Raw genomic sequence first — 109172 nt, forward strand, 5'->3', positions numbered from 1 at the left:
AGCCGCTGGCGCTCGGAATTGAGCATGGTCAGCAACTGGCGCCTGCGCGTGACCAGGGCGGCGAGCCACTGCTGGCGCTCATCGGCTACAGGGCGAAGAAAGCGTGCCAGGTCATCGCGGCGCATCAGCACCGCAGCCAACTCGGCCAGCATGCGGGCATCCACCGCATCGGTCTTGGCCAGACGGCCCATGCTCCTGGCAAAGTCGCGTGCATGGCGCGGATTGACCACCGCCACGTGCAAGCCCACGGCCTGCAGTGCGCACGCCAGAGCCGCCTCGTAACCTCCGGTGGCCTCCATCACCACCAGGCCAACATCCATGGACTGCAAGGCAGCAGCCAGCGCACAGTGGCCATCAACATCGTTGGCAAACCGCTGGACATCGCTGTGGGTGCCCAGTACACAGACATCGACGTGTGCCTTGGCCACGTCAATACCTACCGTCACTGATAAAGCAGACATGATCTTCAACTCCCATGCTTGTACATGCGCGCTCAACGGTGGCGCGCGTAACCGTTCGGGCTCAATGAAGACCTGCGCGGTGGCCGTGCGTTCTGTACTCAGGGACGGGCTCGAACACCCCAGCGGCTACCAAACTGCACGGGCCGGTCTGGCTACCTTTACGGCAGTCAAACTCTACCGCGACGGTCTGGATGGAAGATACAAGCGGCTGCGCCGCTTTCCCGCGATCTCGCGCTTCGCGCGGGCAGGGGGACTCATGCTCCGCGCGGCGGGGCGGCTCTTGCGCGGCGTCCGCTGGCTTGGGCCGGGGCAGTGTCAGATGTCATGTTTTTTGCTCCTTTTTTAGGAGCTTCTTGCGCTTTTCTGGCGGGCGTTAGATGCCGATTTGGCTCTTAATCCGGTGCCGCACTGGGCAGGCGCACGTGGAATACGGTGCCGCCCTCGGCATCCACGGTGGCATCGATGCCGCCGCCCTGCGCCTGCAGCACCTGGTAGGCCTCGCGCAGGGCCTGGGCGTGCGCCGTGGGCCCGGTGGCCGGGCCGTGGGTGTGGATGGCGATGTGCAGGGCCTGCGGCGCATCGGCGTCGGCGGCGATGCGCAGGGTCTGCCCTTCGGGAGCGCTGGCGATGGCATGGGCCAGTACCTGGCGCAGCGCCTGGGCCAGCGGTTCGGCGGGTGCGGCCAGGGGCAGCGGGGCGGTGCCCAGTTGCAGCTTGAGCGGCAGGCGCTTGCGTTCGAGCTGGGGGCTGAGTTCGGTCGCCAGGTCTTCCAACAGGTCGCGCACGTCCACGGTGGCTGGTGGCGCGGGGGCGGCGGGCGCGGGCAGGGCCGGGGCGGGAGGCTCCGGCGCAGCGGCCGGTGGTGGCGCGGGCGGCGGTGGTTCCGGGGTGCCGGGGGCCGGCTGCGCCCAAGGGCGCTGCCGCGCACCGCGCCAGGCGATGGCAGTGGCCAGGGCCAGCAGCGCCAGCCCTGCGCCGAGACTGGCCAGCGGCTGGCGCTGGGCGGTGAGCCAGCGTTGCAGGCGCGGCGCGCCGGGCTGTACCGCCAGGGCCACCACGGGGTGGGCCGCAGCGCTCTGCCAGGCGACCCATTCGACGGAAGTGGGGCCGGGGATCTCCGCCACGCCGTGGGCCGACGCCGGTTGTGCCGCCAGGTAGGGGGCGAACAGCGCGTGGCCGTGCAGGCTGCCGCCCGGGGGCAGGGTGGCGGCGCCCGCCTGCGCCAGCAGGCTGCCGTCCGGGCGCGCCAGCAGCACCTGGGTGCCGGGCGGGCTGGCGTGCAGCAGCGCGGGCGGCGGGGCAAGTGCCCCGGGATCGAGCTGGGCGATGAGCAGGGCGTAGGCCTGGGGGGCCAGCCGCACACGCCGCACCAGGGTCAGGCGGTCCGCACCGCTGGCGCTCAGGGTGGTGCGCCCGTCCTGCAAGGGCTGCGCCAGCAGCGGACGCAGATCAACACGTTGGCCCAGGTCGGCCGGGGTGGTCGTGGCCAGCACCAGGCCCTGCATGTCCACCAGGGCCAGGCCGCGCAGGGCAGGCTGGCTGCGCAGCGCCTGGTATTGCATGGCCTGGAGGCTGCTCCAGGCGTCGGGGGCCTGTACCAGGTCGCTGGCCAATTGGTCGAGCGTGCGCTCGCTGGCGTCCAGCACGGCCGCGGCATGGGCCTGGGCCAGGTGCGCCAGCATGGCCAGCTGTTGGCGCTCACGCTGCTCCAGCTGGGCCTGGGCATGCCACAGCAGCGCCAGGCCCCCCGCGCCGACGGCCAGAAGCAGTGCCAGGCCGCAAGCCAGGATGCGGGCGCTGGTGGCGTGGATGGCGCGGGGCCGGGCGGGGGCGTGCGAGGGGGCGTTCACGTCGGCGGGCCGTCGAAGAGGGTTGGTGCAGTGTAGGGCTTGAGAACGTGTTGACGATCTTTTCATGGCGCCCGCAAGGCAGCAAAAGGCCACGATCTAGGCGCACGCCGCGGCCCATGCTGGTGGCCTGGGCAAGGCGGGCAACAACGAGCGTGGCCTTTTGCTGGCTTGCCCGAAGGGTTGCCCCGCAAAGGCAGCGTCTGCGGCGTTGCAAATCCTCGCCGGGCCACCAGCCCGGCTGCGGTTTGCGCCTTGCAGCCACTGCCTTTGCGGGGCAACGGGCACCATGAAAAGATCGTCAACACGTTCTGCTCCGCTACAGTTATTCCATTACTGATCCATTGATTGACAAGGCATTCCATGTCCCTGATTCCTACCACTATCCTGACCGGCTTCCTGGGCTCGGGCAAGACGACGTTGCTCAAGCGCGTGCTCTCTGAGGCCCATGGCCAGAAGATTGCCGTGATCGAGAACGAGTTCGGCGAAGAGAACATCGACAACGACATCCTCGTGACGGAGTCGAAAGAGCAGATCGTGCAGATGAGCAACGGCTGCATTTGCTGCACCATCCGTGAAGACCTGCGCGAGACGCTGCAACTGCTGGCGGCCAAGCGGCGCAAGGGCCTGCTGGATTTTGAGCGCGTGGTGATCGAGACCACCGGCCTGGCCGACCCGGGGCCGGTGGTGCAGACTTTCTTCATGGATGACGAGATTGCCGAGTGCTATCTCGTGGATTCCATCATCACGCTGGTGGATGCCAAGCACGCCAACCAGCAGCTCGACGACCGCCAGGAGGCGCGCCGCCAGGTGGGCTTTGCCGACCAGATCTTCCTTTCCAAGACCGATCTGGTCAGTGCCGAGGAGGTGCAGGCGCTGACCCACCGCCTCAAGCACATGAACCCGCGCGCGCCCATCGAGGCCGTGCATTTCGGCGAGGTACCGCTCGCCAAGGTGCTCGACCTGCGCGGTTTCAACCTCAATGCCAAGCTCGACATCGATCCCGGCTTTCTGCAGGAAGGCGAGCACGATCACGACCATTGCGACCATGACCACGGGCATTGCACCCATGGGCACCACGACCATGCACATGGCGCGCATTGCGACCATCCCGCGCACCAGCATGGCCATCACCACCACCATGACGATGATGTGAAGAGCTTCGTCTACCGTGCCGAGCGGCCGTTCGATCCGGCCAAGCTGGAGGATTTCCTCGGTGCGATTGTTAACGTTTATGGCCCGCGCATGCTGCGCTACAAGGGCGTGCTGCACATGCAGGGCACCGAGCGCAAGGTGATTTTCCAGGGCGTACACCAGCTCATGGGCAGCGACCTGGGACCGCAGTGGGCTGAGGGCGAGGCGCGGCAAAGCCGCATGGTGTTTATTGGTATCGACCTGCCGCAGGACATCCTGCGCCAGGGCCTGGCGCAATGCCTGGTGTGAGGACGCAGCGCACCGGGCCAGGGTGTGTCGCATATCCGACAGCCTGGCCGGGGCCGCGCGGTGGTGTGGCTACAATCGCGCCGCCGCGCACTTACCCGGCGCTCCAGACAGACTGGCCCGGGTACCTGTGCGCAACGCCCGGGCTTCTTCACGTTTGGCCCGATTAAACGTACCATGCTTGGCCCAGGCGGCACCCTACGCCTCCCGCCAACGTCAGTGATCCCGAAGACCATGCCTACGACCCTGCAAGCGAAGCCCTCCCCCGCCAAGCGCGACCCCAAGCTGGCGAACAACTGGAAGACCAAGCCCGCCGAGGAGCTGACGGACGAAGAAGTGCTCGCCATGCCCGATAGCGAGTACATGAACGAAAAGCAGATGGCTTTCTTCCGCCACAAATTGGCGATGCTCAAGCAGGACATGCACCACAACGCCGGTGAGACCACCGAGCACCTGCGTGAAGACACCGTGGTCGTCCCCGACCCGGCCGACCGCGCCACCATCGAGGAAGAGCACGCCCTGGAGCTGCGCACCCGCGACCGTGAGCGCAAGCTGCTGAAGAAGATCGAGCAATCCATCGCGCGCATCGACGCGGGCGACTACGGCTACTGCGACGAGACCGGCGAGCCCATTGGCGTCGGCCGTCTGCTGGCGCGCCCCACGGCCACGCTGTCGCTGGAAGCGCAGCAGCGCCGCGAGCTCAAGCAGAAGATGTTCGGGGATTGAGCCCCTCGCCGGACCACGCAAGGGCCGCAGCACGGAGCGCCATCGCGTCATGAGCAAGGAAGAAACCTCCCCTGGCGGCTTGCTGTCGAAGATGGTGCGCTTCGTGCGCAATCCCACCGTCAACTGGACCGACCTCGATAACCTTGAGGCCGAGCGCGAGAGCCAGTACAGCAAGCAGATGCTCAAGGAAATGATCGAGCGCAAGCGGCGCAACGACTTTGTGCGCCGCCGCGAGTTCGATCAGCTGCGCAAACTGCGCCAGCGTGATGCCCTCACCGGCCAGCGCACCGAGGACCCCATGGCGCGCCCCTCGTTCTTCCACAGCAGCATGACTTCGCCCGATGACCGGGCCGTGACGCTGAAGAAGATCGACGAGATCGAGGCGCAGATGTCCCAGCAATGGTGGAAGAACAAGCCCGCTCATGGTGCGCCTGCGGCGCCCGCTGCGGGCGAGGGGGAGGCCCCCGCGTTCGCCCCCACGGCACCGTTGTCGTTGCCCGGGGCCTTGCCGGTCACCGTGGCGCCGGCCTCGGTCGAGCCGTTGTTCTCGGAGGATGGCGCCCTGTCGGGCGGACTGTCCGACAGCCTGCCGGCCGCACCGCCGCCGGTGGAAGACATGCTGGCCAATCCGGCGCCAGCGCCCCAGGCACACCAAGAACCGGAGGTATTCGTGCACGAACCCGATCTGGAAGAAGCCGCCATCCGCTTCGCCAGCGGCGACAGCGCTGGAGCCGAGGCCGGGCTGCGTGACGTGCTGGCCCAGCACGCGCAGGACGATCCGCAGCAGCAGTTCGAAATCTGGATGACCCTGTTCGATCTGTACCGAGCAACGGGCCAGCGTGAAAGCTTCGAAGCGCTGTCGCTCGATTTTGCCGCCCGTTTCAGCCGCTCCGCGCCGCTGTGGTTCGCCATCCGTGAGCCGTTGGACGGGGGGGGCGAGAGCGTTGCCGCCGGCGCGGCGGCGCCCGCGCCGCGCGCCTTCGCCTGGACCGCCCCGGGCACGCTCACGGCGCAATCCGTGGCCGCGCTGCAGGCCGCACTCGGCCGTGCCACGCCGCCGTGGAACCTGGCCTGGGCACGGCTCATGACCATTGAGGAGGCGGCGCTGCCCGCCCTCGCCAAGCTGTTCGACCAGTGGGCCGACCAGAAAGTGCAAATCCATTTCGCTGGCGTCGAGGCGTTGCACAGCCTGCTGCAGGCCAAGACGCCGTCGGGCGAGCGTGCCATCAGCCCGGAATGGTGGCGCCTGCGCATGGCTGCGTTGCGGCTCATGGGGCGCCTGGATGAATTCGAGCTGGTGGCGCTGGACTACTGCGTGACCTACGAGGTGTCGCCGCCGTCATGGGTCGTGCCGCGCTGCAGCTACACCGCGGACGATGGCTCGGTGTCGGGCGAGGCTGCCAAGGAGACGCCCGAGAGCGATTTCCTGGCCTCCAACTTCGGACTGCCCTCGCAGATCATGGAGACCGAGGTGCCGCGGCCACGCTTGTCCGGCACCATTGATGGTGATGCCGGGCCGCTGCTGGAGCCGCTGGCCGAGATGGCGCAGCCTGGCCAGCCCCTGGTGATTGGCTGCGAGAACCTGGTGCGTGTGGACTTCCCCGCCGCCGGGTCGGTGCTCAACTGGGCTGCCATGCAGCAGGCCGAGGGGCGGGTGGTGCAGTTTGTGAACCTGCATCGCCTCGTGGCAGTGCTGTTCAACGTGATCGGCATCAACGAGCACGCCTGGGTCGTTCCGCGGAAAAACTAGGGCCGCCCCTGGGCGGCTTGGGCCGCTTCCTTCGTCTCTCTGCATGCTGCGCGCCCCGGAAGGGGGTTGCGCTTGCGCGGCCGCGGTGTCTGCCGGGTGGGTACGTGCCAGTTCATGTGCCGTGCCCTGTCTTGCAATAGAGCGCAGCGCCCCTATCTAGAGTGGTTATGGAACAGTTTCACGGTACTACCATCCTCAGCGTGCGCCGCCAGCGGGCGGACGGCAGCATCGATGTCGCCATTGGTGGCGACGGCCAGGTGACCCTGGGCAACATCGTCGTCAAGGGCACCGCGCGCAAGGTGCGCAAGCTCTACCACGGCAAGGTGCTTGCGGGCTTTGCGGGGGCCACGGCCGATGCGTTCACGCTGTTCGAGCGCTTCGAGGCCAAGCTGGAAAAGCACCAGGGCCACCTGACGCGCGCGGCCATCGAGCTGACCAAGGATTGGCGCACTGACCGCGTGCTGCGCCGCCTTGAAGCCATGCTGGCCGTGGCCGACCACAGTGCCTCGCTCATCATCACCGGCAACGGCGATGTGCTGGAGCCCGAGCAGGGCATCGTCGCCATCGGCTCGGGTGGCGCCTATGCGCACTCGGCTGCCAAGGCGCTGCTGGCCAACACCGAACTGGGCGCCGAGGACATCGTGCGCAAGTCGCTGGCCATCGCGGGGGAGCTGTGCATTTACACCAACATGCACCACACCGTCGAGATACTTTGAATTTGATAGCTGCTGGCGCTTGATGGATAAGGGCTAGAGGCTGATTTGACCCATTTTTTACCATGTCCTCCATGACCCCCCAGGAGATCGTCTCCGAACTCGACCGCCATATCGTTGGTCAGGCCGGTGCCAAGCGCGCCGTGGCGATCGCGCTGCGCAACCGCTGGCGCCGCCAGCAGGTTGATGCCAGCCTGCGCACCGAGATCACGCCGAAGAACATCCTGATGATTGGCCCCACCGGCGTGGGCAAGACCGAGATTGCGCGCCGTCTGGCGCGTCTGGCCGATGCGCCGTTCATCAAGGTCGAGGCGACCAAGTTCACCGAGGTCGGCTATGTCGGCAAGGACGTGGACGCGATCATTCGCGACCTGATCGAGGTCGCCGTCAAGCAGACGCGCGAGGCCGACATGAAGAAGGTGCGCGCGCGTGCCGAGGACGCCGCCGAGGAGCGCATCCTCGACGTGCTGATTCCCCCGGCGCGCACGGGCGAGCCCGCGGCCGACAGCACGGCGCGCCAGGTGTTCCGCAAAAAGCTGCGCGAGGGCCAGCTTGGCGACAAGGAGATCGAGATCGACCTCGCCGAGGCGCGCCCGCAGCTCGAAATCATGGGCCCGGCGGGCATGGAGGAAATGGCCGAGCAGCTGCGCGGCATGTTCAGCCAGATGGGGCAGGAGCGGCGCAAGGCGCGCAAGCTCAAGATCGCCGAGGCGCTCAAGCTGTTGACCGATGAAGAAGCCGCGAAGCTGGTCAACGAGGACGAGATCAAGACGCGCGCGCTGCACAACGCCGAGCAGAACGGTATCGTCTTCATCGACGAAATCGACAAGGTGGCCGCGCGCCAGGAGGCCAGTGGCGCCGACATCTCGCGCCAGGGCGTGCAGCGTGATTTGCTGCCGCTGGTCGAGGGCACCACGGTGTCCACCAAGTACGGCATGGTCAAGACCGACCACATCCTGTTCATCGCCTCGGGCGCGTTCCACCTGGCCAAGCCCAGCGACCTGATCCCCGAGCTGCAAGGGCGCTTTCCGATCCGCGTGGAATTGGAGTCGCTTTCGGTGCAGGATTTCGAGGCCATCCTTACGCAGACGCACGCCTCGCTGGTCAAGCAGTACCAGGCGCTGCTGGCGACCGAGGGTGTGGCGTTGGAATTCACGCCCGAGGGCATCACACGACTGGCGCACATCGCTTATGACGTGAACGAGCGCACCGAGAACATCGGTGCGCGCCGCCTCTCCACGGTGATGGAGCGCTTGCTCGACGAAGTCAGCTTCGATGCCGTCAACCGTGCCGGGCAGACGGTGGTCATCGACGCCGCCTACGTCAACGAGCGGCTGCAGTCGCTGAGCCAGGACGAAGACCTGTCACGCTTCATCCTCTAGGCGCCTCCAACCCCTGGGGCCGCCCATCCGACGTGCCGACTCGTTGTGCACTGGGGTTGGCATGCGCCTGTTGGCCCGCGCCCTGCGGGTCGCCGCCGTGGCCTGCGCGGCCCTGCGCTTTCGGGGAAGGTGAAAACCTTGAGGAATCACTTGCATTGCTTTCCCTAAGTCCCTATTGGGTAAGGATTTTTGCTGCCTCCGTGCGTTCAATTTCAAGGCTAAGTCCTTGATTTCATTGCAAAACTTTGTAGCGCCACGCGGTGCTGGCGAGGCTTTTCCTGCTACAGTGCAAAAAAGTGCAATGAAGTGGTGAAAAGTGCCATTGCCGCCCAAAAAATGCGGCGCGCAAGGCATCCAGTGGCGGGGGTCAAATCAGTGTTTCAAGGGGCGTCATCGCTAAGTCTCGATGCGAAGGGTAGGCTATCCGTGCCTACCCGGCACCGTGACGCCCTCACGCAGCAGGCTGGCGGTCAGCTCACCATCACCAAACACCCCGACGGCTGCCTCATGGTGTTTCCGCGTCCTGCGTGGGAGGAGTTCCGCGAGCGCATCGCCAAACTGCCTATGTCAGCCCAGTGGTGGAAGCGCATCTTCCTGGGCAACGCCATGGACGTCGAGATGGACGGCACCGGCCGCGTCTTGGTGTCGCCCGAGCTGCGCGAGGCAGCGGGGCTGGCCAAAGATGCCGTGCTACTTGGCATGGGCAACCATTTCGAGCTGTGGGACAAAGCCACTTACGACGCCAAGGAGGCGGCTGCCATGCAGGCCGAAATGCCCGACGTCTTCAAGGACTTCTCTTTCTGAGGGCTGCGCATGAACCAGCCCTTGTTGCACACCACAGTCTTGCTTGATGAGGCGGTCGACGCCTTGCTGGGCCGTGACCCCGCGCGCGCGGACGGCGCCTGGATTGATGCCACTTTTGGGCGCGGCGGGCATTCGCGCCTGATCCTGCAGCGCATGGGGGCGCAGGCACGCCTGCTGGCCTTCGACAAAGACCCCGAGGCCATTGCCGAGGCGGCACGCATCGCGGACGCGCGCTTTGCCATCCGCCATGAGGGCTTTCGCCACCTGGCGGATCTGCCTGCGGGCAGCGCCGATGGCATCCTGATGGATCTGGGCGTGAGCTCGCCGCAGATTGATGCACCGGAGCGCGGTTTCAGTTTCCGGTTCGATGGCCCGCTGGACATGCGCATGGACACCACGCGCGGCGAAAGCGTGGCGCAGTGGCTGGCCACGGCCGAGCTTGGGCAGATTGCGGAGGTGATACGTGACTACGGCGAAGAACGGTTTGCTGGCCCCATTGCAAAGGCGATTGTTGCGCGACGCCAGGAGCGTGGCCCCCTCACAGGCACTGCCGAGCTGGCCGACCTCGTGGCTGGCGCGGTCAAGACCCGCGAGGCAGGCCAGAACCCTGCCACGCGCACGTTCCAGGCTTTTCGGATTTTCATTAACGCCGAGCTGGAGGAGCTGCGGCAGGCGCTAGAGGCCAGTCTGTCGGTGCTGCGCCCGGGCGGGCGCTTGGTGGTCATCAGCTTCCATTCGCTAGAGGATCGCATCGTCAAGCAGTTCATCGCGCAGCATTCCAAGGAGGTCTATGACCGCCGTGCGCCCTTCGCGCCGCCGCAGCCCATGCGGCTCAAGGCGCTGGAGCGTGTCAAGCCAGGAGATGCCGAGGTGGCGGCGAACCCGCGTGCGCGCAGCGCCGTCATGCGCGTCGCTGAGCGCACGGAGGTGCCGGCGTGATCCGCTTGAACCTGGTGCTGCTGCTGGCGGTGGTACTGAGTGCGCTGTATCTGGTGCGCATGCAGTACGACTCGCGCCTGCTCTACACCCAGCTTGACCGTGCCAAGGCGGAGGCACGCCAGCTCGAAACCGAGCACCAGCGCCTGCAGGTGGAAAAGCGCGCCCAGGCCACGCCGCTGCGTGTGGAGCGCATCGCGCGCGACACCCTGCACATGCGCACCGCCACGCCGGCCATCACGCTGTACGTGAACGACAGTGCCCCGGCCGCCGGTGCGGGAGGCGCGCCGTGAGCCGCAGCGTGCGCTACACCTCCAGCCCCCTGCTGGCGAGCAAGACGCCCGTGGGGCGCAGCCGCTTCATCGTCGCGGCGATCGCTTTGGGTTTCATCGCCCTGGGGGTGCGCGCGGCCTATGTGCAGGTGTACGCCAACGATTTCTTCCAGCGCCAAGGCACGGTGCGCTTTGCGCGCACGCTGGAGCTGCCAGCGAACCGTGGGCGCATCCTTGATCGCAATGGGCTGATCCTGGCCTCTAGCGTGCCTGCGGCGAGCATCTGGGCCATTCCCGAGGACGTGGACGAAAGTGATCCGTCGGTACGTGCCCAGCTCAAGGAGCTGGCGCAGCTGCTGGACATGCCGCTGTCCACGCTGGTCACCAAGATGGCCGAGGACGACAAGACCTTCATGTGGCTCAAGCGCCAGCTGGACTGGGATCTGGGCCAGCGCATCGTGGGCCTGGGCATCAAGGGCATCTACCTGCGCAAGGAATACAAGCGCCAGTACCCCGAGGGCGAGTCGGCTGCGCACGTGGTGGGCTTCACCAACGTTGAAGACCATGGCCAAGAAGGCATGGAGCTGGCGTTCGACAAGCAGCTCGCCGGCAAGCCGGGCTCGCGCCGCGTCATCAAGGACCGCATGGGACGCGTGGTCGAGGGCGTGGGCGACGAGGTGCCACCTGTCGATGGCCAGGATTTGCAGCTGTCCATCGACTCCAAGGTGCAGTTCTTCGCCTACCAGAAGCTGCGCGACACCGTGGCCCTGCACAAAGCCAAGGCGGGCAGCGTCGTGGTGCTCGACGCGCGCACGGGCGAACTGCTGGCGCTGGCCAATTACCCGAGCTACGACCCCGGCAAGCGCCAGCACCTCACGGGTGAGCAACTGCGCAACCGTGCCATCACGGACACCTTCGAGCCGGGCTCGACCATGAAGCCCATCACCATTGGCCTCGCGCTGGAGAGTGGCCGCGTGCGCCCCGAGACCATCGTGGACACCACGCCGGGGCGACTGACCATCACGGGCTCGACCATCTCCGACACGCACAACTACGGTGTGCTCACGGTGGAGGGCGTGATTCAGAAGTCGAGCAACGTCGGCACCACCAAGATCGCCATGCAGTTGCCCGCGCGCGAGATGTGGGAAACCTTCTCGGCCGTGGGTTTCGGCCAGAAGCCGCAAATCGGCTTCCCTGGCGCCGTGGGCGGGCGCCTGCGCCCGTACAAGGGCTGGCGCCCCATCGAGCAGGCCACCATGTCCTACGGCTATGGCCTGTCGGCCAGCCTGTTTCAGATGGCGCGCTCGTACACCGTGTTTGCCAACGGCGGACGCGTCATTCCCGCCACCATGCTCAAGACCGGGCAGGAGGCCGTGGGCGTGCCGGTGTTCTCCGAGCGCACGGCCAACCAGGTGCGCAAGATGCTGCAGATGGCGGCAGGCCCGGGCGGTACCGGCCAGAAGGCACAGACCGTGGGCTACTCGGTGGGCGGCAAATCGGGCACGGCGCGCAAGCAGCAGGGCAAAGGCTACGCGGCGGGCAAGTACCGCGCCTGGTTTACCGGCATGGCGCCCATTGACAACCCGCGCATCATCGTCGCCGTGATGGTCGACGAGCCGAGCAACGGCGTGATCTACGGCGGCGCCGTGGCCGCGCCGGTGTTCAGCGAGGTGGTGCAGCAGACGCTGCGCATGATGGGCGTGGCGCCCGACATGGCCGTCAAGCCGCAGATCGTGGCCAATGCCGTCGAGGAACCGTTGTGAGCCTGCAGACCCTCACCACCCCCGAGCAGGCCGTTGCCTTCCTGCGCGCGCGCGTCACCGGTACGCTGCAGACCGATAGCCGGCTGGTGGCCCCCGGCGACGCGCTTATTGCCTGGCCAGGCGCCGCTACCGACGGCCGCGCCCACGTGGCCGGAGCCCTGGCGCGCGGCGCGGTGGCCTGCCTGGTGGAACAGGAAGGCGTGGAGCCCTACGCTTTCGCGGGGCCGCACATCGCCGCGCTGCGTGGCCTGAAGGCGGCCACCGGGTTGATCGCCGCAGAATGGTTCGGTCACCCCACCCAGTCGCTCCAGGTGCTGGCCGTGACGGGCACCAATGGCAAGACCAGCAGCGCCTGCTGGCTCGCAGATGCCGTTCAATTGCTATCGAAAAATGAGCTTCCAGCGCTTGCTGGGTGTGCCCTGGTTGGCACTTTGGGCATTGGCGTGCCGCCGCGCCTGGAATCGACCGGCATGACCACCCCCGACCCGGTGCGTCTGCAGCGCGCGTTCCGTGCCTTTGCCGACCAGGGGTTGGGCTACTGCGCTATTGAAGCCTCGTCCATCGGTGTGGCCGAGCAGCGCCTGGCGGGCACGCGCATCCGCGTGGCGGTGTTTACCAACTTCACGCAGGACCACCTGGACTACCACGGCAGCATGGAGGCCTACTGGCAGGCCAAGGCCGCGTTGTTCGACACGCCCGGCCTGCAGGCCGCCGTGGTCAACATCGATGACGCGCAGGGCGCGCGCCTGCACGCACAGCTCGCCGCGCGCGCGCTCGACCTGTGGAGCTACGCGCTGCACGGCCCCGCGCGGCTGCAGGCCCAGGACATTGGTTTCGGCGAGGGTGGCCTGCGCTTTGCCGTGGCCGAGGGCGCGCAGCGCGAATGGCTGCAGACGCGGCTCATCGGGCACTACAACGTGTCCAACCTCCTCGGCGTGATTGCTACGCTGCGGGCGCTGGGCGTGCCGCTGGCGCAGGCCGTGCGGGCCTGTGCCGCGCTGTCCCCGGTGCCCGGCCGCATGGAGCAGATTGCCCAGCCCGGCCAGCCCCTGGTGGCGGTGGACTATGCCCACACGCCCGACGCGCTGGCCCAGGCCCTGGCGGCGCTGCGCCCCGTGGCGCAGGCGCGTGGCGGGCGCCTGTGGTGCGTGTTCGGCTGTGGCGGCAACCGCGATGCCAGCAAGCGCCCCTTGATGGGCGCGGCCGCACAGCAGGGGGCCGACGCCGTGCTGGTGACCAGCGACAACCCGCGCGGTGAAGTGCCGCAGGCCATCATTGACCAGATTCTGCAAGGCATGGCGCCCGGTGCGCAGGCCGAGCCAGACCGTGCCGCCGCCATCGCCCAGGCCGTGGCGCGAGCCGATGCTACCGACGTGGTCTTGATTGCGGGCAAGGGCCACGAGGACTACCAAGAGGTACAGGGCGTGCGCCACCCGTTCTCCGACATGGCGCAGGCGCGCCAGGCGCTGACAGTGCGCCAGGGAGGTGCCGCATGACGATGACGCTGCAGCAGGCCTGGGCCTGGATCGCCGCGCTGGTGCCGCAGGCGCGCCTGGTAGGCGATGGCGCACTGCCCATCGCGCGCGTGCACACCGACACGCGCACGCTCCAGCCCGGCGACCTGTTTGTCGCCCTCAAGGGCGAGCGCTTTGACGCCCATGATTTCCTGCCCCAGGCGCGTGCCGCCGGGGCGGTGGCTGCCGTGGCCCATGGCGGCTTGGCGGCTGCGGGCTTGCCGGGCATCGAGGTGCCCGACACGCTCGCCGCCCTGGGGGCGCTGGCTGCCGGTTGGCGCAGCCAGTTCCGCCTGCCGCTGATTGCCGTGACCGGCAGCAACGGCAAGACCACCGTAACGCAGATGGTCGCCAGCATTCTCGCCGCGCACGCGGGCGAGGCTGCTTTTGCCACGCGCGGCAACCTGAACAACGCCATTGGCGTGCCGCAAACCCTGCTGCGCCTGCAGGCCGCACACCGCATCGGCGTGGTGGAACTGGGCATGAACCACCCGGGTGAAATCGCCTACCTGGCCCACCTGGCCCGCCCCACCGTCGCGCTGGTGAACAACGCTCAGCGCGAGCATCTGGAGTTCATGCACACCGTGCAGGCCGTGGCCGAGGAGAACGGTGCCGTGCTGCCCGCGCTGCCGCCCGAGGGCGTGGCTGTGTTCCCGCATGGCGATGTCTACACCGCGCTGTGGCGTGGTCTCGCGGCGGGCCGCCGTTGTATCACCTTCGGTGGCGAGGGCGCCGACGTGCGCTGTCTGGACGCGCAATGGCAGGGCGATGCCTGGCAGGCCACGCTGCACACGCCCAAGGGCACCATTCGCACGGCGCTGCACATCGCAGGCCGTCATAACGTTACCAATGCCCTGGCCGCCACAGCCTGCGCACTGGCCGCAGGTGTGGCGCCCGATGCGGTGGCCCAGGGCCTGCGGGCGTTCGCGCCCGTGGCCGGGCGCTCGCGTGCGCTCGCGCTGACGTGCCAGGGGCGCAGCGTCACGGTGGTGGACGACTGCTACAACGCCAACCCCGACTCCATGCATGCCGCCATCGAGGTACTGGCCGAACTGCCCGCGCCGCGCTGGCTGGTGCTGGGCGACATGGGCGAGGTGGGGAGCCAGGGGCCGCAGTTCCATGCCGAGGCGGGCGCACATGCGCGTTCGCGCGGGATTGAGCAGCTGCTGGCGCTGGGCCCGCTCAGCGCGCACGCGGCACAGGCTTTTGGCCCGGGCGCGCAGCATTTCGACGACAAGGACGCACTGCTGGCCGCGGTGCGTGCAGCCCTGCCCGAAGCGGGCAGCGTGCTGGTGAAGGGATCACGATTCATGAAGATGGAACAGGCCGTGCAGGCCTTGCAGGAGGCCGCATGCTCTTGATGCTGGCGCAATGGCTGCAGGGCCTGTCGCCCGAATTCGGATTCCTGCGGGTGTTCCAGTACATCACCTTCCGCGCGGTGATGGCGGCGCTCACGGCGCTGCTGATCGGCCTGCTCGCGGGGCCCAAGGTGATCCGCATGCTGCGCGCGCTGAAGATCGGCCAGCCGATCCGCGGCTACGCCATGCAGACGCACCTGAGCAAGAGTGGCACGCCGACCATGGGCGGCGTGCTGATCCTGGCCTCGCTGGCGATTTCCACGCTGCTGTGGTTCGACCTGTCGAACCGCTTCGTCTGGATCGTGCTGATCGTCACGCTGGGCTTCGGCGCCATCGGCTGGGTGGACGATTGGCGCAAGGTGGTCAACAAGGACCCCGAGGGCATGCGCTCGCGCGAGAAGTATTTTTGGCAGTCGGTGATTGGCCTCGTGGCCGCGCTGTACCTGGTGTTCAGCATCTCGGAGAGCTCGAACGCACGCGTGTTCGAGCTGTTTCTGGCCTGGGTGCAGTCGGGCTTCTCGCTCGACCTGCCCCCCAAGGCCGGGCTGCTGCTGCCGTTTTTCAAAGAAGTCAGCTACCCGCTGGGCGTGCTGGGCTTCGTCATCCTCACCTACCTTGTGATCGTCGGCGCCAGCAATGCCGTTAACCTGACCGACGGGCTGGACGGCCTGGCGATCATGCCGGTGATCCTGGTGGGCGCCTGTCTGGGCGTGTTCGCCTACGTCACCGGCAATGCCGTGCATGCCAAGTACCTGCTGTTCCCGCACATCCCGGGTTCGGGCGAGTTGATGATTTTCTGCGCCGCCATGGCTGGCGCGGGCCTGGCCTTCCTGTGGTTCAACGCACACCCGGCGCAGGTTTTCATGGGCGACGTGGGCGCGCTGGCGCTTGGCGGGGCGTTGGGCACCATCGCCGTGATCGTGCGCCAGGAGATCGTGCTGGCCATCATGGGCGGCATCTTCGTCGTCGAGGCGCTGTCGGTGATGCTGCAGGTGGCCTGGTTCAAATACACCAAGCGCAAGTACGGTGAAGGTCGGCGCCTGCTGAAGATGGCGCCGCTGCACCACCATTTCGAGAAAAGTGGCTGGAAGGAAACGCAGGTGGTCGTGCGTTTCTGGATCATCACCATGCTGCTGTGCCTGATCGGCCTGACTACCTTGAAGCTGCGATGACAAACCCCGACGACGCACTTCACCCCCTTCCGCCCGCCGCAGCCCCTGCGGCGTCGGCGTCTCCTGCCGAGCCCGCGGCGGCGCCGCTCTCGGCCGCCAAGGAAGCGGCTGCGTTCGTGGCGAAGATTTTTGCCGAGCCGGTCGCCGAGGCGCCCGCGCAGGAAGCGCAGCCCCTGGCAGAGACGCAGGCGCTGGCGCCCGCCTTCGCCCCCGTGCCCCAGGACTGGCCGGCGCAGGCCGAACAGCCGCTGCGCGGCCAGCGCGTGCTGGTGCTGGGCCTGGGCGCCTCGGGGCTGGCGATGGCGCGCTGGTGTGCACGCTGCGGTGCACAGGTCACCGTGGCCGATACGCGCGCCGCGCCGCCGCAGCTCGCCACACTGCGCGCAGAGCTGCCGCAGGTGCGCTTCATCGGCGGCGCCTTCGACGCCGCGCTGGTGCACGACCAGGCGCTTGACGCCATCTACCGCTCACCCGGCCTCGCACCGGCTGCGCTTGCTCCTGTTTTGGAAGCTGCTCGCGCTTGCCAGGTAAGCCTTGGCGGCGAATTGGACCTGTATTCACAAGCGCTGCGCACCTTGCGTGCGCAGCACGGCTACGCGCCTGCCGTGCTGGCCGTGACCGGCACCAATGGCAAAACCACCGTCACCTCGCTCACGGGCCAGCTGGTGCAGCACGCGGGCCGCAGCGTGGCCGTGGCCGGCAACATCGGCCCGACGCTGCTCGACACACTGGCCGCGCGCATCGCTGCGCAAGATCTGCCCGAGGTGTGGGTGCTGGAGCTGTCGAGCTTCCAGCTCGACGGTGTGCAGGACTTCGAGCCGACTGCGGCCGTGGTGCTCAACCTCACGCAAGACCACCTGGACTGGCACGGAGGCATGGCTGCCTATGGCGCAGCCAAGGCACGCATTTTTGGCCAGACGGGGCTGATGGTGCTGAACCGTGAGGACCCGGCGGTCATGCAAATGCTGCCGGAGCCAGTGCGCGTGAAGCTGCAAAAGCCGCAGCTGCGCGCCCATGTCACCTTCGGCGCCGACTTGCCGCAGCGCCCGGGCGACTTCGGCATGGAAACGGTTAATGGCATGGTTTGGCTGGTGCGCGCGCACCAGGCCGACGAAACGGCCAAGCGCTCCAGGCTGCATGAGGAGCCACTGCACCTGCAGCGCCTGATGCCGGCCGACGCCCTGCGTATCCGTGGCCGCCACAACGCCTGCAACGCGCTGGCCGCGCTGGCCCTGACGCAGGCTGCGGGCTGCGCGCTCGGTGCCATGCTCTACGGCTTGCGTGAGTACCGGGGTGAGCCGCACCGCGTCGAATCCATCGGCATGGTCGGCGGTGTGGAGTACTTTGACGACAGCAAGGGCACCAACGTTGGCGCTACCGTGGCCGCGCTGGCGGGCCTGGGGCCAGAGCGGCGCTTGGTGGTGATTCTTGGCGGCGACGGCAAGGGCCAGGACTTCACGCCGCTGGCTTCGCCGATGGCGCGCTACGCCCGCGCGGCCGTGCTGATTGGCCGCGACGCGCCGCACATTGCTGCCGCGCTGGCGGATGTTGGCGTGCCGCTGCTGCATGCCGCCAGCATGGAGGATGCCGTGCAGCAGGCCGCTGGGCAGGCCCAGCCGGGCGACGCCGTGCTGATGTCGCCCGCCTGCGCCAGCCTGGATATGTTCAGAGACTACGCGCACCGTGCCCAGGTGTTCGTCGAAGCCGTGCGCGCGCTCGCGCAGGCCCAGGGGCAAGAGCTGGAGGGGGGCCTGTGACCAACGCCGCTGCCCCCAGCCTGCTGCAGCGCATCGGCGCCTGGTTCGGTGCGCTGCCCGCCAAGGCCGCCGACCGCCTGCCGGTGCGCGTGGGCGGCATGGAGTACCGCCAGACCACGGCCACGCCTGCGCATGTCCTGGGTTTCGACCAGGCGCTGGTGTGGGTGGTGGTGGCGTTGCTGGCCTGGGGGCTGGTGATGGTGTATTCGGCCTCCATTGCCATGCCGGACAACCCGCGCTTTGGCAAGATCGCGCCGTTGCACTTCCTGGTGCGCCACGTGATGGCGCTGGTGATGGGCTTCGTCGCCGCGTTGCTGGCGTTTCAGGTGTCGATGAAAACCTGGGAGCGCGTCGCGCCCTGGCTGTTCGTGGCCTCCATCATGCTGCTCATCATGGTGCTGATTCCGCACGTTGGCACGGCGGTGAACGGCGCGCGGCGCTGGCTGTCGCTCGGGGTGATGAACTTCCAGCCCTCGGAGCTGGCCAAGTTCGCCGTGCTCATCTACGCCGCCGACTACATGGTGCGCAAGATGGACGTGAAAGAAAACTTCTTCCGCGCCGTGCTGCCCATGGGCGCGGCGGTGGCCATCGTCGGCGCGCTGCTGCTGGCCGAGCCGGACATGGGGGCGTTCATGGTGATCGCCGTCATCGCCATGGGCATCCTGTTCCTGGGCGGGGTGAACATGCGCATGTTCATCCTCATCGGCACGGTGCTGGTGAGCGCCTTCGCGCTCATCGTCATGACCAGCCCGTGGCGCCGCGAGCGCATCTTCGCCTACCTCGACCCGTTCAGTGAGGCGCACGCGCTGGGCAAGGGCTACCAGCTCTCGCACTCGCTCATCGCCATCGGGCGCGGCGAGGTCTTCGGCGTCGGCCTGGGCGGCAGCGTGGAAAAGCTGCACTGGCTGCCCGAGGCGCATACCGACTTCCTGCTCGCCGTTATCGGCGAGGAGTTCGGCCTGGTGGGCGTGCTCACGCTCATCGTGCTGTTCCTGTGGCTCACGCGGCGCATCATGCAGATTGGCCGCCAGGCCATCGCGCTGGACCGCGTGTTCTCCGGCCTCGTGGCGCAGGGCGTGGCGGTGTGGCTGGGCTTTCAGGCGTTCATCAACATGGGCGTGAACCTGGGCGCCTTGCCCACCAAGGGCCTGACGCTGCCGCTCATGAGCTTCGGCGGCTCGGCCATTCTGATGAACCTCATTGCGCTCGCGGTCGTCCTGCGCGTGGATTACGAAAACAAGCTGCTCATGCGTGGAGGCCACGTATGAGCCGCGTGTTTCGTCAAAACAAGCTGCTGCAGCGCGTCAGCGCTGCCAGGCGCGCAGCGCCGATGCGTGGAGGCCACGTATGAGCCAGAAAACGGCGCTCATCATGGCCGGCGGCACCGGCGGCCATATCTTCCCCGGCCTGGCCGTGGCGCAGGCGCTGCGTGCACGCGGCTGGCGCGTGCACTGGCTGGGCACGCCCGGCAGCATGGAGTCGCGCATCGTGCCGCCGCAGGGCTTTGCGTTCGAGGCCATCGATTTCTCCGGCGTGCGCGGCAAGGGGCTGACCACGCTGGCGCTGCTGCCGCTGCGGCTGCTGCGCGCCTTCTGGCAGGCGCTGGCCGTGGTGCGCCGCGTGCGTCCCGACGTGGTGCTGGGCATGGGCGGCTACGTCACCTTCCCCGGCGGCATGATGGCGGTGCTGGCGGGTAAGCCCCTGGTGCTGCACGAGCAGAACTCCGTCGCCGGTCTGGCCAACAAGGTGCTGGCAGGCGTGGCCGACCGCATCTTCACGGCCTTCCCGAGTGTGCTGAAAAAAGGCCAGTGGGTCGGCAACCCGCTGCGCGAGGGGTTCCTGGCGCAGCCAGAGCCGGCCGTGCGCTTCGCCGGGCGCAGCGGGCCGCTGCGCCTGCTGGTGGTGGGCGGCAGCCTGGGCGCCAAGGCGCTGAACGAGATCGTGCCGCAAGCGCTGGCATTGATCCCCGAGGCCGAGCGCCCGCAGGTCACGCACCAGAGCGGCGCGGCGCAGATCGACGCCTTGCGCGCCCATTACGCCGCTGCCGGTGTGCAGGCCACGCTGACGCCGTTCATTGACGACACGGCCAGTGCGTTTGCGCAGGCCGACGTGGTGGTTTGCCGCGCTGGCGCCAGTACCGTGACCGAATTGGCCGCCGTGGGTGCCGCAGCGGTGTTCGTGCCCTTCCCAGCGGCGGTGGACGACCACCAGACCACCAACGCCCAGTTCCTGGTGCAGGCAGGCGGCGGCTGGCTGGTGCAGCAGCGCGACCTGACGCCTGGCGGACTGGCTCAAATGCTACAAAATATGGAGCGTTCCGCGCTTGTTCAGCGCGCGCAAAACGCCAAAAAGATGCAAAAAACCGAAGCCACCGCAGTGGTGGTCGCGGCCTGCGAGGAGCTGGCCCCATGAAACACGCTATCCGTCACATTCACTTCGTCGGCGTGGGCGGCGCCGGCATGAGCGGCATCGCCGAGGTGCTGCACAACCTGGGCTACCAGGTGTCGGGCTCGGACCTGTCGGACAGCGCCACGCTGCGCCGCTTGCAAGGCCTGGGCATCGCCACCCATGTGGGCCACGACGCCGCCCACGTTCAGGGGGCCGATGCCGTGGTGACCTCCACGGCCGTGCAGGGCAACAACCCCGAGGTACAGGCTGCGCGCGCGCGCAAGATTCCCGTGGTGCCGCGCGCGCTCATGCTGGCCGAGCTGATGCGCCTGCGCCAGGGCGTGGCCATCGCTGGCACGCACGGCAAGACGACGACCACCAGCCTGGTCACCAGCGTGCTGGCCGAGGCGGGGCTGGACCCGACCTTCGTCATCGGCGGGCGCCTGAACAGCGCCGGTGCCAACGCGCGGCTGGGCCAGGGCGAGTACATCGTGGTCGAGGCCGACGAGTCCGACGCTTCGTTCCTCAACCTGCTGCCCGTGATGGCCGTGGTCACCAACATTGACGCCGACCACATGGAAACCTACGGCCACGACTTCGGCCGGCTCAAGCAGGCGTTCGTGGACTTCCTGCACCGCATGCCGTTCTACGGCGCGGCCATCCTGTGCGTGGACAACCCCGGCGTGCGCGAGATCCTGGCTGACGTGGCGCGCCCGGTAACCAGCTACGGCTTCGGCGAGGATGCGCAGGTGCGTGCCGTCAACGTGCGCGCCGACGCCGGACGCATGCGCTTCACCGTGCAGCGGCGCAATGGCGTGACCCTGCCCGACCTGGAGGTGGTGCTGAACCTGGCGGGTGAGCACAACGTGCTCAACGCGCTCGCGGCCATCGCCGTGGCGGTGGAGCTGGGTATTTCCGATGAGGCCGTGCTGCGCGCGCTGGCGGGCTTCACCGGCGTGGGCCGGCGTTTTCAGCGCTACGGCGACCAGCCTGCCGTGGGCGGCGGCCACTACCAGCTCATTGAGGACTATGGCCACCATCCGGTGGAGATGGCCGCCACCCTGGCGGCGGCACGCGGTGCCTTCCCCGGGCGGCGCCTGGTGTTGGCGTTCCAGCCGCACCGCTACAGCCGCACGCGCGACTGCTTCGAGGATTTCGTCAAGGTGCTGGGCCAGGCCGACGTGGTGCTGCTGACCGAGGTGTACGCGGCAGGCGAGGCCCCTATCGTCGCCGCCGACGGGCGTTCGCTGGCGCGCGCGCTGCGTGTGGCAGGCCGGGTGGAGCCCGTTTTCATCGACGATGTGGCCGAGATGCCGCGTGCCATCGTGCAAAGCGCACGGGCAGGCGACGTGGTGCTGTGCATGGGCGCGGGCTCCATCGGCGCAGTGCCCGGAAAGGTGGCCGAATTGCTACAAAATAGTGAGCTTTTAGCGCAGGGTGGGGGTGCGTTGTGAGTCAATTCGATCCTAAGTCTGACCAGGAATTCAACGCTGCGGCCCTGGGCAAGGTGGCCGTGCTCATGGGCGGCGATTCGTCCGAGCGCGAGGTGTCGCTGATGTCCGGGGGCGGTGTGCTGCAGGCGCTGCGTGCGCGCGGCGTCGATGCGCATGCCTTCGACCCGGCGCACGCCAGCCTGTCCGATCTCAAGACCCACGGCTACACGCGCTGCTTCATTGCGCTGCACGGCCGCCATGGCGAGGACGGCACGGTGCAGGGCGCGCTGGAGCTGCTCGGCATTCCTTACACAGGCTCGGGTGTGATGGCGTCGAGCATCGCCATGGACAAGATCATGACCAAGCGCATCTGGCGCTTCGAGGGCCTGCCCACGCCGGACTGGCGCCTGGTGGCCAGCAGCGCCGAGACCGCGCAGGCCTTCCAGGAACTGGGTGCGCCCATGATCGTCAAGCCTTCGCGCGAGGGCTCCACCATCGGCCTGACCAAGGTCACTTCGCTGGGGCAGTGCGAGCAGGCGTACCGCCTGGCCGCGCAGCACGACCCCGAGGTGCTGTGCGAGCAGTTCATCGATGGTGACGAAACCACCTGCCCGGTGCTCGGCCAGGGCGCGGACGCCACGGCGCTGCCGGTGATCCGCATCGTCGCGCCCGAGGGCAACTACGACTACCAGAACAAGTACTTCACCGACGTGACGCAGTACCACTGCCCGAGCGGCCTGCCCGAGGCCGAGGAGCGTGCCATCCAGCGCCTGGTGGAGCGCGCCTACCGCACGCTGGGCTGCCGTGGCTGGGCACGCGCCGACATCATGGTGCGCGCCAGCGACCGCCAGCCCTTCCTGCTGGAGATCAACACCTCGCCCGGCATGACCGGGCATTCGCTCGTGCCCATGTCGGCGCGCGCAGCGGGCACCAGCTACGAAGAGCTGTGCCTGCGCATCCTGGCCAGCGCTTCGCTCGACGCGCTGCAAAACACCGCCGACACGGCCCTGGGAGGCGCATGAACGCACCGCTGCCCGCACCGCTGGACGTCAAGCTCATGAACTGGACCGCCTCGGCCCTGTTCGTGTGCTGCGCCGCGCTCGTGCTGGCAGCGGGTGCGCGCTGGCTGCTGGGGCGGCCGGCGTTCGCCATCCACCGCATCGTGGTGCAGGGCGACCTGGTGCACAACAACGCGGTCAGTCTGCGTCCCATGGTCATGCCCAGCCTGGCGGGCAACTTTTTCACCGTGGACCTGGAGGCGGTGCGCGCGGCTTTTGCGCAGGCTCCCTGGGTGCGCAGCGTCCAGGTGCGGCGTGAGTTTCCCAGCGGCCTGCGCGTGGTGCTGCGCGAGCACGATGCCGTGGCCCTGTGGGGCGCGGAGTCGGAGTCCAAGCTGCTCAACAGCGACGGCGAGGTTTTCGAGGCGGAGGCTGACGACGAAGAGCAGGACAGTCTGCCGCGTCTGCAGGGTCCGCAGGGGCAGGCGGGCGAGGTTCTGGCCATGTACCACCGGCTGGCGCCGGTGTTCGAGCCGCTCGGGCTGGAGTTGGATGAGCTGCAGCTTTCAGGGCGCGGTGGCTGGCGCGCGCAGCTTGACAGCGGAGCTGCGGTGGAATTGGGCGGCGGCACGCCCGAGGCCGTGGTCGCGCGCACGCAGCGCTTCGCACGCACATTGGCGCAGGTGGCGCAGCAGTACCGGCGCAGCCCCGAGGCGCTGGAGTCGGCCGACCTGCGCCATGACGGCGGCTATGCCGTACGCCTGCGCGGCGTGACGACGGTGAGTGACGACAAGGCAGCGAAAAAGGTGCGCTGAGGCGCCACGGGACAACGAAACAGAGGGCAGACAGGCATATGGCAAGAGAATACAAAGACGTGGTCGTAGGGCTGGACATCGGCACTGCCAAGGTCATGGCCGTGGTCGCCGAGGTGCTGCCCGGTGGCGAGCTCAAGCTCGCCGGCCTGGGCGTGGCGCCGAGCAACGGCCTCAAGCGCGGCGTGGTCGTGAACATCGACGCCACGGTGCAGAGCATCCAGCAGGCGCTGAAAGAGGCCGAGCTGATGGCCGACTGCAAGATCCAGCGCGTGTACACCGGCATCACCGGCAGCCACATCCGTGGCCAGAACTCGCGCGGCATGGTGGCCATCAAGGACAAGGAAGTCACCGCCACCGACGTGGCGCGCGTGGTGGAGACGGCCAAGGCCATCAACATCAGCAGCGACCAGCGCCTGTTGCTGGTGGAGCCGCAGGAATTCGTGATCGACGGGCAGGACGTGAAGGAGCCCATCGGCATGAGCGGCATCCGCCTGGAGGCCAACATCCACATCGTCACGGGTGCGCAAAGCGCGGCCGAGAACATCATCAAGTGCGTGCGCCGCTGCGGCCTGGAGGTCGAGCAGCTCATGCTCAACCCGCTGGCCAGCAGCCAGGCCGTGCTGACCGACGACGAGCGCGAGTTGGGTGTGGCCGTGGTGGACATCGGCGCCGGCACGACCGACGTGGCCATCTTCACCGGCGGCGCGATCCGCCACACGGCAGTGATTCCCGCGGCGGGCGACCTGATCACCAGCGACATTGCCATGGCGCTGCGCACCCCGACCAAGGACGCTGAGGACATCAAGGTGGAAAGCGGCTACGCCAAGCAACTGCTGGCCGACCCCGAGGCGCAGGTGGAGGTGCCCGGCCTGGGCGACCGTGGTCCGCGCCTGCTCAGCCGCCAGGTGCTGGCGGGCGTGATCGAGCCGCGCGTGGAGGAAATCTTCTCGCTCGTGCACCAGGCCATTCGCGACTCGGGCTACGAAGAGGTGCTGTCCTCGGGCATCGTGCTCACGGGCGGCAGCTCGGTCATGCCGGGCATGGTGGAGCTGGGCGAGGACATCTTTCTCAAGCCGGTGCGCCGTGGCATCCCGAAGTATTCCAGCGCGTTGGCCGACATGGTGGCGCAGCCGCGTGCGGCCACCGTCATGGGGCAGCTTGAGGAAGCACGCCAGGCGCGCCTGCGCGGCTTCAAGGTGGCGGCCAAGAGCGGGTCGATGAAGACCGCCTTTGGCCGCTTCAAGGACTTCATCGTGGGGAACTTCTGACCATGCCCCTCGACTGGAACTGGTTTGTGCGCGCCGGGCCCGCACGCCGCACGCGGCGTCGCGGCACCGGGCCACCGCCCATGGGGCGCCCGCCGCCCGCTACCTCTCTTACCCCAGATGCATTGTTTTTCAGAGTAATTTCAGGAGCACCCTCATGACCATCGAAATGATCGAGTCCGAAGAATTCAACCAGGGCACACAGATCAAGGTGATCGGTGTCGGCGGCGGCGGCGGCAACGCCGTCGAGCACATGATCGCGCGCGCCGTGCAGGGCGTGGAATTTGTCTGCGCCAACACCGACGCGCAGGCGCTCACGCGCAGCACGGCGCACCGCCACATCCAGCTCGGCAGCAGCGGCCTGGGTGCGGGCAGCAAGCCCGAGAAGGCGCGCGAGGCCGCCGAAAGCGCCGAGGCAGAGATCCGCCAGGCCATCCAGGGTGCGCACATGCTCTTCATCACCGCCGGCATGGGCGGCGGCACGGGCACAGGCGCCGCGCCGGTGATCGCACGCATCGCCAAGGACATGGGCATCCTCACCGTGGGCGTGGTCACCAAGCCCTTCGAGTGGGAAGGCAGCCGCCGCATGAAGAATGCGGACGACGGCCTGTCCGAGCTGGAAAGCAACGTCGATTCGCTGATCGTGGTGCTCAACGAGAAGCTCATCGAGGTGCTGGGCAACGACATCACGCAGGAAGAAGCCTTCGCCCATGCCAACGACGTGCTGAAGAACGCCGTCGGCGGTATTGCCGAAATCATCAACGACTACGGCCTGGTGAACGTCGACTTCGAAGACGTGCGCACCGTGATGGGCGAGCCCGGCCGCGCCATGATGGGCACGGCCACGGCCAGCGGCCCGGACCGCGCGCGCATCGCTGCAGAGCAGGCCATTGCCTGCCCGCTGCTTGAGGGGATCGACCTCTCGGGTGCCAAGGGTGTGCTGGTGCTGGTGACTGCCGCCAAGGGCAGCCTGAAGATGGCCGAGTCGGGCCAGGCCATGAGCACCATCAACGCCTATGCCGCGCCGGACGCGCACGTCATCTACGGCGCTGCCTACGACGACTCCCTGGGCGATGAAATCCGCGTCACCGTGGTGGCCACGGGCCTGTCGCGTCCCAACGTGCGCCGCCAGCCCATGCAGGTGGTGCAGGGTGCGCTGCGCACCGGTACCGACAATATCCCGTACGCCATGCCCATGGCCGGCGGCACGGGCACGACGCTGGGCAGCGCAGGCGGCGTGGCCGGTGGCGCCGATTACGGCACCATGGCCGTACCCAGCGTGTGGCGTAACAACCGCACGCAGGCCGCGGCGCGCGTGGACGCGCTGTCCTCCGGCGGCATGGACGACCTGGAGATCCCGGCGTTCCTGCGCAAGCAGGCCGATTGAGTGCCGGGCGTGCCCGCGAGCGCGGGCCGCCATCGCGCCCTCCAACCCGCTGGCATGCCAGCGGGTTTTCTTTTTTGATAGCTGCTCGCGCTTGCTGCACAAGGGCTAGGGGCGAATTTGGTGCCTATTTGGTGCCCTGTCTTGGTGCCAGGAAGCCACGAGGGCGTGTCATCACTCAAATCCCCCATTGCGCAGCCAGCCCGCATGCCCCTCGCGTGGGGGATTTGAGTGATGACACGCCCTAGAATCCACGGAATATGCTCCAGCAACGCACCATCAAGACCCTGACCCGCGCCGTGGGCGTGGGCCTGCATAGCGGCCAGCGGGTCGAGCTGACCCTGCGGCCGGCCCAGCCCGACACGGGCATCGTCTTTCGCCGCGTGGACCTGCCGGAGCCGGTGGACATTCCGATCAGCGCCACGGCGGTGGTCGATACGCGCATGGCCTCCACCATCGGCGCGGGCAGCGCCAAGGTGCACACGGTGGAGCACCTGATGTCGGCCTGCGCGGGCCTGGGGCTGGACAACCTGTATATCGACATCACCGCCGAGGAGGTGCCGATCCTCGACGGCTCGTCGGCCTCGTTCGTGTTCCTGCTGCAAAGTGCGGGCGTGGAGCTGCAGAAGGCGCCCAAGCGTTTCATCCGCGTGACCCGGCCGGTCGAGGTGCGCGAGGGCGAAGGTGCGCAGCTGAAGTGGGCGCGGCTGGAGCCGTACCATGGCTACAAGCTGCGCTTTGAGATCGATTTCGCCCACCCGGCGGTCGATTCCACCGGCCAGTGCGTGGAGTTCGACCTGGGCCAGGGCAACTATGCGCGCGACATTGCGCGCGCACGCACCTTCGGCTTCACGCGCGACGTGGAGATGCTGCGTGCCAACGGTTTGGCGCTGGGCGGGGGGCTGGACAACGCCATCGTCATGGACGACTACAAGGTGCTCAACAGCGACGGCCTGCGCTATGACGCCGAGTTTGCGCGCCACAAGATTCTCGACGCCATGGGGGATCTTTACCTGGTGGGTAAACCGCTGCTGGCCGCGTACAGTGCCTTTCGCTCGGGCCACGCCATGAACAACCATTTGCTGCGCGCGCTGCTGGCACAGCCCGATGCGTGGGAGATCGCCAGCTTCGACAACGAGCGCCTAGCCCCCGCGGGGTTCGCCCAGCCTGTCGGCGCCTGGTAGCGGGGCATGCTGCTTTTTCGCTGGATCGTCACCCTGCTGCTGCTTATGGCGGGGGTGTCTTTCGCGTTCTATGTCGGCACCGGCCAGGTGCGCTACCGGCGTTTCGGCCTCATGGTGCTGAAGTGGACGGTGATCGCTGCCTGCGCTTTCTTCTCCGTGCTGCTGGTTGGGCGCATCGCCTGAATTGTCCCTATACTCGCGCCTGCTCCGGGGTGCACGTAGGAGCCTGTTCAAGGTTTTTTAGAGTCGCGCAAGTACTTTTTCGGGATGGGATGCAAGGCGCGGTGCGCAGTCGATAGCTGCGCTATCGACAAGCGCCGCAACGCTGTAGACGGCCCGAAGAGGTACTTGCCCGAAGGGTTGGAGTGAAATCGGGCGATTGAGCGCCCCGGTTGCTTGCATGGGCATGAGCCCATGCGGCGGCAACCGGGCCACTCACTCATCCCGATTGCGCTCCAACGCGATCTCTAAAAAACCTTGAACAGGCTCCTGGGCGTGCTGAGATGGCGGACCTGACCGCCGGAACCGCGAACTTGATCTGGTTAGTACCAGCGTAAGAAGAGCTGCAATGGAAGAAGTGCGTGCGCGTGTATGTCCGCGCGCGTCGTCCATCGATTGCGGAGCATTCCATCCCCATCCGTTGAAGGAATGCCCGCAATGAACGCTCCTGACTCGTTTTCCCACCTCCTGGCTCGCACGCGCGAGCCTTTCCCGGCTTCGGCCAAAAGCTACCTGACCGGTTCGCGCAGTGACCTGCGCGTGCCGGTGCGCGACATCCGCCTGACCAATGGCGAGGTGGTCAGCGTCTATGACACCTCCGGACCGTACACCGACCCGGCCGCTGCCATCGACGTACGCCAGGGCCTGGCCAGCGTGCGTGGTGCGTGGATTGCTGAGCGTGGCGACACCGAAAGCTACGAGGGCCGCGTGCGCAAGGCCCTCGACGACGGCCAGAAGGCCGAGGATGGCGACCGCCTGGCCCAGCTGCGTGCCGAGGCTGCCGCGCTGCAGCGCCAGCCCCTGCGCGCCAAGAGCGGTGCCAACGTCACGCAGATGCACTACGCCAAGAAGGGCATCATCACCCCCGAGATGGAATACGTGGCCCTGCGCGAAAACGGCCGCCGCGAGTGGATGGCGCAGTACCAGCAAGACCAGGCCCGCGAGCAGCGCCTGATGGGCAACCCCATGGGCGCGATGATTCCGAAGATCATCACCCCCGAATTCGTGCGCGACGAAGTGGCGCGCGGCCGCGCCATCATCCCCGCCAACATCAACCACCCCGAAGTCGAGCCCATGGCGATTGGGCGCAACTTCCTGGTGAAGATCAACGCCAACATCGGCAACTCCGCCGTCACGTCCAGCATTGAAGAAGAAGTGGAAAAGCTCGTCTGGGCCATCCGCTGGGGCGCGGACAACGTGATGGATTTGTCCACCGGCAAGAACATCCACACCACGCGCGACTGGATCATCCGCAACAGCCCCGTGCCGATTGGCACGGTACCGATCTACCAGGCGCTGGAAAAGGTGGGCGGCGTGGCCGAAGACCTGACCTGGGAAATATTCCGCGACACGCTCATTGAGCAAGCCGAGCAGGGCGTGGACTACTTCACCATCCACGCCGGTATCCGTCTGGCCTACATCCACCTCACGGCCAACCGCCGCACCGGCATCGTCTCGCGCGGCGGCTCCATCATGGCCAAGTGGTGCATGGCGCACCACCGCGAGAGCTTCCTGTACGAGCACTTCGAAGACATCTGCGACATCATGAAGCAGTACGACGTGTCCTTCAGCCTGGGTGACGGCCTGCGCCCCGGCTGCGCGTCGGATGCCAACGACGAAGCCCAGTTTGCCGAGCTGCACACCCTGGGCGAACTCACGCAAATTGCCTGGAAACACGACGTGCAGACCATGATTGAAGGCCCCGGCCATGTGCCCATGCACATGATCCAGGCCAACATGACCGAGCAGCTCAAAACCTGCCACGAAGCGCCGTTCTACACCCTGGGCCCGCTGACCATCGACATCGCGCCCGGCTACGACCACATTGCCTCGGCCATCGGCGCCGCCATGATCGGCTGGATGGGCACGGCCATGCTGTGTTACGTCACGCCCAAGGAACACCTGGGCCTGCCCGACCGCGACGACGTGAAGCAAGGCATCATCGCCTACAAGATCGCCGCACACGCCGCCGACGTGGCCAAGGGCCACCCCGGTGCCCGTGCACGCGACGATGCGCTGAGCCAGGCGCGTTTCGACTTCCGCTGGCAGGACCAGTTCAACCTGGGCCTGGACCCCGAGACGGCCAAGGAATACCACGACGAAACCCTGCCCAAGGACTCGGCCAAGGTGGCGCATTTCTGCTCCATGTGCGGGCCCAAGTTCTGCTCCATGAAGATCACGCAGGAAGTGCGCGAATTCGCCCAGCAGGGCTTGCAGCACAAAGCCGAGGAGTTCCGCGGCGCGGGCGGCGAGCTGTACGTGCCCATCAAGCCGGTCGCCTGAGGTCTGCCGCATTGGTGAATTCCCTCTGAGCTCCCCGGCGGTTGGTAGCATAAAGTTACACCCTCGCCGGGGCTCACAAGGCCCAGGCACACCCTGGCATGCAGATTGCATATGGCAGGGCTGTTCAGTCAAGGGGAATTCATGAGAGTCCTGGGCCGCTTGTCCATCCGTACGCGTCTGTATTTCGGCACAGCGTTTTCATTGGTCTTGCTGGTGCTGGTGGGGGGGATGGGCTATGTGTCCCTGGACCGCACGCGCACCACGCTGCAGGTGCTGTTCGCCGAGCGCGTGCAGACGTTGACCGACATGTCCGATTTGCGCACCACGCTGGGCGACCTGCGCCGCGCGGAGAAGGACATCATCATCAACTACAACAACGCCGTTGAGGTAGGCCAGTTGCGCGAGCGCTGGGGCAAGTCCCTCGCGGCGCTGCGCAAGAGCCTGGGCGAGGTGCGTGGTGCGCAGGCGGCAGATGCCGCCTTTGCCAAGGCGGTGGACCAGGCGCTGACCGAGATCCAGCAATACGCCGAAGGCATCGGCCCCATCTTCGACCGGCTGGAAAATGCCCAGCTCGATGGTGCTGGCGCCGGGGCGTATGCGGACCAGCTCAAGCAGCACATGGAGGCCACCGACCAGTTGCTCTCCACCCTGGCCCAAAGCGCGCGCCAGCAGATGGACGAGGCGCGCCAGGCGGTGGATGCGCGCACCTCTGCCATGACCGGGCTCATCGGCGTGACCCTGCTGGTGGCGCTGGCCGTGCTGGTGCCGCTGACACTGGCCAGCGTGCGCTCCATCACACGCTCGCTGGCGCAGGCGCGGGATTTGGCCGAGCACATCGCAGCCGGTGACCTGACGCACGAAATCCGTGCACAGCAGCAGGACGAAGTGGGCCAGCTGGTGCAGGCCATGGGGCGCATGCAGGAGGCGCTGCGCGCCCTGGTGCACCAGGTGCAGGACGCGGCCGGCAATATCGCCACCGCCAGCGGCGAAATCGCCACGGGCAACCAAGACCTGAGCCTGCGCACGGAGCAGACGGCTGCCAGCCTGCAGGAAACGGCCTCGTCCATGGAGCTGCTGGCCGGCACCGTGCAAAGCGGCGCCGAGTCCTCGCGCCATGCTAGCGACTATGCGGTGTCGGCCGCGCAGGTGGCGCAGCGCGGCGGTAGCGTGGTGGAGCAGGTGGTGCAGACCATGGACCAGATATCGGCCAGTTCGCGCAAGATCGCCGACATCACCGGGGTGATCGACTCCATTGCCTTCCAGACCAACATCCTGGCGCTTAACGCTGCCGTCGAGGCGGCGCGAGCGGGCGAGCAGGGGCGCGGCTTTGCCGTGGTTGCCGGCGAGGTGCGCACCCTGGCCCAGCGCAGTGCGGCGGCGGCCAGGGAGATCAAGGACCTCATCGGCAACTCCAGCCAGCGCGTGGAAGATGGGTCGCGCCAGGTGGCGCAGGCGGGCCAGACCATGACCGAGATCGTCGGCAGCGTGCGCCGGGTGTCGGACATCATTGGCGAAGTCACGGCGGCGGCGGCGGACCAGCGCGACAACCTCGGCCAGATTCACCAGTCGGTGCGCCAGCTCGACCAAATGACGCAGCAGAACGCGGCGCTGGTGGAGCAGTCGGCGGCGGCCTCCGAGTCGTTGCGCGAGCAGGCCCGCCTGCTGGCGCAGGCCGTGCGCCAGTTCAAGGTGCGTGCGGGGGGGGGCGCTGCGGACCAGGCCGGGGTGCACATAGAAGCGCTCGCGGCACCGTCCCTGCGTTCCCTGCCTTCAGCCAGTGCATGAGGCAGGGGTATCGACGCATGGAATATGAGCAAAACGAGCCTCTAGCCCTTGTGGGGTAAGCGCTAGAAGCTCCTGAAAATATAGCAAAATCGGTGCCTCAGGGTGCCTCAGGGTGCTGCAAGGCGCATGCTGGGCGGCACGATCGCCTGGGGCGGCTGTCCCGGTAGCAGAAACTGGCTCACCAGGCCCGCCAGGTCGTCGGCCTGGACCCGCAGGCTTTCGGTGGCGGCGGAGGATTGCTCCACCAGGGCCGCATTCTGCTGGGTCATCAGATCCAGGCGCGACAGCGCCGAGTGGATCGACGTGATGTCGTCGTTCTGCGCCTGGCTGCCGGTCTTGATGTCGGCCATCGTGCGGGCGGCGTCCTGGATCGACGTGACTACCTGCTCCATCGCGCGGCCCGCGTCCGCCGCCAGGCGCGAGCCCGCTTCGACCTGCGCCACCGAGGTGGCGATCAGTGCCTTGATCTCGCGCGCAGCCTGCGCCGAGCGGTTGGCCAGGCTGCGTACCTCCGTGGCCACCACGGCAAAACCGCGCCCCTGCTCGCCCGCGCGCGCCGCCTCGACGGCGGCGTTAAGCGCCAGGATGTTGGTCTGGAAGGCAATCGCGTCGATCATTCCCGTGATGTCGGCGATCTTGTGCGAACTGTCCGATATCTGGTCCATGGTCTGCACCACGTGCGCCACCACGTCCTGGCCCTGGCGGGCCTGGGCCGCGGCCTGGGCCGCGCGTGCCTCGGTGTGGTGCGCGGTTTCCGCCGAGGCCTGCAGGGCCCGCTTGACATGCTCCAGCGCTGCGGCCGTCTCCTGCAGGCTTGCGGCTGCTTGCTCGGTGCGCTCCGACAGGTTGGCGTTGCCACTGGCCATGTCGGTGGACGCCGTGTGCAGGCTGTACACCGAGGCGCGCACCTGCTGCGCCAGGTGCCGCAGCGCCGTCTGCATGACCGCCAGCGACGACAGCATGTGGCCGGTTTCGTCGCGGTCGTGCCCGGTGATGTCGTGGCGCAGGTCGAGCCCGGCCACGCGGTTGGCCGTGTCGCTGGCCAGTGCGATGGGGCGCGTGATGCTGCGCACCAGCCACAGCGCCAGCAGCGTGCCCAGCACCAACGAGAGGGCGCCGAACGCCACCAGCGCCAGCCGTGCCTGCCAGCTCCAGCGGGCTACCCGCAGCGCTGCGGCATCGATGGACTGGCGCTGGGATTGCGTGAGCGCGTCCAGCGCTTTCAGCAAGCCCTGCGACGCGGGCAGGAACTGCGTTTCATAGACCTCGCGGATGCGCTGCGTGAGCCCGAAATCGCGCGCCTGCACCAGGGCCGCGCGGGCTTGGTGGAACGCCTGCGCCTGCGTGTTCACCTGTGCCAGGCGTTCCTCGTCGGCGGTGCCGGCCAGGCGCCGCGCCAGGGTGTCGATCAGCGCGTCGTATTGCCGCTGTGTCTCGGCGATGTCGGCGCCCAAGGTCTCTCCGACTTCAGGCTCGGAACTCAGCGCCACGGCCTTGTAGCGCTCGGCGTTGATGGCCTGCAGGCGGTAGGCATCGGCCACCAACCGTTCATTCGTTACGCTGCGCTGGACCATGTCGTCGGTCGATTGTCCGATGCGGAGCAAGGACCACAGCCCGATCGCGGAGCCCACCAGGCTCAGGGCCAGTACAGCAATGAACAGAACCAGCAGGCGCCGGCCCAGGGGGCCGATGGTGGCGCGGACGGGGAGGGGGAGTGTGTGTGGCATGTGCATGCGCCGACCGCCAAGACGGTCAAGTGGATCCGCCACATACTGTGCCGCCCAATTGTGACAATGTGTTTTCGCGCGAACGATCCCTGAGGACGTTCCGCACGCATCGTCGCGCCGCGTGCCTCTGCGGCTTCGGGCGGTCTGCCGCGGTGCAAATGCTCGCAGAAGCGACGGCTATGGCGGCGCTTTACGCCTTGCCGCCCCTGCCGACCCGCAGCGCCCTCGCTAGATGGTCGGGTGGCTGCCGCTGCGGACTGCGGGCACGGCTTGCGCCAGCAGCCAGCCCTGGTCGTGGATGGCGTCGCACAGGTGGTGCCCATCGGCGTGGTAATGGATCTCGGTGCCTGGGGGCGCCTCCAGCGCCGGCAGCAATGCATGCAGCAACGCCAGTGCGCGTGGCAGGTCGGACACTGAGATGTCCACCCGCATGAAGGTGGCGGCGCGTTTGCCGTTGGCATGCCGCTCGCCCAGGGAATCGCCCCAGCCCACGACCGTGCCCAGCCCTTCGGCCTGCAGCGCCTGGTCGATGCGTTCTTCGCGCAGGTGCAGCGGGTCGGCGGCATGGCGCGCCACGGGGATGCGCACGTAGACGAAGAATTGCGGCACCTCGCGGTGGGCGTAGCGGTCATCGGGCGGGAGTTGCATGCGGTTCTTTCTACACCAAGCGCTGCTTTTGCGCTGGCAAAGGACTTTGCCGCCCTCGCGCACGCGTTTCTGTGGGCGCCAGCACTGGCGCATGGCCTGCCTGCGTGCCCTGCGCGGCACGGCTTGGCAGGTGCCAATGCCGGCGAGGGCGGGCCCCGCCATGCCGTGGCTCAGTAGCTGCGGCCGCCTTTGTACATGGCGTGCTGGCGGCGTTGCAGTGGCGCCACGGCGGCGAGGCGCCCCATGGCGGCGCCCGCGTGGGCGTGGGTGATGGCCAACCCCAGCGCGTCGGCCGCGTCGGTGCCTGGCAGGCCGGGCAATTCGAGCAGACGGCGCACCATCTCCTGGACCTGGGTCTTGGCAGCGCGGCCGTGGCCGACCACCGCCTTTTTCATCTGCAGCGCCGTGTATTCGGCCACGGGCAGGTTGGCGTTGACCAGCGCGGTCAGCGCCGCGCCACGTGCCTGGCCCAGCAGCAGGGTGGATTGGGGGTTGACGTTGACGAACACGATCTCAACCGCGGCCGTGTCGGGCTGGTAGCGCGCCGCCACTTCGGTGATGCCGTCGAACAGCAGCTTAAGCCGCCCGGGCAGGTCGCCCAGTGCAGGCGCAGCGCGGGTGCCTGTGGTGCGGATGGTGCCGCTGGCCACGTAGCGCAGGTGGTGGCCCTCCAAGTCCACCACGCCGAAGCCGGTGGTCTGCAAGCCGGGGTCGATGCCGAGGATGCGCATGGGGTTTCTCAGGGCAGCTGCGCCGAGGGCATGCGCGCCAGGATGGTGCGGGCGCGCTGCGCCAGATAGGGCGAGCCGGGCTGCTTCTCGTAGTGCTTGGGCGCGGGCAACATCACCGCCAGGCGGGCGGCTTCGGCCGGCGCCAGTTGCGCGGCGCTCTTGCGGTAGTAGTGCTGCGCGGCGGCCTCGGCGCCGAACACGCCGGCGCCCCATTCCACGCTGTTGAGGTAGATCTCCAGGATGCGCTGTTTGGACAGCAGGTGCTCCAGCGCAAAGGCCAGCACCAGCTCCTGCCCCTTGCGCAGCAGGGTGCGCTCGCCTGACAGCAGCAGGTTCTTGGCCAACTGCTGGGTGATGGTGGAGCCGCCGCGAATCTTGGGTGGGCGCTGGGCCGTGGCGCGTGCTTCGGCCTTGGCATTGCGTGCGCGTGCCTTTTCGATGGCGCTCCACTCCACGCCGTCGTGGTGGACGAAGCCGTCGTCCTCCGAAGCCAGCACGGCGCGCTTGAGGTGGTCGGAAATCTGCGTGTAAGGCACCCACTGCTGGCGCCAGCGCAGGCCGCCGGGGCTGCGCCACAGCGCCCAGGCCTCGGAGCGTTGGAAGGTGGTGGACTGCGGTGCGACCCACGCCATGGCCGCGATGCGCCCGATAAAAAACAGCTGCAGGCCCAGGGCTGCCAGCAGCAGCAGCGCCACCCAGCGTGCCAGCGCCTTCATGCCATGGCGCTGCGCAGTTCGGCCAGCACCTGGGCCGAGGGCGGGCGCACGCCGCGCCAGAGCGCAAAGGCTTCGGCGGCTTGCTCTACCAGCATGCCCAGGCCGTCGCGCGGCTGGGCGCCGTGGCGCGCGGCCCAGTCGAGGAAGGGCTGTGCAGCAGCGCCATACATCATGTCGTAGGCCAGGCTGCCGGGGCGCAGCACACGCGCTGGCACCGGCACCTCGGCACCGGCGAGGCTGCTCGCAGTGGCGTTGATGATGATATCGAAATCGCGCTCCAGGGCTTGCATATCAAGCGCTAGTAGCTCTGTTTTTTGTAGCGTTGCGAGGGGCGCGTGGGCCTGCACCAGCGCCTGGGCGCGGGCGGCCGTGCGGTTCACCACGGCCACGCTGCGGGGGCCTTCATGCAGCAGTGGGCCCAGCACCCCAGCGGCGGCGCCGCCCGCCCCCACGAGCAGCACGTCGCACCCGGCCAGCGGCACGCCAGCGTTGCGCTGGATGTCGGCCACGAGGCCCAGGCCGTCGGTGTTGTCGGCGTGGATGGCGCCGTCCTGGAAGACCAGCGTGTTGGCGGCTGCGGCAAGCTGCACGCGCTCGCTGCGCGTGGTAGCGCACTGCGCGGCTTCGAGTTTGAACGGCACGGTGACGTTGCAGCCGCGCCCGCCCGCTTGGGCGAACGTGCGCACGGCCTGAGCGAAGCCGTCCAGCGGCACAAGCTGGCGGGTGTACTGGAGGTTCTGCCCGGTCAGGGCGGCGAAGCGGCTGTGGATCCAGGGAGAGCGGCTGTGCTCTACCGGGTTGCCCATCACGCAGTAGGTATCGAGGCTCATGGCTTGGCGGAGGCGGTGCCCGCACTGGCTTCCAGCGTCTGCTCGCGCGTGAACTTGAAGCGCGAGACCACGGCGATCTGGTCGGCCTTGCGGCGCATTTCAGGGTTGAAGGTGCCGAAGGGGCCTGCCGCGCGGGCGATGGCCTCGGCACGGCGGTCCAGCAGGGCGTTGCCCGAGCCCTGCACGATCTCGGTGGCGAGCACGCGGCCGTCGTGGTTGACGGTGATGATCATCACCAGCTCGCCATAAAGCTTCTTGCCTGCCTTCTCGGGAAAGTTGGCCGTGCCCTTGTCCTCGACCTTGCGGCGCAGCGCGTCGTAGTAGACAGCGTAGGCTTCCTCGCGCACGGCGGGGCTGATGTAGCGCTTCTTGGGGCGGGCGTTTTCCTCGTTGATGCGCTTTTCAATCTCGGCCAACAGTTTCACGAGCTGGCGCCGCTTGAGCTCCTGCGCCGCCTGCTCGCTGCTGCGGCTGGGGGTCTGCGCCTCGGTCTTGGGCATCTGCGCCACCTGCTGGCGCAGCTGGGCCAGCAGCAGGGTTTGCTGCTCGTGCATGGCGTCAAGCTGGCGCTGCGCTTCTTCGAAGTCGTCGCCCACGGTGGTCAGCGCGGCGTAGGGCAGGGGGCTGGTGGCGCGCCCCTGGGCAGCGTCGCCGCCGCCCGCCAGCGAAGCTTGCGCGATGGCCTGGGCCTTGTCCGGTGCTTCGGTGGACTTGGCGTTCACCAGGATGACTTCCAGCGGCGTGTCCTGAAACACCCGGTTGAAGCCTTCCGGATCGACGAAGCGCACCGTGAGCAGTGCCGCGTGCACGGCGAATGACACGCCCAGCGCCAGCTGCAGCGTGCTCAGACGAAGGAGGAAGGAGGGGGCTTTCATCTCATGGGGCGGGGCTGGCGTTGTCGTTGGCCTCGTTCACGTCCACGGCGATGGCGATGGGGCCGGCCACGGCGCTGTCGTCGTCGTCCTCGTCCACGGGGCCATCGTCGCTGGGGTCGGTGGGGTCGTCCAGGCGCTCGGTCACCGTACCGTTCACAGACAGCGTGATCTCATCGATCTCGCCGAGCTGCACGCGCACGCGCGCGCCGCGCTCCAGGTTCTGCGCGCCCAGCACGGGCAGCACCAGCGGCAGGTTGTCAGCACGCACCAGGAAGTCGCCGCCGCCGCGCCCGTCCTTGATGACGGTGGCGTCCAGCGCAGCGATCTGGTTTTGCTGCAGGTACTTGAGTGTCCAGAAACGCTCCATGCCGGCCTGGTAGCCGTTGTAGGCGCTGTAGGCGGTGTCGAAGCTGCTGATGATGCCAAACAGCTCTGCGTCCTTGGGCTTGAACGGCGCGGCCAGCGCAGCGGTTTTGCCATGGCGCGCGCAGGCAATGATCTGCCACTGGTTCACCAGGTCCACGTAGCGGCGCAGCGGCGAGGTGGCCCAGGCGTAGCTCTTCACCCCAATGCCGGCGTGCGGCAGCGCCTTGGTGGACATGCGCACCTTCATGCCCGGTGCCAGGCTGGCCTGGCTGCGGTAGATGCCCGGCACGCCGTGCTCGGCCAGCATCTGGCCCCAGGTGCTGTTGGCGACGATGGCGGCTTCGGCCACGATCAGGTCGAGCGGCGCGCCGCGCTTGCGTGTGCCGATGGTGACGGTTTCGCTGCCATCGGGTTCGGCGCCGTCGTTGCCCGCCAGGCGGAAGGTGTAGTCGGGCCGGTTGAAGGTCTCGGGCTTGCCACGCACCAGCTCGCGCCCCGCCTTGAGTTTTTGCGCCAGCTTGTACAAAAATGAGAGCTGCTCGCGCAGGTCCAGTAAGGCTTGGGGCGTGTTTTCGACCTGAATCGAAGGATCTTGCAGCCAGGCCTCGGTGACGATGTGGTCCAACTGGTCGTGGCGCAGGTTTACGGCCACGGGTACGCGCTCCAGGCGCGTTTCGGTGGCCGTGATCTCCAGTGTCGCCTCGTCAATGGTGGCGTACAGCGACACGGCCGGATTGGCGCGGCCCTCGTCCAGGGTATAGATCTGCACCACCGCGTCGGGCAGCATGGTGATCTTGTAGCCCGGCATGTAGACGGTGGACAGGCGCGTGCGGCCCACCTTGTCCAGTTCGCCGCCGGGCTGGATGGCCAGGCCGGGCGCGGCAATGTGGATGCCCAGGGTGACGGTGCCTGTGCCCAGACCCTGCACGGAGAGCGCATCGTCGATCTCGGTGGTGGCAGAGTCGTCGATCGAGTAGGCCTGCACCGGCGCCAGCGGCAGGTCGTCCGGGGGCTGCGGTGCGTTCAGCGGCGGGAAGCCTGTGCCCTTGGGGAAGTTTTCAAACAGGAAACGCTTCCAGTGGAACTGGTAGCTCGAATCAATCGCGCCGGCAGCCTGCAGCAGATCCAGCGGTGCCTTGTGCGTGTTGCGGCTGGCTTCGACCACCGCTTTGTACTCGGGCGCGTTCTTGTCCGGGCGGAACAGAATTTTGTAAAGCTGCTCGCGGATGGGCTGGGGGCAGGTGCCTGCGGCCAATTCGGCGGCCCAGGCGTCGATTTGTGCCTGGATCTGTTTTTTCTTCTCGATGGCGGCCAGCGCCTGCTGCACGATCTCGGCGGGCGCCTTCTTGAAGCGGCCCTTGCCAGCGCGGCGGAAGTAGTGCGGCGCCTCGAACAACGCCAGCAGCATGCCGGCCTGCTCCGTCACCGGGGCGCTGGCGGAGAAGTAGTCGCGCGCCAGATCGGCGAAGCCAAACTCCTCATCGGGGGCGAATTCCCAGGCCAGTTGCAGCTCCACGCTGGCGGCGATGGTGCGCGCCTGCTCGAGCAGCTCCGCAGGTGCGGGCTTGTCGAATTTCAGCAGGATATTGGCGGCCTTGGCCTTGACCCGTTTGCCCGAGTCGAGCTCGATTTGGGCCGAGCTTTCGGCTTCGGAGAGGATGCGGCCAGCGAGAAATTTGCCGGCTTCGTCGAACAGTGCATGCATGGGCGCCGATTCTCCCATGTTGTTTCATGGCGCCGGCTGCATGCTCTATATGATCCGCTGCTTTCCTCTTCTCTCCTGACCCATGCAGCCACGCGCGGCGGTGGCGCCGCTGGCTGTGCTGGCCCTGGCGCTGCCCTTTCTCTTCGCCTACACCAGCCCGCCCAGCGCCAACTTCTGGCCCTGGCTGGCGTCGTGGGCCTGCGCCGGCGTGCTGGCGGCGCTGCTGCTGGCCGGGCTGGATTGGCCACGGCGCACCTGGGCGCGCTACTGGAGTGTGGCACTGGTGCTGGCGGCGCTGGTCGCGGCGGGCATTGGGCTGGCGCAGTATTTTCTGGGCGATCCGGGCGCGGCGCCGTGGGTGCAGCCTTCCACGCCGGGCCAGGCCATCGGCAACCTGCGCCAGCGCAACCAGCAGGCCACGCTGTTGAGTCTGGGCCTGTGGGCCTTGCTGTGGGCGGTGGCGCAGTGGCAGGCAGTGGGGCAAGCGGGCCGGCAAGCGCGCTGGGTGGGCGTCGCGGTGGGGTTGCTGCTGTCCTGGGGGCTGGTGCTGCTGGCGGCGGCTAGTGCCGCCACGGCCTCGCGCACCGGCGCGCTGCAGTGGCTGCTGGTGCTTGGGCTGGTGCTGTGCTGGCGGCGCATGCTCGGGCCTTTGCCGCTGGCGCTGGCGGTTGTCGGTTTGCTCGCCTATGGCGCTGCCTCATGGGCGCTGCCGCACCTGCTGGAGCAGTGGACGGGGATTCCGGCCGACCGGCTGTTCGCGCGCTTCGCCGACGATGGACAGGGCTGCGGCGGGCGCAAGGTGCTGTGGACGAACGTGCTCTACCTGATTGCCCAGCGCCCCTGGACGGGCTGGGGCTGGGGCGAGCTGGACTACGCGCACTACGTGACGGAGTTTCCTGGCACGCGCTTTTGCGTGCTGCTGGACAACGCGCACAACCTGCCGTTGCACCTGGCCGTGGAGCTGGGCGTGCCCGTTGCGGCGCTGGCGGTGCTGGCCTTGCTGGCGTGGGTGCTGCGTGCCCAACCCTGGCGCGAGCCAGATCCTGCGCGCCAGCTGGCCTGGGGCGTGCTGGCGCTGATTGGCCTGCACAGCCTGCTCGAGTACCCCCTGTGGTACGGGCCGTTTCAGGTGTCTGCGCTGGCGGCGGTGCTGCTGCTATGGCGGCAGGCACCGCACCTGCGCCCCGCAGCACGTGGCGCTGGGGCGCTGGTGCTGTGTGCCTTGCTTGCCGCTGGCGCGTACGCCGGGTGGGACTATTGGCGCGTTGGCCAGATCTACCGGCCCGTCGCGCAGCGTGCACCGGCCTACCGCGAGATCACGCTGGACAAGGTGGCCGATACGCGCCTGTTCGCGCGCCAGGTGGAGTTCGCCAGCCTGACCACCACGCCGGTGACCCGGGACAACGCCCCGGCGCAGTACGCCATGGCGCTGCGCCTGCTGCACTTTTCCCCCGAGCCGCGCGTGATTGCACCGCTGATCGACAGCGCCCGGCTGCTGGGGCTGGACGCGCAGGCGGCATTCCATGAAGAGCGCTTTCGCCAGGCCTACCCGGACGACTACGCGCGCTGGGCGCGCCGCCGCGGTATCAAGCCAGATTGAGGAAATCCACTACCTGCGGCAGTAGCGCGGGGAACTCGCTCAGCGCGTGGTCGCCGCCTGCGCGCACGATCTGGCGCGCCTGGGCATAGCGCGCGGCCATCTCGCGCCAGTCCAGCAGCTCGTCGCCCTGGGCAATCAGCGCCAGTTCAGGGCCGGCGGGCGGGCAGCCGCGCACGTCAAGCGCGTGCAGCTCGTCGATGTATTCGGCGCGGAAGAACAGGCGCTGCGCAGGGTCGTGCCACGCCGTCTGCTCGCCGATATAGCGCGCCAGGTCGCGTGCCGGATCGACGGCAGGGTTCAGCACCACGCTGGGGCAGCCGGTCTGCTGGGCGACCCAACTGGCGTAGTAGCCCCCCAGCGACGAACCGACCACGGCCATATTCGCCTGTGGCCAGCCGCAGATGCCTTGCTCCACCAGTTCCATGGCGGCGCGCGGCGATGGCGGCAGTTGTGGACACCAGAAATGCACCCGGGGATGCTGCTGGGCCACATGCCGGGCCATGTGCTGCGCCTTGGCGGACTGGGGGGAGGAGCGGAAGCCGTGCAGGTAGAGCAGGTGGGTGGTGACCATAGGGGCGGGTTCTACCATGGCGCGCCACCGATAATGCAAGGTTATGTCCGCCGTTTTCGACAAGCCCTCGCTCGTGCAACGCATCCTGCCGCTGTTTCGCGGGTTCGATGGGATTTTGGTGCTTCTGTGCCTGCTGTTGGCCGGGGCGGGGCTGCTGGCCATGTATTCCTCAGGCTATGACCACGGCACGCGCTTCGTGGACCATGGCCGCAACATGCTCATCGCCCTGGCGATCCTTTTCGTCGTGGCCCAGGTGCCGCCGCAGAAGATCATGGTCTTCGCCGTGCCTTTGTACACGCTGGGCGTGGCGCTGCTGGTGGCCGTGGCGCTGTTTGGCATCACCAAGAAGGGGGCGCAGCGCTGGATCAACCTGGGTGTGGTGATCCAGCCGAGCGAAATCCTCAAGATCGCCATGCCGCTGATGCTGGCCTGGTGGTTTCAAAAGCGCGAGGGCCAGTTGCGTCCGCTTGATTTTGTCGTGGCCGGTGCGCTGCTGGCCGTGCCGGTGGGCCTCATCATGAAGCAGCCGGACCTGGGGACCTCGCTGCTGGTGATGGCGGCCGGCCTGTCGGTGATCTTCTTTGCCGGCCTGTCGTGGCGCCTGGTGCTGCCGCCAGTGATTCTGGGTGCGGTCGGTATTGCGCTCATCGTGGCCTATGAGCCGCAGCTGTGCGCGGACGGTGTGCGCTGGCCGGTACTGCACGACTACCAGCAGCAGCGCATCTGCACCTTGCTGGATCCGACGCGCGACCCGCTGGGCAAGGGCTTTCACATCATTCAGGGCATGATCGCCATCGGCTCGGGCGGGGTGTGGGGCAAGGGCTTCATGGCCGGCACGCAAACGCACCTGGAGTTCATTCCCGAGCGCACCACCGATTTCATCTTCGCCGCCTATTCGGAGGAGTTCGGTCTGGCTGGCAACCTGTTCATCATCGTCTGCTTCCTGTTGCTGGTGTGGCGCGGCTTGGCGATTGCCATGGGGGCGGGCACGCTGTTCGGTCGCCTCATGGCGGGGGCAGTGTCCACCATCTTTTTCACCTATGCCTTCGTCAACATGGGCATGGTCAGCGGCATCCTGCCCGTGGTGGGCGTGCCGTTGCCGTTCATCAGTTATGGCGGCACGGCCATGGTGACGCTGGGGCTGGCCTTGGGGGTGCTGATGTCGGTGGCTCGGGCGCAGCGCTTGCCTGTGGCACCGCCGCTGCCCTTCTGAGCCACCTGCATGGGCATGGCGGCGTGCCTACAATTCCGCCATGATTTCCCGCGAACCCACCATCGAGCGCCTGGCTACGGCGCGGCAACTGCTGCTGCAGCCTTTCGGCCTGGACGAATCCCACCTGGCGCAGGCTCTGGCCGAGATCCGGGCGCACCGCGTCGATGACGCCGACCTGTATTTCCAGTACACGCGCAGCGAGGGCTGGAGCCTGGAGGAGGGCATCGTCAAGACGGGCTCGTTCTCCATCGACCAGGGCGTGGGGGTGCGCGCTGTCAGTGGCGAGAAGACAGCGTTCGCCTATTCCGACGACATTTCCCTGGCCTCGCTTCTCGATGCGGCCCACACTGTGCGGGCAATTTCGGCTGCAGGCAAGTCTGGAAGAGCGCGAGCAGCTACACAAAAAATAGCAAAAAGCCGTTCCCTCTACCCGGAGATTGATCCCATCGCCACGCTCGACAGCACGGCCAAGGTGCAGTTGCTGGAAAAGGTGGAGCAGCGCGCCCGGGCGCAGGATCCGCGGGTTGTTCAGGTCATGGCGGGCCTGGCCAGCGAGTACGACGTGGTGCTGGTGGCGCGCGCGGACGGCACCCTGGCGGCGGATGTGCGCCCGCTGGTGCGCCTGTCGGTCACGGTGATTGCCCAGCAGGGGCAGCGGCGCGAGATCGGGTCGGCGGGCGGTGGCGGGCGCTTCGGTCTGGCCTATTTCGACGATGCGCAGATCGCCCAGTACGTGCGCGAGGCGGTGAACGCGGCGCTGGTCAACCTGGAAGCGCGCCCCGCGCCCGCGGGCGAGATGACGGTGGTGCTCGGCCCGGGCTGGCCGGGCGTGCTGTTTCACGAAGCCGTGGGCCATGGTCTGGAGGGCGATTTCAATCGCAAGGGCTCCAGCGCCTTCAGTGGCCGTATCGGCCAGCGCGTGGCGGCCAAGGGCGTGACGGTGCTGGATGACGGCACCATCGCCGACCGGCGTGGCTCACTCAACGTCGATGACGAAGGCCAGGCCAGCCAGCGCAACGTGTTGATCGAGGACGGCATTCTCAAGGGCTACATCCAGGATGCGCTGAATGCGCGTCTGATGGGCGTGGCGCCCACGGGCAACGGCCGCCGCGAGAGCTACGCGCACATTCCCATGCCGCGCATGACCAACACCTACATGCTGGGCGGCGACAAGGACCCGAAGGAAATCGTCGCCAGCATCAAGAAGGGCCTGTACGCCACCAACTTCGGTGGCGGGCAGGTGGACATCACCAGCGGCAAGTTCGTCTTCAGTGCCAGCGAAGCCTATTGGGTGGAAAACGGCAAGATCCTCTATCCGGTCAAGGGCGCCACCATCATCGGCAGTGGCCCTGAGTCGCTGAAGAAGATCAGCATGATCGGCAACGACATGCGCCTGGACAGTGGCGTGGGCACCTGCGGGAAGGAAGGCCAGAGCGTGCCCGTCGGCGTGGGGCAGCCGACGCTGCGCATCGACGGCCTTACGGTGGGCGGCACCGCCTGAGCGGCGGGCGGCGCAGGCGTCTTCTATGCCTTCGCTGCGTACATCCCGGCTGTTGCAGGCGCAGTCCTTCGACGCCATCAGCCAGTTCTTGCGCGAGGGCATGGCCGACGAGGCTACGCGCGAAATGCGCGACAGCCTGAGCGCCCTGTCGCAACAGATCGAGGCGCTGGTTCAGGCCCGGCGCAAGCGTGTTGACGTGGCCGCGCTCATCCCATTGGGAAGGGCCCTGGCCGACAGTGCCAGGGCCCACCAGCGCCTCATGAATGGGCTGGGCACGCCGTGGCAGTCGCTGTACGAGTTTGCTGCGTACCAGCGCGACCTGCGCCGCCTGCGCGATGCACTCGACGCCTGGCTGCTCGTGTTGGAGCAACACAGCAGGCGCGAGCGGCGCGTGTTCCAACAGTTCGAGCAACGCGCTTGGCGCACCCTGGGGGGTGCCCTGCTGCTGATCGATATGTACGAGCAGAGCAGCACGTGGCCCCAGCAGGCGCAGCCCGTGCGTGCGCCCTCCTGGTGGCAGCGGCTGCGCGCCTGGCTGGGCTGAGCGCGTTGCCGTCAAGCAACGCCAGTTTGTTGCACTGCCGCAGGACGTGCTACATTGAAACGATGCAAATGCGTAGCGCTTTCTATTTTTACTTTTGGTTCTCTGTCCTAGGCGGATGAGAGGAACGCGCGCAAGCACCCAAGACACCTCACACGACAACCGCCGCAGCTGAAGAGCCCGGCGGTTTTTTGTTTTTCGCCCCTTGTTTTCACCCTTCGAGAAAAAACCCCATGACCGTGCAAGCTTCCCCCGCCAGTGATGCCTGGTATCGCAGCGTCGAGAAAACCAGCCAGACCGACGACGAACGTATCCAGGACATCACCGTGCTTCCCCCTCCCGAACATTTGATCCGCTTCTTCCCCATCCGGGGCACCCAGGTGGAAGCGCTGATCACGCAAACCCGCCGCAGCATCCACAACATCATGGCGGGCCAGGATGACCGGCTGCTGGTCATCATCGGCCCCTGCTCGATCCACAGCCCCGAGGCAGCACTGGACTACGCACGCCGCTTGCAGCCGCTGCGCGAGCAGTTCAAAGACAGCCTGGAAGTCGTGATGCGCGTGTACTTCGAGAAGCCGCGCACCACCGTTGGCTGGAAGGGGCTGATTAACGACCCGTACCTCGACGAGAGCTACCGCATCGACGAGGGCCTGCGCATTGCGCGCCAGCTGCTCATCGAGATCAACCGCCTGGGCATGCCTGCCGCGAGCGAGTTCCTCGACGTTATCTCGCCGCAGTACATCGGCGACCTGATCAGCTGGGGTGCCATCGGAGCGCGTACCACCGAGAGCCAGGTACACCGCGAACTGGCCTCCGGCCTGTCGGCGCCGATTGGCTTCAAGAATGGCACGGACGGCAATATCCGCATCGCCACCGACGCGATCCAGTCGGCCAGCCGGGGGCACCATTTCCTTTCGGTGCACAAGAACGGCCAGGTGGCCATCGTGCGTACCAACGGCAACCAGGATTGCCACGTCATCCTGCGCGGCGGCAAAGCGCCCAACTACGACGCTGCCAGTGTGGCGGCTGCCTGCAAAGACCTGGAGGCCGCCGGTTTGCCTCCCACCCTCATGGTGGATTGCAGCCACGCCAACAGCTCCAAGAAGCATGAAAAGCAACTGGACGTGGCACGTGACATCGGCGCGCAGATCGCTGGAGGCTCACGCAGCGTCTTCGGCGTGATGGTGGAGAGCCACATCCACGCGGGGGCGCAGAAGTTCTCGCCGGGTAAGGACGATCCGCGCGCGCTGGAGTACGGCAAAAGCATCACCGATGCCTGCTTGGGGTGGGATGACTCGGTGGCCTTGCTGCAGGCACTGTCCGAAGCGGTGCTGGCACGGCGCAAGCAACAAAGCGTGTAAGCTTGTTGTCCTTATCAACCATTCTTCAAAGAGGGTTTCCGCATGCACAGCGAAGTCTCGGTGGCTTTGTCGCCCCAGCAGGAGTTCCGTTTCGACCTGGAGGGGCAAGAGCCTTTGTCCAACGAGGCTGCGCGCCGTTGGCTGGACGAACAGTTCACGCAACTCGAATGCGAGCCGCTGCGCGCCAGTGGCAAGGTGCTGCTGGCCGACAAGGTGCTGGTGGTAGCACAGGCGGCCGGGCTGGCCCGCTTGTCCGACCCGCAGTGGGGTCAGGCCTTTGCCAAAGCCGCCAGCGCCGCGCTGTCCAAGCCCGTGGTGCGGGTGGACGTTCAGGCCATGGCGGTAACGTTCTGACGCACTGAACAGGCTCTAAGTTAGGTGGTGCCGGATCCGGCACCTGCGGCGAGTGCGGTCAGCAGCAGGCCGTGCACGCCGCCAAAGCCGCCGTTGCTCATGCACACGATGTGGTCGCCCGGCCGTGCAGTGGCGGCCAGTTGCGCCACCAGGCTTTGAATGTCTGCCGCCATATGCGCGCGCTCCCCCAGCGGGGCAAGCGCAGCGGCTGCGTCCCAATCCAGCCCAGCGGTGTGGCAGAACGCCTGGTCGGCACTTTCCAGCGCCCAGGGCAACTGGGCTTTCATGGCGCCGAGCTTCATCGTGTTGCTGCGTGGCTCGAAGGCCGCCAGGATGCGCTGGCCTGGTGGCAGGCAGCGGCGCAGCCCTTCCAGGGTGGTGCGTATCGCGGTGGGGTGGTGCGCGAAGTCGTCATACACCGCGACGCCGCCCACGGTGCCGCGCAATTCCATGCGGCGCTTGACGTTCTGAAAGCGTGCCAAGGCCTCGGCTGCCACGTGAGGCGGCACTCCGGCATGCTCGGCGGCAGCAATGGCTGCCAGCGCGTTGAGCTGGTTATGCGTACCCGAGAGCTGCCACACGACACGTGCCACGCAGGTGCCGCCGCGCAGCACGTCGAACGCCTCGGGTGGGCCTTCGGCGCGGTAGTCGCTGTTGGTGGCGCCGAACGTGCGTTGTTCGCTCCAGCAGCCCTGGTGCAGTACGCGCGCCAGGCTTTCCTCGAGACCGTTGGCAATGATGCGGCCCGAGGCAGGTACGGTGCGCACCAAATGGTGGAATTGGCGTTCGATAGCGGCCAGATCGTCGAAGATGTCGGCGTGGTCGAATTCCAGATTGTTCAAGATGGCGGTGCGAGGCCGGTAGTGCACGAACTTGCTGCGCTTGTCGAAGAAGGCGGTGTCGTATTCATCGGCCTCGATCACGAACCAGGGGCGTTCGGCGCTGGCAGAGACGGCAGGGCCCAGGCGGGCTGACACACCGAAGTCCAGCGGCACGCCGCCCACGAGAAAACCCGGTGCCTTGCCCGCGCATTCCAGGATCCAGGCCAGCATCGACGTGGTGGTGGTCTTGCCGTGAGTGCCGGCCACCGCCAGCACGTGGCGGCCCTGCAGCACATGCTCGGCCAGCCATTGCGGGCCGCTGGTATAGGGGGCACCCGCGTCGAGAATGGCCTCCATCAGCGGAAACTTCGGGCGACCGTCGGCCAGTCGCGCACGGCTAACCACGTTGCCGACCACGAAAACGTCAGGCCGCAGTGCCATCTGCGCGGCGTCGTAACCTTCGATCAACTCGATGCCCAGGGCGCGCAGCTGGTCACTCATCGGGGGGTAGACGCCCGTGTCGCAGCCCGTGACCTTGTGGCCTGCCTCGCGCGCCAGCGCGGCCAGACCGCCCATGAAAGTGCCGCAGATGCCCAGGATATGTATATGCATAGGGGCAATTCTACGTTGGCGATAAAAATCGGCTGTAGCGCACGCTGATACTGCGCTGGCAGCTATCATTTTCAGAGTCTCGGGGTCTTTGTGCGCCATGGCGGCGGCTTGGCGCGACAATCCTCGCGGTTGCCGCTGAACAGGGGACGCGCATGCACAACACCACCACCGCCGAGATCGCCAACGCCGCCGCCCGCCTGGTGGTGGAGGAGGGGCTTGATTGGGGCTCGGCCAAGCGCCGTGCCGTGCGCGATCTGGGACTGCCCGGCCGCACGGCGCTACCGGACAATGACCAGGTCGAGGATGCGGTGCGCGAGTACATCGCACTGTTTTGCGCCGACACCCAGCCGGGTGAGCTGCTGGCGCTGAGACGCCTGGCGCTGGAGTGGATGGAGCGGCTGTCGGCCTTTCGCCCACATCTCACAGGTGCTGTCTGGCATGGCACAGCCACGCGGCTCTCTGATATTTACCTGCAGTTGTTCTGTGATGACTGCAAATCCGCCGAAATTGCCCTGATAGACCACCATGTGGACTACGAGCCGCGCACGGTCACGGGCTTTCATGGCGAGAGCGTGGAGGCGCTGACGCTGGGCGCCAAGTGTCCCGCGTTGCAGACCATGGTGGGCGTGCATCTGCTGGTCTACGACCTGGACGACCTGCGGGGCGCATTGCGCCCTGATTCTCGGGGGCGGCTGCCGCGCGGTGACATCGAAGCCGTGCGTCGGTTGGTGCAGGAGGTTGCAGCATGAAGGATGCCGCGCACATTGCCACCGTTGTCAGCCCCGCGCGCAGGCGCTGGCTGTATGCCGGCGTGGCCCTGGCTGCCGCTGGTGGCGGGGCGGTGATGGCGTGGCGGCACCTGCAGCCGCATGCGCAGGAGCCAGGGCCGGAGGCGAACCTGTGGGGGCAGTCCTTTGCTTCGCTCGAAGGTGCGCCTTTGGCGATGGCTGCTTTCCGGGGACGCCCGCTGCTGCTTAATTTCTGGGCGACATGGTGCCCGCCCTGCATCGAGGAGCTGCCGTTGCTCAATCGCTTTTACGGTGAACGCAGGGCGCAGGGGTGGCAGGTGCTGGGGGTGGCGGTGGACCAACCGCCTGCCGTGCGTAAATTCCTGGAAAAACTGCCCCTGGCGTACCCTGTGGCGATTGCCACTTCTGGTGGGATGCAACTGGGCCGTGCACTCGGGAACCTGCAGGGCGGGTTGCCCTTCACGGTGGTGTTTGGTGCCGAGGGGCGCATTCGGCACCGTAAAATCGGGCAAGTTCAGGCAGAAGATCTGTCCCGTTGGGCGGATACGGTTTGATCCAGATGCCCGGGTGGTGCAAATTTCCACTCCGGCGTTGATGAAAAATGGGCTCCGATGGGCGAAATAGGATGGAATTGGAGTACATTCGCGCCCTATTCCGTTTTTAGCCGTTGGAGATCCCATGGATTTGCGAAAACTCAAGACCCTGATTGACCTGGTGTCCGAATCGAATGTGTCGGAGCTGGAAATCACCGAGGCAGAGGGCAAGGTGCGCATCGTCAAGGGCGGCGGCGCGGTCGTGCAGCAGTTCGTCGCGGCGCCCATGCAGGCACCGGTGGCACAGGCACCTGCCGCGGCTGCGGGCGCAGCCGTCCCCGAGCTGCCCGCGCCGGCTGCTGCCGCGCCGGCCGGCCATGTCGTCAAGTCGCCCATGGTTGGCACGTTCTACCGGGCAGCGAGCCCTGGCGCCAAGCCCTTCGTGGACGTAGGCAGCCAAGTTAAAGAGGGTGATACTGTCTGCATCATTGAGGCCATGAAGATCCTCAACGAGATCGAGGCCGACAAGTCGGGCACGGTCACCCGCATCCTGGGCGAGAACGGCCAGGCGGTTGAATACGGTCAGCCGCTGTTCGTCATCGAGTGAGGATGGGGCGCCGCCGCGGGCGGCCTGGCGGCATCTTTCTTCTTTCGCGGAAGGTGCTGCGCCTGTTTCATGCATCGTTCTTGAGGCGATGCGACATGGAAAACGGATATGTTTAAAAAAATCCTCGTTGCCAATCGCGGCGAAATTGCCTTGCGCATCCAGCGCGCATGCCGCGAGCTGGGCGTGAAGGCCGTGATGGTCTATTCCGAGGCCGACCGCGATGCCAAGTACGTCAAGCTGGCCGAAGAGGCGGTGTGTATTGGCCCGGCGCCCTCGCCGCTGTCATACCTGAACATGCCCGCCATCATCTCGGCGGCCGAAGTGACCGATGCCGAGGCGATCCACCCCGGCTACGGCTTCCTGGCGGAAAACGCCGACTTCGCTGAGCGCGTGGAAAAGAGCGGCTTCCAATTCATTGGCCCTTCGCCCGAGTCGATCCGCATCATGGGCGACAAGGTGTCGGCCAAGCAGGCCATGATCCGTGCCGGCGTGCCTTGCGTGCCTGGCTCCGAGGGCGAGTTGCCCGATGATCCTGTGCAAATCCGCCGCATTGCCAAGGCGATCGGCTATCCCGTCATCATCAAGGCGGCGGGCGGTGGCGGTGGGCGCGGCATGCGCGTGGTGCATACCGAGGCGGCGCTGGTCAATGCGGTACAGATGACCAAGGCCGAGGCAGGCGTGGCGTTCGGCAACCCGGCCGTTTACATGGAGAAGTACCTCCAGAACCCGCGCCATATTGAAATCCAGGTGATGGCGGACAAGTTCAAGAACGCCGTGTACCTGGGCGAGCGCGACTGCTCCATGCAGCGCCGCCACCAGAAGGTGATCGAGGAAGCGCCGGCACCGGGAATTCCGCGCAAGCTGATTGAGCGCATTGGCGAGCGCTGCGTAGCCGCGTGCAAGAAGATCGGCTATCGGGGTGCGGGCACGTTTGAGTTCCTGTACGAAAACGGCGAGTTCTACTTCATCGAGATGAACACGCGCGTGCAGGTGGAGCATCCGGTGACCGAGATGATCACGGGCGTGGACATTGTGAAGACGCAGATCATGGTGGCTGCCGGGGAGAAGCTGCCCTTCACCCAGCGTCAGATCGAGATCCGCGGCCATGCCATCGAGTGCCGCGTGAACGCCGAGGACCCGTACAAGTTCACCCCGTCGCCGGGGCGCATCACCATGTGGCATGTGCCGGGTGGTCCGGGCGTGCGTGTGGACTCGCATGTCTACAACAACTACTTCGTGCCACCCAACTATGACTCGATGATTGGCAAGATCATCGTGCATGGCGATACGCGCGACCAGGCGCTGGCCCGCATGCGCACGGCGTTGTCCGAGACCGTGGTCGAGGGCATCAGCACCAACGTGCCGCTGCACCAGGAACTGATGGTGGATGCGAATTTCATCACGGGTGGCACCAACATCCATTACCTGGAAGAGTGGCTGTCCCAGCACAAGCGCTGATAGTCTCGCCTCCATGGCCCCGCTGGCCTGCGCGTTTGCGCACAGGCCAGCTTTTCGTTTTTTCCGGAGCTGCCGATGTTTGAATTGAGCCTGCTGTGTCCAGAAGACAGGGTGGAAGACCTGAGCGACGCCCTGGACGCTCTGGATGCCCTGAGCGTGTCGGTGGAAGACGCCGACGCGCAGACCGAGGCGGAACAGGCCCTGTTCGGCGAGCCCGGCATGCCGCCGCCGCGCGAAGGCTGGCAGCGCAGCCGCATCGTCGCCCTGTTTGTCGCCCGCGAGGGGGCCGAGGAAGCGCAGCGGCTCCTGCAAGCCCAGGAATTCTTCGCTGGCTGCGAGGTGCTGGGTATCGCCCCGGTGGCGGACCAGGACTGGGTGCGCCTGACGCAGTCACAGTTCGCCCCGGTGGAGATCACGCCAGACTTCTGGATCGTGCCGACCTGGCACGACCTGCCACCCCAGGCGCGCACCAGTATCCGTCTCGACCCGGGCCTGGCCTTTGGCACGGGCACGCACCCCACCACGCGCATGTGCCTGCGCTGGATCGCACGTCAGAGTGGCACCCAGGGGCTGGGGCGCGTGCTGGACTATGGCTGCGGCTCGGGCATCCTGGCCATTGGCGCCGCCAAGCACGGTGCCGTGGACATCGACGCGGTTGATATCGACCCTGCTGCTGTGGAGTCCACCCGGCTCAATGCGCAAGCCAATGGCGTGCAGCTGCACGCCGGACTGCCCGAGCAGGCCCAGGGGCTGTACCAGACCGTACTGGCCAATATCCTGGCCACGCCCCTCAAGGTGCTGGCGCCGCTGCTGTGCGCCCACGTGGCGCAGGGCGGTCACCTGGTGCTGGCCGGGATTCTGGAGCGGCAGGCTGAGGAACTGCAGCAGGCCTACGCGCCCTGGCTACGGCTTGAGGTGGCTGACCGTGAGGATGGCTGGATCCTGATGACGGCGGTGCGCTAGCCGCGCTCGGGGTGGTTCTTAGATCGTGACCACGTTCTTACAATGCCGAGCCGATGAGCCAGATCACCTGCTGCCCCTCCTGCGGAACCAAGTTCAAGGTTGTTGCTGACCAGCTGCGCATTTCCGAAGGCTGGGTGCGCTGCGGCCAGTGCAAGGAAATCTTTGACGCCTCGGCCCATATGCAGGCCATCGTCGTGCCGCCGCTGCTGCCGGATTTACCGCTCGAAGGCCCCCCCGCGCATGACGCTCCCCCGGCTCCCACACACGAGCCCATCGCCCCCGTGCTGGAGGTTCCCGATCCGGTAGTCCCTGCTTTTCTTGCGGCGCCCGCACCGTCTCCCGTGGCTGTCGCCGTGGCCGAGGCCGAGCCTGCTGAGCCTCCGCAGGCCGAGGCCGATGTGCTTCCCGCGGAGGTCGTTGCGCTGGCACCCGAAGTGCCGGACGCAGCCGAGGGCAGTGATGGGACACAGGCGTCTACCAAGGAGGCGCAGGCATTCTCTGCACCTCTGCCCGTGGAGCCCTCGGCGCAGGAGATACCGCAAGAAGCCTGCGCCGCCGTTCCCAGCGAGCTGACCAGCGAACCGGCCAGCGATGCCGCACCTGCCACCGAGCCCCCAGCCGCGTCTGAGGCTGCTTCAGCACCTGCTGAGGCACCGCCCCAGTCCGAGAGCGATGGGCAAGATGTGGGCGGGGAGCTTCCCCCTGAGCCCGGTTTCGTGCGCGCGGCGCGGCGGCGGGCGTTCTGGCACAGCACGGGCGTGCGTCTCTTCCTGCTGTTGCTGGGCCTGGTGGCGGTGGCCGGGCTGGCGCTGCAAATGGCGGTGCACCAGCGCAATGCGCTGGCTGCTGCCCAGCCGCAACTGCGGCCCTGGCTGGAGCAGGCCTGTGCATGGCTTGGCTGCACGATCGGCCCGGACCAGCGCATTGCTGCCGTGGCGATCGACAGCTCTGGCTTCGTCAAGGCCGGGCGCGGCGACTCCTACCAATTGACGCTGGCCCTGAAAAACCTCTCTGGCGCTGCCGTGGCGATGCCCGCTGTCGAACTGACCCTGACCGATGCGCAGGATCAGCCCGTGCTACGCCGCGTGTTGTTCCCTGCCGAGCTGGGTGCGCCGGTGGAGCTGGCGGCGCATGGCGAGTGGAGCGGCCAGACCATGGTGGTGCTGGCCGGGCCTGCGCTGCGCCTGTCGGGCTACCGCGTGCTGGCGTTCTATCCCTGATTTTTCATTCACTGGACACACAAAAAATGGCAGCGTTGATTTGCGGATCCCTGGCGTTCGACACCATCATGACCTTCGAGGGGCGCTTTGCCGAGCAGATCCTGCCCGACCAGCTGCACATCCTGAACGTCTCGTTCCTGGTGCCGCAGCTGCGCCGCGATTTCGGTGGATGCGCGGGCAACATCGCCTACAGCCTCAAGCTGCTGGGCGGTGAGCCCCTGCCCATGGCCATGCTGGGCAACGATGGCGGCGACTACCTGAAGCGCCTGCAAAACCTGGGCATCAGCACCCGCCACGTCGGGCTGGCGCAGGACACCTATACCGCCCAGGCGATGATCATGACCGACCGTGACAACAACCAGATCACGGCTTTCCACCCCGGCGCCATGATGCAGGCGCACAGCCAGCGCATCGATGCTGGCATGGGCGCGCGCCTGGCCATCATCGCCCCCGATGGGCGTGACGCGATGCTGGAGCACGCTGCGCAGTGCCATGCCGCCGGCATCCCCTTCGTTTTCGACCCGGGGCAGGGGCTGCCCATGTTCAACGGTGACGAGCTGGCGGCTTTCGTTGCCCAGGCCAGCTGGATCACCGTCAACGACTACGAAGGCAAGATGCTGTGCGAACGCACCGGCTGGAGCCTGGAAACCCTGTCGCGCAAGGTGCGTGGCCTGGTCGTGACGCTGGGCGGTGAGGGCTGCGAGGTCTGGACGGACGGAGCCAAGACGCTGGTACCTCCTGTGGCGCCAGCGGCCGTGGTCGATCCCACGGGGTGTGGCGACGCATGGCGCGGCGCGTTGCTCTATGGCCTGGAGCAGGGCTGGCCGCTGGAGCAGTGCGCGCAGTTGGGCAACCGTGTGGGGGCGCTGAAGATTGCGCAGCGCGGACCACAGAACTACCAGCTGGACTTCGATCCCCAGTGAGTTCGCGCTTTCCGGGAGGCGGCTGCAACGCGGCGTGACCGTGGACAGGGTCTGCGCGGGCCTGCTCTGCGGTGCGGTGCCACCCGTATCGGGTATATGGTGAAATTGGCCGCTAGCGCTTATCCAGCAAGCGCGAGTAGCTATAAAAATAGAAGCTTTTTGCTGCTGGCGGGCGCGCTCATTCCGAGCCAGCAGCGCAGGGACGGCGCTGGCCAGTCAACGGGTTGGCCATGGCCTTTGGCCTGTGCCAGAAACAGGTTGCGCCCATCGATGCTTCGGTCTACCGAAGGGATGGGGGCTCACCAGGGGCGGCATGTCAAACCGCCAGGTCGATCTGCTGCATCGTGCCTGCGCCGCCGTCTTCGCGCAGGTAGGCGCTGGTGCTGCGCACCATGCCCAGCGGGTCGTTGCCGCGGGTGCGTAGCGCGAACGGCGTTTGCGTGGCAGCCAGCGAGAGTGCGCCCACACCCGCTTCCTTGAGCGACATCAGCCGTCCCGCGCCTTCGGCCTCGGGCACCCACACCTTGAGCTGGGAGAATACGGCGTCGTTTTCGTCGATCCAGCCGTTGCCGTCGTCGTCGTGGCGCGCCAGTTCGGTGTAGCCGTTGCCGGTCGCCGGGCCGAACAGTTCGAGGCCGCTGTCGATGCGCTGGTTGCTGTTGCGATCCAGTGCCAGGTAGCCCCGGTTGCCCGACAGCAGTGGCACTTGCTCGGTCTGGCCGTCGCCGTTCAGGTCGAAGGCGAAGCGCACGCTCTGCAGCTCGGCGGCCGTGCCGTCGAAGTTGATGACCAGCGGGTCGATGGCCTGTGCGTCGCTGCCCATGCGCAGCAGCAGGTGCGATTCCTCACGGTAGCTGCGCTGCATGCTGAGCTGCAGGTTGAAGCGGATTTCCTGCCCGTCGGCCGTGCGCACCACGCCCTCGGTGGCGTACTGGGTGGACTCGGTTTCCTCCAGCACCTCATGCTGTTCGTAGCGCAGCGCCAAGCGGGTGTTCGCATCCGTACTGGCTGCCATGTTGACGGCGGTGGACTCCTGGGACACCGACAGCCGCACGCTTTGGGCCTGCACGCCGGTCATGCGCGCGATGAGGTCGCGCACCATGCTCAGGTGCGGGGTGAGATTCTCGAAGTCGTCGGCCCCCGCGGAGCGCTCGGTGGCCGAGGCGGGTGCCTGCTGTGCCCCGCGCTGTGCCGCCGCGCGCAGGCTCGGGGCCACGGTCACACCCGCTGGCGGGGTGTCTTGGGCCCGCATCTGCACCAGGCTTGCGGCGCCCAGGCTGGCTTGCGTGCTGCTGCGGCTGCTGGTGCTGCTGAGGGTGGTGTTGCCCACCCGCAGTTCAAGCCGCTCGCTTTGTGTGTGGGTGCGTGTGGCGCTGTGCTGGGCTTGCGCCTGCAGCGTGGATGCGGCGATTTTCATGGCAGGGCTCCATTGACCGATTTCTTCTTTATCGGCCGCCCGTGCGAAAAGTTGAATCAGGCCGTTGCCTTCGCCCGCTGCTCGAAGTCAGCCAGTGGTTCGGGGCGCCCGAATAAATAGCCCTGGAAGTCCCGGCATCCCTGTGCCAGCAGGAAGCGATGGTGCGCCTCGGTCTCCACGCCCTCGGCCACCACGCCCAGGCCGAGGCGGTGCGCCAGCGCGATGATGCTGTGGGCGATGGCGGCGTCCTTCTCGTCCTGCAGCATGCCGCGCACAAAGCCTTGGTCGATCTTCACCTGGTCCAGCGGCAGCCGCTTGAGGTAGCCCAGACTGGAGTAGCCGGTGCCGAAGTCGTCCAGCGACAACCCCAGCCCCAGGCTGCGCAGCGCCTGCATGATGGCGATCACCTGTTCCACGTCCTGTAGCAGCAGGCTTTCGGTCAGCTCCAGCTTGATGCGCCGCGGATCGGCACCGCTGGCCAGCAGCAGCTCGCGCAGCTCGGCCACGAACTCGGCCTGGCGGAACTGGCGCGCGCTGACGTTGATCGACAGGTTCAGCGCTGCCAGCACCGGGTCCTGGCGCCACTGTCCTTGTTGGCGCAGCGCCGTCTCCAGTACCCAGCGGCCCAGCGCCAGGATCTGCCCGGTTTCTTCCGCCAACGGGATGAACAGGCCTGGTGCCACCAGGCCCTTCTCAGGGTGGTGCCAGCGCAGCAGCGCCTCGGCCCCGACGATGCGACCCTGCGCATCGACCTGTGGCTGGTAGAACAGGGCCAGCTCGCCCTGGCGCAGCGCCTTGTGCAGTTCGGCCTGCAGCTGCAGGCGCTGGTTCACGGCGGCTTGCATCACGGGGTCGAAGAAGCGCAGCGTATTGCGGCCTTCCTCCTTGGCACGGTACAGGGCCAGGTCGGCCTGCTTGAGCAGCTCCTCGGCCGAGCAGGGTGCGGCATGGACCATGGTGGCGCCCATGCTGGCGGTGGAGTGGTGCTCCTGCGCGCCGAGCTGGCAGGGCTGGCGCAGCCGCTGCAGGATTTTGTCGCCCAGCGCGCGCACCTGGGCCGCGGCCTGGAAAGGGTCGGTGCCGAGGTTGTGCAGCAGCACCACGAATTCGTCACCGCCCAGCCGGGCCACGGTGTCGTCCGCCTGCACGCTGGCCTGCAGGCGCCGCGCCACTTCGACCAGCAGTTGGTCGCCCGCCACGTGGCCCTGGCTGTCGTTGAGCGTTTTGAAGTGGTCCAGGTCGAGCTGGAGCACGGCGGCACACTGGTTGGTGCGGAGGTTGCCCGACAGCACTTGCTCCAGCCGGTCGCGCAGCAGGCGGCGGTTGGGCAGGCCGGTGAGAGCGTCGTACAGGGCGAGGTAGCGCGCGCGTTCCTCGGCGGCCTTGCGGCTGGAGATGTCCACATCCAGGCAAAACAGCTCCGGCGGGCGCCCCGGCACATGCACGTAGGCGTGGCTGGAGAACACGTCCACCCCGGCGCCGTTCTTGTGCCGCAGGTGCAGTTCGCAGGCTGGTGTGGGTGTCCCTGTGGCAAACATCTGCGCGACGTCGTTGCGTGCATCGGCCTGCGCGGCGGGTGGAACGATCAGGTCGAAGATGCTTTGTCCCAGCGCCTCGTTGGCCAGGTAGCCGTACAGCTGCTCCGAGGCCTTGTTCCAATAGGTCACCGTGCCATCGGCCAGGTAGCCCTGTACCGAGATTGAGGGGATGTCGCGCAGCAGGGTGCGCAGGCGCTGTTCCGATTCTTGCAATGCTGCCTCGGCCTGCACGTACTCGGTGCGGTCGTGAACCAGGAGCACGACGGCCTGGCGGCCATGCACCAGCGTAGCCAGGGGCTGGCAGCGGCCCTCGAAGTGGCTGGGTCCGCCCAGGGCCTGAAGCTGGTAGGTGAAGCTCGCGGGCTTGCCTGTGCGCAGGCAATCGCGGATATGCCCCATGACGCGCTCCGCCAGATCCGCAGGCAGCACATCGGTGACGCGCTTGCCCAGAAGGTCTGCCGCGGGAGCGATCAGTTGGGTTTCGTCCGGGGACAGTATTTCCAGGTAGTGGCCCTGGTCGTCGATCACCAGCACCGGGTCGGGAATCGACTGCGTGATGGCCTGCAGCCGTGCCACGCTGTCGGCCAGGGCCGATTCGGTGTGCAGGCGCCGCTGAACGTCCTGCAGCAGCCAGCCCAGGAACATGGTGGCCGGGCCGAACACCAGCAGGTAGGGCAGGGCCAGCTGGCTGTTGACGCGTGCCACGGCCGCGGGCTCCAGCCCTTGGAACATGCCCAGCACCGACAGGTGCAGCAGCAGTCCGAAGGCCAGCAGCGCCAGCGGGCGCGCATGCACCCGGCCACGCCGCAGCGCATGGCGGTACGCCAGGCCGGCGGCGCTGCACCAGACGATCACCAGCAGACCGATGCCCACGCCCGCCCCCCCCAGCGCCAGGCGCATGGCGGCGGCCATGGCCGTGGAGATGGCGGCAGCCCAGGGGCCGCCGAACAGGGTCGCCATACTCAGGACGACCGAGCGCGCGTCGATGATGACGCCGGGCGCCAATTGCAGCGGCTTGAGCATGCCCACGACGCAGATGGCGCCGAAGAGCAGCCCCGACAGCAGCTGCTGCAGCGTTGGCTGGCGCCGCAGCAGGCGAATGTTCACGCTGTACAGAAAGCACAGCGCAAGCAGCAGGGCTACGCCTTGAACCAGTTCGAGGAGCATGGCATCGCCTGGTTTGCCGGTGTTTACGCCAGCAGGGCTTGCGCGAATTCGCGCGCGTTAAAGGTTTCGAGGTCTTCCACCTTCTCACCCACACCGATGAAGTACACGGGCACGGGGCGCTCCTGCGCGATGGCGGCCAGCACGCCGCCCTTGGCCGTGCCGTCGAGCTTCGTGACCACCAGGCCAGTGAGCTGCAGCGCGTCGTCAAACGCACGCACCTGGGCCAGGGCATTCTGGCCGGTGTTGCCGTCGATCACCAGCAGCACCTCGTGTGGTGCCGAGGCGTCGGCCTTGGTGACCACACGCTTGATCTTTTTCAGCTCTTCCATCAGGTGCAGCTGCGTGGGCAGGCGCCCGGCGGTATCGACCAGCACCACGTCCTTGCCGCGTGCCTTGCCGGCCGAGACGGCGTCAAAGCTCACGGCGGCCGGGTCGCCGCCATCCTGGCTGACGATCTCCACCGTGTTGCGCGTGGCCCAAACGCCAAGCTGCTCGCGCGCCGCTGCGCGGAAGGTGTCGGCCGCCGCCAGCAGCACGCTCTGGCCATGCTCGGCCAGGTGCCGCGTGAGCTTGCCGATGGACGTCGTCTTGCCCGCGCCGTTGACGCCCGCCACCATGATGACGGTGGGCGCCTGTGCCCCGATCACCAGCGGCTTTTCCAGCGGACGCAGCAGGTCGGCCAGCGCGTCGGCCAGCAGCGCCTTGACGGCGGCGGGCTCGGTGGTCTTGGTCTCCTTGACGCGGCGCTTGAGGTCGGCCAGCAGGTGCTGCGTGGCGCGCACGCCGGTGTCGGCCATCAGCAGCGCGTCCTCGAGCTCTTCGTACAGCGCTTCGTCGATCTTGGTGCCGGTGAAGACGGTGGCGATGCTGCCGCCGGTCTTGCGCAGGCCTGTGCGCAGGCGCTCCATCCAGCCCTGGCGCGCACCGGCGGCCTCGGGTTTGGGTGCGGGTTCGGGGGCACCGGGCGGCATGGCCGGTGCTGCGGGAGCAGCCGCAGGAGTTGGCGCTACCGTGGCCGGGGTGTCGGCGGGCAGTGGGGGCGTGGGAGCCGCAGGTTTTTTCTTGAAAAAGCTGAACATTGGCGAGTTCTTAGAATCCTGCATTCTATGAAACGCGCATTGACCCTCCTGGCCCCCGCTGCCCTGGCCGCCTGCCTGGCGTGCCCGCCTGCGCTGGCGCAGGCCGCAGCCCCCGTTTCCCCCGTTCCTGCGGCCGTCTCCAGTGCCGCGCAGCAGTTCACGCTGAAGAACGGCATGCAGCTCATCGTGCAGCCCGACCGGCGTGCGCCCACGGCGGTGCACATGGTCTGGGTACGTGTCGGTGCCATGGACGAGGTGGACGGCACCTCGGGCGTGGCCCATGCGCTGGAGCACATGATGTTCAAGGGCTCCAAGCGCCTGCGGCCCGGCGAGTTCTCGCGCCGTGTGGCTGCGCTGGGCGGGCAGGAGAACGCCTTCACCAGCTGGGACTACACCGGCTATTACCAACAGATCCCCGCGTCACGCCTGCAGGAGGTGATGCAGCTTGAGGCCGACCGTTTCGCCCACAACCAGTGGCCCGACGCCGAGTTCACGAAAGAGATCGAGGTCATCAAGGAAGAGCGCCGCATGCGCACCGAGGACAATCCGCGCGCCCTGCTGATGGAGCAGCTCTACGCGGCCAGCTACGTGGCCTTTCCGTACCATCGCCCCATCATTGGCTGGATGGGCGACCTCGACGCGCTGACCCCTGATGACGTGCGTGCGTTCCACCGCCAGTGGTACGTGCCCGGCAACGCCGTGGTGGTGGTGGCCGGCGACGTGGACGCGGCGCAGGTGCGTGCCTGGGCCGAGAAGACCTACGGCAGCATTGCGGCGCGTGCCCTGCCGGTGCGCAAGCCGCGCCCTGAGCCCGCGCAGCGCGGTATCCGGCGCGTCGAGGTCAAGGCCCCTGCCGAACAGGCTTACGTGGCGCTGGCCTTCCATGTGCCGCGCATCGCCCGCGTGGACGAGGGCATGACCGCGCAGGACCGCGATGCCTTGGCCTTGCTGGTGCTCTCGGCCGTGCTCAGTGGCTACGACGGCGCGCGCCTGGAGCGTGCGCTGACCCAGGGCGCCAGCCGCGTGGCCGACAGTGCCAACAGCGGCGCTTCGGTGCTGGGGCGTGGCCCCGGGCTGTTCCTGCTCACCGGCGTACCGGCCGCCGGGCAGAGCGCCGAAGCCGTGGAGCACGCCCTGCGCGCGCAGGTGGCGCGCATCGCCCAGGACGGCGTGGACCCCGCCGAGCTGGAGCGCGTGAAGACGCAATGGATGGCCTCGAACATCTACGAGCGCGACTCGGTCATGAACCAGGCGCAGCAACTGGGCAGCTACTGGGTGCTGGGCATGCCGCTGGACGCCGAGGACCGCTTGCTGGCCCAGCTGCGCACCATCACGCCGCAGCAGGTGCAGGACGTGGCAGCGCGCTATTTCGGCGACGACGCCCTCACCGTGGCCACGCTGCGGCCTCAGCCGCTTGACGGCAAGCCACCCCGTCCCGCCCCTGCCCCTGGCGCACGACTGCACTGAAATATGAAGCACCCCCTGAGTCGCCTTTGGCGCCTTCCTCCTCTCTCTGCGCGCTGTGTGCTCCGGGAGGGGGACGCAGCCAGCGCGGCGGGGCAGCCCTTGCGCGGCTGCCCGCCCTTGGGCCGCGCCGGTTTTGTGCGCTGCGGGCGGAGCATAGGGCCAGGGATCACCGAGAGAAATTATGAATGCTATTAAAAAGAGAGCTGCTAGCGCTTTCCTGGTGTGCGTTGGATGGCTTTTTTCCTCGCAATCTGCGTGGGCGCTGCTGCCCATCGAGCATTGGCGCGAGCCCAGCGGCGCGCAGGTCTGGCTGGTCAATAGCCCGGGTATCCCCATGGTGGACGTGCAGATCGCCTTTGACGCCGGTAGCCGCCGCGACCCGGCCGCGCAGGCCGGGCTGGCGCAGGCCGCCGCGCTGATGAGTGCCAAGGGGGTGCGGGCCCAGGACGATGCCCCAGCGCTCGACGAGAACGCGCTGGGCGAAGCCTGGGCTGACCTGGGCGCGAGCTTTGGCGCGCATGCCGACCGTGACAGCTACAGCTATGCGCTGCGCTCGCTCACCGACCCCGCACTGCTGCAACGCGCCGCGCGCCTGGCCGCACGCCAGATCGCCCAGCCGAGCTGGCCCGAACCCGTGTGGGAGAGTGAGCGCGCGCGCTGGAGCGCGGCCATCAAGGAGTCGTACACCCGCCCGGGCCCGGTGGCGGCCAGGGCCTTTTCTACCGCGCTGTACGGCAGCCACCCCTATGGCCAGCGCCCGGAGGAAGACACCCTGGCGCGCATTGGTGTCGCCGATCTGCAGGCGTTCCACACCCGTGCCATCGCCGCCTGCCGCGCGCGCGTGAGCCTCGTCGGCGCGCTTGACCGGGCCCAGGCCCAGGCGCTGGTGCGCGCGCTGCTGGCGCTGCTGCCCGAGCGCGACCCGGCGGACTGCGCGCCGCTGCCCGCAGTGCCTGACGCGCCGCCGCTGGCGCAGCCCCAGGTGCAGCGCATCGCCTTTCCCTCTGCGCAGGCGCAGGTGCTCATCGGGCAGCTCGGCATCGCGCGGCGCGACCCGGACTTTCTCGCCCTGCTGGTGGGCAACCACATCCTGGGCGGTGGTGGGCTGGTGTCGCGCCTGACCGAAGAAGTGCGTGAAAAGCGCGGCCTGAGCTACAGCGTGTACAGCGACTTCTCGCCCGGCCTGAACGTGGGCGGCTTCGTCGTGGCCCTGCAAACCCGCCCCGACCAGGCCGACCAGGCCCTGCAGGTGGCGCAGCAGACCCTGGCGCGCTACGTGCAGGACGGCCCGACCGAGGCCGAGCTCCAGGCCGCCAAGGACAACCTGATCGGCGGTTTCGCGCTGCGCATCGACAGCAACCGCAAGCTGCTGGGCAACGTCAGCAACATTGCCTGGAATGGCCTGCCGCTGGACTACCTGGAGCACTGGACGCAGCGCGTGCAGGCGCTCACCGTGGCCGACGTGCGTGCTGCCCTGCAGCGCCACCTGCACCCTGAGCGCATGGCCACCGTGGTCGTCGGGGGCCAGCCGTGAGCCGGCCTGGCACGGCGCGCACCGTCCCAGTGCCCCGGGGTGCGGGTGAGGTGCGCATCATCGGCGGCCAGTGGAAGCGCACCCGCTTGAAGGTGCCTGACCGTCCGGGCCTGCGCCCCACGCCCGACCGTGTGCGCGAGACCTTGTTCAACTGGCTCGGGCAGGACTTGACCGGCTGGCATTGCCTTGACGCTTTTGCGGGCACCGGTGCGCTCGGGCTGGAGGCTGCCTCGCGCGGCGCCGCCGCGGTGCTGTTGGTGGAGCAGGATGCCGCATTGGCCGCCGCGCTGCAGCAGCACCAGCAGCGCCTGCAGGCGACGCAGGTGCGCGTGCAGCGGGGCGACGGCCTGGCCGCGCTGCGCCAGGCGCCGCCGGGCAGCCTGCACCTGGTGCTGCTCGACCCGCCGTTCGACGCCCTGGCGCTGTTCGCCCCGGCGCTGCAGGCGGCCGCGCAGGCACTGGCGGCCGACGGCTACGTCTACCTCGAAGCTCCAGCGGCCTGGGACGAGGCGGCGCTGGCCGCCTGCGGCCTGCGCGTGCACCGCTATCTGAAAGCCGGCGCGGTGCACGCGCACCTGCTGCACCGTGTCTCGTGAACTATTGATTCGATAGCTGCCAGCGCTTTCCCTATAAGAGCTGGAGCCGTTTTTTATTCAGAAAAGAATTCACCATGCCCCACGTCATCGCCGTCTATCCAGGCACGTTCGACCCCATCACGCTGGGCCATGAAGACCTGGTGGCGCGTGCCGCCCAGTTGTTCGACGAGGTCATCGTTGCCGTGGCCGTGGGCCACCACAAGAAAACCCTGTTCAGTTTGGACGACCGCATGGCGCTGGTGCGCGAGGTGGTTCGACCATTTCCACAGGTGCGCGTGGAGAGCTTCGACGGCCTGGTGCGCGACTTCGTGCGTGCCCACGGCGCCAAGGCCATGGTGCGCGGTGTACGCAGCGTCACCGACTTTGAATACGAGCGCCAACTGGCGGGCATGAACCGCCACCTGATGCCCGACGTGGAAACCGTTTTCCTCACGCCGAGCGACCGTTTTGCGCACCTCTCCAGCAGCTTCGTGCGCGAGATCCATACGCTGGGCGGCGACGTGCAGGCGTTGGTCTCTCCCGCCGTGCTGCAGCGGCTGCAGGCGCAGGTGCCCGTTCAGCGCTGAACTTGCCGGGGCGGCGCACGCTGCCGAGCGGGAGCGCCGTAAACAGTCTCCAAAAGCAAAAGCGCCCCCGAAGGGGCGCTTGCGTGTGGCTTGCCGCCCGGAGGGCGGGCCAGCTCAGGGGCGCACGACGATGCTGTTGCGCACTTCGCGCACGTGCTTGGTGTTGCGTGCGATGCTTTCGGCCTTGTTCTTCTCGGCCACGGTCTTGGCAAAGCCCGACAGTTGCACGGTGCCGTTCAGGGTCTCGACGCTGATCGCGCCGGCGGACACGGTCTTGTCTTCCACCAGCTTGGCCTTCACGGCCGTGGTGATGGCGGCGTCGTCCACGTAGGCGCCCACGGTTTGCTGGTCACGGGCCACGGCGCAGCCGGTGGCGGTGACGATGGTGGTGCCGGCGAGGGCAGCGAAGGCGATGGCGCGAAGGTATTTCATGGTTTTCTCCTCGATGGGTTGGAAAGGCGAGTGCTGTGGTGCAGTGCCTGCCAGCCGGTTGCACTCCCCCGATCGGCAAGTATCCGCATCATGATGCCTGCGGTGCGCGGCACAGGCGGCGTGCATGGGCCGTGCGAACGCAAGCAATTGTCAATCAACTTCAGCGTTTGCGTGCGCGTGCCGCGTACCCCGCGGCCGTGGCCAGAGCGGCACCGGCCACGGCGAATGGCGCGCCGCGCGCTTTGGCACTAAATAACGCTGCCTTTGGCACTTCTCAACGCTGGCTTTGGCGCACTTTTAAAGCCTGCACCAGCGCTGTGGATAACTTTTGCCATGGCCCAGAGAGATAAAAGGCCCGCATCGCGGGCCTTTGAAGTTGCAGGCGGCCTCGGCCGCCGCTGGTTTACGCCGTCACCGGCTTGCCGCCGAGCGCTTCGACTGCCTTGGAGAGCAGCTCTTCAACGCTTTCAAGATCCCCTGCATAGCCCCAGTGGCGTGGCTCCTTGGCCGCATCCCCTGCATGGGCGCGCTGCGCGTCGAGCAGCGCGGCGAGCTGGATGGTGATGTTGGCCTGGCGCATCTTGTAGGCTTCTGCGGCGCTGCGGGCTTGTTTTTTCACGTCGTACATGGCGGGAATCTCCGGTTGGTTTGCGATGCCACCAGTACCGCTCTGTCGCGCCGCGAAGCCAAGCGGTGCCAGACTACCGTTGTCTGCCACTACGCCACCCGCTTGAAGTTGCTGATCAGCACCTCGGCCGCTTCCTGTTTCTTGGCCCCGCTAATGCTGTAGCGCGTCTTCACGGCCTCAATGTGGAAGTTGGCGAAGGTCTCACGCACGCCCGGCGTGTCGTTCAGGCTCAGGATGAAGCGTCCCTTGAGGCCGTCCAGCAGCCCCGCCAGGCGCCCAAAATCCTCCCGGCTGAACAAGCCCTCCCCGTAGTCGCCCTCGCAGTCCCAGTACGGCGGGTCCACGTAGAACAGGGTGCCGGGCTTGTCAAAGCGCTGGATGACCTGGTCGTAGGGCTTGTTCTCGATGAACACCCTGGCGAGCCGCAGATGGGCCTCGCTGAGATCTTCCTCGATCCGCAGCAGGTTGAGCCGAGGCGCGCCGGTGGCAGAGATCCCGTAGGTCGGGCGCACGATGCGCGCGCCGAAGCTGCTCTTGGCAAGGTAGAAGAACCTGGCCGCGCGCTGGATGTCTGTGAGGGTGTCGGCAGGGGTTTTGAGAAAGCGGTCGAACTCGTCACGCGACACCAGCATCCAGCGGAACTGCGCTACCAACTCACCCAGGTGGTACTTGACGCACCTGTACAGGTTGGTGAGTTCCGAGTTGATGTCGTTGATGATCTCGACTTTGCTTTCGGGCTTTTTAAAGAGCACCCAGGCCGCGCCCGCGAACACCTCGCAGTAGGTCTGGCGATCCGGCATCCTCTCGATGATCCGGTCGGCCAGGCGGCTCTTGCCGCCCAGCCACGCCAATGGGCTTTTCAGTTGCGTCATCATGGTTCCTTGTTGAATGACGCTCATGGCGTTCTGGCTTGGGGCTCGGGCCGCTGCGATCAGCGGTGCAGGCTCTCCAGTGGTTCAGGCACCCGCAGCGCGGGCACTTGATCTCTACGATTCCTTCGGCGCGGGCCAGCAGCTTGCTGCAGCGCCCGCATCTCACTTCTTTCATGTCGGCATCACCTATGATTCGACCCGCCTAGCTAGGTGGCAGGGTCTCTGGTTGATGCCGTGCTCACCCACGGCAAAGACGTTTGCGAGGGGTGTTCACGCACCCCAAGCATTCGCCCTGTCTTTTTTTAAATCACATCGACATACACCGGCAGATCAGGCGCAGGCCCCTGAACCACCCCATCCTGGATAAACACCTTTGCGCCCACGGCAGCCTCGCCGCGCACACGCACCTGGCCCGCACCGGGCAGCTCCACGATGGTCGAGCCGTTGGCGCAATACACCACCGTGGCGATCTGCACCCGGCCAGGCGCCAGCAGCTCCTTGAGCTGCAAAAAAAGGTTAGGCATGACTGAGCACCTCCAGCGATTGCGTGAGCACCGGGAATGCATGGGTTATGTCCGTCGAATCCACAATGCCCAGGCGCTGCACCGAGACGTCATCCCAGTACCGCAGCACCGTGCCTGGCTTGATCACACCCGTGGCGGGCAGTACCGGCAGCGTCATCTTGTGGCGCAGCATCAGGCCGGACTCCGACAGCTCAGCGCGGGCGCGGGCCTTGGCCGCCTCAATGGTGGTAATCAAGGGATGCACCACCATGGGCTGCTTGAGCACGTCGCCCGCCGTGCCCGGCCGGGTCAGATCCGCGAACACACCACCGGCCGCGCCGTGCACGAAGATGCGGTTGTATTCGGGTAAGTCGAGCACCTCGGTCTCATCGATCTCCGAGAACCCCTCAGGCAGCTCGATCTGCGGCACCAGCTCCTGCTGCCAGCGCCACCACTCCATGGGCCACAGGGGGAGCACGCGCATCACGCTGTCGGTGTCATGCGGCTGGAGGTAGCCGCCCACACTGCCCGCGATGTCGGCCAGTGCGCTGACCATGGAGCCCTGATGCATCCAGACGCCCCCGGGCACAAGCCAGTCCTGCAGCCCAAAATCCACGCTCCAGCCGAAACCCACGCCGTTCACAGTGAGCACCTCGCTCATGAGCTGGTGTGCAGTGCGGTCCAGCGCCGAGCCGAAGTTCATAACCAAGCCGCGCTGTGGGTCGAGCACCGCCGCCTTACCCCGCCCCGATGTCGTGACGACGTGCTCCGGCAGGCGGCGGCTACGCGGCGCGCGCTCGATCTGCAGCCGAAACGGCTGGCCGTTGACCCGCACCTCGATCTCCACGGCCTGGCCCATGGGAGGAGTCACCGCATCGCGGGCCGAGGCATGGAACGTGGCGCTGAATGTCCACGTCCAGCTCTGCCGGTTGAGCTGCATGCTGAAGCTCTCACTGGGCAGCGGCGGCCCGCTCAGGTCGTCGGCACGGCGAATCTCGATACTGTTGATCACGACATAGCTCCTGCGCGCTGGCACGACGATGTCAGCTGGGTGCGGCGGCGGCCCAGCCCGCTCGCACACAAAGACCAGCCGCCCATCGCCCGTGGCCAGCTCATTGAAAACAAGGCGCCCCAGCGTTGCCGGGTCGTAGCACGGGGGGCGCTTGGGCGGCTGCGACGGCACGTACATGCCAGGCGGGGGCCGCATACCGTCCTGCCAGTGACTGCGCAGGCCCAGGCTAAGCCTTTGCCCATCACGCCAGTGCTCGCCAACGGCGGCGCGCAGCGGCTGAGCCTCTTGCCAGTGTGTGAGCACAGCGGCACGCCGGGGCCGCATTTGCTGCCAGTGGGCGGCCACGGCCGCACGCAGGCCCTGCCCGTCTTGCCAGCGCACGGCCACGGCAGTGCACTGGTGCTGCGCCTCTTTCCAGGCCAGCACCACACCCCCGCCCAGCTGCTGCGCATCTTGCCAATGCACGGCCACGGCAGTGCGCTGGCGCTCGCCCTCTTGCCAGCGTGTAGCGGTGGCAGTGGCCAGGGGTGTAGCCTCTTGCCAGCGCGCCTGGGCTGCCACGCGCAGCGGTGCGGACTCCCGCCAAGGCAGCGAAGCACCAGCGGCCGCAGGCGCAGCCTCCTGCCAGACTGATTGCAGCTCGGCGCGCACACCGCCCCGGCTGACGTTGGCATCCCACTCCAGCACCACCGTGCCATCAAGGCCCGGTAGATCGACATCCATTGACAGCCCCGTGCCAAAGCGCAGCACCAGCGGCCCGCCATAGTCCAGGCCGGGCAAGTCGGCATCGATGGCAAGCGGCGCATCAGGGATGACCTCGCCACCCCCGGTGTCGCCAAAAACCAGTCGGCCAGTTCCGTCCTGCGGCGCGAAGAAGAGGAGTTTTGCGTCACCCACACGGCTACCCCAACAGCGCGGTATCGCTCAGCGGCACAACGCCGCCCGCGTAGATGACGAATGGGCCACCCTCGGGCGTGCCCTTGATTTGGAAAGGCCCAGGGCCCCAGGCATCGGTGACGGCCGCGCCAAAAATCGGCACGCCATTGCCGTCGCACCACTCACCCCACGATGGCGTGCCGGTGGCAAGCACCAGGTCTTGCTGCGCCGCTTGCTGCAGCGCGATGCGGCCCTGCGCATTGATCGTGCCGCACGGTTTGGCCAGGCGGCATACCGCCAGCAGCACCCCACCCTGCTCGGTGTAAATTTTGACGCTTGATGGGCCAGCGCCCGCATCAGCCATAGCGATGGATGCTGCATTGCGCGCGGCGCGGTGTGCGGTGCTGATGGTCATGCATCCTCCCGCGCTACTACCGGGCCAGCGCCCACGGTCTTGTGGTTGCCCCAAGGGTCAATCGCCACAGCGATGTAGGAGACACCCAGCTCTAGGCCCTCGGCGCGGTAGTGGCCCTGAGCGTCGCTGTAGCCCTCCCAGGCTTTGAAGCCGTCCGCCGCGCGCAGCAGCCACACCCGGCCAGACACAAATGGCGCCTCAGGCGATACAGCCGAGGCGCGAAACATCACCCGGTCAGCAATCACGCCTAGCGTGGGATTGGTGTGCCGGTAGTCTTGGGGCAAGCGGCTGGGCCGGGGCAGTGGTAGCACGCCGCTGAACTGCGCACCAGGCGCACACTGCAGCAGGCCGTGGCGCGCTAGCGGTAGGAGGATGGGACTGCTCATGCGCCCGCCTTAGCGCCAGGGGCCGGTGACATCGACAAATGCGGTGCCGGAGCGGCTGCCCGAAGATTGCCCGACAGGCACAGCCGCAAGCTTGCGCCCGGCCAGCGCCCCAGCGCCGTCATTCAAAGCAAAGGGCGTGGGGAAAGGTGTGTTGTCAAGCACCTGCGGCACAAAGTGGCAGCCAGGCACTACGGCGCGCAAGTCGTTCGTCGCCTGGTCTTTGAGCATCATGCGCGCCATGCGGATTGCGCCATCTACACGCCCGGGGGCTATGCCTAGCGTGCCATCGCTGCCGGATAGCATGGTGACGTTCCCGCCCTCTGGCACAGGGCGCGCATATACCGCACTACCCAGCCCTTGCCAGCCGCGTGCGAAGGTAGCTGCGCCGGAGGTGGCGCTGTCGGTGGAGGCACCAGACAGGCCGCCATACTGGAGGCCGCTGCCGATGCTGCCCGTCGCAGACAACACAGTAGCAAAGGCATCACCCGCAGGATTGAGTGCCACACCTTCGCCAAAGCCGAAAACGGCTGTTGTGGTGTTGTTTGCGCTGTTCGCAACGCCAAAACACACAGCCTGCAGCAGCAGCTTTGCATCTGCAGCCAGCAGGTACGGGATTGCTGTCGTATTGCTTGCTGTGGACTTGTGCCAGTAGCCGCCACCCGTGGCGATTTGCGCATCGAGTGGAAAAAGCCCGGTGCCAGTGTCAATGTCGCTCATGGTCTCGTAGCCGCGCACTCTGGCGAAAAGGCCATTGCTGTCATCGACACGCAGGTAAAAGCGTGCGCCAGTCACATCCGTGCTGCGGTACACGGCCTTGTTGGTTCTGGTGTCAACCTTTTCCCAGCCTGCAGGGGCATATTTGAGCGTGATCGCGCCCGTGGCCACGCCGTCTGGGGCTGTTGTTGCGAACGTGATCTGCGTGTTGCTCGCTGTCAGCACGCGCGCCTCGCCATTGAGCGCGGAAGGCGTCGCACCATCGACCCACACCACAGCATGCTCTGCGAAGCTGCTGCCCGCATTGACCGTGGCCGTAGCGATACCGCCTGAGACCGAGACGCTGAGCGCCGTGGTTGTGCCCCAGCCGGTGACCAGCAACGCATCGAGCGCCGCGATCAGGCACCCAGGCGTGTTGCCGTTGATGACGGGCGCTCCGCGCATGTCGTTGCGGATCCATTTGACCGATGTAGATAGCATTTCTTCTCCCACGCTTACTCGTTACCCGGAAGCCGCGCCACGCTGCCGCGCTGCACAAGCCAGAAACTGTCATCCGCCACAGCGGGGCTGCTGGGCTGGGTGCAGCGCACCACGGCGATCTGGCCTTCGGCACCCACGGTGTCCACAAACAGCACGTTGCCTTGCACCCAGCCGGTGTTCCATCCGGCTGCGCGCACCGTCAAATAAGGCGCTCCCGCCGCCACGTTGATGGGCGCGAAATCCGCATTGATCGTGCCGCTGGCGATCTGGCCCAGGTGCTGGCCGATCAGGTCGAAGGTCACGCCGTCCGAGCGCATGCGCAGCGCCCAGCGCTCGGTGATGGCGCCACGGTTGGTGACTTCGATGGGTACGCCCGCGTGGTTGTATTTGGCGGCTGCCTCACCCTTGGCGGGGTCTACCCCGTCGTACCAGGTGGTGCCGCTCCAGCTCGCCTGGCTATACACCCGTGAGACGCGTGCGAAGCGGTCGTTCTGGCGCAGCGCCGTCGAGAACACGGCCCCAGCCGGGAAGGCGTAGCCCACGGGCTCGGTCAGGCGCACCTTGCCGTCGATGCGCACCTCGGCGATCTGGCGGTACACCTCGGTACGGCCAACCACCCGTATCTGGGCCGGGTAGCCCGTCAAGTCTGTGAAGGTGAGCGTGCCCGCGTCCAGATCGTGCGTGTAGCCCGTGCGGATTTCGGCGCCAGTGACGTCATCGAGCACCTGCACGAACGACAGGCGCTCATGGCCGACGCTGTAGGTCTCACCCACGAACGGCACAAACGCAGGCCCGCTGTGTGTGACGCCGACCACGCAGGTGTCACCCGGGCGCGCGAAGGGCACGCGGCCATCGGGCGGCAGCGCGGCGGGGTCCAAGCCCATGAGGCTGGCATCCACCGGAAGATAGACGTAGCTGACGCACGAGTAGCGCAGCGTGGTCGGATCGACCGGCCACGGCCGCCAGATCTTGCCCGCCTGCACCGCGCCCACATCGGCCGCGCTGTACCACCACTCGGCCTTCTCAGCAGCAGTCAAACTGGAGTCCAGCACGAAATCGCCGAACTGGAGCTGCACGCCGCCCCGGGCGAAGTCCACCGCACCCCACATGTGCAGACCGCTGACCACCCCCTGGCCGTTGACGTTGGCCGTCAGCGTGGCGCCATGCGTATCGACCACCGAGAGCACCAAGCCACCGGCGCCTGCACGCAGCGGCGCCACCTCGGTGTTGAAGAACACGCTGGACGTGTGCCATTGACCGGCAACCGTCCACAGGCTCAGCAGCGTGAAGTCCTGCGGGCCCATGCCGCCCACCACGTAGTCGTACATGAAGGCGCAGCCGGTCTCGTAGTCCATGCGGCCCGATGCGATGCCGGGGTCGGACGCGGTGCGCCCCCGGTAAATGACGCCCTCAAAGTCCTCATAGACCTGGCCCATCCAGCGGAACTGCACGCTGCCTGCCACGACCCGGTGGGAGGTGTAGGGGCACAGCTGCAGCATGACCTCGCCGGGCTCAAACTGCTCGGTGTGCGTACGCGGCACACTGGAACCCACCCGATAGCGCGCAACCAGGCTGGAGCCCGAGAACAGCTCTTCGCCCACGCTGGCCGTGCCGTACTCGCCACCCTTTTTGCCGTCGTCTTTCCAGTCGCCCTCGCCATCGGTCACGGCGCGCGCGAAATTCGTGGCGTTTTCGTAGTCGCTCTTGTACGCCTCGGTCTGCTTGTCAAAGTTCACGACCTTGAGCGAGACCGCCTTGCCCACGTAGTCCACCGTGCCACGCCCGAAGCCAAGCTGCCCGGCGCCGTCGTCAGTGACGGTCTTCACGGTGACGATGCGGTTATCCGACGTCTTGCCGGTTTCCTCGGTCATCGTGGCCTTGCTGGAGCTGCTGGTGACCATAGCCATCGGCGTACTGATAAGAGTCCATCTGCCCATTTCGTACTCCTCAGGCGCTGCGCGGCCAGTTGACGCCACTGCCGCTGGTGGCTACTGGCTCCACCCACTGCGGGGCGGATTTCCAGATATAGGTTGCGTCCGCCGATTTCGTGGCGGTGGTGGTGGTGAGGTTGCCGCCGCTACTGGCGCTGACCTGGCGGCCCACAGCCCACTGCAGCTGCAGCGTGCCCGCGGCGGGCTGTTGCGCGAGCCCGAAGTTGATGTAGCCACCGGCATCCGGCACGAGCGCACCGCCGACAATCTCGGTCACCAGCGTCTCAAACTGGCAGGAGATCTGAAAAACGGCGCCCGGATCGGGCATGTGCGTGGGGCGCAGCAGCAGCGTGCGGCTGGGATAGTCCAGCACGCCCGTGGCAGCGCCCGTGAGCTTGCCCGTGCCATCGTCAGACACGGTGCGCACGACACCGGCACTGGGGTATTCAATCGAAAAGCTGCCGGGCACGACGCGGTCAGAGGCGGTGGCCTCGTCATCGCCGCCGAGCACAAAGCAGTACTCGGGCCGGGGCACCACGGCACCCTGGCCCGCGCGGCTGGTGTACGCCGTGCGCGTGCCATGGCTCATGCAGATCAGGGAGCCGATGTCGGGCAGCGCCTTGAGCGTCACGATCACCGTGCCCGTGAGGTACGACACCGACCCGCCACCCCAGCCCGTGAGCTTGCCAGCGCCATCGTCGGCAATCGTGTAGCGCTGGCCCTGCGCCCAGTAGTCGATAAGCAGCGTGCCAGGCTCCGGCAGCGGAGAGCACTGGATTACGTAGTTCAGGCCGAGGTTTTCCTCTTGCACTTTGATGCGCTGGGTGTGCGGCGTGATGCCCACCTCGACGCGGCGCGGCGCCTCGGCCAGCACGATGGTGCGCCGTGCCGTGGGCCGCTGGTCTACGCTGACGGCCTCGGTACGGTTGTTGGGCACGATCTGCGTGTAGATGCTCTCGGCCTGAATCCAGGTGTCGGTGATCTGCGTTGCAGCCGTCAGGCGGCTTGCGCCGTAGAACAGGCCGCCGTCGTAATAGACCGTCTCGCGCACCATCGTTTTTTGCGCATTGCGTGCAAAGAACCGGGTCGGAGGCGATCCAGGAAAGTCGTAAAGCAGTGCATCAAACAACTCGCATGTCGAAACCTGCGCCTGGAAATCAACCAATGTGCCGTTGATGACCTCCGTGAAGGTGCGCGTCTGCGTGTCCACGCTCTTGATGCGCACGCGCTGGTAGCGCTCACCCGCCTGGCCTTCCATGTACACCAGCACATAGGTCTTACCAACAGCGGGTGGCGGCATGCCGGGCCGCTGCAGGAGCTGGCATGCCTTCATGGTCTCGTAGTGGTTCTCCAGCAGGTAGCCATTCCACTCGCTGCCCGCCGTCATGCCGCTTTCGATACGCTGCGCGATCTGCTTGCGTGTGGCGAAGGGGTCTTTGAGCGTGAGCATGGTGACGCTCACGCGCGGGTCAGCGGGCGGCTGCGCGATGATCACGTTGGCGCCATACAGCGGCGCCTGGTCGGCATTGCGCAGCACACCGAAGATCGAATAGATCTCCACGCGCCCCACGGTGCGCGTCTCCTCGGAAATGTCCGGGAAGATTTCGTTGCTGCGCCCGCTGGTCAGCAACTGCGCGGACGGAGGGCCGCCGCCCTCGGGCACGTCGGCCATGTTGGCCGAGCGCGCAAAACGGATGTCGCCTGCAAGCAGTGGCATCACACCTCCAGAAATTTAAACAAGGGGACGTAGACGGTCTGGCCGTTGATCTCGCTGTCTTCCAGGCGCCAGATCGGGTCGGCAGTGAATTCGAGGAACAGCACCGTGCGCGCCTGGCCGCGCACTACCAAGCTGAACTCGGCACCCGGCAACGCGGCCCACGCATTGAGCTGGTCGCACTGCGCGCGCTCGATCCAGGCGCGGCTGTCGCGCCCGTCGAGCGTGATGGGGCGCCCCGCCTTGCGCTTGCCGACGTGCACGATGAGTGCGCCGTGCGTCCCCCACTTCTGCGCTGTCACAACGGGCGTCCAGGCGTATTCGTCCGTCCACAGCAGACGGTCGGACAGGGTGAGCACCTCACCAGCGCGGGCAAGCGTGATCATTGGGCAACCCTCTTGGCTTCAGCCAGCGAGCGGATGAGCGCATCGCCGTTGAGCTGACTCTGCCGGTCGGCGTAGCCCACCGACTGGCGGCGGCCGTCGATGGTGATGTTCGAGACGTAGACCGTGCTGCCAGCGCCTGGCTTCACGCCAGGGCTGCTGTCCGGACTGGCGCCGGGCGCAGAAGATGGGGGCGCAGTGCTGGGGCCCGCACCAGGCGGCGTTGCACCGGGGCCTGCACTGGAGCTGGTGCTGCTCTTGGTGCGCTCTTTCTCTTGCGCCTGCTGCTTGTCGGATTCCCGCTTGCGCTGTGCGCGCTCTTTCTCCTCAATCTGACCGAGCAACGCCAGCATTTCCTTCTGCTTGGCGATTTCCTTGTCCAGCTCGGCCAGCTTGGCGTTGTCTTTCCAGACGCGCGCGCGCTCCATTTCGAGCTGCAGGCGCTGCAGCTCCAGCGTGATCTGGTTGCGCTCGCGCTCGGCCTTGGCGGCAGCGATCTCCTCCTCGGTGCCGTCGATCTCCAGCAGGCGCATGCGCATATCAGCCAGCGCCGCATCGCTGCCCTGGGCAGACTGCTGCAGCTTTTGCTGAGCAGCATCGATCCCCTCCAGGGTCTCGATCATCTTGTTGGCCTGGGCGCTCATGGCCGCGAAGCCCGCCTCGGTTTGCGGGTGGAAGCGCACGGTCTCCCACATGGCCTTGTTCACCGCCTGCGCGTACTTGCTGGCGCCGTTTTCTCCGCGCCACCACATGCTGACCAGGCTGTCGGCGGACTGGGAGGCCTCCTTGGCGGCGCCGGCAGTTTGCTTGCCCGCTTTTTCCGCCTTGTCGCCCATGCCCTTGAGGCTGTCGCCCGCCTTGTCGGCGCTGTCGCCCACGTTTTGCAGGGTCTCGCCCGCGCCGCCGCCGCCACCACCACCACCGCCACGCAGACCCGCAAGCCGCTCCAGCTTCTTGGCAAGCTCCTCCGCTGCCTTGGCCTGGTTGAGCATCGCCGTGGCCGAGTTGATGGATGCGTCGATCTCTGCCTGCGCCGCCTCCGTCAGCAGCCCCCTGAGCTCCAAGTCCTTACGCTTTGCCTCGGCTGCAGCCAACACACCCTCGGCCTCGACGCGCTTGGCCTGAGCCGACAGCAGCGCCTGCTTGGCCTCCAGGCGCTTGATTTCCAGCAGCGCCTGGGCCGCACCGGCTTCATCGCCCTGCGCCTGGGCCAGCTCGTAGGCGGTTTGCTTTTCGGCGATGGCCAGCTGCAGCGCGGACTGGCGCACGCCGATGGCGCTGCGCTTGAGGGCGATGTCCGCCCGCGTGGCCTGGGCCGAGTCCTTGAGCGCATCACGGTACAGCACCAGCGCCGCCCCGGCGTCGCGCTCGGCCTGGGCCACCTGCTGCGCCGTGGCGCGCCCTTGCTCCTGCGCGGCGCGCAGCTCCAGCACCTTGACCTCGGCATGCGCGTAAGCGTCACCCAGCTCGCGCACGCGGCCGCCGTTGTCTTTGTGGGCCTGGGCCTCGGCCGTGGCTTTGGCAGCCACCACGGAAGAGGCATCGGCCTGGGCGCGGGCCTTGCGCGTTTCCTCGGTGCGCTCGGCGATCAGTGTGCGCAGATCCTCCAGCTGCTTCCTGCGCGCATCGTCCACCTTCAGTTCGGCCGCCACCTCGAATTCCATCGACTGCAGCTTGGCCTTGAGCGTGTCCAGCTCGGTTTGGCGGGCCTGCGCCAGTTGTTCCAGCGCCTGTGCGCTGGCCTGGGCCGCGCTGGCAGCGGCTGCGCGCTGCTGCCCCTCGGTGCCAAAGGCGGTGGCAAGATCCATGGCCGCCTTGCCCTCGGCCTCGCGCGCGGCAACGCTCTTTTGCGCCAGGGAAATGCTCTCCTGCACGCTGGCCAGCACATTGCCATAGCCCACCTGCAGGCGCGTCCAGTCGCCAGCGCTCGCCGCCGCCTGCGCACCCGCAGCCTGTGCTGCACCACCAGCTTGCGCCAGCCCTGCGGCTGCTGCCGCTGCCGCGCCATTGGTTTTGCCCAGTTCGGGGTTCACCAGCTCCAGCGATGCGCGCAGCGTGTCGTTGTGCTGCGCCGCCTTGAGGATGCTGGTTTGCGAGGCTTTTTCAATGGCGGCAAATTCTTCGCGCACACGCGAAAAATCCAGCGTCATGATGGCCCCCATCAGCACGCCGATTTTTTGCCCAGCGGACACCAAGCCTTCACCAAACAGCAGTATCGCCATTTGTGCCAGCTCGGCCGCCACCTTGAATGCGTTGAGCCCGCCACTCTCGCCCAGGCGCGCGCTCATGTCGGTGAAGGCATTCTTGATATTGATGAATTCCTGCGAAAGCGTCTGTGCACCGCCGGCTTGGCCGTAGAGCTCGTTCAGCCCCTTTGTCAGCGCCGGGAAGATGTCGTTGGCTGTGATGCTCCCGGCTTCCACCAGCTCGTTCAGCTTTTCCACTGTGATGCCCATGCCCGCCGCAGCAGCCTGCAGCGCGCCGGGCAGCGCTTCGCCCAACTGGCCCTTCAGTTCCTCGGCCTGCACGGTGCCCTTGCTGGCCATTTGGCCCAGCGCCACCAAGGCGTTGCTGGTCTCGGCGCTGCTTTTGCCCGCCTTGCCCATGGCGGTAGCCACCGCTTCGAACACGTCGCGCGTGGCCTTGCCTTCTACGGCAGTCCCCTTGGTGCTGGCGGCCAGGCCCAGGAAGGCGCGGCCAGCCTCCACCGTGTCCACGCCGACCTTGCTGGCTACTGCACGCACGAATTCCAGTTCTTGCGCGGCCTTCGCGGAATCCCCGGTGACGGCCTTGAGGCCCGCTTGTAACGTTTCCATGCTGGCGGCGGCGGCCACCGCCTCACGTGCGGTAAATGCTGCTGCCATTGCCGTGCCCGCAGCCTTGGCGGCTTGGCCCAACACGCCCACTCCCTGAGCAGCCTCCTGTGACTGAGCACCCGCCTGACGCACGGCTGCGCCCATGTCGCGTGCACTTTTTTCTACGGCGCCAGCGCCAGCGGCGGCAGCACGATAGCCGGGAACCAACTCCTGAACAGATTCACGCACAGAGCCCATTTGGGCGCGCAGCCGCTGCTGGGCCGCACCTACATCCTTGGCGCTGATACCGTAGCGTGTCAGCTCGGCCTGGGCCGTCTTGAGGGCCGTGCTGCTCTGATCATAGGCATCCTTGGTGGCCTTGACCTGGGCCTGTAGACGCACCATGCCATCGGCCTCTTCCTTGGTCATCAGGGCACCACGGCCCACCTGGGCGGCATAGTTCGCCGCCTCGGTTTGCGCAGCCTTCAACGCCTTCGCTGCGGCCCGTGCCTCCGAATCCAGGGTGTTGAATGCATTGATGGCGGCATCCTGCTGCGCCAGCCCGCGCAACTGCGCAGCCGCCGCCTGGGCGGCGGTCTTCATGTCGCCATCGAGCACCTTGGCGACGTTGTCCAGGTCATCGGCCAGGCCGGTGATTGACTCCCGGCCCTTCACGCCAATGCTCAACTCGGTGCTGATTTGCTTGTCCGCCACGTTTTCCTACAATGCAGCCATGCCGCGCCTGATCCTGTTCATCCTCTGCATCGCCTTCCTGGTGGGGGCGGGTGCTTCGGTACCTGTGGGTATGGCAGTCGCGCTGATTGCTTTGCTGGCCCTGGGGGGCTACATCGTGTGGGGCTTTGTGCGCATGTTCACCAGCGAGCACTGACCGAACCCATGGCGTAACTGTCTCGCGCGAAGCACAAATAAATAAGGCCGACATCTGTCGGCCTTTGTATTGGTGGAAGTAGCTTTTAGAGCTTGCGCACCCGGTAGTACTTGCTGATCGCGGCGCCGTTCTTGGTGTCGTCCTTGAGCACCGCGCCCGATACGGGCAGGCTCGCAAAGCCCTTGTCGGCCAGCAGGCCGATGCTCGATGCCACCCCTTGGGATGCACGCCAGACCTCCACGATGCTGGGCTTGCCATCGTCCGCTTCGTTCAAGCCCTCGAAGATCAGCTCCAGTTCCTTGGCCTTGGTGGTCAGCGCTTCGATCACGGCATAGCTGGCGTACTCGTAATCGACGGTGACATCCTCATCGTCGGCCAGGCCCGCAGCATCCGGGAACACGAACACCCCGGCAGCACGCGCCTCCCAGTTGCCCGCCGCAGGCACGGCGGCGCCCACTGTGGGGTACTCGTAGCTGATCCAAAAGCCCTTGCCGTTTGTCACACCAGGGGCAGTGGCATCCACATGCACCCCGGCGGCGTCCACCGTGTAGTTTCCTGCGGATGTCAGCGGCGTGGCCGTGGCCACGCTGTCGCCCGCACGGATCACCACGTTGGTGGCCCCGGGGTGGTCCAGTGCAATTGTGTCCCCCTTACTCACGTTGAGGTGCTCCTCGTCCGTCACCGTGGCCGTGCCAGCGGCATTGCCCTTGCGCACCACCACGTTCTTGGGGGCAATGTGCGCCGTGCGCAAGATGCCGCCGCGTGTCACCTTGTGGGCTTCGCCCGCCACGGCGCCGCCTTCCACGCCGGTCACCGTGCCCAGCGAGGCACGAGCCAGGTTGGTCACGTTGAGGTCGGCCAGCTTCATCTTGATCTCGACATCGGTCACGCGGCGCAGCTCGGCATGCACGCCGCCGCCAAGCTGCGTCATGTCGGGCTGGGTCTGCACTTCTTCCTTGTGCGACAGCTCCAGCTCCAGCACGTTGCCGATGGGCATGGGCGCGGTGGTGGCGCCGCGTTCGCGGGCGTACACATGGCCCACCAGGGCGGCGGGCGCGAAGGTGCGTTTGATGACTGCTTCAGAAGACATGGTTCATTCCTTTGTCTTGGGGTTGGATACAACACCCACGGCGCGCAGCCAGCGGGCGGTTTCGGGGTGCACTTCGATCTCTGTGCCAGGCGCACGCAAGACGCCCTGGTGCTCATGCTCACGCGCCAGGCACACCCGCTCCAGGGTCTGTGGCGCAGGCGGCTTCTTGCGTGGTTGGGCGGGTTTTGTGGTCACGGCTTCCTCCATTCGGCCCAGTTGCGGGTTTTGAGCTGCAGCACGGCGCTGTGGCACAACGCACCTGCAAACCACACCGGCCCAGAACTTGCCACCTGCAGGCCGCGTTCCTCGGCCGTGCTGGCCCCCAGCAGCCCGGGCAGGCCCAGGTTTCCTGCCAAGCGCGCGGCATCGCGCATGCGCTCGACCAGGTCGTCAAAGATCAGCTCGCTGTCCACCGCACCGTTAAACGAGAGATAGCCACGCATCTGCCAGGTGTGCTCGTTCAGGATGCGGCCATCGGCGTTCAGCTCCGAGGTGGCAGCGCGGCGCAAGTACCAGCCCCGGATGTGCGCATCGGCCCCAAACCCATCCGTGGCGGGGTCGGTGTGACGGTACTGGTAGGCCGCTTTAAACCCCCGGTCGTCGGACGCATAGCGCTCGCACGGGTGCACCTGACCCACAGCAGGCACGGCGCGCAACAGCGCGAGCAGGGCTTCACGGGTGGCGGCCAGGGTGTTAGGCATCGTCATGTGCCACCTCCCGCCAGGTACGCGGCCACCTTGGCCGCACCTTGCTCGAACATAGCGAGAATTTGCCCCTCGATGGCTGATGCTGCGCGCGCCATGGGGTACTGCGCTGGCGTGCCTTCGCGGGCAATCTTGCGCGCCACCAGGAACGCTACGCTCTTGACTTCCTTAGGCTCGCGGATGCCCAGCACGGCCTTGACCCAGGGCTCCAGTGCCTGGGCAGGCGGCATGTGCGGCCTGGTGCCCAGCTCAACAAACAACGCACTGGGCTGGCTGCTGCCCACCACGCCCAGCACCCCTGCGGGGGTGCTGGCAACGTCGCTCGTGATGCTGGCGGCGGTAATGTCAGAAGCCCCACGCGGCAGGCGCTCCTGCCACTCGCGTTGAAGGAGCAAGGTGGCTTCGGTCATGGCCACGCGCAGCACCTGGTCGGTGTAGGCGGGCGCATCGCGCAGCCCCTGGCCATAAGCGCGCAGGTCACCCAGGCTGATGGACAGCTCCATCACACACCCCTTCGCACCAGGCCGTGGCGCGGGTTGCGCCGGGGCCAGCTCACCACGCCCGCAGCCGCCGCCAGGCCGGTGCCCGCCGCCGCGCTGAAGGGGTCTGCCTGGCCCGTCCCCTGGTAGTAGGCCGCGCGGTATTCCTTGGCGCGCAGCGCGTAGGCACGGGCGCGGCTTTCAACACGGGCCGCATCCACGGCCAGGGTGGAGTCCCGGTCGCTGCTGTAGCGCGTGGCGAGCTGCTGGCACAGCAGGTAGGCCGCGTACTGCGCCACCGGCAGGCGATGCGCCTGCGGCACGTCCGCGCCGGGCAGCGGCGACAGGTCTGCGTCGTAGCGCACCAGCGCCTCGGCGATGGCGCGGTCGCGCACGTCGGGAGCAACGGCATCATCCTGGTCGGACACCAGGTCGTTCAATAGCTGCTGGATGTCGGCGAGCGCCATGTTGTCGGGTGTTTAAAAGTGGATCGACTGGGTTGGTGAAGGCTCCAGGTGCGGGGCCTTTACGAACCCACCCCTTGCGGGGAGGGCCGGGCAGTTGGGGATGCCAGCCACTTCACTAGCCCTACTCGGGCTTTGGAGTTCAGGCCACCACGGCCTTGGTGAATGCGCGGTAGTCGGTGACCGCGCCGCCGTAGATGTGGCGGATCTTGTAGGTCAGCTTGTCTGCCGCGAACATGGAGCCCACGTTGGGCGTGTCCTGTACGAACAGCTCCGGCTCTTCGCGGCCATCCAGGAAGCCCATCTCGATGCCGGGGATGTCGGCTGGGTCGGCGGCGGTGCACCAGTCGTTGGCGTCCGTCCAGTACCAGACCGGGATGATGTTCATCGTCAGCGACTGGATGAACGTCTTCTCGTTGTTGGTGGACAGCTTGAACAGATCGACGGCGGTCTCCTGCAGCTCGACCGGCACGACCAGGCGCGTGGGCGTAATGCCGATGCGGTCGTTGCTGCTCAGCTCGGTCTGTTTGAGCATCGCCAGGCGGTGTGCTGCCAAGGCAGCCTTGTCCAGCGCGGCGGTGAACAGGTTGGCGTGGTCAACGTGGAACAGCGCCTTACCGTCGTAGATGGCCGCATTGCTGCGCAGGAAATCGAAGACGAACTTGGCAAGCGTGCGCTTCGCCGCACGCGAGAGCTTCGTGGGAACGCGGCGGATCACGCCCACGTCGTCGTTCTTGATCATCTCCAGCGTCACGTCTTCGGTGCCACCGCGCTTGTCAGCCTTGTAGGTGGCTTCTTCATCACCGGGGCTGGTCAAAGGCTGGTAGTTCGCCGCCTCGGCCACTACGGGCAGGTCGCCGTAGCCGCCCCAGCGCGTGCGGTGCTGCATGCGGAAGTCGTTCACCGGCACCACGCTGACGAGCTGGCGCCAGCCGTCGAAGTCCACCGCAGCACGGTACTCGGCCAGCATGCGGCGCGACACGGCATCGCCCAGTACTTCGCCCAGGGAGGCGCTGCCCAGCGACTCGACCATGCGTGACTGGTCGCATTCGCGCAGGCGGCCGGTGACAAGGCGGTCGCCCGTCATCTCGACGTAGCACTCCTTGAAGGACTGCACGCGGCCGTGATCCTTGTGGGCGGGGTCCCAGAAGGCGTCCAGCATGTCGCGCATGGTCAGGCTGCGGTCGCCCACGGTGATGGCGCCATTGCCGAACATGGGCACGCGCACTGCGCCGCTCTCGGTCAGGCGGGCGACGTAGCCACCCTCGGCCGTGATCAGCTCGCCCACGGCGGCTTCAGTGAGGCGCTCGGCCGTGGCCGTGGCGATCTGCGCCTGCAGGCGCTCCTTGGATGCCTGGGGCAGCTTGGCCGCACCGATGCGCTCGCGGGCTGCGGCGCGCAGCTCGAACACGGCCAGGTCGGCGCGCGTTAGGGGGGCGTTGTCGCCCTGGGCCTCTGCCACGCGCTGGGTGCCGGGCTCGGGCACCAGTGGGCCGCACACGGCCTCGTGCAGGTTGACCACTTCGTCGTCGGTGATCGTGTCCACGTTGATCGTGGCGTGCTTCGCCGGGTCTTTGGCCTTGATGGCCTCCAGCATGCGTTGCTTCCAGAGAGGCATTTCGCTTCCTTCGTTGGTAGTGGTGGGATCGGCGGCGGCTTCGGTGAGACGATCCAGGCCGCCGCCAGCGCCCGGCTCGACGATCAGGTCAACGGAGACCACCTTGGTGAACTTCACCGCCTCGGTGAGGCGTTCCTTGCCCACCTGGCGTGGCTTCGTGCGCGCGAAGGCATCGATGGACAGGCCCAGCAGGCTTTGCATACCGCGCTTGACGGCCTCAACCATCTTGGTGACGGCCGCATCGGTAGGGTCGATAGCCCGGAAGGTGCCCACGAGTGCACCCGTGTCAGTGGCCTTGCCCTCGACAAAGCGCACGCCGTAGATGCCACCGATCAGGTTGCGTACGTCCTTACCTTTGCCCGCGATGTGGTCTGCATCGCTCTTGGCAAACACACGCACGCCCTCGAACTGGGGCACCGCCTCACGCAGCGTGGCGTCGGGGTAGTAGTTGCGGTTGCCGCTGCGGCCCGCCTTGACGATAGTGACCTCGATGGACCCATCGGCCGCCTCGCGGAACACCACCGAACCATCGGCCGCTACGGCTTCGCGCACGGCCGTAGCCACTGCATTGGACGCACCAGCAGGGAGGACTGGGGGCGCAGCAGCGCCCACGGGCGCATAGTCCGCCACCACCTCGGCCGCGTCGCCCAGCGCCACGGTGTTGTCGGCGGCCACGGTGTAGGCGTAGCTGTACAGGCGCCCCTTGAACGCCACGACCACACGGTCGGGCCAGATGCCGCGCACGTCCACGTAGTAGTCGCCATTGGCCGACAGGCGCAGCTTGTCGCGCACGGCCTGGCGCACCAGGTCGATGAGCTGGCCGTACTCGGTGGTCACAGCCTCGGTCAGACGCGCGTAGCCAGTGCCAGCAGGAATGAGCTTGATCGGCATAGCCGCTTACTCGTCCTGGCTGGTGAACTTCTGGCCGTCGCGCGTCACGACGACGACGTGCGTGCCGTAGTCACGCACGGCGAGAACTTCATCGGCCTTGATGGGGATGCGCTTTTCGCGGGGCGCCTTGGCGGGCTTGCCGTCCTCGCCCTTTACGTCCGCGAACTCGACCACCTTGCGCTGTACGCGCTTGGCGGCCTCTGCGAAGGTCTGTTCTTGGGACTTGGCCTTGTCGGCCGCGTCCTGCTTTGTCGGGTCGGGCATGCATCACTCCATCCAGGTATGCCGCGAGGCGGCGTTGCGATGGAGTGACTGTGCCGAGGGGGGCACAAATAACTAAGGCCGACATGGGTCGGCCTCGGGCGATGGAAGAGGGTTTTCAGGCTACCACGCGGGCTTCGGTGGTGGCGAATTCGCCGGAATCGGGCGACACTTCCAGGCCACGCCAACCGAGGAGCTACGTACATGGATGACAAGCACGCCAACGACGACCAGCAAACCAAGGAACTGGATCAGCAGTACGCGCTTTTCAGGCTATGGCTTATCTCGCCCCAGGCGCAGGTCAATCCGCATCTCGGCCCAGAGGCCATGATCGAGGAAGCGATGTGGATGGCCTGGAAGGAAGGGTACCGCTATGGCAAGCACCAGAAGAACCCGGCGCGAACCAAGTAGCACCCCAATGCATTTAAACCCAATTTAAATCGCCCGCCAAGCCCGCCCGGCGCACATGCCAAGGGGGTAGGCGCCTCAAGGGCGCCTAATGCGCCAGAGCGGCCTCTTTTTCAGTCTCCTTCTGGATCACCGCTTCGCCCTCGCGCCGCCCCCCGGCTTTCTTCGCCGCCTGGTCCAGCGCCGCCTTGCGGCCATCGAGCTTCAGCTCCAGCTCGCTGAACGGCTTGGCCCCTGGTGTCATCACCTTCCAGTGCTTCATCCAGGGCAGGCTGATGCACCCGCAGTGGATCACCTGCTCGGGCGGGGCCTTCGGGTCGTGCGGGCACTGCATCAGGTCCATGCCACCCCCTGGGTTCGGCACCTTGAAGGGCTTGCCTACCTCAACCACCCGGCCGTCCATCAGGTCGTGGTTCCACCGGCTGTGAATCTTGCCGCTGCGCCGCCACTGCTTGCACAGACCGGGCACCAGCTCTGCGGCTTGCTCCAGGCGTTCGTTGGCCGCCATGGCAAACGCGCGGCTGACCTCGGTGTGCACGATGGCCGTGGCTCGCCGGGGCGACTCGCCCTCCAGCAGCGCCTGCACCTGCTTGATGGCCGCGAACGGCGTTTGCCCGCCGATTGTGACCAGGCCGAGCTGGCGGCCGATCTTGCGCAATGCCTCCTGCCCCACGTCTTTCAGGCGCAGCGTGCCGAACGCCTTCATTTGCTTGAGCACGCCCACGTCGAGCTGCGCCAGGCGCAGCTCAACGGCCTGGCCGATCAGGGCCAAGGGCTTGTCGATGAAGTCCTCGCCCGCGCGCCAGGCGCCATCCATGCGCAGCCCGAACAGCACCCCCGCCTTGCCGGTGGCCCCTTCCAGCACGTCCTCGATCTGGCCCAGCAGGCGCGAGAGCTGCCACTGCTGCCAGTCGCTGGGCAGGCCCGCCAGCGTGGCCAGGATCTGGGTGCGCGCATCCTTGAGGATCTGCAGCACCTCGGTCTGCCCGGCCAGCAGGTCGCGCGCACGCTCGCGCAGGCGCCGCGCCAGCTCGGCCTCGAAAGCCTTGTCGGGCTTGCCCTGGAGGTCAGTCTTCTTGGGCATCGGCGGCGGGCGGGATCTGGAAGACATCCTCGGCCGCGCGCTCGGCCTTGCGCTGGGCGGCTTCCTTCCGGGCGGCGGCCAGCTCGGTCTTGGCGTCAAAGTCCTGGCCGAAGCGCTGGGCCACGTCGGCGATGATCTTGAGGGCGGTCTCTTCGGTGAGCAGCCCGGCCTCGATCATCTGGATCACGGCAGCGGTCACCGCCTGCATGGCGCTGGCGAACTTGGTGATGTCGCGGTTGAGCAACTCGGGAAAGACGGCGGTGACTTGCCATTCGTCCTTCGCCCAGTCGGGCTTTTCGCCACGGGTGCGCGCGGCACACCAGAGCACGTAGCGGCCAATCTCCTCCAGCATGCGCTTTAAAAAGCCCTGGCGCATGCTGTACATCTTGAAGGTGGGCTCGCCCATCTCGCTCGCGGCGGCGCGGTTTACGTCGCCCCCGCCGCCGAACCAGTGCTCGGGCACCGTGGCACCTCCCAGCACGTGGTTGCGCAGCAGCCGGGCGCTCTGGCTGGTGTCGGCCGCCTGCAGGCCGGGCGTCTTGGGCTCCAGCTTGACCTGGTCGTTGTGAACGAACACGCTGTTGGGGCCGGGCGGCACGAATTCCTTCTCGTACTTCTTGACCGCGGCATCGTCGGCGCCCGTCATTGTGACGTCCCAGACGAAGCGCCGCAGGTAGTCGATGCGATCCAGCTCGGAGAACAGGAAGTCGTCGTAGGCGTCCAGCCAGTCCATCTGCCCCAGCAGGTCGGAACGGCCCCGGCTGCCGTTCGGAAACTTGTTGAGCTGGAACAGCAGCACCTCGCCATCGCCGAAGTCCTCGGCGCGGATGCGCTGGGTGCGCTCGCTGAAAAGCTCCGCATCCTCGCCCAGCACGATCACGCGGTACTTGTACTGGCGCCCCCGGTTGTCGCGCTTTGTGACCACGCCGATGGGCTGCTCGGGGTTGTCGGGATCGTTGACCACCGTGGCGATCTGGCGCGGGTCGAGGTAGCCCAGGCGCACGAAGCCATCGCCCTCGCGCACGTTGGCGATGTAGCACTGCTCGCCCAGCAGCCCCAGGGCGCGCACGCGCTGCTCCAGCTTCATGGGCCAGTTGTTGATGGGGTCGGACCAGAAGGCGTTGAGCAGTGCCTGGTGCTCGTCATCCACGCACTGCAGCGCCACGCCTTCGGCCAGCAGGTAGGCCAGCGGCAGCTCCACCAGGCGGTTGGCAAGCAGGTTGCTCTGCCACAGGTACTCAGCGAGCTTCTGCATTCGGTCCTGGGCCATGGGCTCCAGGTCGCGCTCGTTCATACTCGCCAGGCCGTCGCCCGAGAGGCGGCGCCAGCCCGCATCGTCGTCGCGGTCGCCCTGGGCTGCTGCGGCCTCGCGCACGGGCTGAGGCGCGGGTGAGGGCACGGGCGCGGCATCGGCGGCCGGGGCGTAGCCCACAGCCTGCAGCATTCTTTTAAAGACTCCCATGGATCAGCCCTCTGCGGCGTGTTCAGCGCCCACCAAGGCCAGCGCCAGGGTGCCGTGGTCGTTGTGCAAGGCCACTACTTCACGCAGCTTGGCGGCGGCCAGCAGAACGCCCTGACGGTCGGCATCAGGAAGGTCGGCAATGACGCCTTTAATTACCAAAAGGGTCACTTTCTCATCGGTCATCGCGGTCTCCTGAACATGCGCGCTGCCTGGCGTGCGTAGCGCTCGCGCGCGGTTTGGGGTTGCTGGGTGTTGCCGCCCTGGGCCATAGCGGCCACGCCCCCCGTCACGCACAGCATCCAAAGCATCTGCACCATGTCGGGGCCGTCGTCGTGGTCAGCCTTGGGGAAGTGGCGGAATTGGTCGATTAGCGTGGTCTGGCTGCTGTGCAGCCGGATCAGGCCGTTGTGCATGTGCGGCTGTAGGCTCTCGATGCGCAGCAGCTTGTCGCTGATCGGAATCAGCGCGCGGGCGGGCACGGGCACGCCGAGCTGGGCGCTGCGCTTGACCAGCTCGGTGCGCAGGAATTCCTGGAACTGCACGCTCTCGAAGCCCCAGACGACGCAGCAGTACTCGCGCTGCATCTCGATCACGTCGCTAATGATGCGGTCGGGCACGCGCTTCTTGATAGCTGCCTCGACCACGTCCATCACGCCGGTCTCGCGGTTGTAGCCGCCCACGCCGATGGCGCTGGGGTCGCGGCTGTTACCCGCTTTACCCAGGCTGGGGTCGCACGCGCCGTAGAAAATCCACTCGGCCAGGCGGTTGACCCAGAAGCGGATGGAGTTCGCAAAGGGCGCGTCGTCGCCCGCCACAGGGTCGTTCTGCTGCTCGCTGTCGAACGCGGCATGGCCTTCGCGCGCACGGCGGATCATGAGCTTGACCAGGGGGCGCAGCGCAGGCCAGCTCACCTGGGCGCCCTTGTCCATCTCGGCTTGGCTGGAGTGATACAGCGCCATGGCGGCGGCCTCGCCCTGCTGGGGCGTCTCGGCATTGAGCAGCAGGCCCTCGAACTGCTCCCACAAGTCCATGCGCTCGGGCCATTGCAGGACGGCCTTGAACACCTTGCGGTTCCACAGCGGGTTCTTCAAGAAGCGCGCAAGCACGCTGTCGTAGTGCAGCACCGTGCCCACCAGGATGGCGTCCATGCTGTCATCGGGCGGGCCGAGCGACAGGACGGATTTGGTGACGAACGCCTGCAGCTTGTCGCGCTGCGCAGGCGTGTTCACGTTCTCGTCGTTCTCGATGTCGTCGCAGATCGCCAGGTCGGGCCGGTGCGCGCCATGGCGGCGGCCCCGTATCTTCTTGCTGCTGCCGAAGGCTTCCACCTTGCGGCCGTTGGCCGTGACGATCACGCCCGCGCGCCAGACCTTGCCCTGGCCTGCGGCCTCGGGGAAGTCGCTGGCGATGCGCGGGTTGGCCTCCAGCTCGGCCTTGATGGCTTCGAGCATCTCGGCGGCCTGCTCGAAGGCGTCCATGACGATGATGGCGTACCACTTCGCCCCGGTGACGATGCACCAGGACACGAACGACATGCTGATCTTGGTGGACTTGGCCTCGCCGCGTGGCGCGGCGATGGCATCACGCTGGCCGCCCGGCGCGTTGATGATCTCCGGCAGGCGCTTGTACAGATACTGGTGCAGCACGCTGGGCTCGGCCCGGCCGTAGTGGGGGAAGTAGTTCCTGTCCCAGTACTCGAAGCCGTTCACCGGGTCGCAGACCTTGCGGCGGCGCTCGGCGATGGCCTCGGGAGAAACGTCCCAGCCGTCCATGTTGGCGTCGATCTGGCGGCGCAGATCGTCGGCCAGGGCCGTGAGGCCCGCGAGGAAATCCTTGGTGTTCTTTGCCATATCAATGTTCCGGGCTGGTGCCCTTCAAGGGGTATGGCCCAGCCTCATTGCCCACCACGGCCACGGGGCCGCAGGCGTGGAGCTGTGTCGAGAATTGAGACTCGGCTTCGCTCCGCGCATCTGCGCTGCCCATGGCGCAGCCAAAGCAAATGGCCGCACCGCCCTTGCCGTAAGGCCGGGTTTCTTTTTCCTCACCACAGGTTGCACAGCGCATGACTACCGCGCCTTCGCCAACTCTTCGCCGAACGGCTCCAGCATCTCGGCCAGCGCGGCCAGGTGCTGGGGATACTTGGCCTTGGCAAACGTCACGAAACGCTGCAGCACGTCGATCTGCACGGCTTGGCGGTCCAGATCGGGGGCCAGGCGCTTGAAGCTCGCCATGGTCTTGTTGAAGCTGTCGCTCATGCTGGCGAGGGTCTCGGCGCGCTCGCGCGGCCCCATTTCCTTGGCATCGCGCAGCAAGTCCATGGTGGCCTGGTGCTGCACCAGGTAGTCTTCGAGCAGCTTCTTGCCCAGGCTGGCGAAGTTGTCGTCGCCCAGGGCCACGGCGGCGCGCACGGTGTCCCAGTCGTCACCCTTGTCGGCGGCCTCCTGCTTCCAGCGGTTGCCCGTGCTGCGCGGCACGCCCAGCTTCTTGCAGGCGGTCTCCATCGGCAGGCGCTGGAAAACGTACAGGCCCCGGAGCTGGGCGCGTTTTTCGCCGGGGTGTGCCATCAGTTCCCCAGGCCAGGGCCGCCGCCGCGCACGAACTGCTTGATGCCTTCCACGATCAGCGCCGTGCCCACGGCGACCGCACCGCCCGACACGGCGCCTGCCACGGCGGCCTTCTTCTCGACTTCACGCAGGCGCGTGTCGAGCCCGTTGTAGTGCTCTTCCATGCGCTGCTCCATCCGGTCCATGCGCCGGTTTTGCTGGTCCTGGCCGTCCTTCAAGGACTGCACCATGCCGTGGATCTGGCCGAGCAGCAGCAGCTCTTGCTTGCGGTCTTGGTTCTGTTCGCTCATGGTTGTTGGCGGAGGTTTAAGAAGTCGATCAGTGCGCGAAAGCGCTGCCGGTCGTCGGCGCAGGCTTTGGCGTTGGCGCGGTGGTTGGCCCAGGCGTCGTCGAGCGAGAGGCCGGAGTCTTCGGCGCAAGCAGCGTCGGCGCCTGCGGCGGCACCAGCAAGGCCGCAGGCACCCGCAGGGGCGTCGGTGCCGGTGAGGGCGCCGTTCCACATGCGGACAGCAGCCAGAGTGAGGCCAAGACCGTCAGTGCCCACAGCCCCCGGCGCAGGCGTTGCTGCAGGCGTGGGCTCCACTGCTGGCGCAATGCCACTGCAGGCAGAAACCACAGGCACGCTCCGAGGCACCACAAGAGGAGCATGGCGGGCCAGTTCGCGGTATTCGAGGTCGAGTGCTGCATAGCGGTCTTCCTGGTCGAGGTGTTCGGTGAGGTAATGGGCTGCGGCCTGGTCGGCGCGCCGGGTTTCCTTTGCCAGGTCATCGGCGGCGGCCTGGGCCGCCTTGGCTTGCCGCGCGGTCCAGGCGTTGTCGGTGGCCGAGCTGCCCCACCAGTAGCCGCCGCCAACCAGGGCCAGCGCGGTGAGCAGCGAGAGGAGGAGCCGGGCCGCCATGTCACTGCAGCGCCATGCACTTGGCGTGGCGCTCCTGCTGGCGCGTCCACACGCCCCGGCAAACCTTGTTGCCGGGCGTGGAGCAATCGAATTCCCAGCGCGTGGGGCGGCCTTGCGCGTCGCGCTTGCTGACCACCCAGCCAGGTCCTTCCTGGCGAGCGCTGGTGAGCTTGCGGTAGTCGAGCAGCGCGTCGCAGGCCGCCGTGTAGTTGCCCGCGAGCAGCTCGCGGCGCATGCCGGAGTTGAGCCAGGCGCCCATGCCGTACTGGTACACCCAGTCCACGTACAGGTCGTACTCGCCGGGGTAGAGGGCCACGCCGACCAGGCTGTCGCGGAACGCGGCCTCGGCCTTGCCGATGTGCGCCTGCGCCTTGATGAGCGCGCGCACTGGCGTGGTGGTGTCGCCCATCTTCACGGGCGTGCCGTCCTCGTGAAACGTGGAGCCGAAGCCCACGGTGGGCCGGTCGCCCTGGGTGGGGATGGTGGCCTTGTCCGTGTAGCCCTCGCGCGCCACAAGCCCCACCAGGGCCGCAGCTGAGAGGGATAGGCCCGCCACCAGCAGGCGCGGGTTGACGCCGCCGCGCACGCGGTCTCTGCGGTGGCTGCGCGCCACAGACCACGAGCCAAGGATGACCGGGATCAGCCCGCCGCAGATGAAGCCGAGGAAAAAGGAATTGGTAATGCCCATGCCGCGACTGTCATTGCGGGGGCATAAAAAACTAAGGCCGACATGAGTCGGCCTGGGTGCGGGGGGAGTGCTTTTTAAGATACCACGGAACAAGGCACATGGGGAAAACAGTTAGCCTCTTATCAGCGCAGCATGCCCGCCACAGCCAACAAGGCGAAGAGCATGCCGAAGACCACAAGCGTGAAACGCCAGCTCACACCAGCTCGCTCTTCGTTACGGTGCGGCATCTGGCGAGGAGGAACTGATCGCGTCGATCCTGCGCTCATGTCAACATAGCCGCTCCCATTGGGTTGCTTGATCCATCCAGAAACGGACAACAGCCCCTTGGTTGAGCATGTGCAGTTCTCGGGCATTACTGCGCGCGCCCCCGCACCGACACCGATGATTGATTGATCCAGCGCACGGCAGACGGGGCAAAGCCTGTCCCGCGCTTTTCCCGCTGTCAGTTGCACAGTCCGAACGCCTTGGCGGGCAAGTTTGGCGAGGTCAATCTCAATGAGCAGCAACCACCAGCGCTCCAGTTCCTCCGGGTCTTGTGAGTTGGCGATCATCCTCAAGACGGCATTGCGATCACCGGCAAGCGCGGGCTGCATCAACTGCGCACGAGTCTCCACCTTTTCCCGCTCGTATCTATCTGTCCACGCCTGCTCGGCTGCATCTGCCTGCGCCTGAGTCATCAGCCGCTTTTCACGGTTGTCGGGAGTGCTCTTGACGAACATGTATTCGCCACAGGCTTTGCACTTGGTTTTGCGCTGGGGCAGCTTGGGCAGCACCGCCTTGCACGACGGACACAGGGGAGTTTTCATGACGTTGCAACTTCCAAATCTGTAGCTACCCGCGCTTGACTGGCAAGCGCTGGAGGCCGCAAAGCTCAAAAAAATTCGTCATTGGTCGCATCACGCGGCCTTGGGTTTGCGCTTGCCTGCAGCCGCAGGCTCGAACGCCTCAAGCGTTGTCTTCACCCCGGCCTGCACCTGCGCCGGGGCGGCGTGGAAATTGTCCAGAAGGGTGCGGTCGCCTTCGCTGATGGCGGGCGAGGGCATGGGCTGGCTGCCGCGCTGGCCGGTGATGACAAACGCCACATCCACCCCTGCCAATTCAAGCTGCATGAACTTGTTCAGCGGCGTGTTCGCGCCCTTCATCCAGTTGTAGACGGTTGCCAGCGAAACCCCCGCTTGTTCGGCGACCTGTTCAGGCCCAACCCGCTTCAGCTCGCTGCTCAAGCGCTCACGCACGCCATCTAAATTTTTAGAAAACATATTGATCTTTCTAAATTTTTAGAAAATAATCACCACAACACGAGACGACTTCCCACCATGCAACAGACCAAAGCCGCCCTTTTGCTTGAGCACCGCAGCACAGAACCCCTCATTCGCCAGATCATTTGCGAGGCACATCACCAATCCGCCGCGTCAGGCACCGCCGAACAACCGCCTTCGGCCACCGGTGGGTGCCGACTGCGCGGCTGCGGGGCCAGGGCGGGCGATGAACTTGCACAGGGGGCACTCCCAGGTGCCGCTGCCGTTGCCGACCAAGACAGCCTTTTGGCCGCCATCGAAACAAGGCTGGCAGACGAAGTGGGGCGTCTCGTCGGCGCGCTCTTGGAGTTCCACCGCGTTGCGCAGGCGGTAGGCGAAGAACTCCCGCCCGGCGCTGACTTCGGCAAGAACGTAACGCTGCTTCTCAGCGGCATGAGCCTCCAGCTCGCGCACGCGCTCAGCAAGGACGCCGATCTGCCCTTGCTGCGCGATGGCGGCCGCGCCTATCTCCAAAAGGTGGGCCTGAGCGCCGGCCAGTTTTTCGCCGAATTCACGCTGGGCGGCCGCCGTTACGTGGGCGTCGCGCATCCCGATGAATGTGCGCCCCATCTCCAGCGCGGCATTGACGCTGGAGAGCGCACTGGCAATCGAAGTTGAAACATCCATGCCGCCCATTCCCTTTCAACACAAATCAACACGAATTGACACGGTAACACGGAGCACGCACATGCCAAAAGCCGCCAATAAAAGCGTTGCAGATTTTCTGCGCACGCTGGAGAAGCAAGACATCACCCTGGCCGAGTGGTCGCGCCGCAATGGCTTGGATATGCAGGCCGTTTACACGGTGTGCAGCGGCCGCGCACTGGGCCGCCGGGGCAAGGCGCGCGCCGTCATGGCCGCCATGGGCCTGCCCCTGCCGCCCATGCACACCAACGGCTCGCGCAGCCCCCAGGCCGCCCTTGCCACCGCCACGGCTGCGGGGGTGGCGGCATGAAATTCAACTTGCGCACGGCGCGTCCTATTTCTGGAACGATTCCTTTGATGGTTCTCCATGGTGGGCCATTTGAAAACCTGGAGATTTCGCCTCATCAAGCGAAATTCCTGGCGGCCTCTCTTCAAGGCTTGGCGGACGCGGTAGCCGAAGAGGACGTGACGGTTCCTGGCTGGCGCCCGACTTCCTTCACGGTGTTCGATTGCTTGGGCGACAAGCGTCCCTCGGTGAAAGGCGACCCCACATGACCGCCCTTCAACCCCTCGTTTTCGACGACACCGTTTTCACCGTGGTGGATCGGGACGGCCAGCCCTGGCTGCGCGGCCCGGAGATTGCAACGGCCCTGGGCTATGAACGCGCCGATGCGATTGCCCGTATCCACAAGCGCAATGCCGACGAGTTCACGCAGGAGATGACCGACACCGTCAATTTGACGGTGTCGGGAAATCTTCAATCCAGTACACGAATTTTTAGCCTGCGCGGTGCCTACCTGCTGGGCATGTTCGCCAGCACGCCCCCGGCCAAGCGTTTCCGCCGCTGGGTGCTGGATGTGCTGGAGGGCAAGGCCCAGCCCACCCGTGCCGCCCAGGCCGCGCCGCAGCAGGGCGACCTGTTTGGAGCCAGCGCGCAGCAACAGTTGTTTGACGAGGTGGCGCTGCTGCGCCAGTTGTGCGCCACGCAGGCACGGCTGGTGCAACTGCAGGAAGAACAGCTTCGGGGCCGCAAGCGAGCCAAGCCGCAACCGCTCACGGTGGACGAGATCAAGCTGGCGCGCAGCTTGAAGGCGCAGGGCGTAAGCCAGGCCGGCATTGCCCGGCACATGGGGCGCTCCCAAGCCACCATCAGCCTGATCCTGCGCGATCTGCATTGAGTTGAGGGGTGATAACCATGACCTGGCTCACCGCACGCGAACTGGCTGGCTTGCCGGGCATGCCGCTTTGTGAGAAACGCGCCCGTGAAAAACTTGAAAGGCTGGCAACTGCAAGCCGTCCGCGTACAGGTCGAGTCGGCGGCGGCCTTGAATACGACACCTCGGCCCTGCCCGAAGAAACCCGTGCCGCCCTCGCGGCTCGCCAGATCACCAAGGCTGGCAGCACCGCGCTGACGCTGGTGGAGCCTGCCCCCGTGCGCTCTTTCGCGCCGCCCGAGCAGCCGCTGCCCGGCCAGCTCGTGCCGGTGCCGGGGCGTCGCCCGCCGAGCCAGGCCGACAAGGCCGTGGCCGATGCCCGGGTGCGGCTGGTCACGGTGGTGCAGGAGCTTGTGCCCCTGCACGGCATCAAGCGTGCCTGTGCGCTGCTCGCAGCCCAGCTCGTGACTGGCGAGGCCGGGGCCGAGCTGCAGGCGGTGGCGCGTGCCGCCAACCAGCGCGCACGCGGTGACCAGGTCAGCGCCCGCACGCTGGAGCGCTGGGCGGGCACGCACCGCGCCAGCGGCTGGTGGGGCCTGCTGCCGGTAGCGGTGGAAGTGGCCGTACTGCCCGAGCGCATGCCGGAAGACGTGGCCGCCGTGCTTGGCCTGTACCACAGCCGCGATCCGCAGTTCCGCAAGCTCACCCTGGCGGCGCAAAAGGTCACGCGCATGCTGGGCCGCGACCACGACACCTGGCAGGCGCTCTACGCCCGCGCGCGCCGTGCCCTGGACAAGCTGGGCAAATCACACGAGGCCAACGTGGCGTTGATCAAGTCCCGCCACACGGGCAGCGAGCGCGATGCACGCCTGCCCTTTAAACGGCGCGACGACAGCCACCTCGCCCCGCTGGATGTATTCGTGATCGACGGCCATACCTTCAAAGCCAAGGTGCGCCACCCGGACCACGGTGCGCCGTTCGCGCCCGAACTGACGCTGGTGCTCGACCGCCGCACGCGCAAGATCATGGGCTGGTCGGTGTCGCTGTCGGAGAACGTCATTGCCGTGGGCGATGCGCTGCGCCACGCCATAGGCCAATGGGGCATTCCCGCCATCGTGTACAGCGACAACGGCGCGGGTGAAACGGCCAAGGCCATGGATTGCCCGGTCGATGGTTTCATGGCCCGCCTGGGCATCGAGCACAAGACGGGCATCCCCGGCAAGCCCCAGGCGCGCGGCGTGATCGAGCGCGGCTGGCAGACCCACGCCATCAACTGCGCGCGCCAGTTCGGCAGCTACCAGGGCAGCGATGTGGACGGCGGCACGTTCCGCAAGGTAGCCGCCGAGCTGGCAAAGGAGCAACGCGCCCTGCGCCGCGCCGAGCAGACGGGCGAGGTGATCCGCCTCTCGCCCAAATGCCCGACCTGGGCGCAGTTCGTGGATGCCATCGAGCAGATGGTGGCCGAGTACAACGCCGAGCACCGTCACCGCTCTTTACCCAAGCGCGCCGATGGCAAGCACATGACGCCCGACGAAGCCTGGGCGGCGCTGTTCGACCCGAGCCTGCAGCACAAGCCCACCCAGGGCGAGCTGCGCGAGCTGTTCATGCCCGCCGTGCTACGCACCGCGCGCCGGGGCGAGGTGGTGTTCTTCAACCAGCACTACACCGCGCCCGAGCTGATGCGCCGCGACGTGGACGGGCGCGAGGTCAGCGTGCGCTATGACATCCACGACCCGAGCTGGGTGCGCATCTACACGCTCGATGGCGATTTCGTGTGCGACGCGCGCTGGGCCGGGAACCGCGTCGACGACCAGCCCAAGGCCGTGGTGCAGATGGCGCGCGAGATGCGCGTGGCCGCCACCGTCAAGCGCCGCGAGCAGCAGATCGAGACCGCACTGCGCGAGCTGCAGCCCACGCTGCAGCCGGACACCCTTTCCCTGCCGGAGCCCGGCGCCGCCTTCGTGCTGGTGCCCTCCATCGTGGAGGCCTCTGCCTCCTCCCTCACCACGTCTTCCTCCACGGGCGAGGCCGCGCAAGCGGCTTCGGGCAGGCCTTTCTTTGACACCGCCAGCGAGCGCTACGAGTGGCTCATGCGCAACCGCACCCGCTGGGACGAAGACGACGCGGCATGGCTGCGCAAGTACGTGGCGGGGGACGGCTACGAAGGGCTGGCGGACTACTACACGGCGCGCGGCCTGGCCTGGGATGGCGCGGGCGCTGAGGACGCGCCCGCTTTTAAGAGTGCCCTGTGATGGTTGCAGCCACCACAGAGCGATCAGTTGAGGAAACCGAAGGAAGGAAATGTAAATGAAAAAGGGATTCGTGCAAACCGCCAATTTCCGGCTGCTCAAAGAGGCCGAGAAGATCGTCGAGCGCCGTGGCGCACGCGAGGCGGGCCTGGTGCTGATCCAGGGCAAGTACGGCATCGGCAAGTCTGAGCTGACCGAGCGCTGGGCCAGCGAAAACGGCCATGTGTTCATCCGCTCCAAGCGGGTTTGGACGCCGCGCTCCATGCTGGAGGACGTGGCGACGGCGCTGGGCCTGTCTCTGCGCGGCACGGCCAAGGACGTGGAAAACCGCATTGCCCACCATCTGGTGCAGACCATGCAGACGCTCATTTTTGATGAGGCGGACTACCTGGCCGATATGAAAAGCGCCGTGAAGCTGGAGACGATCCGTGACATCACGGACGTGACGGGAACCATGGTGTTCCTTGTGGGCATGGAGAACTTCCCGGCCATCGTGCAGCGCTATGAGCACATCGCCAGCCGCGTGGCGCGCATTGTGCAACTGCACCCGCTGGGCCTGGAGGATGTGCAGGCCGCGTGCAAGGCGAAGTCCGAGGTGCGCCTGTCGCCTGCCTTGGTGGAGAAGATCCACCACGACAGCAAGGGCCGCATGCGGCACGTGCTGAACGCCATTGCGAACATCGAGGTGTGGGCCGAGGCCAATAGCTGGGCCGAGGTGGACGTGGCCCACGTCAAGGGCAAGGCGCTGTGCGTGGATTTCACAGGCCATCTCACGGCGCGGGGGGTGTGATGGGCAAGCTCAAGTGGTACATCGTCCCCGCACTGGCGGCGCTGGCGCGCAACGTCAAGGGCAGCGCGCAGGCATTCACGCCCGTTGAACTGAGCGCCTGGGCCACCAGCGAGCGCCTGGAGTTTCCGTGTGGCATGGCCGCCGCCGCACTGGGCACACTCAAAAACCATGGCTACGTGCGGCCCGAGGGGATGCGCCGCAACAAGTTGGGCGTGGTCAACCGCTGGTTTGTCACGCCCCTGGGCCTGCAAGCGGCGCAGGCGGCGCTGCGGGCCACGCCCGCAGGCCCGGCGCCCGACACCAAGGCGTTGGCCACGTGCCTGTGGAACCTGCTGCGCATCCGCAAGCGCATCACGGCCGCCGAGGCTGCGCAGACGCTGGTGGATGCGGGCGATGCCTTTGACGCGCAAGTCAGGCGCATTGGCACGCTGCTGGCCGCATGGGCCAGGCATGCGCCCAAGGCGGTGGCGGTGGCGCAAAAGCGCGAGGCCGGGCGCATCCGCTACGTGCTGGTGCAGGACGTAGGGCGCTGGCCGCCGCCGTCGCGCGCGGGGCAGCTTCACCCGAGCGATTTTGCGCATGCCGAAGAGATTCCGGCCATGTACCGCAAGGCCCCCGAGGGGAGCGGCACGCCATGACGTGCCCGTACATGAGCGCACCGTGGTTTGCGCTGCTGCGCCAGCGCTGCGAGGGGGCCGTGCAGACGCACGTTGCCCGGCAGCTCGGCATCAGCGCGACGACGCTGAACATGGTGCTCAACGGCACCGGCCCGTATGGCAGCGGCGCGGCCAAGACGGACCGCGTGGCCGACCGGGTGCTGCATACCTTTGGCCGCTACCCGTGCCCGCACCTGTCTGCCGAGGCAGGGGAGGTGCAGGTGATTTCTGCAGAGCAGTGCCGTGCCCATGCGCACAGGCCGCCACCGGCCACGCCGCGCGATGTGAAGCACTGGCAGGCATGCCGCCAGTGCGAGCACCTTGACGCCAGCGCGCCGCCCATGCCGCGCGCCGTGCAGCACCGCAACGTCATACCCATCACCCCGGTGACCCCACACACCCAGGAGGCCCGCCATGTTTAAAGCCCTTGCCCGTGCGCGCCAGCTCTGGCTGGAGCGCCGCATCCAACGGGTGCGCCAGCACATGCAGTGCGAGCGCACGACGCATCTGCACCAGATGGCGCAACTGCGCGCCGAGCTGGACGTGCTGGAGGCGCGCCGTGCGCAAGCGACCGCGTCCGGCCTTCAGCCCATGCGCGGCCCCGGGGTAATGCCGTGAGCAACGTCATCCAGCTTCCCGTGAACCGGGTCATGGCCGAGGCGGATTACCGCCGCCCGCCGCTGGCCTGGATCACGCGCCGCGCCCGGCGCCTTGAGCGCGCATTCAACGTCTCGCGCCGCGTGGCCGTGGCCGAGGCCATCGAGAACTACTTCATGTTCACGCGCATGCACCGCGAGCGCGTTCTCACCCTGATTCAAGGAGGTCAATTCCATGTCTAAATGTATTACCCAGGACTGCGCCATGCTGTGGCGCTTCATCGTCAAAAAGGGCGGCTGGTGGGGCGTGCTGCGGCTGACCCGCGAATGGGCGCCCACGTTCTCGCTGGCCGAAGTCGAGCAGCACCTGGCAACGCTGCACAAGGGCGGCTTTCTCGAAGCGATGCGCCTGCGCGATGGCACGGTCTACAGCTTCACGGCCAAGTGCCTCCCGCTGCCCGGCGAAGACGTGCAGCACGCCGAGCCCTTTGAGCCCCAGACGCCTGGCCCGCGCCGCCCCGAGGTGATGGGCAGCCACTACGTACCGCCTGCCAGCACCTACCGCAGCGGCGCGCTGGACTTCGTGCGGTTGCCCAGCGTGCTCATGGGCCAGCCGCAGCCGTACCGGAGCACGCTGGCATGAGCGCGCCGGATCAAGGCGCCCCGTCCGCAGCCGTCGAGGCATCTCTCGCTCTTGCGGACGCCTTGCGTACACCGCTGGCAGGCCACCACCACGGCATCCAGACCACGGCGCTGCTGACGGCTTTTATCCGCCTGGCCATCGCCCATCCCTGCTGCACCGATGCCTGCATCCAGCAGCTTGGCAAGGCCGCTTTCGTCCTGGCCCAGGAAATGGCTGCCCAGCAAGGCCAGCCCATCCATTAACCCCTCAAGGAGCCATCCATGGCAACCAAAAAGCTCAAGGCCAAGGCCCACGCCTATGCCCCGCAATCCAAGGCCGATTGCCAAGCCGACATCAAGAAGCTGGGCGACCTGCAGCGCGATCTCTTGCGTGCACAGGCCGACCTCAACGACGAGATCGCCCACCTCACCAAGGCCGCCACCCCGCGCCTGGAAGCGCTGCAGGAGCGCATCGGCACGCTGCAGGCGGGCGTGCAGACCTGGTGCGAGGCCAATCGCGCCGAACTCTGCGGCAACGGCAAGACCGCCAACCTCATCACGGGCGAGGTGCAGTGGCGCCTGCGCCCGCAGAGCATCAGCATCCGGGGGGCGGAGGCCGTGATCGACACCCTCAAACGACTGGGCTTGGAGCGTTTCGTGCGCGTCAAAGAAGAGCCGAACAAGGAGGCCATGCTCAACGAAACCGACGCCGTGCGCGGCGTGGCAGGCATCACGGTCGTGACGGGCGTTGAGGATTTCACGATCACGCCCTTCGAGGTCGAGGTCCCAGGGGCATGACCATGGGCAGCATTCAATCCACCAAGGCCGCCATCGGCTACAAGGCGGCAGGCCAGCGGCCCACCTGCCGCAACTGCAAGTACGGTGCCGAGGTCTTCGCCGACCGCGTGCCGCCCTACGACAAGCTGGGCTGGGAGTGCGGCCGCTACGGCTTCGCCACCACGGTGCAGGCCATCTGCGACCAGCACCAGCCGCGCCAGGAGGTGGCCCATGGCTGATTACTCCCCCCGCAATGGTTCCATCGTCTGGCAGGTGATTGAGTTTCTCAACGCCCATCCCGACGAGCAGCTCGACGCCAAGTCCATCGCTGGTCAATTCGGCGGCGTCGCCGAACACATTCACGCCCAGTTTCGCCCGGCTGTGGAAACCCGGCTGCTGGAGCGCCGCACAGACCCCGCGTCCAGAAAACTGATGTACGTGCTGGGCCGCCGTGCGCTGTCGTTCGCCCCACGACCGCTCCCCACTGAAACGCGCCGCTTGAGCCACCTGCTCAACGCTTTCGAGACCCTGCGCCCCAGCGGCATTTCCACGAAATAAGCCAAACCAATTAAAGGAGCATGATTTATGCAGCACGTTGAAATGCTTTCCGCCGCCCTGGGCCTGCTGGGCGCCATCTTGCTCGCCACGCGCAGCCGCTACGCGGGCCTGGCGTTCGTCGCCTGGTTCGTCAGCAACGTCGGCTGGCTGATCTTCGGCGCCCGCCACGACCACTGGCTCTTCTTCGTCCAGCAGATCGGCTTCACGGCCACCTCGGTGCTGGGCATCTGGAACTGGCTGGTGCGCCCCACGCTGCACCCGGCCGAAACCGAAGCGGCCCGCGAGCAGCGGGCCCGGGCCGTCATCGATTTCATTCTCGACCTTGATTTCGTCAGCCTAACGCGAGGGAGCTACGTCCTGCACACCACGGCTCCGGTCTCCTACGCCGCCTTGCAGGGCATCTACCTGGCAGGCGAGGAAGAGGGCCAGGCCCTGGAGCGCATGCGCAATGGAGGCCAGCCATGACCCGCGACGAAGCCCTCAAGAAGATCAAAAAATGCCTCGCGCTCGCCCGCAGCGCAAATGAGCATGAGGCTGGCGCCGCGCTGCGCCAGGCCCAGAAGCTCATGGAGCAGTTCGGCCTGCGTGAGCAGGATGTCTCCCTCGCTGACGTGCGCGAAGTGAAAGTGAAAGCGTGCAGCACGGCGGCCAATACCTGGGAGCTGCGCCTGGTCGGCCTGGTTGCCCGTGCGTTCGGGTGCGAGGTGTTCGCATCGCTCGGCGGCCATTACACCGATGCGGGCAACTACGTGCGCACGCGCCACTGGTTTTTCGTGGGCATCGACGCGGCGGCCACGGTGGCGGGCTATGCCTGCGAGGTTCTGTTGCGCCAATGCGCCCGCGCCCGGCTGGCCCACATCGCCAAGCAGCCTAAAAACTGCAAGCCCGTCACCAAGACGGCGCGCGGCGATGGCTTCGCCATCGGCTGGGTCGCAGGTGCCGCTGAAAAGGTTGAGGCCTTTGCTAGCCCGGCGGGAGACAAGGCTCTGCTGCTCGCCTACATCAAGCGTGAGCACGGCGAACTGGAAAAAGGCAAGGCGCGCGATACCACGGCAGGCCGAAAGGTGGCGGGGCATCTCATGGCCGGGTTTCGCTCAGGCCAGGACGCCCAGCTCAATCGCGGCGTGTGCGGCATGCCTGCGCAGGGGCTGCTGTCATGAGCCGCGCCACGACCAAACCCGCCCCGCAGATGGCCTACATCACCATCGGCCACAGCGATTTCCTCTTGGACGCCAGCAAGGCCATGAAGGTGGCCGAACTGATGCAGCACGCGGTCGATGCCAAGTGGGACTACTACCGCAGTGAGGGAAAGGACACCTACATCGCTGGCGACCCGGCGAGAGTCGAATTCCGCCTGGTGCGCGCCGCCCAGGTGCGCATGCCCCAGGGCGATATCACTCCTGTGCCGCCCGCCCGGCCGAGGTTGCTGCGATGAAAACCATCCCCCTCATCAGCTCCCAGCGCTACCTCGACCCCGCCAGGGTTGTACGCAAGGCACGCACTTTCAAAGTGTTCGTGGTGCAGACCGTAGAGGTCGAGCTGCGCGGCGTCATGTATCGCGTCCTGGCCGATGGGCATCACAACCTGGCAGCAGCCAAGCTGGCAGGCGTTGAGCCCACATGGCGCGGCCCGAGCCGCAAACTCCAGCGCGTGATGCAGAGCATGGGGCCTGCCCGCTCCGCCGAAATGCTCATCAACAACCTGACCGACTCGGATTGGTACTACGTCGATTCCGGCGAGATCGTCACCGAGCTGCTCGGCATTGAACGGAGGGCAGCATGACAGCCACCACCCGCCGCTTTGCTGCGCACACCAACGCGGCCAACATCGATGCTCAGCGCAAGCGCGAGCTGGGCCATATCCACCAGGGCAAGGCCGCCCTGGCCTGGAGCGATGACGACTACCGCTTCCACCTGCGCAATCTCACCGGCAAGACAAGCGCTTCCGAGCTGGACGCTGCAGGCCGCGCCAAAGTGCTCGCCCACATGGCAACCCTGGGCTACAAACCGAAGGTCAGTACGTTCAAGCCGTTCACCCAAGCCAAGAAGATCGAGTGGCTCTGGAAGGAGATCGGCAAGCATGGCGGCCTGCGCGATGCCAGCCCGGCCGCGCTGCTAGCCTTCGCGGGCAATACCACGGGCACGGGCTATTCCAGTCTGGACTTCCTACCCACGCTCGAAGCCTCCAAGGTGATCGAGGCCCTCAAAGCCATGCTCGACCGCGCCAAGCGGGCGCAAGCCAAGGAAGGCAGTGCAGCATGAGCATGCAGAAGCATTCCCACGGTTGCTGCGCGGATAAGGCGTGCAACGACAAGACCTGCATGGAGCTGCCCAGTGGCAAGACCTGCGGTGACTGCGTGCATGAACGCAGGTGCTGCATGATCTTCGGGCACACACCATCCGATACCTATTGCGACTGGTTCCCCCGGCGGTTCGCAGAAAAGCCCGCGCAAAAGGAAGGGGCGTGCCATGGCCGTTGATCCAACCCTGCCACCTCCCCGCCTGGAACCTTGCCCCTGGTGCGGTAATCCGCTAGAGATTACCTGGCGCAAAAACAACCCTCGCGCCTCATGCAAAACCGAGGGCTGCTTCGGTTTCATGCGGGTGGCGTTTGCACTCGACGATCCGCAACAGGTCGAGGCATGGAACCGCCGTGCAGCCCAGGCCGTGCCTGCGACTCTGAGCGACGAGCTGGTCGATGAGCTGCGTGAGCTGCTGCAGGACGCCAAGCGCGCCATGACGGAACTGCACCTGGCCGCCATTCCCGACGAGTCCGCCGAGGGCGTTCCGGCCATCATCCCGCCCGAAGCATTCCGCAAGTTCGTGGATTCCCACGCGATGCTGTGCTTCTGCATGCACCAGCGTGGGCACAACCCGCCAGAGGGGGCTCGCCATGGCTGATCTTCCCCCGGTGCCCCTGGTGCCCACCGTGGCCCGCCTGTACACCCAGAACGGCTACAAACGCGCCTCGGTCAAGTCCGGCCCCGGTGCGCCGCTGGTGCAACTCGCCGATGCGCAGGCCGCCATCGGCATGTGGCGCCAGCGCGCCGAGTTGCGCCAGGCCGCATTTGAGACGGCGGTGCGCGAGCGGGACGCCCTCATGGCGGCCGTACACGACGCCAAGCGAGCGCTGGAGAACGTCACCTCAGGCACCGCCTACCCGGCCTCCATCTACGCGCTCCAGCGTCTTCACCAGGCGCTTGCACCCCTCGCATGATCCCCCTGGCCGACCTCATCGACTCGGACCTGCTGCCCCCGCTGCTGCAGGACTTCGAGCGCATCATCGGGCTCGCGGCCACGCTCGACCTGGTGCGCGCCTATGGCGGCCTGCGCATCTACATTCCCATCCCGGCCCGCGTGCGGCCGGATCATCCCATCGCCAAGATCATCGGCGTCGAGCCCCTCATGGCCCTGGCCGAGGTCTACGGCGCCGAGGACCACTTCCCGCTGCCCAAGGCCGAGCGGGCCATCCTCGCCGTGCGCAACGCACGCATCGCCCGCGCCTACGAAACCCACAAGACCGCCCGCGAGCTGGCGGCCGAGCACCACATGACCGAACGCCAGATCGAGCGCATCCTGGCCGCCGCAGGCGTCAAAGCCCCTGTGGATAGACGGCAGGGATCGCTGTTTTAAAGGGCTGGTGGGGTGGGTTTAAAAGCGCCCGACTTACGGAAAGTCGGGCGCTGTGGATAACTTCCAAGAGAGCACGGCTAATCAATTGATTTTTATGGGTGTTCCGAAGTTGGGCGCACCAAACATGCCCGACTTCAAAACGCCCGACTTCGCATTCGAGCCCAAACGTCTGCCTGAGTACGAATAGAAGCGGCCCGCCCCAATGAAAACGGGCCACAATGCCCCGAAACCATTTCCTGCCACCCCAGGCCCACTCTGGCCCAGAAAACGCCCATTTCGCCCGTTTTGGCCCCTCTGGGCGCCCATTCCGTCTCAAAGCGACCGTTAGCCCCAAAAGCCCAGAATCATCGCGTAACTCCGCGTCAACATTAGTGTTGTCCCAAGTTATCCACACTCCACCATAGTGCCAAAGCGGTCACCCCCCCACAGGCGGCCAGCAGCAGCGATTTGACGGGCTGTTCTGCCACGTAGCGGCCCGTGGCGTCGGCAGCGTGGCCGATGTGGCGGCGCGCACGGTCGGTGGTTTCCGCGCAGTACTGGATGCCGCGTGTGGCCAGTTCCTGGGCGCGTTGGGCCAGGTCGTTCACGCCGGGTTCGATCTCCTGGCGCAGCCGGCGTACACGGCTTTCCGCCTTGTCCAGCGATGCGTTGGCCAGTTTGCGCGTGGTCTGCACGGCGTCTTCGGCGTCCTCCAGGGTGTCCTGGGCCCAGTGGCGGGCAGTGCGGGTGGCTTTGTGCGTTGCGGTGGTGTGATGCATAAAGGCTCCTTGGGGTGCGGTGTGGTCGCTGGAAGTGGTGCCGGTCAGCGTTTCTTGACGAGACCGATGGCGAAGGCCACGACGGCCATGACCACGAAGACAAAGAACAGGATCTTGGCGATCTCGACGGCCCCGGCGGCAATGCCGCCAAAGCCGAAGAGGGCCGCGACCAGGGCGATGACCATAAAGACGACGGCGTAGTGCAGCATGGTTTCGTCTCCTTGCGTTCAGCCGGCGGTACCGGCGGGCTGGCAGCGCGGGGTGCCAGGGCATGGGATGACTGTAGGCCGCGTTTGGCGCGGCGCGTGCCAGCGGCGTGCGGCTTGGCGTGTCGGCGCAGTTGCGGTGCGTGGTGTAGGACGGGGCCGACGCGCGCGGCCCGCGGCTTCAGCGCATCAGCCTCAGGGACCCCAGGGAATGTTGGCCGAAACCACGGTGCCCTGGCCTGGCTGGGAGTGCACCGCGAAGTGCCCGCCTGCTGCCTCCACCCGATGGCGCATGCCTGCGAGCCCGTGTGATTTGGCGGGCACGGCCCCGGGCGTGAAACCGGTGCCGTCGTCCCGTATTTCCACGGTGACATGGGCCGCATGGCGCTGCACGCGCACGGTGGCGTGGCGCGCCTGGGCGTACTTGCCGATGTTGGTGAGCGACTCCTGAACGATGCGGTACACGGTGAGCTGCAGCGCGGGCGATAGGTCCACTTCCTGCAGGTCGGTGTCCACTGCGATGCCGCTGTGCTGGGCAAACTCCCGCGTAAGGATCTCCAGCGACGCGGTAAGCCCGAGGTTGGCGAGTGATGACGGGCGCAGGTTTTCGATGATCCGGCGCTTCAGGGCAATGACGCCGTTGAGCGTCTCGGTGAGGTGGCGCAGGCGCTCGGATACCTCCGGTGGTGTGGTGTCGATACGCGACTTGAGCCGCGCTACGTCAAGCTTGGCGGCCGTGAGCAGGGCGCCCAGTTCGTCATGCAGCTCGCGCGCCAGATGGCCGCGCTCATCCTCGCGTACTTGTTGCAAATGTGTGGCCAGCTCGGCCAGCGAGGCGGTGCGCTCGCGCACCAGGCCTTCCAGGCGGTCGCGCTCGCGCTCCAGGCTCTCCTGCTCGCGCTGCAGCGCCGTTTGCAGCGCCCTGGCCTGGCGCAGGTACATGTAGAACGCCAGCAGGCCGATGGCCGCCATGGCGGCGACGCCCAGGCGCGCGAGCAGCAGGGAGCGCAGGATGTGCGCCTGGTTCTGTGCGGCGCGCCGGTCGGCACGCTCGATGAGCGCGAGCGCATGGGTGCGGATGGCGTCCATGTTCTCCTTGCCCACGTCGGTGAAGATGACGAAGCGCCAGGCATCCTCGTTGCCCTGGCGGCGCAGATCCAGGCTCAGCGCCATCTCGGAGAGCTTGCGCCCTATCTGCTGCGCAAGCTGGCTGAAATCTTCGCGGTCCTCGGGCGAATCGGCGAAGCTGCTGCGCAGCGCGTCCAAGTTGCTGTGCAGCGTGGCGACCGCACCCTCGTACGGTGTCAGGTAGCGCTCTTCGCCTGTCAGGAGGAAGCCGCGCAGGCCGGTTTCGGCATCCAACATGTTCTGCAGCAGGCGGTTGAGCGCGGCGCGGGTGTGTTGGGTCTGCGCCATCTCGTCCACCGCCTGGTGCGAGCGCTGGTAACTGGTTTCGTTGATGCCGACCAGCAGCAGTGCGGCCAGCAGCGCCACGGGCAGGCTCAGGGCCATCTTGCGGATCTGGGACCAGCGCATGGGGCGATTCCTTCCAAGTCGGGGCACGGTTATTCGGGATAATGCGGCGGCTGGGCTGGCTGGCCGCGCACCGCCGTGCGGCATGCAGGGCGGCTCTGGGAAAGACCACTCTCATGATCAATATTGGCATTGTGGATGACCACGCCATCGTGCGCTCGGGTCTGCGTCAGTTCTTTGCCGAGCATGTGGATCTGCGCGTCGCGGGTGAGGCTGCGAACGGGCGCGAGGCCATCGACCTGGTGCGCCAGCACCCCATCGACGTCCTGGTGATGGATCTGTCCATGCCGGGCCAGAGCGGCTTGGATGCCATGGCGATGCTGCGCGCCAAGGCCCCGGACATGGGCATCCTGATCCTGAGTGGCTACCCCGAGGAACACTACGCGATCAACCTGATCCGCCAGGGAGCGAGCGGGTATCTGAACAAGGAGTGCGACCCGGCTGAGATCGTCGAGGCCATCCGTACCATCGCGCAGGGGCGCAGGTACCTTACGCCCGCCGTGGCTGAGTTGCTGGCCCAGCAGCTGCACCGCAAGGACGACGCACCACCGCACGAGCAGCTGTCCGAGCGTGAGTTCCAGGTGTTCCTGAAGCTGGCGCGTGGCGAAACTGCGGGCGATGTCGCCAAGTCCTTGTCGTTGAGTGTGAAGACCGTGAGCACCTACCGGACGCGCCTGATGGAGAAGATGGGACTGGGGTCGAACAGCGACCTCACTTACTACGCGCTGAAGAACCGTCTTATTGATTGAGGCCCGCGTCCTCGCTGCGCGCGATGCAGTAATCGAGCAGGGCGTCGATTTCGTTCGATTTGTCGAACACCGCATCCACGCCCAACTGGGCGCAGCGGGCGCGAATGTCCGGCGTAGCGTAGTTGCTCAAGACCACGATTTTTTGGTGTGCCTGACGCTCCCTGCAGGCAGCGAGCACCCCCAGGCCGCTGCCCTGGCGCAGAAAGAGATCGACGATGGCCAAGTCCCACTGGTTCGGGTGGCTGGTGAGCCAGGCTTTGCCGTCGGCTTCTGTCTCCGCCACGCCCACCGCCTGGACGGACGCCAATTCCTCCAGCGTACCGATGAGGTTTTCGCGGATGGTGGCGTTGTCTTCGACGAGGTAGGTGCGCAGCTTCACGGTGGTGCCATTCCAGGGGCACTGCAATGTGCCGCGTGCCCATGCTTCGACTATAGGCTGGCTGCGGCCGTAGGGCTGCCAGCGGCGGTACGTCGCTGGCGTAGGTGCTGTCCTACACGGCGGATGAGCCGCACACCGGGCAGCCGGCGTGGCGCTGGCTGCGCAGGGTGTTCCATTCCATACTGCGGCCGTCAAGCATGAGCAGCCGCCCGGCGACGGACTGGCCCACGCCGGCCACCAACTTGAGCGCCTCGGCCGCCTGCATGGCGCCGATGATGCCGACCATGGGGGCGAACACGCCCATGGTGGCGCATTGCACCTCCTCGAACGTGGCGTCGGGGGGGAACAGGCAGGCGTAGCAGGGCGACTGCGCATCGCGCGGGTCCACCACGGTGAGCTGTCCATCGAAGCGGATGGCTGCGCCCGCCACCAGTGGCACGCGGTGGCGTACGCAGGCGGCGTTGATGGCATGGCGCGTAGCGTAGTTGTCGGTGCAGTCCAGCACCACCGTGGCACGGGGCACCAGGCGGTCGAGCAGGGCGGCGTCCGCACGCGCTTGCACGGCATCGACCTGTACGCCGGGATTGATGGCGTGTACGGCATCCGCTGCCGAGGCCACCTTCGGCTGGCCCACGCGTGCCGTGGTGTGCGCGATCTGGCGCTGCAGGTTGGTCAAGTCCACCGCATCGTTGTCTACCAGCGTGAGACGCCCCACGCCTGCAGCGCCGAGCAGCAGCGCCACGGGGGAGCCCAGCCCCCCCGCGCCGATCACCAGGGCGTGGGCTGCCAGGATGCGCTCTTGTCCTTCGATGCCGATTTCATCGAGCAGGATGTGGCGCGAGTAGCGCAGCAGTTGGTCATCGTTCATGGCATACCTGAATGCAAAAGGCCGGGCTGTAAGGCCCGGCCGCGGGGAAAGAAGGCCAAGGGTGGCTCAGTCCTCTTTCTTCTCGTCCTTCTTCTCTTCCTTGCGCTCGGTCAGGGTCTTGCTGACCAGCACGGGCTGGCCCTTGAGCTTGTTCAGCGCCTGGGTGAGCTGGAAATCCTTTTCCGAACCCAGCTCGGGCAGCTTGCGCTCCGACGGGTTCCTCTTGGCTTCTTCCTCCAGCCGCTTGCGCGCTTCCTCGCGTGCCTTCTCGCGCGCTTCGTCCTTCTGCTCCTCGCCCTGGCCGTTGCCCAGGTGCTTGTCCAGATCGGCCTCGCGCATGCGCAGGGCGGCAAACAGGTCGCCCTCGGCGGTTTCGTCCACCATCACGTCAGGCACGATGCCCTTGGCCTGGATGGAGCGGCCATTGGGCGTGTAGTAGCGAGCCGTAGTGATCTTGATGCCGGTATCCGGCCCCAGTGGCCGTACCGTCTGCACCGAGCCCTTGCCAAAGGTTTGGCTGCCCATGAGCGTGGCGCGCTTGTGGTCCTGCAGCGCGCCGGCCACGATTTCGCTGGCAGAGGCCGAGCCCTCGTTGACCAACACCACCAAGGGGACGGTCTTGATGGCCGCGGGCAGGCGCTTGAGCGGGTCACCCTGGCCACGGCGGGCGTAAAACTCGGGCGAGGCCTTGTACGTGGCCTTGCTGTCGGCGAGCTGGCCGTTGGTGGAGACCACCGTGACGTTCTCGGGCAGGAAAGCAGCCGAGATGGCCACCGCGGCGTCGAGCAGGCCGCCCGGGTCGTTGCGCAGGTCGAGCACCAGGCCCTTGAGGCGTGGCTCCTGCTTGTAGACCTCTTCGACCTTGCGCACAAAGTCGTCCACCGTGCGTTCCTGGAACTGCGACAGGCGGATCCAGGCATAGCCGGGCTCGATCACCTTGCCCTTGACGGACTGGGTCTTGATTTCCTCACGCGTGATCGTTACCGGGAACGTGCGGTTCTCATCCTTGCGGAAGATGGTCAGCGTTACCTTGGTATTGGGCTCGCCGCGCATGCGCTTGACGGACTCGTTGAGCGACAGGCCACGCACGGCGGTGTCGTCGATTTTGGTGATCAGGTCGCTGCTCTTGAGGCCCGCGCGGTAGGCCGGTGAACCCTCAATGGGGGAGACGATCTTGATCAGCCCGTCTTCCTGCGTGATCTCGATGCCCACGCCGACAAAGCGGCCCGTCGTGCCTTCGCGGAATTCCTTGAACGACTTCTTGTCGAAGTACTGCGAGTGCGGATCCAGGCTCGACACCATGCCAGAGATGGCGTCGGTGATGAGCTTCTTGTCGTCCACCGGCTCGACGTAATCGGTCTTGATGAGCCCGAACACGGCGGAGAGCTGCTGGATCTCCTCCAGCGGTAGCGGCGTCATGG

117 protein-coding genes (1 of these 117 running past the window's edge) are annotated in these 109172 nt (G+C 66.8%); 66 read left to right on the plus strand and 51 right to left on the minus strand.

The features are described 5' to 3' along the window. Together BN2503_RS04095 and BN2503_RS04100 are read right to left on the minus strand one after the other, a co-directional pair. Positions 1–461 (minus strand): IS110 family transposase (locus BN2503_RS04095; RefSeq protein ID WP_148639733.1); only part of this gene is annotated, 461 nt, incomplete at its 3' end. 392 nt (positions 462–853) lie between these two features. Further along, on the minus strand, positions 854–2311 hold the full coding sequence (locus BN2503_RS04100) for a PDC sensor domain-containing protein (RefSeq protein ID WP_054255380.1): 1458 nt from the start codon (positions 2309–2311) through the stop codon (positions 854–856). A 360-nt stretch (positions 2312–2671) separates the two neighbouring features. Between BN2503_RS04100 and BN2503_RS04105 the strand changes: the two genes are divergently transcribed. From BN2503_RS04105 to BN2503_RS04215, 24 genes are all read left to right on the plus strand, one after another. Beyond that, a complete protein-coding gene (locus BN2503_RS04105; protein WP_054255381.1) occupies positions 2672–3751 on the plus strand; it encodes a CobW family GTP-binding protein in 1080 nt (359 codons plus the stop codon). 231 nt (positions 3752–3982) lie between these two features. Beyond that, complete coding sequence (gene dksA / locus BN2503_RS04110; protein WP_054255608.1) at positions 3983–4474, plus strand: RNA polymerase-binding protein DksA; 492 nt, start codon at positions 3983–3985, stop codon at positions 4472–4474. A 49-nt stretch (positions 4475–4523) separates the two neighbouring features. After that, positions 4524–6224, plus strand: coding sequence for an STAS domain-containing protein (locus tag BN2503_RS04115; RefSeq protein WP_054255382.1), 1701 nt, complete (start codon positions 4524–4526; stop codon positions 6222–6224). Between the two features lie 167 nt (positions 6225–6391). Further along, positions 6392–6940 (plus strand): ATP-dependent protease subunit HslV, encoded by a 549-nt coding sequence (gene hslV, locus BN2503_RS04120; protein ID WP_054255383.1) that lies wholly within the window; start codon positions 6392–6394, stop codon positions 6938–6940. Between the two features lie 62 nt (positions 6941–7002). Then, the gene (gene hslU / locus BN2503_RS04125) at positions 7003–8319 is read left to right on the plus strand and encodes an ATP-dependent protease ATPase subunit HslU (protein WP_054255384.1); all 1317 of its coding nucleotides are present in this window, start codon (positions 7003–7005) and stop codon (positions 8317–8319) included. A gap of 375 nt (positions 8320–8694) precedes the next feature. Further along, positions 8695–9123: a division/cell wall cluster transcriptional repressor MraZ gene (gene mraZ, locus BN2503_RS04130; protein ID WP_054255609.1), complete on the plus strand. Its 429-nt coding sequence runs from the start codon at positions 8695–8697 to the stop codon at positions 9121–9123. 9 nt (positions 9124–9132) lie between these two features. Further along, on the plus strand, positions 9133–10062 hold the full coding sequence (rsmH, locus tag BN2503_RS04135) for a 16S rRNA (cytosine(1402)-N(4))-methyltransferase RsmH (RefSeq protein ID WP_054255385.1): 930 nt from the start codon (positions 9133–9135) through the stop codon (positions 10060–10062). Continuing rightward, entirely contained in the window at positions 10059–10352 is a 294-nt protein-coding gene (ftsL, locus tag BN2503_RS04140) for a cell division protein FtsL (RefSeq protein ID WP_054255386.1), read from the plus strand. The genes rsmH and ftsL overlap by 4 nt, the downstream gene beginning before the upstream one ends. Continuing rightward, on the plus strand, positions 10349–12094 hold the full coding sequence (locus BN2503_RS04145) for a peptidoglycan D,D-transpeptidase FtsI family protein (RefSeq protein WP_054255387.1): 1746 nt from the start codon (positions 10349–10351) through the stop codon (positions 12092–12094). Before ftsL ends, BN2503_RS04145 begins: the two co-directional genes overlap by 4 nt. Then, positions 12091–13590, plus strand: a complete 1500-nt coding sequence (locus BN2503_RS04150; protein ID WP_054255388.1) for a UDP-N-acetylmuramoyl-L-alanyl-D-glutamate--2,6-diaminopimelate ligase — start codon at positions 12091–12093, stop codon at positions 13588–13590. The genes BN2503_RS04145 and BN2503_RS04150 overlap by 4 nt, the downstream gene beginning before the upstream one ends. Beyond that, positions 13587–14969, plus strand: coding sequence for a UDP-N-acetylmuramoyl-tripeptide--D-alanyl-D-alanine ligase (locus BN2503_RS04155; RefSeq protein WP_054255389.1), 1383 nt, complete (start codon positions 13587–13589; stop codon positions 14967–14969). Before BN2503_RS04150 ends, BN2503_RS04155 begins: the two co-directional genes overlap by 4 nt. Next, positions 14960–16138 carry a phospho-N-acetylmuramoyl-pentapeptide-transferase gene (mraY, locus tag BN2503_RS04160; protein ID WP_054255390.1) on the plus strand — a complete coding sequence of 393 codons (1179 nt, stop codon included), beginning with the start codon at positions 14960–14962 and terminating at the stop codon, positions 16136–16138. Before BN2503_RS04155 ends, mraY begins: the two co-directional genes overlap by 10 nt. Next, complete coding sequence (murD, locus tag BN2503_RS04165) at positions 16135–17895, plus strand: UDP-N-acetylmuramoyl-L-alanine--D-glutamate ligase (protein ID WP_054255391.1); 1761 nt, start codon at positions 16135–16137, stop codon at positions 17893–17895. The genes mraY and murD overlap by 4 nt, the downstream gene beginning before the upstream one ends. Next, positions 17892–19163 (plus strand): putative lipid II flippase FtsW, encoded by a 1272-nt coding sequence (gene ftsW, locus BN2503_RS04170; RefSeq protein ID WP_054255392.1) that lies wholly within the window; start codon positions 17892–17894, stop codon positions 19161–19163. The genes murD and ftsW overlap by 4 nt, the downstream gene beginning before the upstream one ends. A 79-nt stretch (positions 19164–19242) precedes the next feature. Beyond that, the gene (gene murG, locus BN2503_RS04175) at positions 19243–20307 is read left to right on the plus strand and encodes an undecaprenyldiphospho-muramoylpentapeptide beta-N-acetylglucosaminyltransferase (protein WP_054255393.1); all 1065 of its coding nucleotides are present in this window, start codon (positions 19243–19245) and stop codon (positions 20305–20307) included. Then, positions 20304–21737 carry a UDP-N-acetylmuramate--L-alanine ligase gene (gene murC, locus BN2503_RS04180; RefSeq protein ID WP_054255394.1) on the plus strand — a complete coding sequence of 478 codons (1434 nt, stop codon included), beginning with the start codon at positions 20304–20306 and terminating at the stop codon, positions 21735–21737. The genes murG and murC overlap by 4 nt, the downstream gene beginning before the upstream one ends. Then, the gene (locus BN2503_RS04185; protein ID WP_074930019.1) at positions 21734–22738 is read left to right on the plus strand and encodes a D-alanine--D-alanine ligase; all 1005 of its coding nucleotides are present in this window, start codon (positions 21734–21736) and stop codon (positions 22736–22738) included. Before murC ends, BN2503_RS04185 begins: the two co-directional genes overlap by 4 nt. Beyond that, positions 22735–23529 carry a cell division protein FtsQ/DivIB gene (locus BN2503_RS04190; RefSeq protein ID WP_054255395.1) on the plus strand — a complete coding sequence of 265 codons (795 nt, stop codon included), beginning with the start codon at positions 22735–22737 and terminating at the stop codon, positions 23527–23529. Before BN2503_RS04185 ends, BN2503_RS04190 begins: the two co-directional genes overlap by 4 nt. 38 nt (positions 23530–23567) lie before the next feature. Further along, positions 23568–24797: a cell division protein FtsA gene (gene ftsA / locus BN2503_RS04195; protein WP_054255396.1), complete on the plus strand. Its 1230-nt coding sequence runs from the start codon at positions 23568–23570 to the stop codon at positions 24795–24797. 154 nt (positions 24798–24951) lie between these two features. Next, positions 24952–26181 (plus strand): cell division protein FtsZ, encoded by a 1230-nt coding sequence (gene ftsZ / locus BN2503_RS04200; RefSeq protein WP_054255397.1) that lies wholly within the window; start codon positions 24952–24954, stop codon positions 26179–26181. A gap of 257 nt (positions 26182–26438) precedes the next feature. Then, positions 26439–27362 carry a UDP-3-O-acyl-N-acetylglucosamine deacetylase gene (gene lpxC / locus BN2503_RS04205; protein WP_054255398.1) on the plus strand — a complete coding sequence of 308 codons (924 nt, stop codon included), beginning with the start codon at positions 26439–26441 and terminating at the stop codon, positions 27360–27362. Between the two features lie 6 nt (positions 27363–27368). Beyond that, on the plus strand, positions 27369–27545 hold the full coding sequence (locus tag BN2503_RS20665) for a hypothetical protein (protein ID WP_175537901.1): 177 nt from the start codon (positions 27369–27371) through the stop codon (positions 27543–27545). A gap of 474 nt (positions 27546–28019) precedes the next feature. Beyond that, positions 28020–29864, plus strand: a complete 1845-nt coding sequence (gene thiC, locus BN2503_RS04210) for a phosphomethylpyrimidine synthase ThiC (protein ID WP_054255399.1) — start codon at positions 28020–28022, stop codon at positions 29862–29864. 141 nt (positions 29865–30005) lie between these two features. Then, the gene (locus BN2503_RS04215) at positions 30006–31649 is read left to right on the plus strand and encodes a methyl-accepting chemotaxis protein (RefSeq protein ID WP_054255611.1); all 1644 of its coding nucleotides are present in this window, start codon (positions 30006–30008) and stop codon (positions 31647–31649) included. 107 nt (positions 31650–31756) lie between these two features. Here BN2503_RS04215 and BN2503_RS04220 read toward each other — a convergent pair whose 3' ends face one another. From BN2503_RS04220 to BN2503_RS04250, 7 genes are all read right to left on the minus strand, one after another. Next, the gene (locus tag BN2503_RS04220) at positions 31757–33376 is read right to left on the minus strand and encodes a methyl-accepting chemotaxis protein (protein WP_054255612.1); all 1620 of its coding nucleotides are present in this window, start codon (positions 33374–33376) and stop codon (positions 31757–31759) included. Between the two features lie 228 nt (positions 33377–33604). Then, a complete protein-coding gene (locus tag BN2503_RS04225; protein ID WP_139235307.1) occupies positions 33605–34024 on the minus strand; it encodes a hypothetical protein in 420 nt (139 codons plus the stop codon). A 170-nt stretch (positions 34025–34194) separates the two neighbouring features. After that, positions 34195–34755 carry a crossover junction endodeoxyribonuclease RuvC gene (ruvC, locus tag BN2503_RS04230; protein WP_054255401.1) on the minus strand — a complete coding sequence of 187 codons (561 nt, stop codon included), beginning with the start codon at positions 34753–34755 and terminating at the stop codon, positions 34195–34197. A gap of 8 nt (positions 34756–34763) precedes the next feature. Continuing rightward, on the minus strand, positions 34764–35471 hold the full coding sequence (gene mtgA / locus BN2503_RS04235; protein ID WP_054255402.1) for a monofunctional biosynthetic peptidoglycan transglycosylase: 708 nt from the start codon (positions 35469–35471) through the stop codon (positions 34764–34766). Then, positions 35468–36301: a shikimate dehydrogenase gene (gene aroE, locus BN2503_RS04240; RefSeq protein WP_054255403.1), complete on the minus strand. Its 834-nt coding sequence runs from the start codon at positions 36299–36301 to the stop codon at positions 35468–35470. Before aroE ends, mtgA begins: the two co-directional genes overlap by 4 nt. Continuing rightward, positions 36298–37176 (minus strand): TonB family protein, encoded by an 879-nt coding sequence (locus tag BN2503_RS04245; protein ID WP_054255404.1) that lies wholly within the window; start codon positions 37174–37176, stop codon positions 36298–36300. Before BN2503_RS04245 ends, aroE begins: the two co-directional genes overlap by 4 nt. Before the next feature lies 1 nt (position 37177). After that, entirely contained in the window at positions 37178–39247 is a 2070-nt protein-coding gene (locus BN2503_RS04250; protein ID WP_054255613.1) for a ribonuclease catalytic domain-containing protein, read from the minus strand. An 82-nt stretch (positions 39248–39329) separates the two neighbouring features. Between BN2503_RS04250 and BN2503_RS04255 the strand changes: the two genes are divergently transcribed. Next, a complete protein-coding gene (locus BN2503_RS04255; RefSeq protein WP_054255405.1) occupies positions 39330–40847 on the plus strand; it encodes a PglL family O-oligosaccharyltransferase in 1518 nt (505 codons plus the stop codon). Here BN2503_RS04255 and BN2503_RS04260 read toward each other — a convergent pair. Further along, on the minus strand, positions 40834–41418 hold the full coding sequence (locus tag BN2503_RS04260) for a YqiA/YcfP family alpha/beta fold hydrolase (protein WP_054255406.1): 585 nt from the start codon (positions 41416–41418) through the stop codon (positions 40834–40836). The genes BN2503_RS04255 and BN2503_RS04260 overlap by 14 nt on opposite strands. Before the next feature lie 43 nt (positions 41419–41461). On the opposite strand from BN2503_RS04260, the gene rodA reads away from it, so the two are divergent. The 5 genes from rodA to BN2503_RS04285 all read left to right on the plus strand — a co-directional run bounded on the left by rodA (position 41462) and on the right by BN2503_RS04285 (position 46391). After that, positions 41462–42631 (plus strand): rod shape-determining protein RodA, encoded by a 1170-nt coding sequence (gene rodA / locus BN2503_RS04265; protein WP_054255407.1) that lies wholly within the window; start codon positions 41462–41464, stop codon positions 42629–42631. 40 nt (positions 42632–42671) lie between these two features. Then, positions 42672–44132 carry a metalloprotease TldD gene (gene tldD, locus BN2503_RS04270; RefSeq protein ID WP_054255408.1) on the plus strand — a complete coding sequence of 487 codons (1461 nt, stop codon included), beginning with the start codon at positions 42672–42674 and terminating at the stop codon, positions 44130–44132. A 25-nt stretch (positions 44133–44157) separates the two neighbouring features. Continuing rightward, positions 44158–44676, plus strand: a complete 519-nt coding sequence (locus BN2503_RS04275) for a hypothetical protein (RefSeq protein WP_054255409.1) — start codon at positions 44158–44160, stop codon at positions 44674–44676. A 230-nt stretch (positions 44677–44906) separates the two neighbouring features. Beyond that, positions 44907–46037, plus strand: coding sequence for a 3-deoxy-7-phosphoheptulonate synthase (locus tag BN2503_RS04280; RefSeq protein WP_054255410.1), 1131 nt, complete (start codon positions 44907–44909; stop codon positions 46035–46037). A 42-nt stretch (positions 46038–46079) separates the two neighbouring features. Beyond that, complete coding sequence (locus tag BN2503_RS04285; protein WP_054255411.1) at positions 46080–46391, plus strand: hypothetical protein; 312 nt, start codon at positions 46080–46082, stop codon at positions 46389–46391. 20 nt (positions 46392–46411) lie between these two features. On the opposite strand, the gene mpl is transcribed toward BN2503_RS04285, so the two are convergent. Next, positions 46412–47824, minus strand: coding sequence for a UDP-N-acetylmuramate:L-alanyl-gamma-D-glutamyl-meso-diaminopimelate ligase (gene mpl, locus BN2503_RS04290; protein ID WP_054255412.1), 1413 nt, complete (start codon positions 47822–47824; stop codon positions 46412–46414). 152 nt (positions 47825–47976) lie between these two features. Here mpl and BN2503_RS04295 point away from each other — a divergent pair, with 152 nt between their 5' ends. The 7 genes from BN2503_RS04295 (at position 47977) to BN2503_RS04325 (ending at position 54277) form a co-directional block, all read left to right on the plus strand. After that, on the plus strand, positions 47977–48573 hold the full coding sequence (locus BN2503_RS04295; RefSeq protein ID WP_054255413.1) for a hypothetical protein: 597 nt from the start codon (positions 47977–47979) through the stop codon (positions 48571–48573). Then, positions 48570–49127: a TlpA family protein disulfide reductase gene (locus BN2503_RS04300; protein WP_054255414.1), complete on the plus strand. Its 558-nt coding sequence runs from the start codon at positions 48570–48572 to the stop codon at positions 49125–49127. The genes BN2503_RS04295 and BN2503_RS04300 overlap by 4 nt, the downstream gene beginning before the upstream one ends. Before the next feature lie 124 nt (positions 49128–49251). Next, the gene (accB, locus tag BN2503_RS04305) at positions 49252–49713 is read left to right on the plus strand and encodes an acetyl-CoA carboxylase biotin carboxyl carrier protein (protein WP_054255415.1); all 462 of its coding nucleotides are present in this window, start codon (positions 49252–49254) and stop codon (positions 49711–49713) included. A 108-nt stretch (positions 49714–49821) separates the two neighbouring features. Continuing rightward, positions 49822–51171, plus strand: coding sequence for an acetyl-CoA carboxylase biotin carboxylase subunit (accC, locus tag BN2503_RS04310; RefSeq protein WP_054255416.1), 1350 nt, complete (start codon positions 49822–49824; stop codon positions 51169–51171). Between the two features lie 75 nt (positions 51172–51246). Then, positions 51247–52134: a 50S ribosomal protein L11 methyltransferase gene (gene prmA, locus BN2503_RS04315; RefSeq protein ID WP_054255417.1), complete on the plus strand. Its 888-nt coding sequence runs from the start codon at positions 51247–51249 to the stop codon at positions 52132–52134. Positions 52135–52187: 53 nt separating this feature from the next. After that, positions 52188–53354 (plus strand): zinc-ribbon and DUF3426 domain-containing protein, encoded by a 1167-nt coding sequence (locus BN2503_RS04320; protein ID WP_054255418.1) that lies wholly within the window; start codon positions 52188–52190, stop codon positions 53352–53354. Positions 53355–53380: 26 nt separating this feature from the next. Then, positions 53381–54277 carry a carbohydrate kinase family protein gene (locus tag BN2503_RS04325; RefSeq protein WP_054255419.1) on the plus strand — a complete coding sequence of 299 codons (897 nt, stop codon included), beginning with the start codon at positions 53381–53383 and terminating at the stop codon, positions 54275–54277. A gap of 316 nt (positions 54278–54593) precedes the next feature. Here BN2503_RS04325 and BN2503_RS04330 read toward each other — a convergent pair whose 3' ends face one another. The 3 genes from BN2503_RS04330 to ftsY are packed head-to-tail and all read right to left on the minus strand — an operon-like array spanning position 54594 to position 59478. After that, on the minus strand, positions 54594–55694 hold the full coding sequence (locus tag BN2503_RS04330; protein ID WP_054255420.1) for an SPM autocatalytic domain-containing protein: 1101 nt from the start codon (positions 55692–55694) through the stop codon (positions 54594–54596). A 56-nt stretch (positions 55695–55750) separates the two neighbouring features. Next, positions 55751–58399, minus strand: coding sequence for an EAL domain-containing protein (locus tag BN2503_RS04335; RefSeq protein WP_054255421.1), 2649 nt, complete (start codon positions 58397–58399; stop codon positions 55751–55753). A 23-nt stretch (positions 58400–58422) separates the two neighbouring features. Beyond that, positions 58423–59478, minus strand: a complete 1056-nt coding sequence (gene ftsY, locus BN2503_RS04340; RefSeq protein WP_054255422.1) for a signal recognition particle-docking protein FtsY — start codon at positions 59476–59478, stop codon at positions 58423–58425. Between the two features lie 27 nt (positions 59479–59505). Here ftsY and BN2503_RS04345 point away from each other — a divergent pair, with 27 nt between their 5' ends. The 4 genes from BN2503_RS04345 (at position 59506) to coaD (ending at position 63641) form a co-directional block, all read left to right on the plus strand. Next, complete coding sequence (locus tag BN2503_RS04345; RefSeq protein WP_054255423.1) at positions 59506–60945, plus strand: M16 family metallopeptidase; 1440 nt, start codon at positions 59506–59508, stop codon at positions 60943–60945. A gap of 181 nt (positions 60946–61126) precedes the next feature. After that, positions 61127–62479 (plus strand): M16 family metallopeptidase, encoded by a 1353-nt coding sequence (locus BN2503_RS04350; protein WP_054255424.1) that lies wholly within the window; start codon positions 61127–61129, stop codon positions 62477–62479. Beyond that, entirely contained in the window at positions 62476–63075 is a 600-nt protein-coding gene (gene rsmD / locus BN2503_RS04355) for a 16S rRNA (guanine(966)-N(2))-methyltransferase RsmD (protein WP_054255425.1), read from the plus strand. The genes BN2503_RS04350 and rsmD overlap by 4 nt, the downstream gene beginning before the upstream one ends. Before the next feature lie 74 nt (positions 63076–63149). After that, on the plus strand, positions 63150–63641 hold the full coding sequence (coaD, locus tag BN2503_RS04360; protein ID WP_054255426.1) for a pantetheine-phosphate adenylyltransferase: 492 nt from the start codon (positions 63150–63152) through the stop codon (positions 63639–63641). A gap of 114 nt (positions 63642–63755) precedes the next feature. Here coaD and BN2503_RS04365 read toward each other — a convergent pair whose 3' ends face one another. From BN2503_RS04365 to BN2503_RS04420, 13 genes are all read right to left on the minus strand, one after another. Further along, a complete protein-coding gene (locus BN2503_RS04365; RefSeq protein ID WP_054255427.1) occupies positions 63756–64073 on the minus strand; it encodes a BON domain-containing protein in 318 nt (105 codons plus the stop codon). 403 nt (positions 64074–64476) lie between these two features. Further along, complete coding sequence (locus tag BN2503_RS04370) at positions 64477–64701, minus strand: hypothetical protein (protein WP_054255428.1); 225 nt, start codon at positions 64699–64701, stop codon at positions 64477–64479. An 89-nt stretch (positions 64702–64790) separates the two neighbouring features. Next, positions 64791–65552 (minus strand): DNA adenine methylase, encoded by a 762-nt coding sequence (locus BN2503_RS04375; RefSeq protein WP_233495011.1) that lies wholly within the window; start codon positions 65550–65552, stop codon positions 64791–64793. Next, entirely contained in the window at positions 65443–65748 is a 306-nt protein-coding gene (locus BN2503_RS20835; protein ID WP_074930018.1) for a Com family DNA-binding transcriptional regulator, read from the minus strand. Before BN2503_RS20835 ends, BN2503_RS04375 begins: the two co-directional genes overlap by 110 nt. Positions 65749–65875: 127 nt before the next feature. Further along, entirely contained in the window at positions 65876–66097 is a 222-nt protein-coding gene (locus BN2503_RS04380; protein ID WP_054255429.1) for a hypothetical protein, read from the minus strand. After that, a complete protein-coding gene (locus tag BN2503_RS04385) occupies positions 66090–67985 on the minus strand; it encodes a hypothetical protein (RefSeq protein WP_054255430.1) in 1896 nt (631 codons plus the stop codon). Before BN2503_RS04385 ends, BN2503_RS04380 begins: the two co-directional genes overlap by 8 nt. 4 nt (positions 67986–67989) lie before the next feature. Next, complete coding sequence (locus BN2503_RS04390) at positions 67990–68379, minus strand: hypothetical protein (RefSeq protein WP_054255431.1); 390 nt, start codon at positions 68377–68379, stop codon at positions 67990–67992. After that, complete coding sequence (locus tag BN2503_RS04395; RefSeq protein ID WP_054255432.1) at positions 68376–68765, minus strand: hypothetical protein; 390 nt, start codon at positions 68763–68765, stop codon at positions 68376–68378. The genes BN2503_RS04390 and BN2503_RS04395 overlap by 4 nt, the downstream gene beginning before the upstream one ends. A gap of 9 nt (positions 68766–68774) precedes the next feature. Further along, positions 68775–69959, minus strand: a complete 1185-nt coding sequence (locus BN2503_RS04400) for a hypothetical protein (protein WP_054255433.1) — start codon at positions 69957–69959, stop codon at positions 68775–68777. A 14-nt stretch (positions 69960–69973) separates the two neighbouring features. Continuing rightward, entirely contained in the window at positions 69974–71866 is a 1893-nt protein-coding gene (locus tag BN2503_RS04405; protein WP_233495007.1) for a hypothetical protein, read from the minus strand. Positions 71867–71906: 40 nt separating this feature from the next. Beyond that, complete coding sequence (locus BN2503_RS04410) at positions 71907–73607, minus strand: hypothetical protein (protein WP_054255435.1); 1701 nt, start codon at positions 73605–73607, stop codon at positions 71907–71909. After that, complete coding sequence (locus BN2503_RS04415) at positions 73607–73990, minus strand: hypothetical protein (RefSeq protein ID WP_054255436.1); 384 nt, start codon at positions 73988–73990, stop codon at positions 73607–73609. Before BN2503_RS04415 ends, BN2503_RS04410 begins: the two co-directional genes overlap by 1 nt. Beyond that, a complete protein-coding gene (locus BN2503_RS04420) occupies positions 73987–77496 on the minus strand; it encodes a tape measure protein (RefSeq protein ID WP_054255437.1) in 3510 nt (1169 codons plus the stop codon). The genes BN2503_RS04415 and BN2503_RS04420 overlap by 4 nt, the downstream gene beginning before the upstream one ends. Positions 77497–77515: 19 nt before the next feature. On the opposite strand from BN2503_RS04420, the gene BN2503_RS20440 reads away from it, so the two are divergent. Further along, positions 77516–77671 carry a hypothetical protein gene (locus BN2503_RS20440; RefSeq protein WP_158447340.1) on the plus strand — a complete coding sequence of 52 codons (156 nt, stop codon included), beginning with the start codon at positions 77516–77518 and terminating at the stop codon, positions 77669–77671. Between the two features lie 85 nt (positions 77672–77756). Here the strand turns inward: BN2503_RS20440 and BN2503_RS04430 are convergent, their stop codons facing one another. From BN2503_RS04430 to BN2503_RS04460, 7 genes are all read right to left on the minus strand, one after another. Beyond that, complete coding sequence (locus tag BN2503_RS04430) at positions 77757–78761, minus strand: phage tail tube protein (protein WP_054255439.1); 1005 nt, start codon at positions 78759–78761, stop codon at positions 77757–77759. A gap of 3 nt (positions 78762–78764) precedes the next feature. After that, entirely contained in the window at positions 78765–78956 is a 192-nt protein-coding gene (locus BN2503_RS04435) for a DUF7210 family protein (RefSeq protein ID WP_139235306.1), read from the minus strand. Continuing rightward, positions 78953–79468, minus strand: a complete 516-nt coding sequence (locus tag BN2503_RS04440; protein ID WP_233495008.1) for a hypothetical protein — start codon at positions 79466–79468, stop codon at positions 78953–78955. The genes BN2503_RS04435 and BN2503_RS04440 overlap by 4 nt, the downstream gene beginning before the upstream one ends. Next, positions 79465–79968 (minus strand): hypothetical protein, encoded by a 504-nt coding sequence (locus BN2503_RS04445; protein WP_054255442.1) that lies wholly within the window; start codon positions 79966–79968, stop codon positions 79465–79467. Before BN2503_RS04445 ends, BN2503_RS04440 begins: the two co-directional genes overlap by 4 nt. After that, a complete protein-coding gene (locus BN2503_RS04450; protein WP_054255443.1) occupies positions 79968–80411 on the minus strand; it encodes a hypothetical protein in 444 nt (147 codons plus the stop codon). The genes BN2503_RS04445 and BN2503_RS04450 overlap by 1 nt, the downstream gene beginning before the upstream one ends. Positions 80412–80550: 139 nt before the next feature. Continuing rightward, complete coding sequence (locus BN2503_RS04455) at positions 80551–82917, minus strand: phage major capsid protein (protein WP_054255444.1); 2367 nt, start codon at positions 82915–82917, stop codon at positions 80551–80553. Between the two features lie 6 nt (positions 82918–82923). Continuing rightward, positions 82924–83181, minus strand: a complete 258-nt coding sequence (locus tag BN2503_RS04460; RefSeq protein ID WP_054255445.1) for a hypothetical protein — start codon at positions 83179–83181, stop codon at positions 82924–82926. 201 nt (positions 83182–83382) lie between these two features. On the opposite strand from BN2503_RS04460, the gene BN2503_RS04465 reads away from it, so the two are divergent. Further along, the gene (locus BN2503_RS04465) at positions 83383–83589 is read left to right on the plus strand and encodes a hypothetical protein (RefSeq protein ID WP_054255446.1); all 207 of its coding nucleotides are present in this window, start codon (positions 83383–83385) and stop codon (positions 83587–83589) included. Between the two features lie 85 nt (positions 83590–83674). Here BN2503_RS04465 and BN2503_RS04470 read toward each other — a convergent pair whose 3' ends face one another. The 11 genes from BN2503_RS04470 to BN2503_RS04525 form a co-directional block, all read right to left on the minus strand. Next, positions 83675–84670 carry a putative phage head morphogenesis protein gene (locus BN2503_RS04470; RefSeq protein WP_054255447.1) on the minus strand — a complete coding sequence of 332 codons (996 nt, stop codon included), beginning with the start codon at positions 84668–84670 and terminating at the stop codon, positions 83675–83677. Beyond that, entirely contained in the window at positions 84654–86132 is a 1479-nt protein-coding gene (locus tag BN2503_RS04475; protein WP_054255448.1) for a phage portal protein, read from the minus strand. The genes BN2503_RS04470 and BN2503_RS04475 overlap by 17 nt, the downstream gene beginning before the upstream one ends. A gap of 3 nt (positions 86133–86135) precedes the next feature. Next, positions 86136–86315: a hypothetical protein gene (locus BN2503_RS04480; protein WP_054255449.1), complete on the minus strand. Its 180-nt coding sequence runs from the start codon at positions 86313–86315 to the stop codon at positions 86136–86138. Beyond that, positions 86312–87982, minus strand: coding sequence for a phage terminase large subunit (gene terL, locus BN2503_RS04485; RefSeq protein WP_054255450.1), 1671 nt, complete (start codon positions 87980–87982; stop codon positions 86312–86314). Before terL ends, BN2503_RS04480 begins: the two co-directional genes overlap by 4 nt. Positions 87983–88198: 216 nt before the next feature. Next, the gene (locus BN2503_RS04495) at positions 88199–88696 is read right to left on the minus strand and encodes a DUF1804 family protein (RefSeq protein WP_054255452.1); all 498 of its coding nucleotides are present in this window, start codon (positions 88694–88696) and stop codon (positions 88199–88201) included. Next, positions 88696–88986 (minus strand): hypothetical protein, encoded by a 291-nt coding sequence (locus BN2503_RS04500; RefSeq protein WP_054255453.1) that lies wholly within the window; start codon positions 88984–88986, stop codon positions 88696–88698. The genes BN2503_RS04495 and BN2503_RS04500 overlap by 1 nt, the downstream gene beginning before the upstream one ends. After that, positions 88983–89594, minus strand: coding sequence for a hypothetical protein (locus BN2503_RS20840; RefSeq protein WP_054255454.1), 612 nt, complete (start codon positions 89592–89594; stop codon positions 88983–88985). Before BN2503_RS20840 ends, BN2503_RS04500 begins: the two co-directional genes overlap by 4 nt. A gap of 1 nt (position 89595) precedes the next feature. Beyond that, positions 89596–90180 (minus strand): glycoside hydrolase family protein, encoded by a 585-nt coding sequence (locus tag BN2503_RS04510; RefSeq protein WP_054255615.1) that lies wholly within the window; start codon positions 90178–90180, stop codon positions 89596–89598. Positions 90181–90404: 224 nt separating this feature from the next. Beyond that, positions 90405–91088: a hypothetical protein gene (locus tag BN2503_RS04515; protein ID WP_054255455.1), complete on the minus strand. Its 684-nt coding sequence runs from the start codon at positions 91086–91088 to the stop codon at positions 90405–90407. 90 nt (positions 91089–91178) lie between these two features. Beyond that, positions 91179–91541 (minus strand): helix-turn-helix domain-containing protein, encoded by a 363-nt coding sequence (locus tag BN2503_RS04520; protein ID WP_054255456.1) that lies wholly within the window; start codon positions 91539–91541, stop codon positions 91179–91181. A gap of 153 nt (positions 91542–91694) precedes the next feature. Continuing rightward, on the minus strand, positions 91695–92207 hold the full coding sequence (locus tag BN2503_RS04525; protein ID WP_158447341.1) for a hypothetical protein: 513 nt from the start codon (positions 92205–92207) through the stop codon (positions 91695–91697). A gap of 61 nt (positions 92208–92268) precedes the next feature. Here BN2503_RS04525 and BN2503_RS04530 point away from each other — a divergent pair, with 61 nt between their 5' ends. From BN2503_RS04530 to BN2503_RS04635, 22 genes are all read left to right on the plus strand, one after another. Further along, entirely contained in the window at positions 92269–92535 is a 267-nt protein-coding gene (locus BN2503_RS04530) for a helix-turn-helix domain-containing protein (protein WP_054255458.1), read from the plus strand. Beyond that, positions 92532–92780 carry a hypothetical protein gene (locus tag BN2503_RS04535; RefSeq protein ID WP_139235304.1) on the plus strand — a complete coding sequence of 83 codons (249 nt, stop codon included), beginning with the start codon at positions 92532–92534 and terminating at the stop codon, positions 92778–92780. The genes BN2503_RS04530 and BN2503_RS04535 overlap by 4 nt, the downstream gene beginning before the upstream one ends. Then, positions 92777–93403: a BRO family protein gene (locus BN2503_RS04540; protein WP_054255460.1), complete on the plus strand. Its 627-nt coding sequence runs from the start codon at positions 92777–92779 to the stop codon at positions 93401–93403. The genes BN2503_RS04535 and BN2503_RS04540 overlap by 4 nt, the downstream gene beginning before the upstream one ends. Positions 93404–93420: 17 nt before the next feature. Next, complete coding sequence (locus BN2503_RS04545) at positions 93421–95631, plus strand: Mu transposase C-terminal domain-containing protein (protein ID WP_054255461.1); 2211 nt, start codon at positions 93421–93423, stop codon at positions 95629–95631. Between the two features lie 55 nt (positions 95632–95686). Then, positions 95687–96418: an AAA family ATPase gene (locus BN2503_RS04550; RefSeq protein ID WP_054255462.1), complete on the plus strand. Its 732-nt coding sequence runs from the start codon at positions 95687–95689 to the stop codon at positions 96416–96418. Beyond that, positions 96418–97056, plus strand: a complete 639-nt coding sequence (locus tag BN2503_RS04555) for a hypothetical protein (protein WP_054255463.1) — start codon at positions 96418–96420, stop codon at positions 97054–97056. Before BN2503_RS04550 ends, BN2503_RS04555 begins: the two co-directional genes overlap by 1 nt. Before the next feature lie 11 nt (positions 97057–97067). Beyond that, positions 97068–97496: a hypothetical protein gene (locus BN2503_RS04560; RefSeq protein ID WP_233495010.1), complete on the plus strand. Its 429-nt coding sequence runs from the start codon at positions 97068–97070 to the stop codon at positions 97494–97496. Next, entirely contained in the window at positions 97489–97692 is a 204-nt protein-coding gene (locus BN2503_RS04565; protein WP_054255465.1) for a hypothetical protein, read from the plus strand. The genes BN2503_RS04560 and BN2503_RS04565 overlap by 8 nt, the downstream gene beginning before the upstream one ends. Continuing rightward, positions 97689–97913, plus strand: coding sequence for a hypothetical protein (locus BN2503_RS04570; protein WP_054255466.1), 225 nt, complete (start codon positions 97689–97691; stop codon positions 97911–97913). Before BN2503_RS04565 ends, BN2503_RS04570 begins: the two co-directional genes overlap by 4 nt. After that, positions 97906–98313 carry a hypothetical protein gene (locus tag BN2503_RS04575; protein WP_074930014.1) on the plus strand — a complete coding sequence of 136 codons (408 nt, stop codon included), beginning with the start codon at positions 97906–97908 and terminating at the stop codon, positions 98311–98313. Before BN2503_RS04570 ends, BN2503_RS04575 begins: the two co-directional genes overlap by 8 nt. Next, entirely contained in the window at positions 98310–98555 is a 246-nt protein-coding gene (locus tag BN2503_RS04580) for a hypothetical protein (RefSeq protein ID WP_139235303.1), read from the plus strand. Before BN2503_RS04575 ends, BN2503_RS04580 begins: the two co-directional genes overlap by 4 nt. 18 nt (positions 98556–98573) lie before the next feature. After that, complete coding sequence (locus BN2503_RS04585) at positions 98574–99089, plus strand: host-nuclease inhibitor Gam family protein (RefSeq protein WP_054255469.1); 516 nt, start codon at positions 98574–98576, stop codon at positions 99087–99089. Positions 99090–99091: 2 nt separating this feature from the next. Next, positions 99092–99307: a hypothetical protein gene (locus BN2503_RS04590; protein WP_139235302.1), complete on the plus strand. Its 216-nt coding sequence runs from the start codon at positions 99092–99094 to the stop codon at positions 99305–99307. Next, on the plus strand, positions 99300–99626 hold the full coding sequence (locus BN2503_RS04595) for a hypothetical protein (protein WP_054255471.1): 327 nt from the start codon (positions 99300–99302) through the stop codon (positions 99624–99626). Before BN2503_RS04590 ends, BN2503_RS04595 begins: the two co-directional genes overlap by 8 nt. A 27-nt stretch (positions 99627–99653) precedes the next feature. Continuing rightward, complete coding sequence (locus BN2503_RS04600) at positions 99654–100091, plus strand: hypothetical protein (protein ID WP_074930012.1); 438 nt, start codon at positions 99654–99656, stop codon at positions 100089–100091. Continuing rightward, entirely contained in the window at positions 100088–100786 is a 699-nt protein-coding gene (locus BN2503_RS04605) for a DUF2786 domain-containing protein (RefSeq protein WP_054255473.1), read from the plus strand. Before BN2503_RS04600 ends, BN2503_RS04605 begins: the two co-directional genes overlap by 4 nt. Then, complete coding sequence (locus BN2503_RS04610) at positions 100783–101061, plus strand: hypothetical protein (RefSeq protein ID WP_054255474.1); 279 nt, start codon at positions 100783–100785, stop codon at positions 101059–101061. Before BN2503_RS04605 ends, BN2503_RS04610 begins: the two co-directional genes overlap by 4 nt. Next, a complete protein-coding gene (locus BN2503_RS04615) occupies positions 101058–101408 on the plus strand; it encodes a hypothetical protein (protein WP_054255475.1) in 351 nt (116 codons plus the stop codon). Before BN2503_RS04610 ends, BN2503_RS04615 begins: the two co-directional genes overlap by 4 nt. After that, a complete protein-coding gene (locus BN2503_RS04620; protein WP_054255476.1) occupies positions 101405–101887 on the plus strand; it encodes a regulatory protein GemA in 483 nt (160 codons plus the stop codon). Before BN2503_RS04615 ends, BN2503_RS04620 begins: the two co-directional genes overlap by 4 nt. A 336-nt stretch (positions 101888–102223) precedes the next feature. Beyond that, complete coding sequence (locus BN2503_RS04625; RefSeq protein WP_054255477.1) at positions 102224–102526, plus strand: hypothetical protein; 303 nt, start codon at positions 102224–102226, stop codon at positions 102524–102526. Next, positions 102519–102842 (plus strand): hypothetical protein, encoded by a 324-nt coding sequence (locus BN2503_RS04630; protein WP_139235301.1) that lies wholly within the window; start codon positions 102519–102521, stop codon positions 102840–102842. The genes BN2503_RS04625 and BN2503_RS04630 overlap by 8 nt, the downstream gene beginning before the upstream one ends. Further along, on the plus strand, positions 102839–103258 hold the full coding sequence (locus BN2503_RS04635; protein WP_054255479.1) for a Mor transcription activator family protein: 420 nt from the start codon (positions 102839–102841) through the stop codon (positions 103256–103258). The genes BN2503_RS04630 and BN2503_RS04635 overlap by 4 nt, the downstream gene beginning before the upstream one ends. 368 nt (positions 103259–103626) lie before the next feature. Here BN2503_RS04635 and BN2503_RS04640 read toward each other — a convergent pair whose 3' ends face one another. The 3 genes from BN2503_RS04640 to BN2503_RS04645 form a co-directional block, all read right to left on the minus strand. Beyond that, positions 103627–104016, minus strand: coding sequence for a hypothetical protein (locus tag BN2503_RS04640; RefSeq protein WP_054255480.1), 390 nt, complete (start codon positions 104014–104016; stop codon positions 103627–103629). A 44-nt stretch (positions 104017–104060) separates the two neighbouring features. Further along, a complete protein-coding gene (locus tag BN2503_RS19275; protein WP_074930007.1) occupies positions 104061–104225 on the minus strand; it encodes a DUF1328 domain-containing protein in 165 nt (54 codons plus the stop codon). Between the two features lie 192 nt (positions 104226–104417). Next, positions 104418–105758: a CHASE3 domain-containing protein gene (locus tag BN2503_RS04645; protein ID WP_054255481.1), complete on the minus strand. Its 1341-nt coding sequence runs from the start codon at positions 105756–105758 to the stop codon at positions 104418–104420. A gap of 113 nt (positions 105759–105871) precedes the next feature. Between BN2503_RS04645 and BN2503_RS04650 the strand changes: the two genes are divergently transcribed. Further along, a complete protein-coding gene (locus tag BN2503_RS04650) occupies positions 105872–106504 on the plus strand; it encodes a response regulator (RefSeq protein ID WP_054255482.1) in 633 nt (210 codons plus the stop codon). Here the strand turns inward: BN2503_RS04650 and BN2503_RS04655 are convergent. The 3 genes from BN2503_RS04655 to BN2503_RS04665 all read right to left on the minus strand — a co-directional run. After that, on the minus strand, positions 106494–106883 hold the full coding sequence (locus tag BN2503_RS04655) for a response regulator (RefSeq protein ID WP_054255483.1): 390 nt from the start codon (positions 106881–106883) through the stop codon (positions 106494–106496). The genes BN2503_RS04650 and BN2503_RS04655 overlap by 11 nt on opposite strands. A gap of 112 nt (positions 106884–106995) precedes the next feature. Beyond that, positions 106996–107751: a HesA/MoeB/ThiF family protein gene (locus BN2503_RS04660; RefSeq protein WP_054255484.1), complete on the minus strand. Its 756-nt coding sequence runs from the start codon at positions 107749–107751 to the stop codon at positions 106996–106998. A 66-nt stretch (positions 107752–107817) separates the two neighbouring features. Then, positions 107818–109172, minus strand: the 3' portion of a protein-coding gene (locus BN2503_RS04665) for a S41 family peptidase (protein WP_054255485.1). 94 nt of this gene lie beyond the right edge of the window; only the last 1355 of its 1449 coding nucleotides appear in the window; its start codon lies off the right edge, out of view; its stop codon occupies positions 107818–107820.

This window comes from Paenacidovorax caeni, assembly GCF_001298675.1.
Classification (GTDB): domain Bacteria; phylum Pseudomonadota; class Gammaproteobacteria; order Burkholderiales; family Burkholderiaceae_C; genus Paenacidovorax; species Paenacidovorax caeni.

What these genes read in the sequence shown, in the direction of transcription:
- BN2503_RS04105 (WP_054255381.1), top strand. Translation starts at nt 2,672, where the DNA reads ATGTCCCTGATTCCTACCACTATCCTGACCGGCTTCCTGGGCTCGGGC.
- dksA (WP_054255608.1), top strand. Translation starts at nt 3,983, where the DNA reads ATGCCTACGACCCTGCAAGCGAAGCCCTCCCCCGCCAAGCGCGACCCC.
- BN2503_RS04115 (WP_054255382.1), top strand. Translation starts at nt 4,524, where the DNA reads ATGAGCAAGGAAGAAACCTCCCCTGGCGGCTTGCTGTCGAAGATGGTG.
- hslV (WP_054255383.1), top strand. Translation starts at nt 6,392, where the DNA reads ATGGAACAGTTTCACGGTACTACCATCCTCAGCGTGCGCCGCCAGCGG.
- hslU (WP_054255384.1), top strand. Translation starts at nt 7,003, where the DNA reads ATGTCCTCCATGACCCCCCAGGAGATCGTCTCCGAACTCGACCGCCAT.
- rsmH (WP_054255385.1), top strand. Translation starts at nt 9,133, where the DNA reads ATGAACCAGCCCTTGTTGCACACCACAGTCTTGCTTGATGAGGCGGTC.
- BN2503_RS04155 (WP_054255389.1), top strand. Translation starts at nt 13,587, where the DNA reads ATGACGATGACGCTGCAGCAGGCCTGGGCCTGGATCGCCGCGCTGGTG.
- mraY (WP_054255390.1), top strand. Translation starts at nt 14,960, where the DNA reads ATGCTCTTGATGCTGGCGCAATGGCTGCAGGGCCTGTCGCCCGAATTC.
- murD (WP_054255391.1), top strand. Translation starts at nt 16,135, where the DNA reads ATGACAAACCCCGACGACGCACTTCACCCCCTTCCGCCCGCCGCAGCC.
- murG (WP_054255393.1), top strand. Translation starts at nt 19,243, where the DNA reads ATGAGCCAGAAAACGGCGCTCATCATGGCCGGCGGCACCGGCGGCCAT.
- murC (WP_054255394.1), top strand. Translation starts at nt 20,304, where the DNA reads ATGAAACACGCTATCCGTCACATTCACTTCGTCGGCGTGGGCGGCGCC.
- BN2503_RS04190 (WP_054255395.1), top strand. Translation starts at nt 22,735, where the DNA reads ATGAACGCACCGCTGCCCGCACCGCTGGACGTCAAGCTCATGAACTGG.
- ftsA (WP_054255396.1), top strand. Translation starts at nt 23,568, where the DNA reads ATGGCAAGAGAATACAAAGACGTGGTCGTAGGGCTGGACATCGGCACT.
- ftsZ (WP_054255397.1), top strand. Translation starts at nt 24,952, where the DNA reads ATGACCATCGAAATGATCGAGTCCGAAGAATTCAACCAGGGCACACAG.
- lpxC (WP_054255398.1), top strand. Translation starts at nt 26,439, where the DNA reads ATGCTCCAGCAACGCACCATCAAGACCCTGACCCGCGCCGTGGGCGTG.
- BN2503_RS20665 (WP_175537901.1), top strand. Translation starts at nt 27,369, where the DNA reads ATGCTGCTTTTTCGCTGGATCGTCACCCTGCTGCTGCTTATGGCGGGG.
- thiC (WP_054255399.1), top strand. Translation starts at nt 28,020, where the DNA reads ATGAACGCTCCTGACTCGTTTTCCCACCTCCTGGCTCGCACGCGCGAG.
- BN2503_RS04215 (WP_054255611.1), top strand. Translation starts at nt 30,006, where the DNA reads ATGAGAGTCCTGGGCCGCTTGTCCATCCGTACGCGTCTGTATTTCGGC.
- BN2503_RS04220 (WP_054255612.1), bottom strand. Translation starts at nt 33,376, where the DNA reads ATGCCACACACACTCCCCCTCCCCGTCCGCGCCACCATCGGCCCCCTG.
- BN2503_RS04225 (WP_139235307.1), bottom strand. Translation starts at nt 34,024, where the DNA reads ATGCAACTCCCGCCCGATGACCGCTACGCCCACCGCGAGGTGCCGCAA.
- ruvC (WP_054255401.1), bottom strand. Translation starts at nt 34,755, where the DNA reads ATGCGCATCCTCGGCATCGACCCCGGCTTGCAGACCACCGGCTTCGGC.
- mtgA (WP_054255402.1), bottom strand. Translation starts at nt 35,471, where the DNA reads ATGAAGGCGCTGGCACGCTGGGTGGCGCTGCTGCTGCTGGCAGCCCTG.
- aroE (WP_054255403.1), bottom strand. Translation starts at nt 36,301, where the DNA reads ATGAGCCTCGATACCTACTGCGTGATGGGCAACCCGGTAGAGCACAGC.
- BN2503_RS04245 (WP_054255404.1), bottom strand. Translation starts at nt 37,176, where the DNA reads ATGAAAGCCCCCTCCTTCCTCCTTCGTCTGAGCACGCTGCAGCTGGCG.
- BN2503_RS04250 (WP_054255613.1), bottom strand. Translation starts at nt 39,247, where the DNA reads ATGCATGCACTGTTCGACGAAGCCGGCAAATTTCTCGCTGGCCGCATC.
- BN2503_RS04255 (WP_054255405.1), top strand. Translation starts at nt 39,330, where the DNA reads ATGCAGCCACGCGCGGCGGTGGCGCCGCTGGCTGTGCTGGCCCTGGCG.
- BN2503_RS04260 (WP_054255406.1), bottom strand. Translation starts at nt 41,418, where the DNA reads ATGGTCACCACCCACCTGCTCTACCTGCACGGCTTCCGCTCCTCCCCC.
- rodA (WP_054255407.1), top strand. Translation starts at nt 41,462, where the DNA reads ATGTCCGCCGTTTTCGACAAGCCCTCGCTCGTGCAACGCATCCTGCCG.
- tldD (WP_054255408.1), top strand. Translation starts at nt 42,672, where the DNA reads ATGATTTCCCGCGAACCCACCATCGAGCGCCTGGCTACGGCGCGGCAA.
- BN2503_RS04275 (WP_054255409.1), top strand. Translation starts at nt 44,158, where the DNA reads ATGCCTTCGCTGCGTACATCCCGGCTGTTGCAGGCGCAGTCCTTCGAC.
- BN2503_RS04280 (WP_054255410.1), top strand. Translation starts at nt 44,907, where the DNA reads ATGACCGTGCAAGCTTCCCCCGCCAGTGATGCCTGGTATCGCAGCGTC.
- BN2503_RS04285 (WP_054255411.1), top strand. Translation starts at nt 46,080, where the DNA reads ATGCACAGCGAAGTCTCGGTGGCTTTGTCGCCCCAGCAGGAGTTCCGT.
- mpl (WP_054255412.1), bottom strand. Translation starts at nt 47,824, where the DNA reads ATGCATATACATATCCTGGGCATCTGCGGCACTTTCATGGGCGGTCTG.
- BN2503_RS04295 (WP_054255413.1), top strand. Translation starts at nt 47,977, where the DNA reads ATGCACAACACCACCACCGCCGAGATCGCCAACGCCGCCGCCCGCCTG.
- BN2503_RS04300 (WP_054255414.1), top strand. Translation starts at nt 48,570, where the DNA reads ATGAAGGATGCCGCGCACATTGCCACCGTTGTCAGCCCCGCGCGCAGG.
- accB (WP_054255415.1), top strand. Translation starts at nt 49,252, where the DNA reads ATGGATTTGCGAAAACTCAAGACCCTGATTGACCTGGTGTCCGAATCG.
- accC (WP_054255416.1), top strand. Translation starts at nt 49,822, where the DNA reads ATGTTTAAAAAAATCCTCGTTGCCAATCGCGGCGAAATTGCCTTGCGC.
- prmA (WP_054255417.1), top strand. Translation starts at nt 51,247, where the DNA reads ATGTTTGAATTGAGCCTGCTGTGTCCAGAAGACAGGGTGGAAGACCTG.
- BN2503_RS04320 (WP_054255418.1), top strand. Translation starts at nt 52,188, where the DNA reads ATGAGCCAGATCACCTGCTGCCCCTCCTGCGGAACCAAGTTCAAGGTT.
- BN2503_RS04325 (WP_054255419.1), top strand. Translation starts at nt 53,381, where the DNA reads ATGGCAGCGTTGATTTGCGGATCCCTGGCGTTCGACACCATCATGACC.
- BN2503_RS04330 (WP_054255420.1), bottom strand. Translation starts at nt 55,694, where the DNA reads ATGAAAATCGCCGCATCCACGCTGCAGGCGCAAGCCCAGCACAGCGCC.
- BN2503_RS04335 (WP_054255421.1), bottom strand. Translation starts at nt 58,399, where the DNA reads ATGCTCCTCGAACTGGTTCAAGGCGTAGCCCTGCTGCTTGCGCTGTGC.
- ftsY (WP_054255422.1), bottom strand. Translation starts at nt 59,478, where the DNA reads ATGTTCAGCTTTTTCAAGAAAAAACCTGCGGCTCCCACGCCCCCACTG.
- BN2503_RS04345 (WP_054255423.1), top strand. Translation starts at nt 59,506, where the DNA reads ATGAAACGCGCATTGACCCTCCTGGCCCCCGCTGCCCTGGCCGCCTGC.
- BN2503_RS04350 (WP_054255424.1), top strand. Translation starts at nt 61,127, where the DNA reads ATGAATGCTATTAAAAAGAGAGCTGCTAGCGCTTTCCTGGTGTGCGTT.
- coaD (WP_054255426.1), top strand. Translation starts at nt 63,150, where the DNA reads ATGCCCCACGTCATCGCCGTCTATCCAGGCACGTTCGACCCCATCACG.
- BN2503_RS04365 (WP_054255427.1), bottom strand. Translation starts at nt 64,073, where the DNA reads ATGAAATACCTTCGCGCCATCGCCTTCGCTGCCCTCGCCGGCACCACC.
- BN2503_RS04370 (WP_054255428.1), bottom strand. Translation starts at nt 64,701, where the DNA reads ATGTACGACGTGAAAAAACAAGCCCGCAGCGCCGCAGAAGCCTACAAG.
- BN2503_RS20835 (WP_074930018.1), bottom strand. Translation starts at nt 65,748, where the DNA reads ATGAAAGAAGTGAGATGCGGGCGCTGCAGCAAGCTGCTGGCCCGCGCC.
- BN2503_RS04380 (WP_054255429.1), bottom strand. Translation starts at nt 66,097, where the DNA reads ATGCCTAACCTTTTTTTGCAGCTCAAGGAGCTGCTGGCGCCTGGCCGG.
- BN2503_RS04390 (WP_054255431.1), bottom strand. Translation starts at nt 68,379, where the DNA reads ATGACCATCAGCACCGCACACCGCGCCGCGCGCAATGCAGCATCCATC.
- BN2503_RS04395 (WP_054255432.1), bottom strand. Translation starts at nt 68,765, where the DNA reads ATGAGCAGTCCCATCCTCCTACCGCTAGCGCGCCACGGCCTGCTGCAG.
- BN2503_RS04400 (WP_054255433.1), bottom strand. Translation starts at nt 69,959, where the DNA reads ATGCTATCTACATCGGTCAAATGGATCCGCAACGACATGCGCGGAGCG.
- BN2503_RS04405 (WP_233495007.1), bottom strand. Translation starts at nt 71,866, where the DNA reads ATGGCTATGGTCACCAGCAGCTCCAGCAAGGCCACGATGACCGAGGAA.
- BN2503_RS04410 (WP_054255435.1), bottom strand. Translation starts at nt 73,607, where the DNA reads ATGCCACTGCTTGCAGGCGACATCCGTTTTGCGCGCTCGGCCAACATG.
- BN2503_RS04415 (WP_054255436.1), bottom strand. Translation starts at nt 73,990, where the DNA reads ATGATCACGCTTGCCCGCGCTGGTGAGGTGCTCACCCTGTCCGACCGT.
- BN2503_RS20440 (WP_158447340.1), top strand. Translation starts at nt 77,516, where the DNA reads ATGCCGCGCCTGATCCTGTTCATCCTCTGCATCGCCTTCCTGGTGGGG.
- BN2503_RS04430 (WP_054255439.1), bottom strand. Translation starts at nt 78,761, where the DNA reads ATGTCTTCTGAAGCAGTCATCAAACGCACCTTCGCGCCCGCCGCCCTG.
- BN2503_RS04440 (WP_233495008.1), bottom strand. Translation starts at nt 79,468, where the DNA reads ATGACGATGCCTAACACCCTGGCCGCCACCCGTGAAGCCCTGCTCGCG.
- BN2503_RS04445 (WP_054255442.1), bottom strand. Translation starts at nt 79,968, where the DNA reads ATGGAGCTGTCCATCAGCCTGGGTGACCTGCGCGCTTATGGCCAGGGG.
- BN2503_RS04450 (WP_054255443.1), bottom strand. Translation starts at nt 80,411, where the DNA reads ATGGCGCTCGCCGACATCCAGCAGCTATTGAACGACCTGGTGTCCGAC.
- BN2503_RS04455 (WP_054255444.1), bottom strand. Translation starts at nt 82,917, where the DNA reads ATGCCGATCAAGCTCATTCCTGCTGGCACTGGCTACGCGCGTCTGACC.
- BN2503_RS04460 (WP_054255445.1), bottom strand. Translation starts at nt 83,181, where the DNA reads ATGCCCGACCCGACAAAGCAGGACGCGGCCGACAAGGCCAAGTCCCAA.
- BN2503_RS04465 (WP_054255446.1), top strand. Translation starts at nt 83,383, where the DNA reads ATGGATGACAAGCACGCCAACGACGACCAGCAAACCAAGGAACTGGAT.
- BN2503_RS04470 (WP_054255447.1), bottom strand. Translation starts at nt 84,670, where the DNA reads ATGCCCAAGAAGACTGACCTCCAGGGCAAGCCCGACAAGGCTTTCGAG.
- BN2503_RS04475 (WP_054255448.1), bottom strand. Translation starts at nt 86,132, where the DNA reads ATGGGAGTCTTTAAAAGAATGCTGCAGGCTGTGGGCTACGCCCCGGCC.
- BN2503_RS04480 (WP_054255449.1), bottom strand. Translation starts at nt 86,315, where the DNA reads ATGACCGATGAGAAAGTGACCCTTTTGGTAATTAAAGGCGTCATTGCC.
- terL (WP_054255450.1), bottom strand. Translation starts at nt 87,982, where the DNA reads ATGGCAAAGAACACCAAGGATTTCCTCGCGGGCCTCACGGCCCTGGCC.
- BN2503_RS04495 (WP_054255452.1), bottom strand. Translation starts at nt 88,696, where the DNA reads ATGGCACACCCCGGCGAAAAACGCGCCCAGCTCCGGGGCCTGTACGTT.
- BN2503_RS04500 (WP_054255453.1), bottom strand. Translation starts at nt 88,986, where the DNA reads ATGAGCGAACAGAACCAAGACCGCAAGCAAGAGCTGCTGCTGCTCGGC.
- BN2503_RS20840 (WP_054255454.1), bottom strand. Translation starts at nt 89,594, where the DNA reads ATGGCGGCCCGGCTCCTCCTCTCGCTGCTCACCGCGCTGGCCCTGGTT.
- BN2503_RS04515 (WP_054255455.1), bottom strand. Translation starts at nt 91,088, where the DNA reads ATGAAAACTCCCCTGTGTCCGTCGTGCAAGGCGGTGCTGCCCAAGCTG.
- BN2503_RS04520 (WP_054255456.1), bottom strand. Translation starts at nt 91,541, where the DNA reads ATGTTTTCTAAAAATTTAGATGGCGTGCGTGAGCGCTTGAGCAGCGAG.
- BN2503_RS04525 (WP_158447341.1), bottom strand. Translation starts at nt 92,207, where the DNA reads ATGGATGTTTCAACTTCGATTGCCAGTGCGCTCTCCAGCGTCAATGCC.
- BN2503_RS04530 (WP_054255458.1), top strand. Translation starts at nt 92,269, where the DNA reads ATGCCAAAAGCCGCCAATAAAAGCGTTGCAGATTTTCTGCGCACGCTG.
- BN2503_RS04535 (WP_139235304.1), top strand. Translation starts at nt 92,532, where the DNA reads ATGAAATTCAACTTGCGCACGGCGCGTCCTATTTCTGGAACGATTCCT.
- BN2503_RS04540 (WP_054255460.1), top strand. Translation starts at nt 92,777, where the DNA reads ATGACCGCCCTTCAACCCCTCGTTTTCGACGACACCGTTTTCACCGTG.
- BN2503_RS04545 (WP_054255461.1), top strand. Translation starts at nt 93,421, where the DNA reads ATGACCTGGCTCACCGCACGCGAACTGGCTGGCTTGCCGGGCATGCCG.
- BN2503_RS04550 (WP_054255462.1), top strand. Translation starts at nt 95,687, where the DNA reads ATGAAAAAGGGATTCGTGCAAACCGCCAATTTCCGGCTGCTCAAAGAG.
- BN2503_RS04555 (WP_054255463.1), top strand. Translation starts at nt 96,418, where the DNA reads ATGGGCAAGCTCAAGTGGTACATCGTCCCCGCACTGGCGGCGCTGGCG.
- BN2503_RS04560 (WP_233495010.1), top strand. Translation starts at nt 97,068, where the DNA reads ATGAGCGCACCGTGGTTTGCGCTGCTGCGCCAGCGCTGCGAGGGGGCC.
- BN2503_RS04565 (WP_054255465.1), top strand. Translation starts at nt 97,489, where the DNA reads ATGTTTAAAGCCCTTGCCCGTGCGCGCCAGCTCTGGCTGGAGCGCCGC.
- BN2503_RS04575 (WP_074930014.1), top strand. Translation starts at nt 97,906, where the DNA reads ATGTCTAAATGTATTACCCAGGACTGCGCCATGCTGTGGCGCTTCATC.
- BN2503_RS04580 (WP_139235303.1), top strand. Translation starts at nt 98,310, where the DNA reads ATGAGCGCGCCGGATCAAGGCGCCCCGTCCGCAGCCGTCGAGGCATCT.
- BN2503_RS04585 (WP_054255469.1), top strand. Translation starts at nt 98,574, where the DNA reads ATGGCAACCAAAAAGCTCAAGGCCAAGGCCCACGCCTATGCCCCGCAA.
- BN2503_RS04590 (WP_139235302.1), top strand. Translation starts at nt 99,092, where the DNA reads ATGGGCAGCATTCAATCCACCAAGGCCGCCATCGGCTACAAGGCGGCA.
- BN2503_RS04595 (WP_054255471.1), top strand. Translation starts at nt 99,300, where the DNA reads ATGGCTGATTACTCCCCCCGCAATGGTTCCATCGTCTGGCAGGTGATT.
- BN2503_RS04600 (WP_074930012.1), top strand. Translation starts at nt 99,654, where the DNA reads ATGCAGCACGTTGAAATGCTTTCCGCCGCCCTGGGCCTGCTGGGCGCC.
- BN2503_RS04605 (WP_054255473.1), top strand. Translation starts at nt 100,088, where the DNA reads ATGACCCGCGACGAAGCCCTCAAGAAGATCAAAAAATGCCTCGCGCTC.
- BN2503_RS04610 (WP_054255474.1), top strand. Translation starts at nt 100,783, where the DNA reads ATGAGCCGCGCCACGACCAAACCCGCCCCGCAGATGGCCTACATCACC.
- BN2503_RS04615 (WP_054255475.1), top strand. Translation starts at nt 101,058, where the DNA reads ATGAAAACCATCCCCCTCATCAGCTCCCAGCGCTACCTCGACCCCGCC.
- BN2503_RS04620 (WP_054255476.1), top strand. Translation starts at nt 101,405, where the DNA reads ATGACAGCCACCACCCGCCGCTTTGCTGCGCACACCAACGCGGCCAAC.
- BN2503_RS04625 (WP_054255477.1), top strand. Translation starts at nt 102,224, where the DNA reads ATGCGGGTGGCGTTTGCACTCGACGATCCGCAACAGGTCGAGGCATGG.
- BN2503_RS04630 (WP_139235301.1), top strand. Translation starts at nt 102,519, where the DNA reads ATGGCTGATCTTCCCCCGGTGCCCCTGGTGCCCACCGTGGCCCGCCTG.
- BN2503_RS04635 (WP_054255479.1), top strand. Translation starts at nt 102,839, where the DNA reads ATGATCCCCCTGGCCGACCTCATCGACTCGGACCTGCTGCCCCCGCTG.
- BN2503_RS04640 (WP_054255480.1), bottom strand. Translation starts at nt 104,016, where the DNA reads ATGCATCACACCACCGCAACGCACAAAGCCACCCGCACTGCCCGCCAC.
- BN2503_RS19275 (WP_074930007.1), bottom strand. Translation starts at nt 104,225, where the DNA reads ATGCTGCACTACGCCGTCGTCTTTATGGTCATCGCCCTGGTCGCGGCC.
- BN2503_RS04645 (WP_054255481.1), bottom strand. Translation starts at nt 105,758, where the DNA reads ATGCGCTGGTCCCAGATCCGCAAGATGGCCCTGAGCCTGCCCGTGGCG.
- BN2503_RS04650 (WP_054255482.1), top strand. Translation starts at nt 105,872, where the DNA reads ATGATCAATATTGGCATTGTGGATGACCACGCCATCGTGCGCTCGGGT.
- BN2503_RS04660 (WP_054255484.1), bottom strand. Translation starts at nt 107,751, where the DNA reads ATGAACGATGACCAACTGCTGCGCTACTCGCGCCACATCCTGCTCGAT.